Consider the following 113782-nt stretch of genomic DNA (forward strand, 5'->3'; position numbering starts at 1 on the left):
CAACGGAGCCGGTGCAGGAAATGCCTGTAAGATGAAGTCGCGCGCCGGTGTAGCGAACGAGCTCGATGTCGCGGGCAACCATCAGCTCCTCGGCAAGCGCGGGACGGCCGGGCAGGCCAAGCTGTGTGGAAACAATACCCTCGTGCATGAGCCCGCCGGGGTTGAACGACCGGTCGTCGGGCAGCTGCACAACAGGCGCATCGATGGCGAGCACATATTGGAGCGCCTTGAGCAGGATCCCGCCCGATTGAACCGGGTTCAATCCATCAGTAAAGGCTTTCGCGCCGGAGGCATACATGTCGTACAGTTCCGCGAGTTCCCTGCCTTCGGTATTGCGTGTCAGCGCACCCATCGGATGCAGGCGAACGGGAAGCTGCCTGCTTTTTTGGGTGATGTATTCCACCGACGCTTTGTTATGCACGCAGGGCGATGTGTTGGGCAGCAGCAGCACGTCGGTGTAGCCACCGGCGGCAGCCGCGGCAACGCCGCTCTCGAGCGTCTCGCGCTGCTCCTGGCCGGGGTCGCAGAACTGCGCAAACAGGTCGACAAAACCGGGTGCGATACAAAGTCCGGGAATGTCGATGACCTGCGTATGGGGCTGGGCGTCAGCAGCACCGATGCGGATGCGGCCGCCATCGATGGCGATATCGCTGCGTTGTGCGTGAAGGGGTGAAGCAGGGTCGACAACGGTCACCTGCCGGAGAAGGATTTCCATGACGCGGCTAAGATAGGAAAGGCCGTAGGGCTTTGTGCCAGTAGTTTTGCAGCAGCCGGCTTCAGGGTCCGTGGTCAGCGCGCGCAGGGCACCGGAAAATGAAAATATTTTATGGAATAGTGCCTTGAATTCCTTTATTTTGCTGCTCCGAAACCGGTTCCTGCAACACATGCGTTGCCAGCAGGGCCGGGGTGAGTTTCGCTTCCGCGAAGTTCATCGATCGGGATGTAGCGCAGCCCGGTAGCGCGCTTCGTTCGGGACGAAGAGGCCGCTGGTTCGAATCCAGTCATCCCGACACTGCCCGCCAAGCTCCTGGAGCGATGGCGGGCTTTTTTTATGCCTTCCTCCCTGACATTACTCTTGCAAGAGCATGGCAAAAGAAAACCGGCAGGGCACTAAACGAAACCGGGCAATAAGCACCGGGCAGAAACGTCCTCCAGCGAACAAAGATTTCTGTAGATGCTGCGCTCCATCAATGAATCCGCTGGGTAATTTGCCTCATGATGCAGAAGCATTCTACCATGGCCATTACCGGCTTGCTGGTTTGCCTGGCCGCGCGAGGCCAGGATAGCACAAGTGTTTCGTACAGTGGGTATGCCGAAGTATACTACGTTCTCGACTTTGCCCGTCCTCCGGCGCACACGCGGCCGCTTTTCGTGTACAGTCATAATCGAACGGGGGAGGCCAATCTGAACCTTGGGTTTGTAAAAGCTGCCTATGCCTCGACCAGGGTTAGGGGCAACCTGGCGTTGATGGCAGGCACCTACAGCAACGCGAACCTGGCAAATGAGCCGGGGGTACTGCGCACCGTGCTGGAAGGGAACGTTGGCGCAAGGGTCAGCAAGCAGCACCAGGTCTGGGTCGATGCGGGGATCATGCCGTCGCACATCGGGTTCGAGAGCGCGGTGGGGAAGGACAACTGGACACTCACGCGAAGTGTTGCGGCGGACAACTCCCCGTACTTCGAAGCGGGTGTGCGGGTATCGTACAGCAGCAAGAATCAACAATGGTTTGCGGCGGTTTTTTTGTTGAATGGCTGGCAACGGATTCAACGGCTAAGTGGGAGCCACACGCCTTCGTTCGGCACCCAAGTGACCTTTAAACCAACGGCTACGGTTACCTTGAACTCCAGCACATTTATCGGAAGTGATCAGCCCGACAGCCTGCGGAGGATGCGCTATTTTCATAACCTGTATGGAATTATCCAACTGAGTAAGCTTTTCGGAATTACGATGGGCCTCGACGCAGGCCTGGAGCAGGCTCGGAAAGGCAGCAGATCGTTTAACGTCTGGTATGCGCCTGTTGTCATTGTACGGACGCGCATCGCCCAACAAAAGACCATTTCCGTACGCGCTGAATACTATAGTGATCCGGCTGGCGTGATCGTTAGTAGCAGCGGTCTGCCTTTCCGCGTGTGGGGCTTGTCTTCCAACCTGGACTGGGACATAGCTCCGAACCTGCTTTGGCGGGTAGAAGCAAAATGGTTGCGCGGGCAGACAGCCGTTTTTCAGCGGCATGACGGGGCATACGATCGAGCCAACTGGACGGCCGCGACCGCTTTCTGCTTTTCGTTCTAACAGATCAAGTCCAGCTTCCCATCACGCACAATACTTAGTTGCATGCAACATGCGCTACCGGGCATAAAAAAAGCCCTGAATTTCTTCAGAGCTTTCTTTCGTTCGTCGGGTGGACTGGATTGACTTCGTCGAACTTCGTTTCGAACCAGCGACCCTCCCGCATGAAGGCGGGATGCGCACCGGCATAAAAAAAAGCCCTGAATTTCTTCAGAGCTTTCTTTCGTTCGTCGGGTGGACTGGATTGACTTCGTCGAACTTCGTTTCGAACCAGCGATCCTCCCGCCCGAAGGCGGGATGCGCTACCGGGCATAAAAAAAGCCCTGAATTTCTTCAGAGCTTTCTTTCGTTCGTCGGGTGGACTGGATTGACTTCGTCGAACTTCGTTTCGAACCAGCGACCCTCCCGCCCGAAGGCGGGATGCGCTACCGGGCATAAAAAAAGCCCTGAATTTCTTCAGAGCTTTCTTTCGTTCGTCGGGTGGACTGGATTCGAACCAGCGACCCCTTGCACCCCATGCAAGTGCGCTACCGGGCTGCGCCACCACCCGAACCGGGTTTCATCAAAACGCCTTGCGTTGTTTCAATGACGGGGTGCAAATTTAGGGATTTTCGGTAATAAAAGTTTCCGGCGAAAGATTTTCTTTGCAGCGATATGACCAACGAACGCCGAAGCAAGATCGAAGCCGTGCTGGCCAGGCGCCAGGGCAACATCACCGTGGTACTCGAGAACGTGTTCGACCCGCACAACATTTCCGCCGTGATGCGTAGCTGCGATGCCGTAGGCGTGCAGGAGATCTACGTGCTCAACACGAAGATCCCGCGGCACAAGAAGTGGGGCGACCGCAGCTCCAGCAGCGCCAACAAATGGCTCACGGTGCACCAGTTTACCGATGCCGCCGCCTGCTTCGCGGAGCTTCGGAGCAAGTACACCCGCATTTTAACAACGCACCTCAGTACCGATGCCGTAAGTTTATACGAGACGGACCTCACTGTGCCAACGGCCCTCGTATTCGGTAACGAGCATGCGGGCGTAAGCGACGAGTTCCGTACTATGGCCGACGGTAACTTTATCATCCCGCAGGTGGGCATGATCCAGTCGCTGAACATCAGCGTTGCCTGCGCGGTAACGCTTTACGAGGCGTACCGTCAGAAAAGCCTTGCCGGGCATTACTCCGGATCGGGCCTGCGCACGGAGCTCCAGGCCTCACTTGCACAACAATGGGGATTATATGAAGACAATACGGATTAACCTGCTGATCGTTCTGCTGTTCGCCCTTACCGCGGGAGCGGCTGCCCAGGCGTCTATACCAAGGTGGAAGATCGCCGACCTTGAACGGTATATGGACACGACAACCGCGCCCACCGTGATCAATTTCTGGGCAACATTCTGCAAGCCCTGTGTTGCGGAAATACCCTATTTCCAGGAGCTGGCGGCGAAATACCCGTCAAACGGCGTGCGCCTGTTGCTGGTGAGCCTCGACCTGCCGGAGGACTACAAAAAGATCGGCGCATTCGCGCAAAAGCGCAAGATCACGGGGCCCATCGTATTCCTCGACGAAAGCAATGCCGATGTATTCTGCCCGAAGGTGGACCAGGGCTGGTCGGGCGCCATTCCGGGCACGCTGTTCCTGAACAAGCGCCTGGGCTACCGGCACTTTGTTGACGAGTCGCTTTCGCGCGCGCAGCTGGAAGCCGGCATACGGAAGATGATCGATTCTGATCAATAAAAAAGTCCCGCCGTTGTGCGGGACTTTTCCTGCATCCATCTCGAGTTAAAGCCGCTTGATGCTGCAGCCTACCGAGCGGGTGGTCTTGACGGTGACTTCCTTTCCAGTCACAAGTTCATCGATGGCGGCCTGGAGGTGCTTGCGGCTTACAGCTTCCGGGTTCCCGGGATTATCGTCGATAGCGCCATGGTACACGAGCTTGCTGTCTTTATCGAAGAGAAAGCATTCGGGCGTGCGGGTAGCGCCGAACGCATCGGCCAGCTCGGAGTTTTTATCCAGCACATAACTCCACTTGTAGCCCTGCTCTTTTGCATACGCTTTCATCGCGTCGAACGAATCGTCGCTGCTGCGCTGCGCTTCGTTGGAGTTGATGAGCACGACACCCAGCTTACGTGCCTGGGCATAGGTGCCGATGTCGCGCGTGCGTAGCTGGTTCTTCACTACAAAGGGGCAGGTATTGCAGCTGAACATCACAAGAAGTCCGTTCGCCCCGCGTGCCTCCTGGAGCGTCAGCATTTTGCCACTGATATCCGGAAGCTTCACATCAGCCTTGGGCAGGGGCGAGCCGATGGGTAATTCGCTGGGGCTGCGGAACGCGCACAGGGCTGCAAAGGCCAGCAGGAACAGCATAACAGGAATCTTTTTCATGTACCGGGGGTTTAACTGCTTCTAATTTCGGTAACCTGCCGTTGCCACAGGTCCCGCTCATGGAATAAAATTCAGGAAAGGAGGTCCTCGTGCGGCGCATTCTGCGACAGCTCATCCTGCTCGCGCTCGCGTTTCAGGTTGACAAGTGTGACGTTGAGCTCGAAACCGATCAGCAACACCAGTGCATTGACGAAGATGAGCGACATCAGGATGAACACTGCGCTGATGGATCCGTACAGCTTGTTGTAATTGGAAAAGTTGTTGGCCCAGAAAGTAACGAGCGTGGTGGCCAGTACCATCAGCGACGTGGCGAAAATCGAACCGGGTGTTACGAAGGGCCATTTTTTCGTCACCGCGGGGCCGTGCCGGTAAATGAACGACACCGACCAGAAGGCGAGGACGATGATCACGATCCATCGGGTGTTGGCGATGATGCCGCGCACATGGATGTTGCGGATGCCGACCCACTTGAGCACCGCTCCCTGCGCCACGAGCAGCACGATGCAGGTGAAGATAGTAAAGAAGAAGATCATCGTGAGGCGCAGGGCCGTCTTGCGTTTCTGGAGCCCGGTCGGCTTGCGGAAGCCCTCGTAATTCTTATCAAAGGACCGCAGGATTCCCATCATGGCGTTGCTCGAAAAGAACATCGCCATCAAGAGGCCAAAGGAAAGCAGCCCGTTGCGCGGCCGCTGCAGGAAGTCACGGAGAAAGCCGATGATGACCGAGTTATTCCGCTCGCCCGGAACGATGTCGCGGATAATGCCGAACAGCTCGCGGGTAAACTGCCTCGAGATCGGCAGCAGCGGTACGAGCGTGAACAGGAAAAGCACCGTCGGCGGGATGGCCATGAATACGTTGAAGGAGATGGCCGCGGCACGCTCGGGAAGGCTGGTGCGCTTTAGTTGCCGGAAAAAGGCGCGGGAGATATCAAACAGCGTGAAGTCGCGGATACCCGGCACATAAGCATGCTTGCTGCCCTCGATCACCGAGCGGAGCGGGCGCGTCATCTGGCTGCGGATATGAGTTTTTTCGCGCATCAGGGGCGGGTTCCGTTTTTGGCTGCCTCACGGCGGTTCAGCTCCGCCTGGTAAGCATGGGCTTTTTGCAGGTGCTCCTCGTAGGAAGCACTGAAGACGTGCGTCATGCTGAAGTCGGGGTTGGCCACAAAATAGAGGTAATCGGTCTTGGGCGAATCCAGCACGGCATCGATCGTCTTCCGGCCCGGTGTGCAGATCGGGCCGGGAGGCAGGCCGCGGTTGCGGTACGTGTTATAAGGCGATTCCACGCGTGTGTACTTCTCGTAGATCCTTGTGAGGGAAAAGTCGTTGAGGGCAAACTTGACCGTCGGATCGGCCTGCAGCGGCATTCCCCTGGCGAGCCGGTTGAGGTATACGCTCGTGATATTTCCCTTTTCGGATTGCTCGTTGGTCTCTTCCTCAACAATGGAGGCGAGAATATAGGCTTCTTCCGGCGAGAGGCCATGGGCCTTGGCTTTCGCGATGCGCTCCTTTGTCCAGTAGCCCGCCGACACATCGGCAAATTTGCGGAGTATCTCGCGGGGGCCGTTGGTCCAATAGTACGTGTACGTATCGGGGAGGATGAGTGTGAGGGCGCGCTCGGGCTCCGTTTTGAAGGCCCGGAGCGAATCGGGGTTGTCGAGGAAGCGCATCATCGTTGCCGAGTCCATCTCGAACTTGGCGCCGCACATTTTCGCGAGGTCAGCACGGGTGCGGAGCTTGTTGATGGTGAGCTTAACCGGTGTCTGCGCGCCGTTGCGGAGGGTCCGGATCATCCGGTAAACGCTTGTACCGGCCGGGAACTCGTACTTGCCGGGGCGCACATGCTCCCAATAGCCGAGGCGGGAGGCGATCCAGTCGAAGAGCCGCGGGCTGCTGACGATGTCATTCTTGTCCAGCGAATCGAGCACCGCGCTGCGGGTGGCCGCACGCGTGGAAATGTACAGTGTCGCGCGCCTGGTACCGAAGCCCGTACCGGAGCCAAACAGGAGCCAGGCAGCCACAAGGGCGCCCAGGAACAATATACCGAATACAACGAGAAAGATCCGTCTCATACCTGGGTAAAGTAAATGAAAAAACCCTGCCGCTGTGGCAGGGCTTGTCCTAAGATTATGTTAGTGCCTGTCTGCCTTACTTCACAGGGGCAGGAGCGGGGGTGGTCGTGTTGGCGGGACGCGAATTCACGGGGCCGTTGCCGATGGGGTCGAGGCGGCTGTCCGACTGGCGGCCGTTGATAAAGAAGGTGGAGGTGAGGCACAGTACAGCGATCAGCGCGGCGAACACCCAGGTACCTTTTTCGAGCACGTCGGTCGTTTGCTTGACACCCATGAACTGGTTGCTGAGGCCGCCGACATTACCGGCGAGGCCCCCGCCTTTGGGGTTTTGTACCAGGACGAAGAAGCCGAGGATCACACTGGCCAGGATAATCAGTATCAGAAACAAGGTGGTCATAAAGCGTTGTTAAGCGTTGAGGCTGTTTATTTTGTCGGCAAAATAAGCACTTTTTGCGGGATGGAGCAAACTTAATTTGCGGTAGATCTCGGCCGCTTTCCGCTTGTTTCCCTGTTTCAGCCACACTTCCGCCATCGATTCGGTAACGATCTCGGCTTCTTTTACCGAGTGGTCGGCCAGGTTCTCCACACCGGCCTCGGTACGGGAATCGAGTGGGGCGCTCGTCTCGGGCGTAATGCGTTTCATCGTCTTCAGCCAGTCGGTGAAGCTTTTGAGCTGCTTGCCGAACTTATCCTTGCCGGCTTCTTCCAGCGACAATTTGATCCCCTGGGAGGCAAAGTAGTCCACCGCGTGGTAGGGTTCGAAGCTCAGACCGCCCTCGGGAGGCGCGTTGAGGTCGATGGCGGCGAGGGAGGGAACGGGACGCTCTGCTGCATCCCCGCTTTCAGGAACCCGGGGCTCTTCAGACGCCGGCAATTCGTCGAGCACATCCACCTCGTGCTCCTCGATCGAGGTCGGCTCTTCCGGCACTTCGGCCGGCCTGCTGTCCGGTACCTCAGCGACTACGTCGTCGGCAAGATCGGGGCGGTTCAGGAAAAACTCGAAGGAAACGGGGTCGTGGAAATAGAGCTGCGCTTTCTGGTATTCCTTGCAGTATTCCTCGGTTGCGGGATCGAACTTCCGGAGCAGGAGAAAATGCGCCGGCGCGAAGTAGGGGTATTGCGCCGTCAGTTGCTGCAACTCTTCGGCGCTGCAATCAGCAAAAGACTTCTGGAAAAGCGATTCGGAAAGGCGGTTCATCGGCGCTGCCATGCCGCCAAATTACCACAACTTACCAATTGGAGAACAGGCGGTTGAAAATATCGTCCGACAGGCCGCTGAGCATCTGGTCGAGCAATTGCGCCTCGGCCTGCTGCAGCGAAAGGTTGGCCGAGAAATCGAAACTGCGCGAGATCGTTTGCTCCTGCGGCACCGAGTTGGGGTTGCGGTTGTTGGTAAGGCTCATTCGTACCGTAACGGTGAGGCGGTTCAGCGTGCTCGTGCTGTTGTTGCCGACGCCCGACGTACTCACCGAATAGTCGGTGACCGTGGCATTGACGTCGTAGTCCGCGCGGTCGTCGTTGGTGAGGTTAAGGCGCGTCTGGTTCAGCACCTTCCGCCGCAGGCGCTCCGTCAGGTTCGGGGCCAGCTGCGGGTTGATGTAGGGCGCCGCGTTCTCGATCTTCTGCACCCGGATTGTCTTGATGGTATCGGGTATCGACACGTCGCGGAAGCTGTACACGCCGCAGCCACTGTTGGCGGTTCCGAAGAATGCCAGCACGGCGACGAGGAGGAGCGGGAGCGATAGTTTCTTGAGAAGGTGCATGGCTGTAAAAATAAACTAATCTGCTAGTCTGCTGATGGGCAAGTCTGCTAATGAACTGCTAAGGTGCTTAAGGAGGCCTTAGCGGGCTTCAGTATCCGCCCGCCAGGGATTGCTTCGCTTCGCTCGCAATGACGTTTTAAAGACAGGACGTTTCCTAATAAGTGGCCTCTGTGCCCACCCGGAAGGGATTGCTTCGCTTCGCTCGCAATGACAGTTGGAGGCGACCGATTGCTTCGCTGCGCTCGCAATGACGTTCCAGGAAGGAGAAAGACGTTTCAGAACGGACAATAAACATTTCAAGGGCGATCATTAGCAGACTAGCAGACTGCCCCATTAGCAGATTAACTTATTCGTCGATATTATACTCCTTCAGCTTCCGGTACAGCGTCCGCTCGCTGATGCCCAGGTCGGAGGCGGCGTCCTTGCGCTTGTTCTTGTGCTTTTTGAGTGCTTTGATAATGAGCTCCTTTTCCTTGTCCATGATGTTGAGGCTTTCCTCTACTTCCTCATGCTGGTGAATGTCGTCATGAAGGATCACGGGTTGTACCGGGATGCCCCCGGTATGCGGAACGAGCACGGGTTGCAGCGGACCGTCTTCGCGGTGCAGCGAGGCACCCCCATGCGTCGATTGCATTTCCTGGAGCTCGCGGAACAGACCGGGATGCTGCGAAGCCGCGCCGGGGTTCTGGATGATCTCGGCCATCAGCTTCTTCAGCTCCGTCACATCGCGCTTCATGTCGAAAAACAGCTTGTAGAGAATCTCGCGCTCGTTGCTGAACTCACCGCCGCCGCCCGTCTGCGTGGCCAATACAGGCAGCCTGTTCATATTCGCCTCGGGGAGAAAGCGCTCGAGCTCCTTGGCTGTCACCTGCTTGTCGGAGGCCAGTACGGAGATCTGCTCGGCGATGTTTTTCAGCTCGCGCACGTTGCCCGGCCAGGTGTATTGCATGATGCGATGGCGCGCGCCCTCGTCGAGCTGCACGGGCGTCGTCTTGTAGCGCTCGGCAAAGTCGACCACGAACTTGCGGAACAGCAGCGGGATATCTTCCTTGCGGTCGCGGAGGGCCGGCACGCGGATGGGCACCGTGTTGAGGCGGTAGTAAAGGTCTTCGCGAAATTTCCCGGCCTGCACCTGTTGCAGCAGGTCGCGGTTGGTGGCGGCGATGACGCGCACATCGGTCTTCACCACCTTCGAGGAGCCGACGCGGATGAACTCACCGGTTTCAAGCACCCGCAGCAGGCGGGCCTGCGTGCCAAGCGGCATTTCGCCGATCTCGTCGAGGAAGATCGTGCCGCCGTTGACGGTTTCGAAGTATCCCTTCCGGCCGTCGACGGCGCCCGTGAAGGAGCCCTTTTCGTGGCCGAACAATTCGGAGTCGATGGTACCCTCGGGGATGGCGCCGCAGTTGACCGCGATAAAGGGGTTGTGCTTGCGCGCCGAGAGCGAGTGAATGATATGCGAGAAGGCTTCCTTGCCCACGCCGCTTTCGCCGTTGATCAGTACCGTGAGGTCGGTATTGGATACCTGCACGGCTACCTGCAGGGCGTAGTTGAGGGCGGGGGAGTTGCCGATAATGCCAAAGCGGTTCTTGATCGATTGAGGGTCCATGCGTCGTATTTATACAATAGCTCCTAAAAGGGTGGCTTGCGTGCATTCGCGCACGGCCACGTTTACATAATCTCCGGGCTTCAGGTCTTGTCCGTTCTTGGGGAAAACGATCACTTTATTCTGCGAGCTGCGTCCCATCCAGTCGAGCTCCGAGCGCTTCGAGGTGGCCTCGATCAGAACCTGGAAGGTCTTGCCGAGGTCGCGCTGGTTGCTTTCGAGCGAGAGGCGGTTCTGCATTGCAACGATCTCGGCGAGGCGGCGCTTCTTGACGTCCTCCGGGATATCGTCCTGGTAGCGGCGCTGGGCCAGCGTGCCGGGGCGCTCGCTGTAAAAGAACATATAGCTCATTTCGTAGCGTGCGTATTCCATCATCCGCAGCGTATCCTGGTGGTCTTCCTCGGTCTCCGTGCAGAAGCCGGCGATGACGTCGGAGGACAGCGCGCAGTCGGGCATGATCTCCTTGATACGGGCCACCTTCGCGGCGTACCACTCGCGGGTATAGGTTCTGTTCATCAGCTGCAGCACGCGCGTGGAGCCGCTTTGCAGGGGGAGGTGGATGTATTTGCAGATGTTGTCGTAGCGCGCCATCGTGTGCAGCACTTCGTCGGTGATGTCTTTGGGATGCGAGGTCGAGAAGCGCACGCGCAGGTCGGGGGAGATGCGCGCCACTTCTTCGAGCAGCATCGCGAAGGTCACGGGCGTGCCGCCTTCGGGGGTGAAGTAGTACGAGTCCACGTTCTGGCCGAGCAGCGTCACCTCGCGGTAGCCGCCCTCGAAGAGGCTGCGGCATTCGGCGAGGATGGAGGCGTTGTCGCGGCTCCGCTCTCGGCCCCGGGTAAAGGGCACCACGCAGAAGGAGCACATATTGTTGCAGCCGCGCATGATCGACACGAAGGCGGTGATGCCGTTCGAGTTGAGGCGCACCGGCGAAATATCGGCGTAGGTTTCCTCGCGGCTCAGGAGCACGTTGACGCCTTTCTGGCCCCCGTCGGCCTCGGTAATAAGCTGCGGCAGCGTTCGGTAAGCGTCGGGGCCCACCACCAGGTCGACGAGCTTTTCCTCTTCGATGAATTTGCTTTTGAGGCGTTCGGCCATACAGCCCAGCACGCCCACGAGTACGGACGGACGCTGTTTTTTCAGCTTGCGAAACTCCGTGAGGCGTTTGCGCACCGTTTGCTCAGCCTTTTCGCGGATGGAGCAGGTATTGAGGAGGATCAGGTCGGCCTCCTCGAAATTGCGGGTGGCGTCGAAGCCTTCTTCGGCCAGGATTGAGGCAACGATCTCGGAGTCGCTGAAGTTCATCTGGCAGCCATAGCTTTCGATATAAAAATGGCGCTTTGCGCCCACAGCTTCCAGCACCGAGGCGGCATCCAGCTCTCCGGTCGGGATGACAACGCTGCCCTCAAAGGAAAACGCCTCGCCCTGGCGGCGCTCGTCGATCACTTTTTCAGTCAATTCCAGCATAACGAAAAAATAGGGGGCAAAGATAGCAAATGCCTGTTAGAAAAGTGACAAAGTGGCAGGAGCGGTCCGGCAAATAGCATGTAGTTAACCGGGTTCTACTCGAAGCCTGTGCTAGCTGATGGGAGAAGATCGTCCGCGGACGGCGCGGAACGCAATCCCCGCAGGAATTATGCTGCGCGGGCGGCGCGGAACGGAATCCCTGCTGGGATTTGACTGCGCGGACGGCGCCGACGAAAAACCCTAGAGGAATTTGGATGCGCGGACGGCGCGCGCGAAAAACCCTGCCGGCAAGGGTACGGCCGGGAAGGGGCGACAAACTCATTACTGATTACTCATTACTCATTACTCATTGACCCTGCAGCTGAAACCGCCCGGCCAGCCAGGAGTCCTTCACGGGAATGATCCAGCTGGATTCCAGCTCCGCTTTCGTAGCGACCGTATTGTTGAAATAGAGGGTGTTGGGGCCGATGAGCCCCGCGGTGAGCGCGGGCTGCAGCTGCGCCATCGGGATCGTCTCGATCTTGTCCTTGACGATAAAGGCGAGGTGGGTGCGGTTGAAGAAATCGACCTTGTACTGCTGCCCGACCTCCTGCACGAAGCGCACGGAGGCGTCGGTGCTGCAACCCGACACGCCCGCGGCCCGCTCGTCGGCCATCAGCACGAGAAATTGCCCGAAAAACAGGTTGGCGTAGGCCGTCACCTTGGCGCCATGCGAGCGCCAGTCGGCGCAAAAGGCTTCGAGCTTCGGCTCGAGCTCGAGCGCCTCACCCAAAAAGAGCCGGCGGTTGCTTTGGTAGATCCACACGCGGCTGTCGGGAGCAAAGTTTTCGGGGAGGTGCTGTTGGAAGTCGAGATTCATGCCGCAAAGTTAGTGCGGAGAAGTCTGCAAGTGGGAAGTGGGAAGTGGAAAGCCCCAACATTAACGTCATTGCGACCTCGCCGGATGTCCAATTAGTACCGTCATTGCGAACACGCCGGAGGCGGGGAAGCAATCCCTTGCTCTATGTCTCCGAGGCAATCCCAACGGTTGAAAAAAGCAGATTTTCCCGGTGAAAACAACAAGGTCCATCCGGCAGGCTTCCAAACCTTTGTCCGATGATCAAAGGCGGTTTTGTGTATATCCTGGCCTCGCGAAGCAGGAAAGCGCTCTACGTAGGGGTAACATCCAACCTTGGTGCCCGGCTTTCCGAGCATCGTACCTGCAAAGATCCCAAATCTTTTACAGCTCGTTACGGTACAACCCGGCTCGTGTACTACCGCGTTTTCCCACGCATTGAAGAAGCCATCGTCGAAGAAAAGCGGCTGAAGGGCGGCAGCCGGGCTAAAAAGGTGAGTTTGGTCGAAATGATGAATCCGGAATGGAAGGATTTGTCGGAACGCTGGCGATAGGGTGCTCACGGCTTCTGTGCCAGCCTGCAAGGGATTGCTTCGCTGCGCTCGCAATGACGGACGAAAGTCACTAAGCCATGCTACGCGCCACGAGCTCCGCCACATCCAGCACCTGTACGCTCTCTTCCTTCTCGGCATTCTTCACGCCGTCGGTCAGCATGGTGTTGCAGAAGGGGCAGGCAGCGGCGACAATATTCGCGCCGGTGTCGATGGCTTCGGCCGAGCGCTCGAGGTTGATACGGGTGTCGCCCTTTTCTTCTTCCTTGAACATCTGGGCGCCGCCGGCACCGCAGCAAAGGCCGTTCTTGCGGCAACGCTTCATCTCCACGAGCTCGGCGTCGAGCGCTTCAAGCACTTGGCGCGGCGCTTCGTAGATATCATTGCCGCGACCGAGGTAACAGGAATCGTGGTAAGTGATCTTGCGACCCTTGAACGATTCGCCTTCCTTCATGCGGATCTTGCCCTGCTGGATCAGCTCGTTGAGGTAGGTAGTATGATGCACCACTTCGTAGCTGCCGCCGAGCACAGGATATTCGTTCTTGAAAATATTGAAGCAGTGGGGGCAGGTGGTCACGATCTTCCTGATCGCGTAGTTGTTCAGCGTCTGGATGTTCTGGTAGGCCATCATCTGGAACAGGAACTCGTTGCCCGCGCGGCGCGCCGGGTCGCCGGTGCACAGCTCCTCGGGGCCGAGGATGGCGAAGGAAACGCCCACCTTATGAAGGATCGTGGCAAAGGCTTTCGTGATCTTCTGGGCCCGCGCGTCGAAAGATCCGGCGCAACCCACCCAGAACAAAACCTCGGGGCTCTCGCCCGCCGCCGCCAATTCAGCCATAGTCCGTACCTGCATAAAAATCGATTGATCTCGGATCGCAGATCTCGGATCTGGAGCGAGGATAATGAAACGTTTGCCGTCAAAAATAAAAGAAAGGGCCTTACCAATAAACTAATTAACCGGCAGGCGATTAAACGGTTCACGAAACTTACTTTTGCAGGCCGCAGCATGAGCAATTTTTTCAACCGCATCCGAAACTGGGAGCAGTGGCCGTTCTGGCTCCGCTACCTCAACATCACGCCGATGTGGATGCTCTATGGACTGCGGGCGCGTTCGCCCTGGTTCTTTACGCCCTCCAATCCCACGCTCACGTTTGGCGGCTTCGAGGGTGAGAGCAAGCGGGAGATGTACGAGCAGCTTCCCCCCGGCAGCTTTCCCGATACGATCTATATCACGCCGGGCATTCCGTTCGCGCAGGTGCGCGAACAGGTGGAGCAAAGCCCCATCCGCCTGCCGTTTATCGTAAAGCCCGACGTGGGTATGGCCGGGATCCTGTTCCGCAAGATCTTTTCGTTCGAGGAGCTCGAAGCCTACCATGCGAAGATGCCCGTCGATTACCTCGTGCAGGCGCTGATCCCGTATCCCGTGGAGTTCAGCATCTTTTACTACCGCTACCCGGGGCAGGAGCAGGGCGTCATTACCGGCTTTTTGCAGAAGGAGCCGATGAGCGTTACCGGCGACGGCAGCTCCACGCTGCTCCAACTGATCGAGCAGCATCCCAATGCGCGCTTCCGCGTGGAGGAGATGCGGCAGAAGCACGATGTGACGCGTGTGCTCCCGGCAGGCGAGAAGTTCTTTCTCACCTACGCCGCCAATCTCAATCGCGGCGGGGTTTTCTATAACCTGCACCGCGAGATCGACCCGACGCTCGTGCGGCTGATGGATGGCATCAACCTGTACTCGAAAGAATTTTATTACGGGCGCTACGACCTCAAGGCGGCTTCGCTCGAAGACCTCCGCGCCGGAAAGAATTTCCTCCTCCTCGAATACAACGGAAGCGGCGCCGAACCCAACCACGTTTACCAGCAAAACATGACGCTCCGCGCGGCGCACCGCGAAATCCTCCGGCACTGGAAAGTGCTCTACGAGATCTCGATGATCAACCGCCGCAACGGCATTCCCGTATGGCCGCTGCGCAAGGGCTGGCGCTTTCTGCAGGGCTCCAAGGCACATTTCAAATTGCTGAAGCAGTTGGACGAACAGATCTAACCCTTATTTTCGGCCCCTAAGATTGCCGATGCCCAAGCTCCTCCGCATATTCATGACCGGGATGTTCATTTCCTTCCTGGGATCGCTGCCCCTCGGCACGCTCAACGTGGCGGCCATGCAGCTCACGATCTACAAGGGTATCGCGGCGGGCCTGTGGTTCTCGTCGGGCTCGCTTACTATTGAGGCGATCTATGTGCGCCTGTCGCTCGTAGCGATGGACTGGGTACGGAAGCAGAAGCGCCTGTTCCAGATCCTGGAGTATGTAACGCTGGCCATCATCGTGCTGCTGGCGATCTCGAGCTTCTGGGCCGCTGCGCACACGAGCGCCACCAAAGTACCGGTGGAGCCTTTTTACCTACGCAGCGCGCTGCACCCATACCTGCTCGGGCTTACGATGAGCGCCGTCAACCCCGTGCAGATCCCGTTCTGGTTTGGCTGGAGCACCGTGCTGTACACCAAGAAGATCCTCCTGCCGCAAAACAATCATTACAACACCTACATCGGTGGCATCGCGCTCGGAACGCTGTTCGGCAACTTCGTATTCGTCTTCGGCGGACATGCCATCGCCTCCTCCATCAGCGGGCACCAGAATATCCTCAACTGGGTCATCGGCGGCATCTTCACCCTCACGGCGCTGATACAGGTGTATAAGATGCTGCGCAACCGCGGCGCCGTGCACCGCCTTGAGCACCCCGAGGAGCATACGGAGCCCTTCGAGGAGAACATCGACGAGATTCAGAATTCCTAACAACAACGTATATGATCAATCAGTCTTTACTGCCCGAACTGCAGCACGAAATCGCCAGCACCCGGAAGATGCTGGAGCGCGTACCCTTCGACAAATGGGATTGGAAGCCGCACGAAAAATCCTTTCCCCTCGGTCGTCTTACCGACCACGTGGCCGAGCTGGTGAACTGGATCCCGTTCACCCTGAATACATCGGAGCTCGATTTTGCCAAGAGTCCCTACCAGTCGCCCAAGTCGGAAAGCAGCGAGCAGTTGCTGGCCAACTTCGACCGCGACGCCAAGGCCTGCATCGCTGCTGTGGAAGCCGCCAGCGACGCGCAATTCATGGAAAACTGGACGATGCGCAACGGCGACCAGGTATTCTTCACCATGCCCAAGGTTGCCGTCGTACGCACCTGGGCCATCAACCACCTCATTCACCACCGCGCGCAGCTCTCGGTGTACCTGCGCCTGCTTGATGTGCCCGTGCCGGGCATGTATGGCCCCACGGCAGACGAGATGGAGATGGCGTGAATCGTCAATCGTGAATCGTCAATCGTGAATGCTGACGCCTGATATCAAGAAGAACGGATGCCGATGGCATCCGTTCTTCATTTGTACGAATTGGCAACCTCGAAATATCTGCCAACTGTGTACGAATTCACGATTGACGATTCACGATTCACGAGTCCTGCTGCGCATTCAGCTCCAGCGCCCAGTTGGCCCGGTCATCGGGGCTGAACTTCCAGGGCGCGAAATTATTTTCAACGTTGCTGTACATGGCATTCCATTCGCCCGGCTGGTTGGATTCCTCGAGGGCGAGGTAGCGCTTCAGCTGGTTGATGATGTGGAGCGGGTCGATAAGCACGGGGCATACCTGGACGCAGGCCTGGCAGGACGTGCAGGCCCAGAGCTCCTCGGTTGTGATGTAGTCGTGGAGCAGGCTCCGGCCATCGTCGGTGAACGTGCCGTCGCTCTCGCTTTTGGCGCCGATCTCTTCCATCCGGTCGCGGGTGTCCATCATGATCTTCCGCGGCGAAAGCAGCTTGCCGGTCTGGTTGGCGGGGCAGGCCTGCGTGCAGCGACCGCACTCGGTACAGGTATAGGCATCAAGCAGATTCTTCCAGCTCAGGTCGGGCACGTCTTTCGCGCCAAAGCGCTTGTGGCCTTCCTCCGCGGCGGGTGCGGAAGCAGCGGCGCCGGGGTCCATGGCATAGAGCACCTCGCGCTGGATCTCGGGCATGTTGGTCATCTGGCCCTGCGGCTTGAGACGCGCGAAATAGGTATTCGGGAAAGCCAGGATAATGTGCAGGTGCTTCGAGTAGGGGAGGTAGTTGAGAAACACGAAAATGCCGGCAATGTGCAGCCACCAGGCGCCGCGCTCGAGGCCGAGCAGCGCAGGGGTGCTGAAGCTGCTGAACAGGGGCGTGATGTAGCCGGAGATCCAGAAATTCGTCGGCACCTGCGCGTAGTGGCCATAGCCGCGCAGCTGCAGCGCCTTGTCGGCCGCGTTCATCGTCAGGAACAGCGTCATCAGCACGATCTCGAAGCAGAGAATGTAGTTGGCATCGCTGCGTGGCCAGCCGTTCAGCTCCTTCATGTTGAGACGCTTCACGCGAACGATGTTGCGGCGGAGCAGGAACACAACGCAGGCCGCCAGCACAGAGAAAGCGAGTATCTCGAAGAAGTTGATCACGAAGCTGTAGGCGGCACCGAGCCCCGGCGAAAAAAGACGGTGGGTGCCGAGCACGCCATCGAGCACGATCTCGAGGATCTCGACGTTGATGATCACGAAGCCGACGTACACCAGCAGGTGGAGAAACGCCACCATGGGCTTGTCGAACATCCGCTTCTGGCCGAATGCCAGCAGGAGCATGTTGCGCCAGCGGGCGCCGGGATTGTCTTTCAGGTCTTCCTCGCGACCGAGGTTGATGTTCCGGCGGATCGTCTTTACCTTGCCGGCAAAGATCCAAACCGCAGCCACGACCAGGAGCACGAACAGGAGTTGCTGTACCAGTTGCATGATGGTTCTTTTTACATAATTTAACCGCGGTAAAAGTAACAGATGCCTGCCGATATTGCTGCAAAGAATTCGATCCTCAGCGCCGATGCCGCGCAACGCCGCATCCGCCGCATGGCCTATGAAGTTGCCGAGCAAAACGTGGACGCCGGAACGATCGTGCTGCTCGGGATCGAAGGCAATGGCAGCATCGTGGCCGCACAGCTGCAACTCGAGCTTGCCGCGATCGTTTCCACGACGATCGATCGGGCGGTCATCCTGGTCGATAAAAAATCCCCGGTCAATGCGCGCCTCGACCGCGAGCTGGCGCTGGATGGCAAGGTGGTGCTGCTGGTAGACGATGTGTCGAACACCGGCCGGACACTGCTCTACGCCCTGAAGCCGCTGCTGCTCGCGCAGCCCCAGAAGATTCAGAGCCTCGTGCTGGTGGAGCGCGCGCACAAGCTATTTGCCGTGCAGCCCGATTTTGTCGGGCTATCCGTCTCCACGACACTGCAGGATCATATCAGCGTGGAGACCGACGGGAATGTGGTGACGGGTGCTTATTTACATTAACCCGGAATGGCCGCAAGCGGCCTTTATTCGCAAGGGCAGGACGGCGCGACGACGCGACGCGTCATTGCGGGCCCTTCCGCTGCCAGGGATAAACTCCGCGAAGCAAAAACGTGAATTACGCGGGGTGTTCGAACGTCAAAGGACTTCCTGGTAACGCTGCTTTCAAGTGGGAAATGCTTTAAGGTCAACGAGGGTCCTTCGCTCCGCTCGCAAGGACAGCAGCCACTTCCTAGAAATACAGCCAGTGCCCCTTCAGCGATCCGTTGGAAAACTCCAGCGTTGGCGCCGGGAATTTGAGGATGTTGATCGAGTAGAAAACGCTGCGCAGCAGCTTGCTTTTGGTGCGGATCTGCGTGAGATCGATATCGGGAGCCAGGTACCACTGGCGGTACCGCCTGATGTCGCGGCGGTCGAAGGTCACCGCGCCGCTCTTGTCGATTGCCGTATTGTCGAAGCCGCCGTACATGCCATCGGCACCATAGCCTACCGACAGCCGGAGCCATTTGGGAAGCTTCAGGGAAGCAGGAAGGGGGAAAGAAAGCCAGTAGGCCTGCGCATTATAGTCTTTAAGCAGCTTGTTAGGAATCGTGCTGCCAAACAGCGATCGCGCACGGTCGCGCAAATCGGTAGGGTATTGGTAAATATGCGATGAGAATTTGAGGCGGACGCGCTGCTCCTTCCATGCAAGCTGCTGCCCGGCAAAGAGCGCCGCCCCGAACACATCGGCGCCGGCATCACCCCAGCTCCAGCCCCATTCGGAAGAGCGTCCGTCGAGGTACTCGATCCCCAGCATAAAGGCAAGGCCGGATCCGGAGGCAAGCATCGTCGCCTTGCTGTTGCTGTAGCCCGACCAGCGCCAGAGCCCATAGCCGATATGGCTCATCGAATATACCGCCCAGGCATGGCCGCTTTTATCCATCTGCTCCCATTCGCCGATATCGTTGAAGCTGTGAAAGGGGCTCCGCGGGTAATCGTTGTACCAGGCCTGGCTGAGGCCGGCAAGCATCCCGCCGTAGATTCCGACCGCCATCCCGTCGACCACCCATTTGCGGCCCGGGTAAGCTGCGGTTGCCGGCCGGTTGTTGCTGACAAAAGCCGCGGAGAGCTTGCTGTGCAGCGAGGTGTCGCTTAGTTGATCGGCACCCGTTGCGGCCGCAAACCCGGTCGGATCCTGTGCCTGCAAGGCCAGCGCCGAAGCGCAGAATAGCAAAGTCAATAACTTCTTCACGCGTCAAATGTACAGACACCTGTAAATTCGCAACAGCCGGTACCTTTACCGGCTCTTTATTTACCGGATAAACGAAAACTAACGGAATATGGATGCAGCTATTGCACAGAAAGTACAATCCTGGCTCGACGGCGCCTTCGACGAAGAAACCAAGTCATCGATCCGCGAGCTCCAGGCGAACCACCCCGACGAGCTCGCCGACGCCTTTTACCGCAACCTCGAATTCGGCACCGGCGGCCTCCGCGGCATCATGGGCACCGGCACCAACCGGATGAACAAATACACCGTCGGTATGGCCACACAAGGTTATGCCAACTACCTCAGGAAAAGCTTTCCCAACGAGGAGGTCCGCGTTGCGATTGCCCACGACTCGCGCAACAACAGCCGCTTTTTTGCCGAAACGGTAGCCAATGTTTTTGGCGCCAACGGCATCAAGGTCTTCCTGTTTGAAGACATGCGCCCGACGCCGGAGCTTTCCTTCGCCATCCGTCACCTGGGCTGCAAGGGCGGCGTGGTGTGCACCGCGTCGCATAATCCGAAAGAATACAACGGCTACAAGGCCTACTGGGTCGATGGTGGCCAGCTGGTGCCCCCGCACGACAAGAACGTGATCGCCGAAGTGGATGCCATCGCATCGGTGGCCGATGTAAAATGGACCGGCGGCGAAAGCAATATCAGCAGCATCGGCAAGGAAGTGGACGAGGCCTATCGCAAGATGGTCAAAAGCCTCAGCGTGTACCCCGAGGCCATCGCCGCGCAGCACGACCTCAAGATCGTGTATACGCCCATCCATGGTACGGGTATCAAGATGGTGCCACAGGTGCTGGCCGATTTTGGCTTCACGAATGTGACCATCGTGGAAGAGCAGGCAGTGCCCAATGGCAATTTCCCGACCGTCGTTTACCCCAACCCCGAAGAAGCCGAAGCCATGAGCATGGGCCTCAAAAAGGCAAAAGAGATCGATGCCGACATCCTGTGCGGCACCGACCCCGATGCCGACCGTGTGGGTATCGGCGTGAAGGACCACAAGGGCGAGTGGGTACTGCTCAACGGCAACCAGACCGCCGTACTTGCCTTCAACTACATGATGGAAAGCCGCCGTGAGAAAGGCATAGCGGGCCCCAACGACATGGTGGTAAAAACCATCGTGACCACCAACATGATCGATGCGATCGCCGGCAACATGCAGGTGCATTGCTACAACGTGCTCACCGGCTTCAAGTGGATCGCCGAGCTGATCCGCAGCAAGGAAGGGAAGGAGCAATATATCATCGGCGGCGAGGAAAGCTACGGCCTCATGATCGGCGACCAGATCCGCGACAAGGACGCCGTCAGCGCCGTGGCGCTGCTCTGCGAGATGGCCGCATATGAAAAGAACAAGGGCCGCTCACTGTTCCAGAAGCTGATCGACCTGTACGTGCAATACGGATGCTACCGCGAGCACCTCGTGTCGATCACCCGAAAGGGCATGAACGGCCAGCAGGAGATCGCTGACATGATGGAGCGCTTCCGCAGCAACCCGCCGCAAACGCTCGGCGGCGTGAAGGTCGCGCAGCTCGCCGACTACCAGAAGCAGGTCACTACCGACCTCGCCTCGGGCAGCACAACAGCCATCACGCTTCCCAAATCGAACGTGCTGCAATTCGTGCTCGAAGACGGCAGCAAGATCTCGGCGCGCCCCTCGGGTACGGAGCCGAAGATCAAGTTTTACTTCAGCGTGAAAGCGCCGCTGCCTTCTGCGGAGCGGTTCGACGAGGTGTATGCTTCGCTGGAGCCGAAGGTCGATGCGATCGTGAAAGACCTGGGTGTCTGATCAGCCCAATCCCCATAGAAAAAGCCGGGCCCCTGCAGGGAGCCCGGCTTTTTTCTGCTGCTTGTATCCGTTGCGGCATCAGAGTGTAAGTGTATAGCTGACGTGAAAGGTGCGGTAACCATTCATGTGCCATTGCGGCATCCGGCGGATAGCGCTCATAAGGCGCTGTGCCGCTGTAGCATCGGTGATCTCAGATGTTTTTATGTTCCGGGGCAAACCCTTTTCGTCGAGGTCGAAATCCACCCTGACGCTAATGTAGTACTGCTCGTTGTTTCGCTGTACTTCCCGCAGGATAAAGTCATGAAACGCTTGTTCCCCACCGGGAAACTCAGGCCGCCCCGATGGCGGACCGCTGGCTGCCGCCGCGTTGACGTGTACCTCGCCTTTATTGATCCCGGGCCTGCTGTCCTTCACCACCTTGCCCTGCGCATCGCGGATATACTCGTACAGGAGTGTCCCCTGCGCATCGAAACCGCGCATGGTGACAGCTTTTCCGTCGGTTTTCGATTCGAAGGTCAGAACGCCCGCCTGGGTATATGTCTTTTCCACCTTTCGGCCTGTGCTGTCTGTGTACGTCGTAAAACGGACGGGTCCATCATCATAATAAAGAAACGTAAACGCTTCTTTGGGTTGCCCTTCCTCGAAGCGGGTGGAATCGATTAGCTGTCCTTCCGTATTCCAGGTGCGCCAATAGCCGGTTTCTAAACCATTGTGGTAATAGCCTTGCAGCCGGCGTGCGCCATTGGAAAAATAATACGTGCAGGGACCGACCGGTTTCGTCAAACTGCTATCGAAGTAACCATACAAAAGCTTCGCTCCCGATGCCGCTTCGACCAGTACGATTTCCCAGGTTTCACCCTGGCGGCGTGCCAGGCCCGAGATCGGAGCAAGGGTATCATTTACCGGTTGCATGTGCTCGTTGAAATAGAACGTTTTTATTTCCTGGCCTTCCGCGCAGTTTGCGCCCAGTACCAGCATTATCAAAAGCAGTTGGCGGATCATGGCGGCAAAACTATATAAAAAATTATTTTAATAAGAAAAGTGCTCTTACGGGAGCACTTTTCTTTTGAGGAGGGACTTAGTTCTGTTCACCTTTTCCAGGTATTTTAAAGTTACGGCGGAAAACCAAAAAATCCAACTTACGCGGTACGGCGCGGGCGGAAGACGGGCCAGACGCGGGGCACCTGCGCCCGGTACCGCTCGTAGTCGGCGCCGAACTCGCGAACGAGCTTCGCTTCCTCGTAGCGGATGGCAAGCAGCGTATACCCGTGGATCACCGCGCTCATTACCAGCATCGAGGCATAGGGAAAGAGTCCGAACAGGCCCCAGACAAACAGGAAGGTTCCGAGGTAAAGCGGGTGCCGCACGTAGCGGTGCACGCCGTCGATCCGCAGCTCGTTGGGCACCTCGCGCTGTTCGAAAAGGCTTCGGATCCCGCTCAGGCTCAGGAAGTATTTCCGGATGCACAGCGCCATCAGCACGGCACCCGTCGCGGCCAGCAACGCAGCCGGAATCCGCCAGGCCGGGCCCAGGAGGAGCGGGGAGGAAAGGCGAAGCTGGTACCACAGTATCGCGCCCATGCTCACAAACGCAAAGAGCACGTAGACGCTTCGGTAATAGGGTTGAAGCCCGGGCCATCGCGCAAAGAGCGCGCGCTTCAGGCGGCCGCTTGCGAGGGCACTGTGGAAAACACCGAAGGCGATCCACAGAAGAGCCAGCAGGATATGGTTTTGCAGCATTGTCAGAAAATATTGTTGAGCTCGGCGGGGGCGGCCTCCACCTGTGCTGCTATCTTTGTGCCATGAGGAAGTTTGAGGATACGTACCGCCACATGGGGCTGCGTAAAAAGCTGGTGGAACTGCTCCGAAGCAAGGGAATCCAGAGCGAAGCGGTACTGGAAGCCATCAACAAGATCCCGCGCCACTACTTCCTCGATTCGGCCTTCGACGAGGTGGCTTATGAAGACCGCGCCTTTCCCATCACCGCCGGGCAAACGATTTCCCAACCCTACACCGTAGCGTATCAAACGCAACTGCTCGACGTAAAGCCGTTCATGCGGGTGCTCGAGATCGGTACCGGGAGCGCGTACCAGGCCTCCGTGCTCGCCGAGCTCGGCGCGCAGGTATTTACCATTGAGCGGCAAAAGGCACTCTTCGACAGCAACAAGCAATTTGCCTGGCTCCGCAAGTATCCCAACATCAAGTTTTTTTACGGCGACGGCTTTGAAGGCCTGCCCACCTACGGGCCCTTCGACCGCGTGCTCATCACCGCAGCCGCGCCCTTCATACCGCCAAAGCTTGTGGAGCAGATGAAGCCGGGTGGCATCATGGTGGTGCCCACCGACGAAGGCGATGCACAGGTAATGATGCGCATCACGAAGCAGGCCGATGGCAGCGTCTGCGAAGAGCGCTTCGACCGGTTCAGCTTCGTGCCCATGCTGGAAGGGAAAAATGACAAAAACTAGGTAGTTGCCCGTTTTTATGAAGTATTATTTTTGCAGCGGTCTTTGCTGAGACCCTTTCACGCGCCCCTTTGCGGCTGCTCCCCGGGCGCGCCCTTTATTCATTTCCTAAAGAAGACAAGATGAAAACAGTCTACTTTACGGACCGCAGCGTCGTGGAGCAGAACGCGCTGCAGTCCCTGGCCGCTTTCGAAGCGGAAACGCACATCGAAAAGATCGCGGTATTCCCCGATATCCATTATTGCTCCGAGCGCTCCATCCCGGTGGGCGTTGCCTTTCAGACCCGCGCCGTATTCTACCCGTTGGTAACCGGCAAGGACAGCGGCTGTGGCGTCGCTTTTGGCCGCGTGCCGAAGAAAGACCTTCGCAGGCCGTTCGACAAGACCCGCCACTATGCGGCCTTCGAGCGCGCGGTACACGCCATGACGGACGAAGGTCTAGGCGGCGGCAATCATTTCCTGTCACTCGAGGAGTCGGACACGCACCTGTATGTGATCGTACACACGGGTAGCCGCAACCTGGGCATCCACCTGTACCAGGAAAGCTATGCGTTGCTGCAACGCTACAACCCGGGCCGGCAGTGGCTCCCGATCGAACGGGCAACCGAATCCTACCGGGCGCAATACGAGCGCGTGCTGCTGTATGCCGCCGCGCGCCGCCGGCAGTTTGTGGAGCGAAGCATGGCCTTTCTCGACCGCAACGGTTACCTGGCCGGCGGCGGCTTCGGCTTTGCCGACAGTGATCATAACCTGCTGGAGTTTACGGACGATGGAGTCATTCACCGCAAGGGCAGCACGCGCCTGCCGGCGACAGGTCCGGTGGTCATTCCGCTCTCCATGAGCCGCGGCTCGCTGATCGTGGAGGCCCGCCGCCGGGATCCTTCCCTTGCCGACGCACTCTACAGCAGCGCACACGGCGCGGGCCGCCAGCATAGCCGCACCGACACCCTGAAGCACTGGCATTCGCTGAAAAAAGCGGAGAAGGATGCGTACCGGTCGCGATTCCCGGAGCTGCTCAACCGCCAGGGGGACTTCGACAGCAGCATCCTGCAGGAATTCGACTTTGCGTACAAGAATTCGGAGTCGTTGCTGGCGAAGCAGCCGCACCTCCAACTGCTCGATAAAACGAGGCCCATTGCAACGGTAAAGTTCACCGGCGTCTAAACGAAATCCCCGCTGCAAGCGGGGATTTTCGATACGGCCGTTACCGGGCGGCATACCGGAAACCGTAAGCGGCAAACTCTGCTTATCTTGTCGGCGAACTCACCGTGTATGCGTATTGTTCCTTTCCTGATTTCAACCGTTGTTACCGGCGCGCTCGTATTCGGGCTCCAGCACAAGTGGGGCGGCACGCCGGCCATCGGGCCGTTTATGAGTCCGCAGCAAGGCTTCTGGCAGAACGCCGAGCCCGCCGACCAGGACTTCAACGCCAACCTGCGCCTGCCCGGGCTGAAGGGCAAAACCACCGTTTTTATCGACGAGCGACTCGTGCCGCACGTCTTCGCCGAGCAGGAGGAAGACGCCTACTACGTGCAGGGCTACCTCCATGCGAAATTCCGCCTCTGGCAGATGGAGCTGCAAACACGCGCCGCCGCCGGGCGCCTCGCCGAAGTGCTGGGCAACAAGCCCGAGCTGGTGAAGCATGACCGCAGCCAGCGCCGCCTCGGTATGGTTTCGGGTGCGGAAAAAACGCTGCAGGCGATGGAAGCCGACCCCGAAGGCAAAAAATATTTCGATGCCTATACCGCCGGTGTCAACGCATGGATCGACAACCTCACGGAGAGCCAGCTGCCGGTAGAATACAAGCTGCTCGGGCAACGGCCGGAGCACTGGAGCAACCTCAAAACGGCGCTCTTTACAAAGGCGATGGCCAAAGACCTCGCCGGCTTCGAGCGTGACCTTGAATTCAGCAATGAGCGCAGCACGTTCGACCTGGCGCAGATGAAGCTGCTTTACGGCGACCTGTCCGATTCATCAATGCCGATCGTACCGAGAGGCACCGCGTTTGCAGCACCGGGTATCGTTCCGGTGAAGCCGGCAAGCGCCGACTCGGCATACTTCGGCAACGACAGCAGCCTTCATGTGACACCGGTTGGCAAGCCGCAACGCGAGAACGGTTCCAACAACTGGGCACTGTCCGGAGATAAGACCGCGAGCGGCGCGCCGATCCTCTGCAACGATCCGCACCTCAACCTGACCCTTCCCTCGATCTGGTTTGAGATGCAGCTGCACACACCCACGATGAATGTTTACGGCTGCACCTTCCCGGGAGCGCCGAGCGTTATCATGGGCTTCAACGACAGCATTGCCTTCGGAACCACCAACGCCATGCGCGACGTGCGCGACTACTACCGGATCCGGTTCAAAGACCGCTCGAAAAAAGAATACTGGTACAACGGGCAGTGGACGCCCACGGAGCTGCGTATCGAAAACATCAACATTGCCGGTGCGCCGACACTGCAGGATACCGTTGCCTACACCGCCTTTGGTCCCGTGATGTACGACGCCTCGTTTACGAGCGAGCTGTCGGGGCAGGACGCCCTTGCCTGCCGCTGGACGGCGCAGGAAGGCTCCAATGAAGGCGCGATGTTTTTCCTCCTCGACCGGGCAAAGAATTACGACGACTACCGGCGCTCCATCAGCCTGCTGAAAACGCCCGGGCAAAACGTGATCTTCGCCTCCAAGCGCGGCGACATTGCCATCTGGCAGCAGGGCAAGTTCCCGGCACGCTGGGAAGGGCAGGGGCTGACCATCATGCCGGGCGAGGATGATTCGTATGCCTGGCAGGGCTTCATCCCCGAATCGGAAAACCCGCACGTGCACCAGGACAGCGGCTTTGTGCAAAGCGCCAACCAGCGGCCTGTTGACGGAAGCTACCCGTATTTCATCCCGGGCAATTACATTACCCCGCGCGGCGTGACGATCTTCCATACCCTGCAGCAAACGCAGGGAGCAACGCCCCGGAAAATGATGGCGCTGCAGCAAAGCACCTTCAACAGTCTCGCCGAAGATGCGCTGCCCTTCCTGCTGCGGCAACTCGATCGCAACAGTCTTGCGGAGCCCGAACAGAAATACTACGACGAGCTCGCGGCCTGGGATTACAACGAGCACGCCGATTCACGCGCCGCCACGATCTACAATACTTTCCTGGATAGCCTCAACTCCGTGCTGATCGGTGACGAGCTCGCGCGGGTCACGGGTCCCACGGTCTGGCCCGACGATCAAACCGTGGTGGAAGCATTGCTCCGCGATTCGGCTGCGTTCTTCGTCGACGATGTTCGGAGCCCCGAACGGGAGACGCTTCCCGTGGAAGTGCTCGCAGCATTCAAAAACGCATCCGCTGCGCTCCAGGCCGAAGAAGCAGGCACTGGCCTTGTTTGGTGGAAGCACAAGAAGGCCGCTATCCGTCACCTGCTGCGCGATGCGCTCTCGCCCTTCTGGCACAAGGAGCTGATGGTGGGCGGCAGCGCCGCTACGCCGAATGCCATCACGCAGTACCACGGCCCGAGCTGGCGGCAGGTGATCCAGCTGTCGGCAACCACGGAAGCCTATGGCATCTATCCCGGCGGACAAAGCGGCAACCCGGGCAGCCGCTTCTACGACAACTTCACCGACGACTGGGCCCGCGGCAACTACTATACGCTCTGGATGATGTCGGCCAGCGAAGCCGGCGACCGGCGCGTTAAATGGACAATGACCTTCAACCCCTCATAAACTGCTTATGCGCCTCCTGGTTTCGATCCTGCTGATCGCTCTTTTTTCGTTCATCGCCGGCCGCTACCTGCCCTGGTATACGATCGCGCTGGTGGCCTTTGCCGTCGGCGCGCTGCTGCAGCAGCCGCTGCTGCGAAGCTTCGTTTCCGGTTTTTTAGGAATTTTTTTGCTATGGTTCATCCTCGCCCTGTGGCTGGATACCCGGAATGAACATTTACTTTCGCAACGTATCGCGGAGCTGTTCCACCTGGGCCAATCATCCTTCCTGCTCGTACTCGTCACGGCATTGCTGGGCGGGATCGTCGGCGGGTTTGCGGCATTAAGTGGCGCATCGCTCCGGGCAACCCGGTAACCAAAACCGGCATTCAACTGTAAACCTGTTTATGCAGAAACTTCTTTCCCTGGCGCTCGTCCTGCTGGCGAGTATTTCGCTGTGCGCGCAAACCATTAGCGGCAAGGTCACCGATCAGCAGGGACAACTCCTGCCATTTTCTTCGATACAGGTCAAGGGCAGCCCGATCGGGGCTACCGCCAACGCACAGGGTGTTTTCCAGCTGCGGCTGGCGCCCGGGTCGTACACGATCGTTTGCCAGCACGTGGGCTACCAGCAACAGGAAAAGACCATTACACTCGGCAGCGACAACCTGGACCTGCATTTTCAGCTCTCGCTGCAGCAGCTCACCCTTTCCGAAGTGATCGTGAAGAAAGGGGAGGACGCCGCTTACGACATCATCCGGCAGGCGATCCGGAAACGGCCGGTATACCGCGACGAGCTGAAAAGCTTTACCGCCGAAGTGTACACAAAGGGGCAGTTCCGCCTGCGCGACTTCCCCAAAAAATTCATGGGTCAGAAGGTCGACTTCGAAGACGGCGACAGCAGCAAGCGCAAAATGCTTTACCTGTCGGAGACCATCGCCCGGTACTCCGTCAACGGGCCGAAGCAGGCCAAGGTGGATGTGCTCGCCACCAAGGTCAGCGGCCAGTCGGATGGCTTCGGTCTGAGCGCGCCGAAGATGTTCTCCCTTTATGAAAACCTGCTCCAGGTAGGACCCGGACTGTCGCCGCGCGGGCTTATCTCGCCCATTTCCGACAACGCCCTGCACTACTACAAGTATAAATACGAGGGCTCCTTTATGGAGAACGGCCTTCTCGTCAACCACATCCTCGTCATCCCGCGGCGCAAGTACGAGCCGCTGTTCCAGGGATACATCAATATCGTGGAAGACCAGTGGCGGATTCATTCTGTGGAGCTCGTTGCCGTGAAAGAGTACGGCCTGCAAACCTTCGACACGCTTCGCCTGCAGCAACTCTATGTGCCCTCCGGCTCAGGCCCCTGGGTACTCCGCAGCCAGGTGATGTACCCGGCCATCAAGATGTTCGGCTTCGATGGCTTTGGCTCCTTTGCCAACGTTTACTCGGAATACAACCTGAGCCCCAACTTCCCGAAAGGCTACTTCGACAATACCATTCTCCGCTACAAGGATTCGTCGAACCGCAAGACCGAGGATTACTGGGCGCAAACGCGGCCCATTGCGCTGGAGCGCGACGAGGTGGACGACTACCGGAAGAAAGACAGTCTTGAAAAACTGCACAACTCGCCCCGCTACCTCGATTCGCTCGACCGTGTTCGCAACAAGATCTCCGCCCAGGAGCTGCTGCTCACCGGCCAGACCTTCACCCACGAGAAGGCACGCTCGTCGGTCTTTGTATACCCGGCCATCAGCACTTTCAGCTACAACACGGTCGAAGGCTATGTCGTTAATGCACGTGTCACCTATACCAAGCGGCTCGATACGATGTCGGTAAGCCGGCGCTCTTTCAGCGTGACGCCCGAAGTTCGCTACGGCTTCAGCAACAAGCACCTCAACCCGAACCTGACGCTCAACTACCGCTTCGGCGACAAGCGCTTCCGCACGCTCACCGTGGCAGGCGGCTCGGATATTTTCCAGTTCAACAACGAAAACCCGGTGAGCGAGTTCATCAACACGTTCTCATCGCTCTGGGACAATATCAACCGCCTCAAGATCTATGAGGCGCGCTTCGTGCAGCTGTCGCATACACGCGGGATGGAAGACGGCTTTTCCTGGAACCTGTCGGCGCAATACCAGGACCGGATTCCGCTGGAAAACACGGCCAGCTACGTGTTGCGCGACGATAAGGACCGCCAGTTCACCCCCAACTATCCCGAGCCTTTTACCGACAGCAATATTTCGCGGCACCAAGCCTTCATCGTGGGCACAACGCTGCGTTGGCAGCCAGGCACGCGCTACGTCGAGTTCCCGAACCGGCGCTTCTCCGTAGGCTCGCCCTACCCGGTCTTCACGCTGGGGTATACCCAGGCCATCTCGGGCGCGCTCGGTGGCGACGTTGCCTACAGCAAATGGAATTTTGCTGTAGCCCACAATATCAATCTGCGCCTGGGTGGACGGATGTCGTACCGCCTGCAGTTTGGCGGCTTCCTCAACAAAGACTCGCTGCAGTCGCCGGATTACATCCACTTTAAGGGCAACGCAACGAAGCTGAGTGAGTCGTATGCCGGCCGCTTCCAGCTGGTAACGCCGTACTATTTCAGCAACGCCAGCAAGTTTTATACGGCGGTCTTTTTCGAGCACCATTTCAACGGCTTGCTGACCAACAAGATCCCGCTGATCCAGAAGCTGAAGTGGAACCTCGTAACGGGTGCCAATGCGCTCTATTATGCGCCGGGGCGAACCTACATCGAGCCGTTCGTTGGCCTCGAAAACATCCTTCGTGTGTTCCGGTTCGACTTTATCCTCGGCATCGAAGACAACGGTAAGGTGCGTCATGATTTTCGACTCGGATTGTCATCGTCGCTGTTTGGCAACCGCTGATGTTGTAGTTTTGCCCGACAAACCTTGACCTATGTCTTTAAGCCCCGTATCGCTGCAACCGGCAGCGCCAACACCATCCCACGCCAACACGCCCGGAACCTCCTCGCTGCTTGCCGCCGTCCTGCTCAGCGTTTATGCGGCTCAACTGAGCCGCCGCCAGATGCGCAAGATGAAGCGTAAAGCCCTCTGGATGCTTGCGAAAGCCCAGGTGCGTTCCCTTTTCAGCCGCCGCGATTCCGGTATTTCCACCCGCACGCTGCTCTACATCATGCTCGGTATTCTCGTGCTGATCCTGGCCTTCGTAGCACCGGTGCTGGCCATCATCCTGCTGCTTGCCGGTGTGATCTATCTGCTGGTAACCTCGCATTAAGGCTGTCGTAAAGCGGGCCGGAAGCCGTATCTTTGCGGCGCCTCCGCAAAAACGGAGACGAAATTTTGTTCACCCTGAAAGTGTCCTTAAAATTTCTCCTATGGCCCCATTACACAACCGCGTCTCCAACGAGGAGCTGAAGCAACGCATGCTCGCCGAAACGGAGCACCGCAGCACGATTTCTTTTTATTGCTATTTCCCGGTCGAGGAACCGCAGGCCTTCCGCGACGAGCTCTACCTGCGCCTCGAAGCCCTGAAGGTGTTCGGGCGAATCTACGTGGCGGCCGAAGGAATCAATGCCCAGGTGAGTGTTCCCGACAGCAACTTCGATGCCCTCCGCGAATACCTCTATTCGATCGGTCCCCTCGACGGGCTTCGCCTCAACGTGGCCGTCGATGACGACGGCAAATCGTTCTGGGTGCTCCGCATCAAGGTGAAAGACAAGATCGTGGCCGATGGCATCAACGACCCGTCGTTCGACATGAGCCGGCGCGGGCAATACATCAATGCGGAAGGCTTCAACAGCATCATCGACGATCCGAACACCGTGGTGGTCGATATGCGCAACCACTACGAGTTCGAGGTGGGGCATTTCGAAAAAGCCCTGGAAGTGCCGTCGGACACCTTCCGCGACCAGCTCCCCATGGCAGTTGAACTGCTGCAGGGCCAGGAAGACAAGACCATCGTGATGTATTGCACCGGTGGCATCCGCTGCGAGAAGGCGAGCGCCTACATGCTCCACCGCGGATTCCGCAATGTGTATCACCTCGAGGGAGGCATCATTCATTATGCCAACCAGATCCGCGAGAAGGGCCTGCCGAGCAAATTTCACGGCAAGAACTTTGTTTTCGACAACCGTCTCGGAGAGCGGATCACCGATGAAGTGATCGCCCATTGCCACCAGTGCGGTGCGCCGGCCGATACGCATACCAACTGCGTCAACGATACCTGCCACCTGCTGTTCATTCAATGCGAGGCCTGCCGGACGAAGTACGAGAACTGCTGCAGCCCTGCGTGCCAGGAGTTTATCCATTTGCCCGAAGAGCAACAAGCGGTGCTGCGTAAAGGCATCGACAAAGGACACAACGTCTTCAACAAATCGAAGGCGCGGCTTCGTCCCCGGCTCAACGAAAAAGGAAATCAATAGCGCAAAGTCCCGGTCACGGGGCTTTTTAGTTATTTTGCGACCATGCGCCGACTGCTCGCATTGTGTTGTCTCCTCCTGCTGCTGCTCACGATGGGCGGCCGCTCGCTCTTTTTTGAGCTGCGGATGGCGGAGCTGCGCAGCGAAATGCGGCGGGCGCTTGCAAAGGGTGTACGGCCCGAGCGTGTCGAAACGCTGAACGTCGCCGAGACAGGAACCCCGGGCTTTCATTGGCTTGATGAAGGATCCGAATTTGAGTGGCAGGGCCGGCGCTACGATGTGCTGGCGCTGCAGCGGTCAGGACCGCAGATCGTGATCCAGGCGCTGTCCGATCAGCAGGAAACGGCGCTGGTAGCGGCTTTCCGCCACACGGCCAAAAACGACGACGGGCATGTCGCCTCCCTGTTGCTGCTGAAATTAGCCGTTCTCACCTATATCGCACCGGCAGCGTGCCCGGTACCTGGTACCGTTGGCCATCCAGCTTCCTGCCGGCATGAGAAACATCAGGACCTTCACCCGCTTCCCTGGCGCAACACGCTGCTGGAGCCGCCCCTGGGCACAGCGTCCCTGACCTGATTCATTCTCTTTTTTCGACCCAAAAAACGTTCATGAAACAACTGCTTTTTACCGCAGGCCTGATGGCCTGCGCCACCATATCGTTTGCGCAAACGAGGGCGGAAGGCCGCGTTTTCGATAGCAAGAGCGGGCAGCCACTTGCCGGCGCCAATATCATCGTCAACGGAAAGAAGACCGTGACGGATGCCAATGGCCACTTCACCTATGATTGCACGGCGTCCAATACGTTCCGCGTTTCCTTCGTCGGCTACGACAGCCGGCAGGTAACACACACGAACTGCTCCGAGCCGGCAGCCATCGCGCTTACGCCGATCGCCGCCGTGCTTAATGAAGTGGAGATTACCGCTACCTCCGCGCAAAACAGGAATCTGCTCAACCAGCCGTCTTCGATCAGCAAGCTGAATCCGCAGCAGCTGCAGCGCAGCACCGGCCTTTTCCTGGATGATGCGATCAATGCCAACGTGCCGGGGGTTGTGATGCAGCGGCGCGCGGTTTCATCGGGCCAGCAGCTTAATATCCGCGGCTATGGCGGCGGCACGCGGGGCACGGCCGGCGTAAGCAGCAACTTCGATATCCAGGGTGTGAAGGTGTACCTGAATGGCATTCCGCTTACCGATGCGGAAGGCATTACCATCCTCGATGACGTCGATTTCGGATCGATCGGAAATGTAGAGATCGTGAAAGGCCCGGCGGGCTCCCTCTACGGCCTGGCGATCGCCGGCGTGGCCAACCTGCACACGCTTCGTCCCGAAGCCGGCAAGCGCTCGGCAGGGCAGCAGGTGCTCATGGGCAGCAACGGCCTGGAGCGCTACACAACGTCGTTGCAGCTCGGTGCACAGCGCTCGTCGATCCTGCTGAATTACGGGCACCAGGAGTCGAAGGGCTATATGCCGCACAACGCGTCACACAAAGACTTCGTGAATTTTGCCGGCGATTTCTCGGTGAGCGAAAAGCAAAGTCTTTCTGTGTACGCCGGTTTTGCCAACAGCTACGACCAGCGTGCCGGCGAGCTGACCATCGGCCAGTACGACACGCTCAACTGGTCGGGCAACCCGGAATACATCAAGCGCGACGCCCACTCGCATGTTCAGAGCTTCCGTGTTGGTGCGACGCACAGCTACCAGTTTGGCCGCCACCTTTCGAACAGCACAACCCTTTTTGGCAGCGGGGTGCTCAACGACGCGAGCTCGGCCGCCGGCTGGACCGACAAAATTCCCGTTAACTGGGGGCTGCGGTCGGTATTCAATACAAGCTTCGCGATCGGGGCGAACAGTGTGCTCAGCGGCGTTGCCGGCGTAGAGGCGCAGCAACAGCGCTCTTCGTCGATACTTTATAACATGGTCCCCGACAGTAATACTACGGACCCGGCCAACCATTACCGGATCGGGCTCGAGCGCAGCAACCAGATGATGCGCAGCGGCACGGCTTCTGTATTTACGGAATGGACGCTTGCCTTCGCGCGAACCCTGTCGGTGACCGCCGGCCTTAGCTGGAGCGGGATGAAGATCCGCCTCGAAGACCGCTACAACCGGAGCAGTTACCGGGTGCCGGAGGTCTTCACCAGGAACTACGATGACATGTGGTCGCCCCGACTCGCGGTCAACAAAGTATTCTCGAAATCTATATCGGTCTTTGCCTCGCTGAGCCGCGGCTACCGCGCGCCGACGAGCAGCTATTTCTATATCCCCTACGTTGCCGGTGCCCCCGCGACAGGGCGCATCAACGAAGGACTCAAGCCCGAATCGGGAACGCAGCTCGAGGCCGGTACAAAAGGATTTGTTCTTGGCAACCGGGTACAATTCGAAGCGACGTATTTCCACAGCGAGTTCCGCGACAAGATGACCAGCGTAGCCATTCCGCTCGATACCAACCAGGCGACGCGCACCACGCAGTTCAGCTACGTGGTTAACGGGGGCAGCCAGGTGCAGAACGGGGTGGAAGCCGCTCTTCGCTGGTACGCGGTTACCGAGCCGAAAGGCTTCCTGACGCAGGTGGCTCCCTTCGTCAACCTTACCTGGATTGATGCCCATTACCGGAACTTCCGCTACCAGCGGTTCCGTGTCAGCCCCAACCAGGCAAAAGACAGTACGGTCGACTACAGCGGGAAACGCGTCGCGGGCCTTCCGCCACTCGTGTTCAACATCGGCGTCGACATAACGACAAAGCCCGGACTGTACGCGAACGCGTTTTATTCGTACCGTGATGCGGTCTACCTCGGGTCCGACAACGTGGAAACGCAGAAGGCGAAATCCTTCGGCCTGCTCAATGCCAAGATCGGGTTCCGCCATGCCGTCGGGCAGCATTTCGATGTAGATGTTTTCGCGGGAGGAAGCAACCTCACCGGCGCGAAATACTACTATATGGTCTTTGCCAACCAGCTTCCGGATGCCTACCTTCCGGCACCGCTGAACGCACAGTGGTTCGGCAGCGTGGCCGTTCGCTATAACTTTTAATAACGCGGCGCTGGCTTCTCCGGAAGCCACTGCCTTTTTACTATTTATGAAACAAAAAAGATTGCTATGGCTGCTGCTGCCGTTGCTGGCCGCCTGCGGACGATTCGACAGCAAAAACCAGAAAGCGGGCGCCGACCGCATTGTGTGCGTATCGAAGCAGCTTACTGAATTTCTTTTTGCCCTGCAGCAGGGCGACAAGATCGTGGGCGTCGACCTGAGCAGCACCTACCCCGAGGAAGCCAAAAAGAAAACAACCGTAGGGTACCACCGGCACCTGAGCGCCGAAGGGATCGCTTCGCTGGAGCCTACGCTGGTAGTGCACCAGGGCGATATCGCGCCGGCCGAAGTGTCGACGCAGCTGGAGCAGCTGAAGATACCGGTGAAGGTGTACCCGGCCGGCAACAGCATCGACAGCGCAAAGATTGTTCTCTCGCTGCTGGGCAAGGAATTCGGCCAGGAACGTCGGGCGGATAGCCTCAACCGGCAACTGGATGCCGACCTGGCGGAGGCCGCAACGGCAGTGTCGAAGTACCCCCGCAAGCCCCGCGTGCTCGTGATCCACTTCGGCCAGCAGCGCAACCAGTATTTCGTGATCGGTACCCGCGGCGCGGCCAGGACGATGGTCGAGCTGGCAGGAGGGGAGCTGGCGGCGGACACATCGGGCTTTCGCAACCTGAGCCCCGAGATCATCGTCAAGCTGCAGCCCGATGTAGTGCTGGCCACTGACTTTGGCTGGGACCGCGTTGGCAGCGCCGGGAAGTTTCTCGAACTCCCGGGTCTTGCGCTCACGCCCGCCGCACGCAATGGCAAGGTGTTTCGCGTGGAGGAGCACGACCTGCTGTATTTCGGGCCGCGCAGTGGGAAAAACATTTTGAAACTGGCCGAGCTAATTCATCGTTAACGTGTCGCGACTGTCCCGCAGCCCTTACCCGTATATCTACGGAGCGCTCCTCCTGCTCCTGCTCCTGCTGTTTGGCTGGTCGCTGGGCGTGGGTGCCGTTCCGATCCGGTTTGCGGAGATACCGGCCCTGCTGCGGCACCGGTACGACGGAAGCGGCAGCGTGAATGCGCTCCACGAGGCGCTCTTTTTCGAGATCCGCCTGCCGCGCAGCCTGCTGTGCCTCCTCGTGGGCGCCTCGCTATCTGTGTCGGGTGCGCTGATGCAATCGCTCTTTCGAAACCCAATCGTAGAGCCGGGGCTCGTAGGTACATCGGCGGGCTCTGCGCTCGGGGCGGCCCTGCTGATTGTACTGGGGCAGAACGCATTCTTCGCGCAGCTTTCCTTCCTGGGCAGCCTCCTCGCACCAGCCTGCGCTTTTGTCGGCGGCATGATCGCGACGCTGCTGGTTTATTATTTTTCCGCCTCCCTCAACCGCGTGAGCGTGTCGGTAATGATCCTTGCCGGCGTAGCCGTGAATGCGCTGGCCAATGGCGGCACCGGATTCCTTGCCTATATCGCCCGCGATCCGCAGGCGCGGTCCATCACCTTCTGGAGCCTCGGAACGCTCTCGGTCGCCAGCTGGAAGATGGTTTGGATTGTCAGTATTTCTACGGTGACAGGACTATTGCTGGCCCTCCGCCTCGCAAGACCGCTCAATGCCCTTCAGCTGGGCGATGCCGAAGCGCGGTACCTGGGCGTACGGACGGAGCGCCTGAAATTCTCGGTGATGCTCGTAAATGCGTTGCTCGTAGCGGTCGCCACCTCGATGGTCGGGATCATTGCCTTTGTCGGGCTTATCGTGCCGCACGTGCTGCGCCTCCTCCGCAGCTCCGACAACCGCTACCTCATTGCCGGATCAGCACTGCTCGGCGCCTCGGTGCTGCTGGCTACCGACATGCTGTGCCGCGTCCTGATCGCGCCGGCGGAAATGCCGATCGGGATCGTGACTGCTTTTATCGGCGCGCCATTATTTCTGTACCTGCTGGCCCGTGCCAAAGGCGGGCAAAAAGGAGGCTTCTATGCTTGAGGCCGCCCATATCAGCTATCGCGTGGGCAGGAAAACGCTGTTGCAGAAGACAACGCTATCCTTTGCACCGGGAAGCTTCCACGTGATCATGGGTCCGAATGGCGCCGGCAAATCGACGCTGCTGCGCCTCCTGGCCGGCGAGCTGAAACCGTCGTCCGGCGCAGTTACACTTGGAGGAAGAGCGCTCCCTACATTTTCGGCGCTGGAGCTTGCGCGGCGCAGGGCAGTGCTTTCGCAGCACTATGCCCTCCAGTTTCCGATCAGCGCTAAAGACGTGGTGCAGCTCGGGCGCTACCCGCATGCCGGCGCGCTGTCGCGTACCGAAGAAGAGGCGCTGGTTGCCGACTGCCTGCATTCGATGGATATGGAGGGATTCGCGGAGCGCGACTACGGAACGCTCTCGGGCGGTGAAGCGCAAAAAGTGCAGATGGCCCGTGTGCTCGCCCAGCTTGGCGGAACGGGCGCTTCCGGCAAGCTCCTGTTTCTTGATGAACCCGTGTCGCACCTTGATATACGCTACCAGCAGCGGCTGCTGCAAACCGCCAAAGACCTTGCGGAGCAGGGAAACACGGTAGTGGCCGTACTCCACGATCTCAACCTGGCGCTTCGCTACGCCGACAGGCTGCTGTTTTTGAAGGAAGGCGCTCTGTGTGCCGACCTTGCGGACCCTGCGCACCTGACGGCTGCAATAGTGGAATCCGTATTCGACGTTCCTGTGCGCATAGACGTCACCGGGAATGGCAAGCGAATGGTGGTTTTTGAATAGTTGTTGGGACAGCCGGTAAGCTTTCCAGACATCAGCTCATTGGGAACGTCTATTGCCCGGCCGCTGATGCAGGTATCAAGCAGCACGAACCTGAAACAAGGCAACTGGGTGCCGAGTGGTCTACCCTAATGTTTGCGCGACGCGGTTGAACACTTCTTCTTCCGTAAGCGGCTCCGGCAGAAACTTCTGGCCTGTTACCGTCTCATACAGGTCGATGTAGCGCTCGCTGATCTCACGCACCCATTCGTCGGTCATTTCGGGAACCACCTGGCCTTCCTGGCCCATGAATTCGTTTTGAATAAGCCACTCGCGAACGAACTCCTTACTCAATTGCTTCTGGTGCGCGCCCGCAAGCTGCCGCTCCTCGAAGCCTTCGGCGTGGAAGTAGCGCGAAGAGTCGGGCGTATGGATCTCGTCCATCAGCATGATCTCGTCCCCGTAGAGTCCGAATTCGTATTTCGTGTCGGCCAGGATCAATCCCTGCCGGCGGGCGAGTTGATTGCCGCGGGCGAAGAGCGCCAGTGCGTACGACCGGATTTTAGCCCATTGCTCCGGCGTAGCCAGCCCCTGCGCAAGAAGCTCCTTTTCGGAAATATCCTCGTCGTGCCCTTCGCTTGCCTTGGTGGACGGCGTGATGAGCGGTACCGGGAAGAAGTCGTTCTCCCGCAGGCCATCGGGCATCAAGGCGCCGCAAAGGATCCGCACACCGCTATTATAGGTACGCCAGGCATGTCCACAGAGATTGCCACGCACCACCACCTCGATCCGGAACGGCGTACAGCGGTAACCGTAAGACGCATTTGGGGCGGGTGTCGACAGGAGCCAGTTGGGACAGATATCGCGTGTGGCCGACAACATATAGGCGGCGAGCTGGTTGAGCACCTGCCCTTTATACGGAATAGGGCGGGGGAGGATCACGTCGAAAGCCGATATGCGATCCGAGGCCAGCAGCACAAGGCGGTCGTTGCCGATATAATAGACGTCGCGAACCTTGCCGCGGTAGAAGCCGCTTTGCCGGGGAAACGTAAAGGGTGCCATGACCCGAAAATAGCGATGGATCGACAGAAGGCAGCGTTCATCTTTCAACGCACAAACGCACATGGTGGAAATAAAAATTTTAACACTTTGGCTTTACTGTGTATTTTTCCGCCCGAAAACTATGTGCTTCAAAGGGTTCCGTGTGAGCTCCTGCTGCACGGTGCGAAACAACCGATGTTGCTTCCAAAACAAAATCAAATGTTTATGAGACAATGCTTGCGCTTATCGTCCGCCCTTTTGTTGGCGACGCTCTTTTCGCTTTCCGTCATGGCCCAGAATGTAACCCTGACCGGCAAGGTGAAGAACGTCAGCTCCAAGGAAAACGTTCCCGCCGTTTCCGTTACTGTTAAGGGAGGATCCCAGGGCGCCTACACTGATGACAATGGTAACTTCCGGCTTACGGTCAACAAGCTTCCCGTAACGCTCATCGTGAGCTCGGTAGGCTTTGAAAGCCGCGAGATCACCGTAACGAGCGCCTCGCAGGCCATCGACGTCGACCTGACTCCTTCGTCCATCCTCGGACAGGAAGTAGTGGTATCGGCAACGCGTGCGCCCGAGCGTATTCTCGAAACGCCCGTGACGGTTGAGAAAATGAGCAGCCTCACGCTCCGCAACGTACCCGCCCCGAGCTACTACGAGGCGATCAACAACCTGAAAGGCGTGGACATGCACACGGCTTCGCTCACGTTCCGCACGGTAACCACCCGCGGTTTCGTAGCCAGCGGCAACACCCGCTTCAACCAGCTGATCGACGGTATGGACAACCAGGCCCCCGGCCTCAACTTCTCCGTAGGCAACATCATCGGCCCCTCCGACCTCGACATCGACAACATGGAGATGCTCTCCGGCGCTTCGTCGGCTCTCTATGGATCGGGCGGCATGAACGGCACGCTGCTGATCAACACAAAGAACCCCTTCAAGTACCAGGGTCTCAGCTTCCAGATCAAGCAGGGTCTCATGCACCTGCAGGACCGCTACCAGAAGCCTTCTCCTTATTATGATTGGTCAGCCCGCTACGGCAAGGCCTGGAATGAGAAGATCGCCTTCAAGATCTCGGCCCAGTTCATCAAGGCCAACGACTGGCAGGCATACGACTATGACAACGTGCAGCGCACCAGCGTCGTAAGCAAGGTCGTAGGCGGCAACCGCACTACCGATCCGAACTACGATGGCGTAAACGTGTATGGTGACGAGACCTCGGCCAACCTTAGCCTCGTATCGAAGCAGGTGGAAGGCGGTATCCGCGCCGGTATCCTCGGTGCCACCGGTGGTGCCCTCGACCCCGCTACCATCGCGCAGCAATACCTGACGCTCTTCCCGACCCCCAACAACGCCAACCTGACGGCGTTCCTGAGCAACCCGGCAATCCCGGCTGCACTCCGCCCCACGCTGGCCCAGTACATCCCGCTCTACGTGACGAACCGCAACGGTGCCGTCGCCAACCAGAATGTATCGCGCACGGGTTACAACGAAAAAGACCTCGTTGACTATAACACCATCAACTTCAAAGGCACGGCCGGTCTCTTTTACAAGCTGACACCGCGCATCGAAGTTTCGCTCAACAGCTACTGGGGTACCGGTACGACGGTTTACACCGGCGCCGACCGCTACTCGCTGAAAAACCTGCAGATGGCCCAGCACAAGCTGGAGATCCGCCACCCCAACTGGTTTGTACGCGGCTACACCACGCAGGAAAACTCCGGTGATTCCTACAACGCTACCGTACTCGGTCGCATCATGAACGAGCGCTTCAAGGCCAGCGGCGGCGCTTCGGGCTGGTACACGCAGTATGCGGTTGCCTACGCCCTCAGCCGCTTCGGTGGTCTGTCCGACTACCAGGCGCAGCAGCAGGCCCGCAGCGGTGCCGACCAGGGAATGCCGATGCCGGGTACGCCCGCTTTCGAAGCCCTGAAGAACGCTGTTGCCAGCGCTCCGATCGGTAAAGATCCCCAGGTGAACGGCGCCAAGTTCCTCGACCGCTCCGACCTCTGGGCAGGTGAAGGCCAGGTAAACATTTCGAACCTCGCCAACTTCTCCAACACGGTAGACATGATCGCCGGTGTTCAGTACAAGCAATATGTACTGAACTCTCAGGGCACGCTCTTCGCCGATACGGCCGGCACGCTGAAGCCTTCCGAGATCGGTGGCTATGTGCAGCTGCGTAAAGGCCTGTTCAACAACGTGCTCATGCTGACCGCCGCCGGTCGCTACGACAAGCACAGCAACTTCGACGGACGCTTTACGCCCCGCGTAACTGCCGTTGTGAAGCTGTTCAAAGACAACAACCTCCGCCTGTCGTACCAGACGGCTTACCGCTTCCCCACCAACCAGGACCAGTACATCAACCTGAATGTGGGCTCCGGCCTCCTGATCGGTGGTCTTGCTGAATTCCAGTCCTACTACGGTCTCGACAACAGCGCTACACCGGGCTACACCGCCGAGTCGGTTAACGCCGCCCGCGCAACGCTCGATCCCACGAAGCTGTCGGCTTACCAGTACAAGCAAATGAAGCCCGAAAGCGTTACTTCCTACGAAGTAGGCTACAAGGGTGTTGCCGGCAAGCGTTTCTTCTACGATGCCTACGCATACTACAGCCAGTACAAGGACTTCCTGGGCCGCGTAGCTGTCGTGCAGTCGATGACGGGCTCGCCCGCTGGCGCTCTGGACCCCGGCACGTCGCGCAACCTGTCGTATGTACAGAACGCCGACCAGAAAGTGAATGCTTTCGGATGGGGTGTTTCGGCTGAAGTCAACATCGTTCGCTCCACGTATATCTACGGCAACGTATTCTCCGATGAACTCCGCGATGTTCCGGAAGGCTATATCACCTTCTTCAACGCACCGAAGTACCGCACCAACCTGGGCTTCCGCACCGACAACGTATGGCGTGGCATCGGCTTCAACATCGTATGGAAGTGGCAGGACCAGAACTTCTACGAAGGCACCTTCGTAAGCGGTACGCTGCCGGCTTACCACAGCATCGACGCACAGCTGTCGTACCGCCTGCCGAACACCAAGTCGGTGTTCCGTATCGGTGCTACCAACCTGGCCAACCAGTACTACCGCTCCGGCTACGGCAGCCCGTATGTTGGTGGCCTGTACTATGCTTCGTTTGGTTACAACATCTTCTGATCTTAGAAGCTGAATGCATAAAAAAGCCTCCCTTCGGGGAGGCTTTTTTCTTGGCATTAGGTCATGCCCCGGAGAAGGGAAACGATCTCCATTCGCATTATCCGTAGCCCGGATTCAAGGCTTTCATTGAGCCGTTCGGAAAGGAATGGACGAATAGTGAAGAGGGGAGACCAAAACCTTAGTTCGTCAATTGATTGCTTCTAAAACTGTTGGCACTAGTCAGGACAAAGCTGCTACGACCGGAAAGCTGCAACACGCAAAAGGCCCGCTCTTGCAAGCGGGCCTCTGTCAGGGGCAGGAGTAAATCGTTGGATTAACCGAAGAGGCCGCCTTTCTTCAGGCTGCGGGTGCCTTCGGCAATCTTGAAACCATTCTGGTATACTTCGATCTTGTAGTCACCGATCTTGAAGTCGGGGCGACGAAGCGGTACACTTACATTCTTGCGGGTTCCTTGCTCGTAATCGACCGTGGTCTTGAACGAGAAAGGACGGTCGCCATCGTTGCGGGTGGTCAGCGTACCCGAGCCGAGTGCGGGGTCAGTCACAACCTGTCCGTCGGGACCTGTTACGACAACATATACATCGGCAGGACCGGACTTGGCAACGCGGTTTTCGATGTCAAAGGAGATAACGAGCTTGTTGACACGCTTGGCGGTAGTTGTTTCCTTTTCCTTGCCGTTGCGGCGCTCATCGATCGGGTGGATTTGGATGTTCGAAGCCGAGAACGTCGAAGCGACATCTACGGTCTTCGCGAGCTCCTCACGCTCGGCGGTGCTGGTTTGCAGGTTCGTCTGCAGCACGGTGCGCTCTTCGGTCAGCTGCGTGTTGGCGGCGGCCAGTTGCTGGTTCTCACCATTAAGGCGGGCCACTTCAGCTTCGAGGTTGGCGATCTTGCCATTGAGTGTAGAGATAAGGCCTTTTGCATGCGACAGTTCAGCCGCGGTGGCGTTGCGCTTGCGCAGGATGGAGTTGATTTCGTTCTTCAGACGGCCTATCTCGCTGTTGTTTTGCGTAACCTGGCCCTGAAGATTGTTGTTGTTACCCGTTAGCGAGTCGAGACGGGTCAGCGCGTCGTTGTAGAGCAGCTGTACGGAGTCGCGGGCACTCATGGCGTTGGACGCCTGCGTGCTGGTCATCGCGATCTTGTCATCGGATTCGTTCTTCGATTTCAGAAAATAAGCCCAGGTGCCTAATAAACCGGCTGCCAATACGCCAATCACTATATTTTTGACATTGTTATTGGTGCTGCGGACCGGACGGTTTTGCTGCGGTTCATTTGCAGACGGGTAGTTTGTGTTCGCCATCGTAAATCGATTTAGGGTTAAAATTGAGGGTTTCTGGTTAAGAGTGTGTTTCGATTTTCGCACACGTAATACAAAACCATGCCAGTTTAAGGAAGGTTGCATTCCGATATGTGAAATATGAAGGTAGACAAGATCATCTCCGACATCAAAAAAGGACAGACAAAGCCCGTGTATTGGCTGGAGGGCGAGGAAGAATATTTCATCGACCAGGTGATGAATTATGCAGAGCACCACATCCTCTCCGAAAGCGAGGCCGGCTTTAACAAAACTGTTTTCTACGGCCGCGACACCGATTGGGCTACCGTGGTCAACGCCTGCCGCCGCTACCCGATGTTTGCGGAGCGCCAGGTCGTGCTGTTGAAGGAAGCCCAGGCCATGCGCGACATTGAAAAGCTCGAGGGCTATATCGACAAGCCGCTGCCGTCGACGCTGCTCTTCGTTGCCTATAAAGGAAAGAAGGTGGACGGGCGGACGAAGCTGGCCAAGCTCCTGAAGGAGAAGAGCGTGCTCGTCAGCACCAAGAAGCTGTACGACAACGAGCTTCCTGCCTGGACGGAGGAACTCGTGCGCGAGAAAGGGTTTACCATCACGCCCAAAGCGCTGCACCTGCTCATCGATCATATCGGCAACGACCTGAGCCGCATCAGCAACGAAATTGACAAGATGACGCTCAACCTTGCCGGACGCAAGAGCATCAACGAAGACGACATTGAACAGTTTGTCGGCATCAGCAAGGAATACAACGTATTCGAGCTGCAGGACGCACTCGCGCGCCGCGACTATTACAAGGCAATGCGGATCGCTACTTATTTCGAGCAGAACCCGAAGGCCGCGCCCTTACCCTACGTGTTGCCGCTGCTGTATGGCTTTTTTGGTAAGCTGCAGGTCGTACACAGCGCACCGCCAGGGCAGGAGAAAGCCCTGGCCGCCAGTATCGGCATCACCGAATGGAAGCTGAAGGAATTCACGCAGGCCGCCCGCCAGTACAACCCGCAGGCGATCGAAAAGAATATTCTCCTGCTGAACCAATACAACCTCAAAAGCATCGGCGTCGACAATGCCGGTGCCGACGACGGGCAACTCCTGAAAGAGCTGATCGTGAAGATGATGGTTGATGCCTGAGCAACGGCGTAGTAAGATGGAGGTACTAATTACTTGCGCAGCCGATCCAATGAATCGAGCTTATCCTGCTGCAGTTGTGTCTTGAGCTCTTCAAGCGACGGATACTTCTCCTGCGCGCGCAGGTATGCCCAGACCTCGACGCGGAGCGTGTCGCCGTAGATCTCTTCGCCAAAATCAAACAGGTTGATCTCGATGCGCTCGATCACATCGTTGAGCGTCGGACGCTTCCCGATACTCAGCATGCCTCCGAGCACGCGGTCACCGAGCTGCGCCGTCGCTGCGTAAACGCCTTCGCCCAGACGGATCTTGTCCGGGTCGGAATAGGAGAGGTTTGCCGTGGGATAGCCGATGGTCCGGCCAAGCTTGTCGCCGTGGATGACCACACCCTCGAAGGAAAAGCGGTAACCGAGCAGCGATTGGGCCGCCGATACATCGCTTTGCTTCAGCGCCTGCCGGATTTTCGTTGATGAGATCCCGATCGAATGAAGCAGTTGCTGCGGTATCTCGATGAGTTCATAGCCATAGTGCGGCTGCACCGTTTCCAGCAGCTCGTAGCCGCCGCTGCGGCCCTTGCCGAAGCGGTGGTCGTAGCCGATGATGAGCGTATGCGGGTGAAATCGTCCCACCAAAAAATCGCGCACATAAGCTTCCGCATCCTGCGCCGCGAATTCAGCCGTGAAGGGCACCACCACCAGGTGATCCACGCCGTGTTGCTCCAAGAGGGCTGCTTTTTCCGAAAGCGTCGTCAGCAGCTCCAGCGAGCCCTCGGGCTGCACGATCTTGCGGGGATGCGGGTGAAAGGTGATGACGACCGTTTCGCCACCGGTGCGGGCGGCCTGTTGCCGCAGGGCCCGGAGAATCTCCTGGTGCCCGAGGTGCACGCCGTCGAAGGTGCCGATGGTCACCACGGCGTTCCGGAAGGGAGGCAATTGCTCCAGATCAAAATGCACCTGCATGGGCGCGAAGTTAAGTTGCCCCATTTAACCAGCGAGCCAATTAATAGCCTTTCCACGCGTTACCTTTGGGGCATGTCGCTTTATTCGCAACGCGGAGTTTCCGCGCAGAAGGAAGACGTTCACGCCGCTACGCAGAATCTGTCGAAAGGGCTTTACCCGCGCGCCTTTTGCAAGATCGATCCCGACCTGCTCGGTGGTGATGCCGACTGGGTGAACGTCATGCACGCCGACGGTGCCGGCACCAAGAGCATCCTGGCCTACCTCTATTGGAAAGAGACCGGTGACCTCTCGGTATGGAAAGGCATTGCGCAGGACGCTGTGGTTATGAACCTCGACGACCTGATCTGCACCGGCATCTACGACCGGATGCTGTTTTCCTCTTCGATCGACCGCAATAAGAACCGCATCCCGGCCGAGGTGCTTACGGCGCTCATCGAGGGCACGCAGGAGTTTCTCGACAACATGGCCGGCCTTGGTGTACAGATTGCCTTCATGGGCGGCGAAACCGCCGACGTCGGCGACGTTGTGCGCACGGTAGCGGTGAACGGCACAATGGCCGCCCGCTGGCGCCGCAAGGCACTCATCACCAACGAGGCCATTGCGCCTGGCCAGGTGATCGTGGGCCTTGCCAGCCATGGCCAGGCCACCTACGAAAATGCCTACAACAGCGGTATCGGCTCAAACGGCCTGACGAGCGCCCGCCACGATGTGCTGCACAAGCATTATAAAACATTCCCCGAAACCTTCGACGAGCTTGTAGCGGAAGACGTGGTCTACATCGGGCCGCACCGCCTCACCGATTCGATCGACGCGGCCGGTGCGCTGCGCACGGTGGGCAGCCTGCTGCTCTCGCCGACGCGCACCTTTGCGCCGCTGGTACGGACGTTGCTCGAGGAGCACTTCGGCGATATTTACGGCCTCATTCACTGCAGCGGCGGCGGGCATACCAAGTGCCTGAAATACCTTCCCGAACACCTGCGCGTGGTGAAGGACGGTCTCGAAGCGCCGCCGGAGATCTTCCGGCTCATCCAGTCGTCGAGTGGCGCCGACGACCGCGAGATGTACCAGGTATTCAATATGGGCACGCGGTTGGAGGTGTATACCAACGAGCGTACCGCCGTTGCACTCATCGCCATTGCCCGGCACTACGGCATCGAGGCCGTTGTCATCGGGCGCACCGAAGAATCTGTTAAAAAAGAAGTGCTGTTGAAGGTCAATGGCGCTGAAATTCGTTATTAACTATCTTTCCAAAAATCAGCTATGGCCGAATCGATCATCGAGCTCCGCGACGTCAACATCTACCAGGGCGACAGCCAGGTGCTCCGCAACGTGAACCTCACTGTCAACAAGGGTGAATTCGTATACCTCGTGGGTAAAACGGGTACCGGTAAATCGAGCCTGCTGAAGACGCTCTACGGCGAGCTGCCGCTTCGTGAAGGACAGGGCACCATCAACGGCTACGACCTGCGGACGCTCGACTGGCGCAAGGTTCCCTTCCTCCGCCGCAGCCTCGGCGTTGTGTTCCAGGACTTCCAGCTGCTCACCGATCGAAACGTAAACGAGAACCTGAAGTTTGTACTGAAGGCCACCGGCTGGAAAGACGAAAAGCTGATGGATGAAAAGATCGCCGACGTGCTCGATAAAGTGGGCCTTAAATCGAAAGGCTTTAAGATGCCCTTTGAGATGTCGGGCGGCGAGCAACAGCGCGTCGACATCGCGCGCGCCCTGCTCAATTCACCGAAGCTGATACTTGCCGACGAGCCCACGGGTAACCTCGACCCCGAAACGTCGGATGAGATCATGCAGCTGCTCTTCCACATCTCCCGCGACTATGGTACGGCGATCGTGATGGCGACGCACGACTACATCGTGATCAACAAATTCCCGGCGCGGATGCTGCGTACCGAGCACGGCGGTGTCATCGACAACGCCTCTATAGCCATGCATTAAGCTTTTGCGCGTTTCGGCCGTTCGAGTATACCTCGGCCACGATCTGCCGGCGCTCCCGTATTTCTTCGGTAAACGCCGTGCCCCACAACCGCGCTACGGCCGCCCTGAATTCTTCGGGCGTTTCCGCCAGCTCCACGGCGCCCGAAAAGGCCGTGCCGGCGATTCCTGCCGCATTCGACAGGCAATGCCTTCCACTGAACAGCGCATGAAGCATCTTCAGCTTCAGCCCGGTTGTGTTGAACGAGGGGAGGACGTTCACCTGCGCTTCGCGAAGCAATTCTTCCATTTCATCGGCGCCCGGGTTGCTGTACAGGCGGATGTGCGGCTTTCCGGACGCACCATGGAACAATGACTTCGGGATGTTCTTGCCGGCGATCACAAACGGGATGGAGCTGTCGGTGAAAACGTGCTCCAGCAGCCACTCCGCGGCCTCGCGGTTTTCCGACACTTCCATATTACCCTGGTACAGGCAGAACGACCCGCGGCCGGTAGCACCCTCAAGGCGCTGCCAGGGCGTGAACGAAGGGATGAACGAAAGCTGGCGGAATCCATAGCGCTCGGCCAGTTGCGCGATGTCTGTATGCGATACGCAGGCCATCGGAAGTTCTTTCGGAAGCGAGTCCTGGAACGCGTCGAGCAGGCGGCTTTCGAGCCGGTAGTACGCACGGCGAAACAGGTTCCGCTCATTGTCAGCCAGGCCTGCATAATAGGCCGCCTCGTCGTTGTGCATCCGGAGCAGGAACTTCCGCTTCCCGTAGAAATGCGGTAGCAGGCCTGCGCAATGAACCCCTTCCAGCAGTATCGGCGCATCGTCCTTCTTAAGCCGCTTCAGCAATTCGGGACTATTGCGTGAGCCCGTGATATACGGCTGCTTTTCCCAGATCGAAGCTAGGAAGCTTTTGCGCGGGTATTTGTGGATCTCGGAGCAAAATGCTTCCATCCCGGTGCTGCCTCGGCCCTCCTTGTAATCAAAGTAGTGCAGCACAATCGAGCGCCCCGTTTCGGCGAGCGCCTTTGCTTTGTAATACATGTCGATGGCCCCGCCATAATCGGGGGGAGCCGGTGCGTCGAGGCAAACGATATGGAGCTTGTCAGCCACGGGCAAAGGCTTTACGGTAAATGTCAAGCAGGCGCGGTGCTTCAGCGTCCCAGTGCCACTGCGCTCGGGCCCGGTTCGCATTGGCGCGCAGGCGCTCGTAGCAGGGACGATCGGAGAGAAGCCTGTGGACGCCTTCGCTAACGCCTTCAACCGACAGCTCGGGCAGCAACAGGGCTACTTCGAATTGCTCGTTAAGACGCCGGTATTCAGGATAGTCATTGGTAAGCTGTGGGATACCGGCCTGCACATAATCAAAAAACTTGTTGGGGAGGCAGTAGTACTGGTTAAGCCCTTCGGCCTCGGTAAAGTTGATGCCGAACAGGGCCCCGGCGGTTATCGCGGGAAGCTGCTCCGGCGGAAGCATTCCGCGTAATTCGATCTTTGCGGCTACTCCATGCTGTTGGATAAGATCCTTCAGTTGCTCCATGAAGTTGCCATCGCCGCAAACAACCAGCGGCACATCAATGTTCTTCCAGGCCGGTACGATCACTTCAAAACCCCGCGCTTCATTGACGGCACCCTGGTAAAGAATGTATGGCCCGCTGCCCGCAGCGCCCGCAGTAGTTTCCTGCAAGACCGGCATATTGCGGACGACAGAGAAGCGTCGCCCGTAGCGCTCTTCGAAAATGCGCGCAAGGCCTTCACCCACTGTGTAGCCTGCGTCCATCGCCATCACCGCGTAGCGCTCGATCCGCAGCCAGGCTTTGTGAACCGGCGGCCGGCTGCGCACCTCTTTCATTTCGGTAAACAATTCATGGGCATCATAAAAACGTAATGCGCCTTTGATACGGCCGGCCGTAAAGCAGGCGAGGGCTGTGTCGATATCGATCGCGCAGACGCCGTCGAATCGTCGGAACAAGAGGAAGAGAAAAAGGCGAACGTTGTATTCGGCATAAAACAGCGGCCCCTTGTTACTGAGGCAGCGAAGCCGCTTTTGCGTGTATGGCTCTTTTCGCAACGGGCGCGAGTGTGAAAGCTTCCGGCCTACCAGGGTAACATCATAGTTGTTTTCCGCCAGGGTCCGGCAGATACGCTGCATTCGCTGGTCATAGCTGAGGTCATTGGTAACGGCCAGGATCAATCGCTTCATGCGCTGTCGCCTTGGAGTCGGGTATAGATGCGATCGATGAACTCAACTACCCGCAGGGCGCGGAAGGCATCAAACCTGCCGTCGCTTCCCCCGTCCAGTACAGCCGGCAATCGGTCGGCCACGCAGGCTGACTGGCCGGGATCCGTCATATCAATCCCCGTTGCTTCTACCGTATTGATCCGGAGCTTGTCCTGGTCAAACGCACCGCCTATCGTAAGCGTGCCGTTGGCGCCTTCGAGCAGCACCGAAAAACCGGGAGCCTGGGCCTCGGGGGCCGGGGCCACCGTCCAGTCAAAATAGGCAGTACCGCCGCCGTCCAATGTAAATTCCGCATGCCCGCTTTGCTCCAGCGAATCGTCGCCGCGTCCGCGCTCCAGGTGACCACGAACGGAGTCGATGGGGCCCAGCACGGTGGTCAGGGCTTCGGCAAGCGGGTAGAAAATGCCGTAAAGATGTCCGCCGTCGGGAAAGCGGCTTCCTCCGGGATCCTCCGTAGTACGTGCCCAGACATGAACACGGCGCAGGGCGCCCAGCTCTTTCGCCGCCTGTCTCCAAAAGCGGCTGCAATGGTTGATCACGTGCAGCTTCCGGCCGGTGTACTTCGCCGTTTCGAGGATCTGCCAGGCCGCCGACGAGGTGATGCAAAGCGGCGCGTTACAGATCACATCCCTGCCTGCCTGCAATGCTTTGATCGCGTATTCGGCATGCAGCCCCGTCCGGGTGTGCAGCCATACGGCCGGCACATCGGAACTGGCCAGCAAGTCGTCGATGTGCCCGAACGAGAGCGGTGCTTCACCGGCAGTCGCAGCAAGGGCAGCGCTGGTATCGTCGGGCATAGGAAGGTCCTGAACTAGGGCAATTCGGTACATGCGTCAAAAATAGGGGTTCCGCCCATGAAAAAAGCCCTGCCGGCTGGCAGGGCTCTTAAGCTTTATGGAAGGAAGTTACATGCCTACGCCCGTGTCCATACCGGCATCTTCCTGGCGCGTGTTCTTACGCTTGAAAAGCGTTGCGTCCATCTTGCCGAAGCGGTAGCTGAAGTTGAGGCGGAACACCTGCGGATCGCGGCGACGGAGAACATCCTGTACGAAACCGGTCGACTCGGTATGCGCGTCGTACTTGCGGGTGCGGAAGATATCGTTTACGTTGAGCGAGAGCGAAGCCTTGCGGTCTTTGAGGAATTCGTAACGAAGGGCAGCATCAACACCGAAGTTGGGACGGATATAGCCCTGTGCAGCGGAACCGCTACCGCCACCCATCATGCCACCGCCACCACCGAAGCCGCCACGGCCTCCGCCGCTGTTGGAGCCGCCGGGTGCCGAAATGATCTTCGAGGTGTAATCACCCGAAAGCTGGAGGCTGAAGTTCTTCGGGAGCTTGAACTGGTTGTTGATCTTGGCGAAGTAGCTCACGAACGGATCAGGCGTTACCTGGCCCGGCACCTCGATCTTCGACGTGAACAGGTTGAGGTTGGAGGTCAGGTCCCACCAGGCAGCCACCTTGTTGCGCGATACGAGCTCGAGGCCCGACACCCAGCTGCGGCTGGCGTTGATGAACGTGTTGATGTACACGTCGCGCTTCAGGAAAGTATCGTTCTCCAGTTGCTGGTAGCGCGTGATGAGGTCGTTGGTGTTTTTGAAATAAAGCGACGCAATGAAGTTATCGCGGTTCTTGAAGGTATGCGAGAAGGCGAGTTCCAGCGAGTTGGTGAACTCGGGCACAAGACCCGGGTTGCCGCGGCTGATGTTGAGCGAGTCGGAATAATCGGTGTAGGGGAAGAGCTGGAAGAAGTTGGGACGGTTGATCCGGCGGCTGTAATTAAGCTGCAGGTCGCTGAAGTCCGTCAGCTTCTGGCTCAGGAAGACACTTGGAAACAGGCTTACCGGGAACTCGGTACGGAACGATTGCTTGCGGTTGAGCACGCCTTCGTTCGTGGAGCTCTCGGCGCGCAGACCAAGCTGGTAGCCGAAGGTTTTCATCTTGCCCGAGTACGTGCCATAGGCGGCGTAGATGCGCTCCTGGTTGGTGTAATAGGTGCCGGTGGTCTTGCCGCCAAGTGTGTACGCGATATCGCTGACAATATCACGCACCTGCACGCGGGCGCCGCCTTCGATCTTCGACTTTTCCGTGATCGGGTTGGCATAGTCGGTCTGGAATACAACCGTCTGGTTGGTACCGGCTATGTTCTGCAGTTGTGTATAGCTTCCGAGGTTCGCGTTATCGGGCGCGATCCGCAGGTTCTGCGAAGTGATCACGCTCTCGTTCTCGTTATGGCCTTTGTTATAGTTCACATCGGCAGTCCATTCGTGACCGGCCTTGGGGAAGTTATGCTTGAAGCTGAGCTGGGCGCCCATGTTGCGGAAGCGGTTCGTTCCTTCGGTAATGCGGGGCGTCGACAGCACCGTGTCGGGCTGGCCATTCTTGCGCAGGGTTGTGCGGATGCTGGTCTCTGTTTCCGGATCCATACCGCCGCGCGCCATGCTCACGCTGGCCGAGATCGTGTTGCGGTTGTTGAGGAAGTAGTCGAGACCGGCGCGGCCAAATCCGAAAGCGCCGCGCATCGTGCTGCTGTCAAGCTGGCTGAGGATCGATTGCGAAGCCGGACCGGTGGTTACGCGGTCGGTCTGACCCGACGAGATCGATTTGCGCTGGTTGTAGTTGGCGCTGGCAAACACGTTCACCTTGTTCTGGCGCACGTTGATATCGGCACCAAGACCTACGCGGGCGCGGGAGTCGACGCTGGCGCGGATGTTACCGGCGTAGCCGACACGCTTGTTCTTTTTCAGTACGATGTTGAGAATACCCGCGGTACCGCCGGAGGCATCGAACTTGGCGGAGGGGTTGGTGATGATCTCGATGCTTTCGATGGCATCGGCCGGGATCTGCTCCAGGGTGAGGTTGGTGGGACGCCCGTCGACAAAGATCTGCGGGGCGTTGTTGCGGAGCGTAACGTTGCCATCCACGTCAACGGCCACGGAAGGCACGTTGCGCATCACGTCTACCGCGGTGCCGCCGGCGCTCGTGATGTTGCGGTCGACATTGAACACCTTGCGGTCGATGCCCAGGGTGAGCTGCGGGCGCTGCGCAGTAACGGTTACGTTTGCAAGCTCCTGCTGGTCAACCTGCAGCTTGATGTTTCCGAGGTCGCGGTCGATCGCGTTGATCAGCGCATTGGGATCGGTGCTGCCCTGCGGGCGCTGGAACTGCACCTTCTGCTCGTATTTCTTATAGCCGATACCGGTGATGCGGAGCGTGTACTGCGCCATCACGGGAACGTTCTCGATGCTGAAGTCGCCGTTGGCCGCGGTGAGCTGTCCGCCAACAACTGCCTCTTTGCGCTGCTTGGTCGCGGAATCCATGCGCATCGTCACAAGCACCACGGATGCGGCTTCGACGCCTTTGTTGGAGCCGTCAACCACGCGGCCGTAAAAGCGGCCGTTGGGCATGCTGCGGCCACCGCCGCCGGCGCCACCGGGGCGCTGCTGGGCGCCGGCCGCCAGGGTAAGAAGAAGAACGGACAGTAGGGTATAGAGTCTCATAATGTGTTATTCGGTAGAATGAAGGCGCAAAAATAGCCGACATGGCCGGGGCTATCCGGATTTGTTAACCATTATTAACGAATGGAAGGGGCGGTGGTTGCAGGGCGTTACGAGCGGTAGGGGGAAAAAGAAACCCCCGCGGGAAGCGGGGGCGGAGGGTGGCTAACCGGGCTCGAACCGGCGACCTTCGGAATCACAATCCGACGCTCTAACCAACTGAGCTATAACCACCGTTTTGCGGAATGCAAAAATAAGGGAATGAAGTGTTTTGCGCAAAATATTTCCCTTCGTCCTCCGCCAAATTTTTTCAGAAGATGCGTCGCGCGGGCTAACGGATTGCATTGTTCGAAGCACTCGTTGCACAAATTTGAAGCGGCCGTTCATCAAAAACGTTTGTTAAGTATAGAGGCCTCACCGGTGCTGCATCTTTTTTGCTTTAAATTTGAGAACTATGCCTCCGGCACTTAAATCACTATTCAGCATGAAAAGATTACCCATTCTGCTAACCTTGTTGGCGGCCGGGATTTTCCTGGCTACCCGCAGCCTCGGAACCGGAACCACCGCACCTCCCTCCAAATACGAACGCATTCTCCAGAGCGTGGGCGAAATGCTCCGCCAGGGCCACTACAGCCCCAAGGAGATCAACGACGATTTTTCCCGCCAGGTCTATGTGAAGTACTTCGAAGCCATGGACCCCGAAAAGAACATTTTCCTCCAAGAAGACCTCAAGACCCTGAGCCGCCACGAGACGCGCATCGACGACGAGATCAAGGGCGCGCCGGTGGAATTCTTCCAGGACGTGAGCGCGCTGTTCAACAAGCGCATGGCCGAAACGCAGAAGCTGTACCAGGAGCTTCTCGCAAAGCCCTTCGACTTTACGGTCGACGAATCGATCGTGGCCGATGCCAAGAAGATCCAGTTCCCGTCGAGCGCAGCCGAGCGCCGCGAAGCCTGGCGCAAAAAGGTGAAGTACATGGTGCTCGACCGCTACGTGGAGCTGCTGGATAACCGCGAGAAGAACAAAGGCACCAAGGATTTCGTAGTGAAGACCGATGCACAGCTCGAGGCCGATGCCCGCGACCGCGTGAAGAAAGTTCTCGACCGCATCTACCAGCGCTATTCGAAGACCTTTGATGACGACAAGCGTTTCGCGCTGTACGTGAATACGATCACCCAGCTCAATGACCCGTATACCGAGTTCTTCCCCCCGGTGGAGAAGCGCTACTTCGACGAGCAGCTGAGCGGTACCTTCTCGGGTATCGGCGCATCGCTCCAGTACGATGAAGGCAATATCAAGATCGCCACCCTGCTTACCGGCTCGCCCGCGTGGAAGTCGAAGCAGATCGAAGTAGGCGATGTGATCCTCAAGGTGGCCCAGGGCAAAGACAGCGTCGGTACCCAGGACATCTCCGGCTTTGAGGTGGAAGACGCGGTGAAGCTGATCCGCGGCAAGAAAGGGACCAGCGTAACCCTGACACTTAAGAAGAAAGACGGCACGGTGAAAAACGTGACCCTCACCCGCGATACCATCCAGCAGGATGAAACCTATGCCCGCAGCGCCGTGGTTGACCAGGGCGGCTCGAAGATCGGGTACATCTACCTCCCGGAATTCTACGCCGACTTCGACGATCCCAATGGCCGCCGCTGTGCTGCCGACGTCGCAGCCGAAGTGACCAAGCTGAAGCAGGCCAAGGTTGACGGCATCGTGATCGACCTCCGCAACAACGGTGGCGGCTCGCTCTACGATGTGGTGCAGATGGCCGGACTCTTTATCGAAGACGGTCCGATCGTGCAGGTGCGCGACCGCCAGGGCAAGCCCATGGTGATGCGCGACAAAGATCAGGGTGTACTTTATGATGGACCGCTCGCTGTTATGGTGAACGAGTTCAGCGCCTCGGCCTCCGAGATCTTCGCTGCCGCCATCCAGGATTACGGCCGCGGGGTGATCATCGGCTCTACGAGCACCTATGGCAAGGGCACCGTGCAGCGCGCCATCGGCCTCGACCCCGAAACAAACTTCATGAGCTCCAACAGCGATCTTGGCTCACTCAAGATCACGCTGCAGAAGTTCTACCGCATCAACGGTGGTGCCACACAGCTGAAGGGCGTTGTGCCCGACGTGATCGTGCCCGACCAGCTCGAGAGCTATAAGTACCGCGAGCGGGATAACGACAACGCACTTCCCTGGGACGAGATCAGCAAAGCCAGCTACAAGCCCTGGAACGGCGGTTACGACCTGCAAACGATCAAGAGCCTCAGCGCCGCGCGCATCAATGGTAACCCGGTGTTTCAGCAGATCAAGCGCAACACCGAGGTGATCGCTGCCCGTAACGACAAGGAGTACTCCCTGCAGATCGATAAGTTCCGCGCCGAGCAGCAGGAGATCCGCGTTCTTGTGAAGCAGACCGACAGCCTGATCAAGGCGAACAAGGAGCTGACCATCAGCTACCTCCCGGAAGACAAGGCCCGCATGGCGGAAGACAAGAACAAGGAAGACCGCTATAACCAGTTCCTCAAAGACCGCAGCCGCGATATTTACCTCGACCAGGCGGTACGCGTCATTGGCGATATCCGCAACCAGCAGTCGCTCGCCCGCGCCAAGCAGCAGGGCAAGCAGCCCGTGAAAACGTTTTAAGTAGAGACCTCACCAAATAAAGAAAAGCCCCGGCAGTTGCCGGGGCTTTTCTTATGCTGGATGCGAATAGTTCAGGCCGTTTGCGTATGGAGATAGCGCTCTTCCAGTACGCCTTTGTGGTGCAGGATATGACCGGCAAGGATGTAGCCGATGCCGAATACATATACCGGCTTCCCGTTCGCTTCGCCGCTGCGGTCTAATTGCTCTTCGGAGAAGGAATGGAACAGCGTGTCGCTCGCGGTCAGTACCGATTCGAGCTCCGCAAGCAGCGATTCCGGGCTGCGGCGGGCTGCCTCCGAATTGTCGGCAAACACATTCTCATCGAACCCGGGCAGCGGCGTGTTGCCGTTGCGGGCAAACGTAAGGGCGCGGTAGGCAAACACCCGCTCCGTGTCGGCGATGTGGAGCACCAGTTCCTTGATGGTCCACTTGCCCGGCGCATAGGCATAATCCCAGCGCTCCGCAGGCAGCGATTGCAGCAAGGGGAGAAGCGCGGTGCGCCGGAAAGCGAGCGCAGCAGCGAGATCGAGGTCGGCTACCTGCGCTACGTAGCGGTGATAATACTCGGGAATACGATCTAACTGTAGTTGGGGCATGGTCTTCGGCTTTTAGGCACTAAAAATAAAAAACCCCGGCGCATGGGCCGGGGTTTTTCTATGGATAACCTCAGAATGTTTTCAGCGGTTCTTTCTTCGTTTTTACCTTGTTGGGCTCCGACTTTGTCTTCGTCTTTTCCTTGTCAGTCTTCACCTTGACCTTATTGGATTCGATCTTCAGCTTCACGCGGCCCGAGCTGACGGCGTCTGCCAGTTTTACGGCCTCGTAGGCATTGATAACGCCACCTGTGTGGCTGAGTGCGCTTAGGGAAACCTTCTCCTCTTCGGAGCCCGGCTTCGGCGTTTTGATGGCCGGCTTTACCACGCTGTTCTCGATCACATACTTGACCTGGGCGGCGCTTAGTTTGGGAAAATATTCCCGTATCAGTGCGGCAACACCGGCCGTTACCGGCGAGGCCATGCTGGTACCCGACAGGTTGCCGTAGGCATTACCACCAGGAAGCGTGGAATAGATATTCTTGCCCGGCGCAAACACGTCGGTGATGCTGGTGCCGTAGTTGGAGAAGTCGGCTGCCAGCCCGCCGTTGGTCGGGTCGCCGGAAGCGTCCACCACGATCCAGTTCTGGGCGCGGCCTTTATCGAGGAACACGGGTGTCGGGAAGTTGCGGGCCGTATCGATATTCTCGTGGCTGTTGCCGGAAGCCTGCACGAGCAGCACGCCCTTGCCCTGCGCGTAGCGCACCGCGTCGTCGATGGCAGCCTTCTGCGGCGATACGGCCTTGCCGAAGCTCATGTTGATGATCTGCGCGCCATTGTCGGCTGCGTAGCGGATGGCCAGCGCGATGTCCTTATCGTGCTCATCGCCATCGGGAACGGCCCGGAGCATCATGATCCGCACGTTGTCGGCAATGCCATCGATGCCCACACCGTTGCCGCGCACCGCGCCGATGATCCCCGAAACGTGGGTACCATGCATCGGCGTACCGGCCATGATATCGTTGTTGCCGTAGTTGCGGTCGTTGATGTCGTCTTCATTATCCTTCGTCACTTCGCCGCGGTAGGCCGGCGGCGGCGACTTGAGCCAGTCGGCCATCCGAAGCTTGCCCTCGATGTATTCGAGCAGCATCTTGTTGGATACATATTCCGTTGTGTCGTTGCCCGCGAAGAACTGGGTAAAGGCTGCTTTCGCTTCGCGGATCATCGGGTTGTCGCTGTGGAGATTGCGGAGGTCGGTGGCCGTGTATTCGGGCCGGCCGATGGCTTTGCGCAGTACGGAGTCGTAGAGCGAAACGATGGGGTAGATGCTGCGGAAACCGGCAACCTCTTCCTTGTCTACTTTTTGCTCAAGGTCATAGCGGGCGCGGGTCCACACCCGGTAGTCGGCAAGGTCGGCACCGCGGAGCTGTGTGCTGTCCGCGTTTTCGAAGCGGGCTTTGTTCTTCCAGTAAAAGCGCACGCCCTCATACGAATCTTCGTTCACGTTGCGCCCGTCTTTGCCACCGAGGAAGTTCCAGCCGTGCACGTCATCGACATAGCCGTTCTTGTCGTCGTCGATGCCGTTGCCCGGAATTTCGCCGGGGTTGGTCCACAGCACGGGGCGGAGGTCTTCGTGCGTGGTGTCGATACCCGAGTCGATCACGGCAACAACGACCGTCTTGCTGCTCCGGCCCTTCAGAAACTGGTAGGCCTTGTCGAGACTGATGCCGTAAAAGCCATCCTGCGCGCGATCTTTCAGGTGCCAGCCGTTGGGAGCCGTTTTCACGGCCGTCTGCGCACCGGCATTCCAGGAAAGCGCCACCGCAAGCAATACCGGCAATATGTACCGGCCATTCGTCCAAAAATTTCTTTTCATTCCAATACGATTGTCGCTAAAATTAGCGACGGGCCAGCTTAGGGATTTGTGAATTGTAGAAACGGCAACCTTTTCGTGCGGGTGGCCGCAACCGGTAATTTTCGCAACGTCATTTTCATCAGGCCTGCAGCCGGAGCCAGTCGCAAGCTCCCCGTTCTTTTGTCGCAGCCAGGGCTGTTGCCTTTCGTGATGGCCAGTTAGCTTTGATCTATTAAAACGATCGTTATGGCAACCAAGATCTTCATCAACCTTCCCGTTCGGGATATCCAGAAGTCGCGAAATTTCTTCGAACAGCTCGGCTTTTCCTTCAACCCGCAATTCAGCAACCACAAGGCCGCAGCGCTCGTGCTGGGGGAGAACATTTTTGCAATGCTCCTGACGCATGAGCGCTTCCAGGACTTTACGCACAAGCCAATCGTGGATGCGACAAAGGCAACCGAGGTGCTCCTTTGCATCGACGCGGAGAGCCGCGAAGCAGTGGATGCGATGGTTCAGAAAGCGGTCAGCGCCGGCGGCAGCATCTACCGCGATGCGGAAGATCATGGCTGGATGTATGGCCACAGCTTCGCGGACCCGGATGGCCACCAATGGGAAATCGCCTACATGAACGAGGCCGCGCTCCAGGAAATGATGCAGGCTTCCGGCGCCACTACCGCCGCCGAAATCCAGAAATAGTATCTTTCGGGCATGGACAGCGGTACCACGCCCCCGAAATGGAAGCAATGGCTCAAGCGCATCGGCTGGGCCGGTTTTCTCTTCTTCCTGGTAAAGGGGCTCGTCTGGCTGGCGATCTTCCTGTTCGCCAAGGAAAAGCTGCTCAGGTAGATGCCGGAATCATTCGCGAAATACGCAATAGCAAAGGGCCGTTTCACAACGGCCCTTTGTCTTATGATGCAGCGAATGATCTTCCCTTACAGGTCAAAGCGAATGCCCTGCGCCAAAGGAAGCTGGTTGCTGTAGTTGATCGTGTTGGTCTGGCGGCGCATGTAGATACGCCAGGCATCCGAGCCGCTCTCGCGACCGCCGCCGGTTTCTTTTTCACCGCCAAAGGCACCACCGATCTCGGCGCCCGAAGTGCCGATGTTGACGTTGGCGATACCGCAATCGGAGCCTGCCGACGAAAGGAACGTCTCCGCCTCGCGGAGGTTCAGTGTCATGATCGAAGAGGAGAGGCCCTGCGGCACGCCATTCTGGATGGCAACGGCCTCGTCGAGCGTGCTGTACTTCATTAAGTACAAGATCGGCGCGAAGGTCTCGTGCTGTACGATCTCGAAGTGCGGCTGCGCTTCGGCCACGGCAGGCTTTACATAGCAGCCGCTCTCGTAGCCCGCGCCTTCGAGCACGCCGCCTTCCACGAGGAAGCGGCCGCCTTCGGCCTTGCACTTTTCAATAGCCGCCAGGTATTGCTCCACGGCGCCTTTGTCAATCAGCGGACCCACGTGGTTGTTCTCGTCGAGCGGGTTGCCGATCCGCAGCTGCTGGTAAGCAGCCACGAGCTTGTCGCGGAACGCATCGTATACCGACTCATGGATGATGAGGCGACGCGTAGTGGTGCAGCGCTGGCCGGCCGTTCCCACGGCGCCGAATACCGAGCCAACAATGGCGATATCGAGGTCAGCATCCTTGGAGATGATGATGGCGTTGTTGCCGCCCAGCTCAAGCAGCGAGCGGCCGAGGCGGGCGCCTACTGCGGCACCGACGGCCTTTCCCATCCGGGTAGATCCGGTGGCCGACACGAGCGGAACGCGCCCATCGGCTGCGAGCTTCTCACCGATATTGGCTTCGCCGATCACAAGACCGCAAACGCCTTCCGGAACGTTGTTCGCCTTGAAAACTTCACTGATGATGTTCTGGCAGGCAATGGCGCACAACGGCGTTTTCTCGGAAGGCTTCCAAACGCAAACGTCGCCGCAAACCCAGGCCAGCATTGTGTTCCAGCTCCACACGGCAACGGGGAAGTTGAAGGCGGAAATAATACCGACGATACCGAGCGGGTGCCATTGCTCGTACATGCGGTGGCCGGGGCGCTCGCTGTGCATCGTGAGGCCGTGCAGCTGCCGCGAGAGGCCAACTGCAAAGTCGCAGATGTCGATCATTTCCTGCACCTCGCCATAGCCTTCCTGCAGGCTCTTGCCCATCTCGTACGAAACGAGCTTGCCCAGCGGCTCCTTGTATTTGCGGAGTGCTTCGCCAACCTGGCGCACAATGTCGCCCCGCTTCGGCGAAGGGTACATACGCCAGGCAACAAAGGCTTCCTGCGCCTTGCGGATCACCTGCTCGTAGGCGGCCTCATCGGCCAGCGTTACCTTGGCGATCTCCTTGCCATCGACGGGTGAAAAAGATGCGATCTCGCGGCCCGTGCCGGCGATCCATTGGGTGCCCGTACTCGCGCCGCTGTTGCTGGCGCCGATACCGAGGGCTGCTAATACGTCCTGCATAACAATCGTTTTTTAGAATTTGAATTGAGCGCCGGCCTGGATCCAGCGGCCGGGCATCTGGGCGCCGAGAAGGTCGCTGTACGTTTTGTCGAGCAGGTTGTCGGCCTGCACAAACACGCCCAGGCGGGCGGGGAGCACAAAGAACTGTGCTTTTCCATTCAGCACAAAATAGTCTTTCGACAGGCTGGCCTTGATGGCAGGCGCTTCCTGCGCGGCCGCCCGCTCTTTGTAAATACCCGTTACAGCAAGTTCAACGCGCCGGCTTGTAAAAGTAACGCTGCCGTTGACGAGGTATTTCGCGAACGAGGTGAGGTAAAAACCGGTAATGCCATTGCTGCTTTTTGCTTCGGCCCAGGTAACCCCGGCCAGCGCCTGCAGCGACTGCCCGTTGCGGAGCGGGCGCAGGTAGTGCAGGTCGAGCTCGGCGCCGTGGATGTTCACGTCGGCAAGATTTTGCGCCAGCGCATAGCTGCCGGTGGGGGACAGGTTGTCGCGGCGCGGCATCTGCGCATAGGGCGTCACTACGTAGTCGATAAGCCCCTTGTGCCGGCGGCTGAAGTATGTACCCGAAACGCGCCAGCCTTTGGCCAGGAAAAGATCGCCACCGGCTTCGAGCGCAAGAGCGCGCTCGGCCGCAAGGTCGGGGTTGCCAATGCGTCCGCTCAGCACCAGTGTTTTGTTGTAGTTGTTGTAGCGCTCGGTGAAGTCGGCGTCGCGGATCGTCTTGCCCGCGCTTGCGCGAAGCTGCCACACGGCGCGGCGCAGCGAAAGAGCCAGCTGCGGCACGAGCTCGAAGCCGCGGCGCTGGTGCCAGTCGAGGCGAAGGGCAGGGGCAATGCTGAAGCCGCCAGCCCCCGTATAGCTCACGGTGCTGTAGCCCGCCACAACATTTTCGTTGTGGTTGCCGCGGTCGTTCGAATGGATCGCGCGGTTGTTGAACTGCAGGCCGTTGGTCCACAGCGTATGCGTGCCGATGCGATGCTCCTGGCGCGCAGCAAGCTGCCATAGCTCACTCTTGTTCTCATTCGCCGTGCCGGCTGGGTTGAAGAGGAAATAGTCCGAGGTATTCTTGTACCCGGCATCGAAAAGAAAACGGTCGCGCCCTTTTGCATATTGGAGCGAGAACTGGTTCCACGAGGTCTTTACCTTCTCGGTCGAAGTATCGCTGGCAAACGTGGTATAGAAGTTCTGCGCGGCGAAGTCGCGTACATCGTACGAGGAGCGCAGGGCGAGGCGCCAGCGGTCGTTGAGGTAATGCGCTACCGAGGCAGAAGCGGTAGTGGCATGAAAGTAACCCTTGATCCCGCGCTGCGGCACGCCATCGGCGTTATTGGTCAGCAGGCCACCAGCGACGGTCGTGCGCCCGTTGCTGTAGTGGCCACCCGCCTGCGCGTTGACGAGGCCGTACTGCCCGGCCGACAGCTGGGCGAGGCCGCCTTTTGTTTTGGTGCCTTTCGCGGCGGCGAAGGATTTCGTGATGATCTGTACAACGCCACCGACGGCTTCGGATCCGTATTGGGCTGCAGCAGCGCCTTTGAGCACTTCGATGCGCTCGATCTCGGCAGGGGCGATGGGGAAGTACGTAGCGAAATGCCCGGAGAACGGGTCGTTGATCCGCAGCCCGTCAACGATCACCAGCACCTGCTGAAAGGTGCCGCCGCGGAGTACGATGTCGCTCTGGGCGCCCATCGGCCCGCGTGCCTGGATCTCGATACCCGGCACGTACCGGAGTAATTCGTCGATACTGTTCACCGGCAGGTTGCGAAACTGCTCGCCCTTCAGCACAAGGATATTGCGGCCGGTGCGCGAAGTGTTGAGGGGATGGAAATTGCTGGTCACCGACACCGGGTCAAGCTCCGGGGCCGCTTGCTGCGCGTTGCCGCTCGCAGCTGCTAACAGGAGCAGCAGCGCCGAGGCGCAGGTAGGAAAATGCTTCATGTTTTGGCTTTTGCGCGGCGAAGATAGAAGACAGTTTGGAGTTTGCCGTTTGGAGTTTGTGATTGCTGGTATCTGCGCAATGGCATAAATCCGGCTGGCACCCGTATGCGTTAGGTAAATCTGACATTTTTGGCAGAAAACCTAAAACTGAAAACCCAAAACCGAAAACCCAAAACCGAAAACTTCCTAGTAAGATTCCGCGTCGGTCGGGAAGCTGCCTCCCTTCACATCGTCGATGTATTGCTTGACGGCGCCCGTCACCTGCTCATGGAGGTTGAGGTATTGGCGAAGAAAGCGGGGGCGGAACTCGGTGTTGATGCCGAGCATGTCGTGCATCACCAGCACCTGCCCGTCGCAATGGGCGCCGGCGCCGATGCCGATCGTTGGTATATGCAGCGAGGCGCTGACCTCTTTGGCCAGGGCCGCGGGGATCTTTTCGAGCACGAGGCCAAAGCAGCCCGCATCCTGGAGCAGGATCGCGTCGCGCTTCAGCTTCGCCGCCTCGGCTTCCTCCTTGGCGCGCACGTTGTACGAGCCGAATTTATAAATCGATTGCGGGGTGAGCCCGAGGTGTGCCATGATCGGAATGCCTGCGGAAATGATGCGCCGCACGGAGTCGATGATCTCTTCGCCGCCCTCCATCTTGATCGCGTGGGCGCCGGTTTCCTTCATCACGCGGATGGCGGAGGCCAGCGCGATGTCGCCGTTGCTCTGGTAGGAGCCGAAGGGCATGTCCACCACGATGAGGCAGCGGCGTGCACCGCGCACCACCGATTGCGCATGGTAGATCATCTGGTCGAGCGTAATGGGCAGCGTTGTTTCATGACCGGCCATAACGTTCGATGCAGAGTCGCCCACCAGCAGCACGTCGATACCGGCGGCGTCGATGAGACGGGCGAAGGAGAAGTCGTATGCGGTCAGCATCGAGATCTTCTGGCCGTTGGCCTTCATCTTTTGCAGGGTGGCGGTGGTGATGCGTTTTACCTCGGCAGCAGCAGACATAGTTGAAATTTGGGGCAAGTTAGGCAAACGCAGGTCAGGAAGAAGTCGGATGTCGGATGTCGGATGTCGGAGCGCTGAGGTCGGAAGTGGGAAGTCGGCAGGTGATAGTACAGGCTCCGGCAGGGACCAGTTCGTTGCGAGGGCTACAGCGAAGCGAGGGTGCGAAGCAATCGGCTCCGGGTAAATCCGTTCGCTGCACCCGCAATGACGGCTCACTACTGACAACCAAAGACCACTTGAGACTTCCGGCTTCGAACTTATGTACTTATTAAACCCAACGTTCCTGCTCGGTCTTCATGATATCGTCGTAGAGCGAATGGATCAGGCCATCCGCAAGACCGATCTTGGGCACGAAGATGTCTTCGGCGTCGGCCCAGCGCATCGCGTTGATGTAAATGAGCAGCGCCGGCACGATCACGTCGGCGCGGTCTTCGCGGAACTTGTACAGCTGCATCCGCTGCCGGATGGAGAGGGCGCTGAACTCCTTGTAGTAGTTGCGCAGCTGGTCGAGCTGCAGCGGCTTTCCTTCCTTGCGCTTCGACAGTGAAAACACCTTGTTGATATTACCGCCCGACCCGATGCAGGTTACATGATGATGCCCCTTGGTGAACTCCTTGATGTAGTTCTTCATCAGCTCCCAGGCGTTCTTGTCCACCTGGTCCTTCAGCAGCCGGATGGTGCCGATATTGAACGATTCCTTGAACTGCAGCTTGCCGTCGCTGAAAAAGGTAAGCTCCGTGGAGCCACCACCGACGTCGATATACAGGTACGACTCCTGGCTGCTCAGGTTTTCGGCCACGTGGTTCTCGTACACGAAGCGCGCTTCCTCGCCGCCGGAAATGACGTCGATGCGGATCCCGGTACGCTCCTCGATGCGCGCCAGCACCTCGGCTGCGTTGGCCGCATCGCGCATTGCCGATGTGGCCGCGGCACGCAGGTGGCTCACCTCGTACACCTCCATCAGGAGCTTGTAGCTCTCGATCGTCTTCAGCATCATGTCGGACCGCTTCTGCGAGATCCGGCCTGTGTCGAACACATCGAAGCCAAGGCGCAGGGGAACGCGCACGAGCGCCATCTTGATGAACTCGGCCTTGCCGTTCGGCCCCTGCACTACGTCATTAATGAGCAAGCGCCCGGCGTTGCTCCCGATATCAATCGCTGCCAGTCTCACGTTGCAATTCCATTTTATTGTGTAAATAATTATAGATCTCCACCTGTGCGCGGATCGGCGGCTGCAGGCCCTGCGGCACATAGGTGTTGCTGAGCGCGTTGTCGAGCAGGCGCGACTTTACATTGTCCTGCAGCTGAATCTTGATGATGTCGAGGAGCTCCTCCTTGAGGCGCTCGTCGAGGATCGGGCAGGTAGCCTCCACGCGGTGATCGAGGTTGCGCGTCATCCAGTCGGCCGAGGAAATAAAGATCTTTTCCTTGCCCCCGTTGTGAAAGATCCACACACGGGCATGCTCCAGGTATTCGTCCACGATGCTGACCGCCGTAACGGGCTTCACGAAGCGCTCGTTTTCGGTGATCATGCAGAAGATGCCGCGGATGATGAGCTTGAGCTCCACACCGGCACGGGCGGCTTCGTTGAGCGCATCGATGAGCACCTCGTCCGACAGCGAGTTCATCTTCGCAATGATGCTTGCCGGCTTGCCCTTCCGGGCATTGCGCACTTCCGCTTCGATCATTTTGAGGATCGCGCGGCGCGTAAACACCGGACTCGGTATGAGCGTGCGGCAGGCCTTCAGAAAATGCGTTCCCGTTTTATAGTGCTCGATGTAGTTGAACAGCCGGTTCACGTCCGACATGATCGCCCGGTTGGAGGTAAGCAGGCAATGGTCGGCATACACCTTTGCCGTGCTTTCGTTGAGGTTGCCCGTGCTTACAAAGCCGTAATGGATCACGCGGTCGTGGAGGCGCTTGCGGATAAGACAGATCTTGGCGTGGATCTTCATGTTGGGTATGCCGATAAGCACACGCACGCCTTCATCCTCGAGGCGCTCTTTCCATTCGAGGTTGGCCTCTTCCTCGAAGCGCGCGCGCAGCTCGAGCATCACCGTTACCTGCTTCCCGTTGCGCACCGCGTTGACCAGCGCGTTAACGATCTTCGAATTCTTGGCCAGCCGGTAGCAGGTGATCTTGATGGCCGTCACATCGGGATCGATCGCCGCCTCGCGGAGCATATCGATCACCGGGTTGAACGAGTGGTAGGGGAAGTGCAGGAGGATGTCCCGCTCGAGCACAACGTCGGTGGTGCGGCCTTCCTCCAGCAGCGGGTGCCCGAACGGCTTGCGCCGCGTGCCTTTGCCGCGGAACACCGCCTGCGGGAATTCCATGAAGTGGCGGAAGTTGTGGATCCGCCCGCCCGGGATCAGGTTGTCGCGCTTGGTAAGATTCATCCGCCGGATCAGGTATTCGAGCAGCCCCGGGTCCATCTCTTTATCATACACGAGGCGCACCGGCTTGCCCTTGCGACGGTTCTTCAAGCCCTTCTCGAGCTTCTGGATCAGGCTGGTGGCGATATCGCTGTCGATGTCGATCTCGGCATCGCGCGTTACCTTGAATACGTTCGATTGGTACTGGTCGAAACCAAAGTAGCTGAAGATCGTGGGCAGGTTGAAGCGGATCACGTCTTCAAGCAGGATGATATGCTTCTCGTCGTCGGGCGACGGCAGGAGGATAAAGCGGTCGTTGAAGCGCGTCGGCACTTCAATAACAGCGTACTTGCGCTTCAGCGCGGTTTCCTTCATGGAAAGCACCACGCCCAGGTAGATCGATTTGTCGCGCAGGTAGGGGAAGTCGGGGATACTTTCGATCATCAGCGGGATGACGTTGGCGCTGACCTCGCTGTCGTAATATTCCTCCACGAAGGTGCGCTGCTCCTCGTTGAGTTCCTTTTCCGTAATGAGGAAGATCTTCTGCGCCCGCAACTCCTGTACGATCACTTCCCAGATCCGGTTGAACTCGGTTTGCTGGTTCAGCACCATCATCTGGATCTCTTCGAGAATGCCTTCGGGGTTTTCCTCGAGGTTCATGCGGGCCTTGTTGCCAAACTGGATCATCCGCTTCAGCGTGGCTACGCGCACGCGGAAAAATTCGTCGAGGTTGTTGGAGAAGATGCCGAGGAAGCGGATGCGCTCGGGCAGCGGCACCGAGGGATCTGCCGCCTCCTGCAGCACCCGGCCGTTAAAGGAAAGCCAGCTGATATCGCGGGGAATGATCTTTCGTCGTAGCGTTGTGCTCATGGTCGTAGGGTTCGCGGCGCTTACTGCCGCAGCTTGTCAATAATTCCGGTCGTAGAAAATCCTTGCCTGATGGGATTGATCACAATCCGCCCGCCGGCAGCCTGCACTTCGGCCGCGCCTGCAATTTCTTCCACTTTGTAATCACCACCTTTTACGAGCACGTCGGGGAGAAAGGAAGCTATGAGCTCGCGCGGGGTATCTTCTTCAAACAACACAACGGCGTCTACCATCAACAACGAAGCCAGAACGGTAGCGCGGCTGTCCTCGTCATTAACGGGACGACTTGCACCTTTCAGGCGCTTCACCGAGGCATCGCTGTTGAGGCCTACGACTAGCATGTCGGCCTCCGCTGCAGCGGCGCACAGTGAGGCGATATGACCGGCATGCAGGATATCGAAGCAGCCGTTGGTAAAGGCGATCGTCTTACCCAGCAGGCGCCACTGCGCCACCCGGCGGCGGAACTCTTCAGGCGCCAGGATTTTGGTCTGGTAGAATAACGGGGCTTTCAAGAATGCGGTTTTTATTGTGATAGGAAAGAAAGGCGAAGCAAAGGATGCCAACGACAAGGGTCACCAGCGTTTGCACGACCCAAAGCAGCCAGCCGAGCGCAACGCCGATGGTATTCTCATTGAGTCCGTACCAGCCCATCAGCTTGCCGATCAGCAGGGGATAGGCGCCGATGCCACCGGGCGTCACCACCATGCCGAGGCTGCCGAGCACAAGGGTCGTCAGCCCGCCGCCGACTCCAAGGTGCGCGGTTTCGCGGAGTGCATAGATCCCGATCGTGGTACCGCCCAGGTACATGGCCCAGATGAGCAGCGTATGCAGGAGGAAGGCGCCTTTCTGGCGAATGAAGCGGATGGAGCTGAGCCCATGCCCGATACCCGAAAACACGTTGCGCACCTTTCCGACAAAGTCGATATGGGCGAAGCGCTTCATCAGGAAAATTACGATGCCTACCAACAGGATCGCGCCCCCGAGAAGCAACGACAGCTTGACCACCGATACGTGGCCGCTTCCATCGTTGACCACCGAAGAGAACTTGCTCACGATGGGATCGGTGATCACATGGCCCTGGAATACAAAGGCCGCGGCGAAGGCGGCCGTCAGGCAGATGACGTCGACAGCCCGTTCCATGACGATGGTGCCGACAAGCTTATCGACACGCATTTTCTCGTACCGCGCCAGCAGCGTGCATTTAACAACTTCGCCAAGTCGTGGTACAGCCGCATTGACGAGGTAGCCGATCATGACAGACGCAAAAACATTGAAGTTGCTGGGTTTGTAGCCGAGTGGCTCCATGAGGATCTTCCAGCGGAGGGCACGGCTGTAGTGCGCCATCACGAGCAACAGGAAGGCCGGCAATATGAGCCAGCGCCGCGCCCGTAGCACGGCTCCCTTGATCGCCTCCCAGTCCGAGGAGCTGATGTCTTTCACCGACAGCCAAACGAAGAAGATCCCGAGCCCCAGGAAGAACAGGTATTGAACGATGGTCAGTACGGGCTTCTTCATACGGCAATATAGTCCCGGCCCGGTGAAGGGCCAAGGAATTAACGTTCACTTACAGCCGGTTACCCTCTTTGGGAAATACGATCGAGGGCTGGAAACGCTTGGCCTGCTCGAAGTCCATCGATGCATACGAGATGATCACCACCACGTCGCCGACCATGCCTTTGCGTGCGGCAGGCCCGTTGAGACAGCAGACACCCGAGCCGCGCTTTCCCTTGATCAGGTAGGTTTCGAGGCGCTCGCCGTTGTTGACGTTGACCACCTGCACCTGCTCGTTTTCGATGAGGTTGGCCGCATCCATCAGGTCCTGGTCGAGCGTCAGGCTGCCAACGTAGTTGAGGTTCGCCTCGGTGATCACCGCCCTATGCACTTTCGATTTCAGAATGGTAATTGTCATGACGCCGCAAAGTTAGTGTCGGGACTGCGGAATCACAACCGGCCGGAGCCCTTGTCGGGAAAAACCGGCACCTAACAGCCATCAACTGATGTCCCGAAATGCATTGCTTTGCCGGTTCCCGAATGCCGGCTTATTCAGTCAATAACAATATTGTCGATGAGACGCACATCGCCGAGATGCGCGGCAGCTAATACTACAGCTGGCTTTTGCGTGCCTTCGAGCGGCAGGAGGGTGGCCGGCTCACAGATGGCGACATAGTCGACACGGAAGCCCTGTTCCGCAAGTGCTTTTGTCGCCTCGGCTTCGAGCGCGCGGTTGCCGGCAGATCCAAAGGCGCGGCGGATCCCATCGAGCGCGCGGTAGATGGCCGTCGCCTGCCCGCGCTGTTGCGCATCGAGGCGAAGGTTGCGGCTGCTCATCGCGAGGCCGTCGCTTTCGCGCAGCGTGGGAGCAATAACCAGCTCGATGTCCTTGTCTTTGCCGCTGATCTCGAGCAGGCGGCGGAGCACCATGCATTGCTGGAAATCCTTTTGGCCGAGGTAGAGCCGGTCGGGCTGAACCACATCGAGGAGGCGCTCCACCACTTCGCAAACGCCCTGGAAATGCCCGGGCCGGAAGGCGCCTTCAAGCACCTGCTCCACCGGCCCGAGGTCGTAGTGCTTCTTGATATGACCGGGCGGATACACCTCGCTCACCGACGGCAGGAACAGCACGTCGCAATCCGCACCGAGCAGCTGCTCGATGTCGTGTTCTATGCTGCTGGGATAGTTATCAAAGTCGTCGGGGTTGTTGAACTGCGTGGGGTTGACGAAGATGCTGCACACCGTGACCTGGTTGTGCTGGCGGGCAGCGCGGAGCAGCGACAGGTGTCCGTCGTGGAGGGCGCCCATCGTGGGAACAAAGCCGGAAGACAGCCCATCGGCGCGGGCTGCGGCAAGCCAGGCGCGCAGATCCTGGGCAGTTTTGAAAATCGTCATGTGTGCGGTTCGTATTCATTATCCGGACCGCATTGGCAAGAAATAGTTACCTTTGCACACCTTTTGAAGGCAAAACCCGGGTTTACAATGTCAGCAAAGAAAAGAATTTTATTTATTGCCAACGAGATGTCACCCTACCTGGAGCTGACGGAATTCTCAGAGATCGTGAACCGCCTGGCCATCAAGGCTAACGACAACAACTTCGAAGTGCGCTGTATTATGCCCCGCTTCGGAACGATCAACGAGCGCCGCCACCGTCTCCATGAAGTGGTACGTCTCTCCGGTATCAACGTATCGGTCGACAACGAAGACTTCCCGCTGCAGATCAAGGTAGCCTCGCTGCCCAACGCCCGCCTGCAGGTTTATTTCCTCGACAACGAAGACCTCTTCAAGCGAAAGTTCGTCTTCACCGACGAGAACGAGAAGTGGTTCGACGACAACGACCTGCGTACCGTATTCTTTTGCAAGGGAGCCCTCGAAACCGTCAAGAAATTCGGCTGGCCGCCGGACATCATCCACTGCAGTGGCTGGATGACCTCGCTTATTCCCGCATACCTTAAAACGGTATATAAGAAAGAACCCGTGTTCGCCCACAGCAAGGTGGTATACACCATCGGCCAGAACACCTTCGAGGAGAAGCTTGGCGAAGACTTTATCAACAAAGCGCTGATCCACTCGACGCTTAAGGAAAAGGACCTCGAGGCCTTCAAGGAAGGCAACAACAGCGCGCTTTTCCGCGGCGGCGCCACCTATGCCGATGCCATCACCTTCGGCTCCGACGACGTCGACCCGGCGCTCGTGGAAGCCTTCTCTAAAGTGCGCGGCAAGAAGACGTTACCCTATAATGCAGAGTCTGATTTAACAGACTATTTACAGTTGTATGTCGATCTTGCGGGGAAGTAGGTGTCTCCCTCTTTTAAACCGATAACTCTTTCGTGTGAAGAAACTTAGCTGGCTGCTGCTCCCTGCAGTCTTGTTCCTGACGTTTAGCCTTGGAATACAGTCCTGCCGCAAGATCAACGAAGCTACCGAGCTCGGTGGCGGCCTTGTTCCGGCGGTCGACAACATCAATACTTTCGAAACATTTCTCGATGTCCTGACCGACAATGGCCGCTGGAACGGCAATACGACCACGTCGCCTGCCGACCTGGTTGCCATCGGCGCCATCACGAACGACCCGGAGTTCGGCAACAGCAAGGCTGATGCTTACTTCAACTTCGGGCCGGCATTTTACGGCGTTGGAACCTATCCTTATTACAACCGCGACTCCGTTACTGTTGACTCCGTTGTGCTCCAGTTAGGCTACGTGACCAGCTACGGCGACAGCATGGCGCCGCTCTCGGTACAGGTGCGCGAATTAAGCTTCCCCTCGAACTTCAAGGACAGCTCTGTATATACCACACAGGAAGCGCCCTTTGCGGTCGAGCCTACGGTACTAGGTACCCAGAGCTTCAGCATCCGCAACCTCGACGACTCGCTAACGCTGATCCGCAAGCGCGATACGACGAAAGTCGCCAACGTGCTGCGTGTCCGCCTGAACAACCTGTTTGGTGACAACCTCGTATTCGATTCGCTTGCACACCACGACTACAAATCCTTTTACGCGCTTCATCCCGGTCTTGCTGTATTAGCCGATGCGGGCACCGGTAATGGTCTTGCGTACTTCAACCTCGTGGACACGAGCAAGACACGCCTGACCGTGTACTTCCGCGTGAAGCGCGCAGGCACGATCGATACGACCTCGTATAACTACTACCACGGGATCATCGGTGGCGGCTACCAGTCGACCTACACCGCCGATACGTCGACCTTCAAGGGCCGCGGCGCTACCGCGAACCTGATCCAACGCACACCCGGTGGCAACTGGCTCACGTACCTGAATAACCTCGGTACGAGTGAAGACAAGGCTTATCTGCAAAGCGAGCCCGGCAGCGCAATCTTTCTCCGCATTCCGGGGCTCGATACGATGACCAACAAGGTCGTACACCGCGCCGAGCTGATCGCAACGGTGCTGCCTTCCGTAAACGACAACATCTTCGCCGCGCCTCCGTCGCTGTTCCTCGGACGCCGCTCCGGCGACTCGGTGCTCCAGATCCGCGACGACTCCCTGTCGGCATCCCTGAGCAACTTCGGAGCCGTCAACAGCTCGGTCTTCGGTGGCGATCTCAAGGCTGATAAGAAGTACCGGTTTAATGTCACCCTGCATGTGCAGCAGATCCTTGCACACGGAGCCGCGAACGACGAGCTCAAGCTCTTCGCGCCCTTCAAGCTGCGTGTTGCCGATGCGCGCTTCGGCAAGGCAGGCCGTACCTTCTTCCGGCTGCCGCGTGTCGCCTACGGGCGGGCGGTACTGGGCGGCGGCACCTATGCCGACCCCAATGCCCGGATGCGTCTCCGCATCGTGTACTCGAAGCTGCCGGGATAACGAATTCAATTGAATACGACAGGGTGCTATATTTGCACCCTGTTTTATTTTCCAACCCATCAATTACAGTCACCAATGCCTTATCTCTTTACTTCTGAAAGCGTTTCGGAGGGCCACCCGGATAAAGTTGCCGACCAGATTTCCGACGCGCTCATCGACCATTTCCTTGCACTTGACCCGCAGTCGAAAGTGGCCTGCGAAACACTGGTGACGACCGGCCAGGTTGTACTTGCCGGCGAGGTCAAATCGAAAGCCTACCTCGATGTGCAGGAGATCGCCCGCGGCGTTATCCGCAAGATCGGCTACACGAAGAGCGAGTATATGTTCGAAGCAAATTCCTGTGGCATCCTTTCGGCCATCCACGAGCAATCCTCCGATATCAACCAGGGTGTTGACCGCCAGAAGAAAGAAGAGCAGGGCGCCGGCGACCAGGGAATGATGTTCGGCTACGCCAGCAACGAGACGGAAGACTATATGCCGCTCGCCCTCGACCTGGCCCACAAGCTGCTCATCGAGCTGGCTGCGCTGCGCCGCGAGAACAAGCAGATCAAGTACCTGCGCCCCGACGCCAAAAGCCAGGTTACCCTCGAATACGACGATAACAACCGTCCCGTGCGCATCGACGCCATCGTGGTGTCCACGCAGCACGACGATTTCGATACCGACAGGAAGATGGCTGACCAGATCCGCAAGGACATCATCAACATCCTCATCCCACGCGTCAAGGCCAAATACAAGAAGTACGCGAAGCTGTTCAACAACGACATCAAGTACCACATCAACCCCACGGGCAAATTCGTGATCGGCGGGCCGCACGGCGACACGGGTCTTACCGGCCGCAAGATCATCGTAGATACCTACGGCGGCAAGGGTGCCCACGGCGGTGGCGCTTTCTCGGGCAAAGATCCCTCGAAGGTCGACCGGTCGGCCGCTTACGCAACACGCCACATCGCCAAGAACCTGGTGGCTGCTGGCGTGTGCGACGAAGTGCTGGTGCAGGTTTCGTATGCCATCGGTGTAGCAGAACCGACGAGCGTGAACGTGAACACGTACGGCACCGCGAAGGTCGACATGACGGATGGCGAGATCGGCGAGATCGTTCGCGGCATTTTCGACATGCGTCCGTACTTCATCGAGCAGCGCCTGAAGCTCCGCAACCCGATCTACAGCGAAACCGCCGCCTATGGCCACATGGGCCGCAAGCCCGAGCTGGTGACCAAAACCTTCCAGATGCCCGGCGGCAAAGCCGTGACGAAGAAGGTGGAGCTCTTTACCTGGGAAAAACTGGACTACGTTCCGAAAGTGAAGAAAGCTTTCGGTATCTGATAAGAACACATCAACGCAAAACCTCCGCTCCCGCGGAGGTTTTTTCTTTTCTGGGTTAAGAGCGTAGAGCATTTCCTGGTGCATCGACCGATCGGCAACAGGCCAGGGATTGCTGGTTTGAAGGCTGCGACAAACCGCGCTTCTGCAAATTCCTCCTCATGCGCTTACCTTTGGCGGGTGAAAAATTTCCGCTCTCCGCAGCGCCCGAAAAAGAATATGTTGCTCGCTGGCCGCAATGCCATTCTCGAGGCACTCTCCGAAGGTCGCGCCATCGACCGCATCTACCTGCAAAAGACAGCTCCCACCGCGTTGCAGGGCGAGATACGAAAGGCCGCCGAGCGGTCGGGCGTTCCCATCAACTACGTACCGGCGGAAAAGCTCAATGGCTTTAACATCGGCGAGCATGGCGGCTGCGTGGCGCTCCTGTCGCGCGTGCAGTACCACGACCTGCAGGAAGTCATTTCCTGGGTGGTCGATAAAGGAGAGGTTCCGCTGTTCCTGATCCTCGACGGTGTAACCGATATCCGCAATATCGGCGGCATTGCGCGTACGGCCTGGAGCATGGGCGTGCAGGCGCTGATCATCCCCGATAAAGGCGTTGGCGCGCTCAACGAAGACGCCATGCTGACCTCGGCCGGCGCCCTTGAGCACATACCCGTGTGCCGCGTCAACAGCCTTATGAAAGCCGTCGACGAGCTGCGCCTCAATGGTATCCGCGTGCTCGCCTCCGAGATGACCGCCTCCGCAAAACTTTTCGACCTCGACTTCCGCGAGCCTGTCGCGGTCGTGATGGGCGGGGAGGAGCGGGGCATCCACCCGGCGCTGATGAAGATCTGCGATGAGCGCTTTACGATCCCCATGCCCACCGGCTTCGAATCGCTCAACGTATCGGTGGCCACAGGCATGATCCTCTATGAAGCCATGAAACAACGAATGATGCTATGAGTACGACCCGCACAGTGAAGCTCGTGGAATGCCCGCGCGATGCGATGCAGGGCTGGAAGACGTTCATCCCCACCGCTCAGAAAATCCGCTACCATAATGCGCTCCTGCGGGTTGGCTTCGACACGCTCGACTTCGGCTCCTTTGTTTCGGCGAAGGCCATTCCCCAACTGGCCGATACAACCGAGGTGCTTGCCGGCCTTGACTGGCAACGGAGCCGGAGCAAGCTACTGGCTATTGTGGCGAATGTGCGCGGCGCCGAGGAAGCCGTACAGCACGAAGCGATCCGGTTCCTGGGCTTTCCGTTTTCGGTCTCCGAAACATTCCAGCAGCGCAACACGAATGCCTCCATCGCAGAAGGCCTCGAGCGCGTTCGCGCGATCCAGCAATTATGTGTGCAGCACGGGAAGGAACTGGTGGTTTATATTTCGATGGGATTCGGCAACCCCTATGGTGATCCCTGGAGCGCCGGCGTGGTTCTCGAATGGACCAATAAGATCGCGGAGCTCGGCGTGCCGGTGGTATCGCTCGCCGATACCGTCGGTGTAGCGAAGCCGGAGCAGATCAGCAGTATCACCGGGCAGCTTGTAGCGGCACTTCCCGGAACCGAGATCGGCGTTCACCTGCACGCCACGGCCGCCGGCTGGCACGAAAAGGTCGATGCGGCCTACGAAGCGGGCTGCCGGCGCTTCGACGGCGCGCTTCTTGGCATTGGTGGCTGCCCCATGGCCGACGACGAGCTCGTGGGCAACATGAACAGCGACTGGCTGATCGATTACATGGCCGAAAAAGGGGAGGAGCTGTCGCTCGACCGCGCAGCCCTTTCGAAAGCAAGGGAGCTGGCGCAACAAATCTTCGTGTAGATGGACCTGATGCTACCTGTGCATATCCCAGACCCCGGCGTGCGGATGATGCCCGGCGAGCGGATCCTTTCAATTGGCTCCTGCTTTACCGAGCATATCGGCACCGCGCTCGGCGAACTCAAGTTCCGGGTGCTGCAAAATCCCAACGGCATTCTCTTCGACCCGGCCTCAGTATGCCGGAGCCTCCAGTCCTATATCGACCCTGTGCCTTATACGGAGGCCGACCTGTTTGAGCGAGACGGGATCTGGCATAGCTGGAACCACCACAGCCGCTTTTCGGGCACTGATGCCGCAACCGTTCTGGAAGGACTCAACAGCGCGCAGGCAGCCGCACAGCAGTTTTTGAAAGAAGCAGACTGGCTGATCATCACGCTGGGCTCTTCGTTCAGTTACCGGTTGCTCGACCAGGATACAAAGCCGGTCCAGCCGCTGGCCGCCGGCGCCGGCGTTGCCAACTGCCACCGGGCACCCGCGGGCTGGTTTCGCAAGCACATGCTCGGGATCGACGAAACCGTCGAACTACTGGACAACACGCTGCACCGCCTGTTTCGCTTCAACCCGAAGCTTAAGTTTCTCTTTACGGTTTCGCCCGTACGCCACATCCGCGACGGCGTGGTGGAAAACAACCGCAGCAAGGCGCGCCTGCTGGAGTCCGTTCATCACCTCGTGGGTAAGTTCGATCGCCTCTATTATTTCCCGTCGTATGAACTCGTCATCGACATCCTGCGCGACTATCGCTTTTACGCAGAAGACCTCGTACATCCCAACTACCTGGCCACCGGCTTCGTGCTGGAGCAGTTCCTGAAAACCTATACGAGCGAGGACACGCGGCACTTGCTGGAGGAGATCCGCAAGCTCAATGGCGCCCGGAAGCACCGGCCATCGTTTCCCGAAACCGAGGCGCACCGGAAGTTTTTACACACGCAGCTGGCAAAGGCCCGGGAGCTCCAGGCGCGGTACCCGGAACTGGACTTTTCCGGGGAGATCAGCTATTTCGGGGCACAAGGGTAGATTCCCTCTTAGAAATCGTGCATACCTCTCGGATGCCTGTGCAAGCGTTGCCCGGGATGCCGTTCCCAATCATTAATGCATCCGGTCGCCGCGCAGCGGCAGGTTTTGCAGCACCCCGGATTCGAAAGCCAGCCATTCGGCCCAGCGTTGCCGCACCAGGTCCTTCGGAAGGTAGGTTTCGGCTAAGTTGATAAATAGGGCATAATGGCCCGCCTCGCTTTCCATGAACCGGCGGTAGAACTGGCGGAGATACGGGTCCTGCAGTCCTTCGCTGAGGCGTTTGAAGCGCTCGCAGGAGCGGGCTTCGATGAGGGCCATCATGAGGAGGTGGTCGAGAAAACGTCCTTCATGCGATCCGCCGGCCTGGGCATGCCCCAGCAAGGCATTCACATAAAGGTCTTTCCGCTGCCGGCCAAGCCTGAGGCCGCGCTTGTGCAGCTCGGCCAGCACCAGGCGGAAATGGCCCCATTCTTCCGTAACCACCGGGGCCAGCGCTGCGACGAGCTCCTGCCGGTCGCTGTGCCGCTGGATGATGGTGATGCAGGTAACGGCCGCCTTTTGCTCGCACCAGGCATGGTCGGTGAGCACGTCCTCCAGGGAGAGGGCCGCCAGGTCGACCCAGCGCGGGTCGGTGGGTAGCTGGAGGCCCAGGATCGTGCGGGTGTCTTCGGAATAGAGTTCCATGCGGCGAAGGTAAGTTTGGGGTTTGGGATTTCAGGTTGGGGTTGGCGACACGCGATTACCGGTCGATTTCCGTTGAAATTCAAGAGTTTGGATGCCGAATACGAGAAAACCTCAAACTACAAACCGCAAACTTCAAACTGTTTTCCCTAACTTTGCACCTCAAATAAGTAAACTGAAATGGGGGTCCAATGGGGACACCCGAAAAAATCGAAACAATGCCTTTATCGAAAGAAAAGAAAGCCGGCATTTTCACGCAGTACGCCGGTAGCGAAAAAAACACAGGATCCATCGAAGGCCAGATCGCCCTCATCACCGAGCGCATGGCCCAGATTTCTGCGCACCTGCAGCAGAACAAAAAAGATTTCTCCACGCACCGTGGCCTGATGCAACTGGTGGGTAAGCGCCGTCGCCTGCTCAACTACCTGCAAAAGCACAACCTCGAAGGTTACCGCAGCCTGATCGAAAAATTAGGCATCCGCAAATAAGTAAAAGCCCTTCCTGACCCTCCCGCGTCCGGGAGGGCTTTTTTGCTTTAAGGCGTCCTGCCTTCGCCTACGTGCGCCTGCACGTTTCACTAACCCCGCCCGGAGCCCGCCCATGGCCTTCAAACCCACTCCGGGCCTAAATTTCAACAAGATGTTGACCCAGAAATTCTCAAAAACATTCGATATCGGCGGTGGCCGTGAAGTCACCATCGAGTCGGGCCGCCTCGCCCGCCAGGCCGACGGTTCTGTTACCGTTCGCCAGGGCAATTGCGTCCTGCTGGCTACCGTCGTGGCCACCGAGGAACCCAAACCCGGCCAATCGTTCTTCCCCCTCTCCGTAGACTATATGGAGAAGTTCGCCTCCGCCGGCCGCATCCCCGGCTCTTTCTTCAAGCGCGAAGGCCGCCTCAACGACTACGAGGTACTGACCTCCCGCCTTGTTGACCGCGCCCTGCGTCCGCTGTTCCCCGAAGACTATTTCTGCGAGGTGCAGGTGATCATCACCCTCATCTCCTCCGATCCCGAGATCATGCCCGACGCCATGGCCTGCCTGGCCGCATCGGCTGCCCTCGCCGTATCGACCGTTCCCATCCAGGAGGTCATCTCCGAGGTGCGCGTCAGCCGCATCAACGGTGAATACGTCATCAACCCCACGCGCTCGCAAATGCAGCAGAGCGATATGGACTTTATCATCGCCGCCACCGAGAAGAACATCATGATGGTGGAAGGCGAATCGAAGGAGTGCAGCGAGGAAGACCTCATCAAGGTCATCGAGATCGCCCACGAAGCCATCCGCGTACAGATCAAGGCCCAGGAAGAACTCCGTGCCCTGGTTGGCGTTGGCCCCAAGCGCGATTACCCCAAGCCCCAGCATGACGAAGAGCTGCGTGCCCGCGTCAATGCCCTCGGCGAGAAGCGCATGGCGGAGATCGCCCGCGCCAACGAGCCCAAGGCCCAGCGTAAGGAATTGTACAAGAAAGTAAAGGAAGAAGTCGTAGCCGCTATCAAAGCCGAAACGGCCCTGCCCGAAGGCGGTGAGCTTCCGGATGTTACCAAGAAACTCATTGGCGACTACCTGAACGACCTCCAATACCACACCGTGCGCGACATGATCCTCAACGACCGTGTTCGCCTCGACGGCCGCGGCCTCGACCAGGTTCGCCCGCTCGATATGGAAGTGGACGTTCTCCCTGGCCCGCACGGCTCGGCGCTGTTTACCCGTGGTGAAACCCAGTCGCTGACCACCGTAACCCTCGGCACCCCGCTCGACGAGCTCCTCGTGGAAAGCGCTGCCAAGTCGGACTATACCAAGTTCCTCCTGCACTATAACTTCCCGCCCTTCTCGACAGGTGAGGTGAAGTTCCTGCGCGCTCCCGGCCGCCGCGAGGTGGGCCACGGTAACCTGGCGCTCCGCTCGCTGAAGCAAATGATGCCCGGCGACGAGTACTCCTACACCGTGCGCGTGGTAAGCGATATTCTCGAGTCGAACGGTTCCTCGTCGATGGCTACGGTTTGCGCCGGCTGCCTCGCCCTGATGGACGCCGGTGTGCCCTTCAAGAAGCACGTTTCGGGTGTGGCCATGGGTCTCATCACGAAAGGCGACAAGTTTGCCGTACTCACCGACATCCTCGGCGACGAAGACCACCTCGGTGATATGGACTTCAAAGTGACCGGTACCCGCGATGGTATCTGCGGTGTGCAGATGGACATCAAGGTAGACGGCCTCAGCATGGACGTCATGCGCCAGGCACTCGAGCAGGCCCGCCGCGGACGCATGCACATCCTCGACGCGATGGAGAAATGCATCCCGGCCGCACGCCCCGACGTGAAGCCGCATGCACCGCGCACCGTGAAGATCTACATCGACCGCGAGTTCATCGGCGCTGTGATCGGGCCCGGAGGCAAGATCATCCAGCAGATCCAGCGTGAAACCGGTACGACCATCAATATCGAAGAGATCAACGACCAGGGTGAAGTAGCCATCTTCGGCGCCGTGAAAGAAGGCGTGGACAAGGCACTCGCCTGGGTGAAAGGCATCGTGGAAGTACCCGAAGAGGGTGGCGAATACGAAGGCAAGGTGATCTCGATCATGCCTTACGGCGCCTTCGTTGAATTCATGCCCGGCAAGCAGGGCCTGATGCACATCTCCGAAGTAAGCTACAAGCGTCTCGAGACCCTCGACGGTGTGCTGAGCGAAGGCGAGATGATCAAGGTGAAGCTGATAGGCGTGGACCAGAAGACGGGTAAATTCAAGCTGAGCCGCAAGGCCCTGCTGCCGAAGCCGGAAGGTTTCGTAGAGCAGGAGCGCCGTCCCGATCGTGGCGACCGCCGCGATGACCGCGGGGGAGACCGTCGCGACCGCCGCGACGACCGTGGGGGAGACCGCCGGGATCGTGGTGACCGCCGCGACGACCGTGGTGGCGACCGCCGCATGGAGCGCAACGACCGCCGCGAAGAGCGCCGTGAGGCCCGCAGCAGCGACCCGCGTCCGCAGGCAGAAGGTGGCAGCAACTTCTCGCAGGAGTCGCAGCAGCAGCAACCTTCGGCCGAAGGCCAGCAGCCCGGCAACCACTCCGAGCTCGGCCCCGACGATCTCCTCTGATTTGTAACAAAACCATTTCAAAAGGCTGTCTTCGGGCAGCCTTTTCTTCTTTTCTCATGAACCATATTCTCCTTACCATTCCGGCCGGTACCGAACAGCAGGAGTTGCTGATCGGCCTTCTGTCCGACATCGCCACCGGCTTTGAGCAGCAGGACGACCGCCTGCTCGCCTATGTAGAAGAAGGCTACGACCCCGAAGAATTGGCCAATCTCCTCCAGGGTTATTCGTACAGCACCGAAACGATCGGCGAGCGCAACTGGAACGCCGAGTGGGAGAAGAATTTCCCGCCGGTGATCGTCAACGACTTCGTAGCGGTGCGGGCGCACTTTCACGACCCGATACCGGGCGTACGGCATGAGCTCCTGATCACTCCCAAGATGAGCTTCGGCACAGGGCATCACGCCACCACCTGGCAGATGATGCAGGCGATGGAAGGGCTCGACTTCGCGGGCAAACGGGTGTTTGATTTTGGCACCGGCACAGGCGTACTGGCCATCCTTGCCGAGAAGCTCGGGGCAACCGAGGTGCTCGCCATCGACAATGATCCGTGGAGCCTGGAAAACGCGCAGGAGAACTGCAGCCGCAACGGGTGCCGGCACGTGAAAGTGGCGCTCAGCGCGGATTTGCCCGAAGGGCTCGTTTTCGATATCGTGCTCGCCAACATCAACCGCAACGTGCTGCTCGACTACGTCGATTACCTGAAAAAAGCGGTTGTGCCCGGGGGCTACCTGCTGCTCAGCGGGCTGCTTGTCGAAGACCGCCCGATCATTGAAGAGGTATATGGAGCGGCCGGGTTTACGCATGAGCATTACAGTGAAAAAAATAATTGGATCTACTTAGGGTTTGTTAACAAATTCTAAAGGCCCGGTTCGATTTAACAGCCGCCTCTCCGCCGATTGTCCTAATTTTGGCTTCTCTTCAACCGCCTTGCACATGAATGAATTGATGCTGATCCTGGTTGCCTACCTGGTCGGAAGTATTCCTACCGCGGTTTGGACCAGCAGGTACTTTTTTGATATCGATATCCGCGATTACGGCAGCGGTAACTCTGGCGCTACCAACACTTACCGCGTTCTTGGCTCCCGCTGGGGCACCTTTGTGATGATCGTCGATATGCTGAAGGCGATCGTTGCCGTCAAGCTCGTTTTTTTCCTCCCGTACGCTTTCCACGACGACCTCTACCTCGTCAATATGCAGCTCGGCCTTGGCCTTGCCGCTGTGCTTGGTCATATTTTCCCCATTTGGGCTAATTTCCGTGGTGGAAAGGGCGTTGCCTCTCTTTTCGGGATGGTACTCGGTATACAGCCCAACGTGGCGCTCTGCTGTGTGGGTATCTTTATCCTGGTATTATTCCTCACCCGCTGGGTGTCGCTCAGCTCTATTCTCGCAAGCGTTGCCTTCCCGATCTTTATCCTCTTCATTTTTAACGAGCCGGAGCACCTCTATCGCATTTTTGCCGTAACGGTGGGTATGCTCGTGCTGCTGACGCACCAGAAGAACATCGGGCGCATCCTGAAAGGGAGCGAAAGCAAGGTGCCGATCCTGAAGCACCGCGACCGCCGGCGACAGCGCGTCCGTAAATAAAATGTTATTCCATGGCCCGGGCTTCAACCCCGGGCTTTTCTTTGGGTCTTTGTGGTATCATTCTTGACCGCGCAAACCATAAAAGAGACGAATATGAAGATCCTTAAGACCGTTACGGCCTTTCTCATCAGCACGGCTGTACTTATGGGCTGCTCGCGCAACCCGATCACGGGCCGCAATCAGCTCAGCCTCCTCCCCGAATCCGAATTACAATCGATGGGTACCCAGCAGTACCGGCAATTTCTCAGCTCCGCGCATGTGGTCAGTCCTTCGGCCGACCGCGACGCCGAGATGGTTCGCCGCGTTGGCCAGCGTCTCGTGAACGCAGTAGTTGCCTACCACCGGCAGAATAACATCAGCGACCGTCTCCAGGGCTACCAGTGGGAATACAATCTCGTCGACGACAAGCAGGTCAACGCCTGGTGTATGCCCGGCGGTAAGATCGTGGTCTATACCGGCCTGCTGCCTGTAACGCAGAACGAAGCGGCACTTGCGGCCGTACTCGGCCACGAGATCTGCCACGCGCTCTTCCAGCACGGCAACGAGCGGATGAGCCAGGGTATGCTGCAGCAGGGGCTTGGCTCCGCTCTTTCGGTTGCCGTAAGCAACCGCCCTGCCGCCACGCAGAACCTGTTCCTGCAGGCCTTTGGTATTGGTTCGACCGTACTGGGTACGCTGCCCTTCTCGCGCAAGCAGGAGTCGGAGGCCGACCGCTACGGTCTTATCTGGATGGCGATGGCCGGCTACAATCCGAACGAGGCCCTTGCGCTCTGGCAGCGTATGGCCGCACAGGGCGGCTCCAAGCAACCCGAGATCCTGAGCGATCACCCTTCCGATGCCACGCGTATCAAGCAGATCAAGGAATGGCTGCCGGAAGCAATGAAGTACTACAAGCCCGCAGGCCGATAAGCTTTAACTGTGCAGAACCGGAAAAACAAGGTTCTGCCGGGCAAAACCCCGCCTTGGGCGGGGTTTTTCTTTACTTCAACCTTGTACATATGGCAATTTTATCGTACTTTTGCATTCTGTTTGTGTGAAAAACCCCGCCAAAACCCTCCACTGCTTGTTCATAAAACCCGGAAACATCTATGTCACAAACAATTGTAGAGAAGTTACAGCTTAAGAATGAGAAGACGATATTGATCCAGGGCCTACCTTCCTCTATCGAAAAGCAGTTCGCCAAATTGTCTTTCGCAAAAAATCTGACTCCGCTCCTCCGTACCCGCAAGCTCGATTTCGCACTGGTGTTTGCTGTGAACGAAACACAACTCAACAACATCCTTCACGACATCATGCCCGCGCTCAAGGAAGAGACGCGCCTTTGGGTAGCCCACCCGAAATCGACTTCGAAAATTTCAACGGATCTGAACCGCGAAAGCAGCTGGAACAAGCTGGTGGCCGCGGGTTATGAAAGCTCCGAGCAGGTTACCCTCGACCACGTTTGGAATGCCGTCAACTTCCGCAAGGCAGAAGTAACGGTACTTCTCGAAGAAGTTCAGGAAGTGATCGCCGACGTTAAGCCGACGCGAAAGCGGAAAGCAGTCACAGCGTAATAATACAGCCCCTCGGAAGAGGGGTTTTTTATTTAACTTATTTGATTTCTGATCGTTAGCTGTTCCGCGGAGAGGAAATAATTCTACACGGATACGCTCATCGGGTGCGGAGCCTCAGCGCTGCCTGTTTGCCAGTCGTTGGCATGTAAATAGTATCTATTGGGGCATGACGAATACTCCAACTGCCACTTGGCCCCATATCAGTACGATCGATCTTCTTTGCTTTTCGCACCTGCGTTGGAACTTCGTGTATCAGCGACCGCAGCACCTGCTAAGCCGCTTTGCGAAGCATACACGTGTATTCTTTATCGAAGAACCTATTTTTCATGATGGCGCAAACCGCCTGCAGATAAATGAGCCCGCGAAGAATGTGTATGTCGTGGTGCCGCACCTGCAACACGGAATGGAGGAAGAAGCCGTGCTGCAATGCCAGCGCGAGCTTGTCAATGACCTCATCTCGGTGATGGAAATCAATAAGTATTTCTGCTGGTACTATACACCTATGGCGCTTCCCTTCAGCGATCACCTCGAGCCTGCGGCAACTGTCTATGATTGCATGGATGAATTGTCGGCCTTCAAGTTTGCGCCCGTTGCCCTGAAAGAAAATGAGCAGCGCCTCCTGAAGAAAGCTGATGTCGTCTTCACCGGCGGCTACAGCATCTACGAGGCGAAGCAACATACACATCCCAACATCTACCCGTTCCCGAGCAGCATCGATCGCGAGCACTTCGCATCGGCGCGGAGCATTGTTGCCGATCCCGCCGACCAGGCTTCTGTGCCGCATCCGCGCTTCGGCTTCTACGGTGTTATCGACGAACGCTTTGATATCGACCTGATCGGCGCTGCAGCAACAGCGCGCCCCGACTGGCATTTTGTGCTGATCGGGCCCGTGGTCAAGATCGATCCGGCCACACTGCCGCGCAACCCCAATATCCATTACCTCGGTGGTAAGGATTACAAGGAGCTGCCGCACTACCTGGCAGGATGGGACGTCGCCATCATCCCCTTTGCACAAAATGAATCCACCCGCTTTATCAGCCCGACGAAGACGCCCGAATATCTTGCGGCCGGTAAGCCCGTGATCTCTTCACCGATCCGCGACGTGGTGTCGCCCTATGGCGACAATGCGCTGGTGCACATCGCGTCGGATGCCGACGAGTTCGTGCAGGCAGGTGACGCGCTTCTCGCCGTGCAGGATCATTCGTCCTGGCTGGCGCGGGTCGATGCGTTTCTTGCCGGCAACTCCTGGGACCGTACCTGGAGCCAGATGGCGCAGCACATCGAAGCGCACATGAAGGCGCAGCACAGCAAGACACGCGAGGCGGGAACGTCTTTCGTTTCCACCCAGTCGCTGTAAGCAGCGATACTATTGTTGGACGAAACGTAACCGGATGGAACAATCTCCCGTAGCCGGCAGACCCGAGCTCTGGGGCGGTATCGAATGCACGATCAATCGTGTGGGCGACCGTTACCTGGACCAGTTTGCCCTGGCGAACCTTTATGAACAACCGAATGCCGGGCACGTTGCTTCCCTCGGATTGCGCAAGCTGCGTTTCCCCGTGTTGTGGGAGAAGCATGAGCCCGTGCAGGGTGCGCCGATCGACTGGTCGTACGCGGCATCGCAGCTCGACTTCTACCGCGCACAAGGCATCGATATCATTGCGACCCTCGTGCACCATGGCAGCGGGCCGAAATTTACCCATCTCGACGACGAGCGCTTCCCGGAGTTGCTGGCAGCTTACGCGCAGCAGGTGGCTGAGCGCTTTCCCTGGCTGGAATATTATACGCCGGTCAATGAGCCGCTGACCACAGCGCGCTTCAGCGGCCTTTATGGGCTCTGGTACCCGCATGGACGCAGCGACCGGGTTTTCCTGCGTTGCCTCCTCAACGAGCTCAAGGGAACGGTACTCGCGATGCAGGCGATCCGCCGCATCAATCCGGATGCGAAACTGCTGCAGACGGAGGACCTCGCCAAGATCTACAGCACGCCGCGGCTTGCTTACCAGGCGCGCTTCGAAAACCGGCGCCGCTGGCTCACATTTGATATTCTTTGCGGTATGCTCGACGAACAGCACCCGCTCTGGAATTACTTTATCCGGAATGGAATCAGCGAAACGGAGCTGCGTTTTTTCCAGGAGCATCCATGCCGGCCGGACATTTTCGGATTCAATTATTACGTAACCTCCGAGCGCTTTCTCGACGAGCGCGTCGATCGCTACCCGCACCTTCAGCCTGGCGGCAACAAACGCCATCGCTACGTGGATGTTGAGGCGGTTCGGGTACCGGTTGACGAGCCCAGCGGCCTTACCGTATTACTACGGGAAGCCTGGGAACGGTTCCGGGCGCCGATGGCGATCACCGAAGTACACCTGCACTGCCACCGCGAAGAGCAGTTGCGCTGGTTCCGCCACGTATGGAAGGAATGCAGCACGGTGCGCCGCGAGGGCATCGACCTGCGTGCGGTTACGGCCTGGGCCCTCATGGGCTCCTTTGGCTGGAATAAGCTGCTTACATCAACCGAGTGCGACTACGAGACCGGCGCTTTCGACCTGCGTGGCGGCACCGCGCGGCCGACGGCACTGGCGCGCTACCTGCAGACGGCCGGTACCCCGTCGGCCGACGATCACCTGGCCGATGACCGCGGCTGGTGGCAACGTGAAAGCCGGTTCCTGCACCAAAGCATTGTACCCGCTTCGCAGCTGGCGCGCCTGCGGCAGGAGCGGAGACCTATCCTGATCATCGGGAAGCGCGGCACGCTGGGCCAGGCCTTTGCGCGTGTTTGCCGGGACCGCTCGCTGGAATACTGCCTCGCAGGACGCGAAGACTGCGATATCGCCTCGCCCGCTTCCATTGCCTGCGCGCTCGAAGAAACGAGGCCCTGGGCGGTGATCAACGCAGCGGGTTATGTCCGGGTCGATGATGCCGAGGAGGATGCGGCCGCCTGTCACCGGGAGAACGCCGAAGGTCCGCTGCACCTGGCCCTGGCCTGCCGCGAGCGGGGGATTCCCCTTGTCAGCTTTTCCTCCGACCTCGTATTCGATGGAAAGAAACAGGATCCGTACCTCGAAAGCGATCCCGTAAACCCGCTCAACGTATACGGCAGCAGCAAGGCACGCGCCGAGTCGACCGTGCTGAGTGCCTACCCGGAAGCCCTAATGGTCAGGACAAGCGCTTTCTTCGGCCCATGGGACCGCTACAACTTCTTTCAGTGGGTGGAAGAACGCCTGCGCAATGGGCAGGAGGCCCGCGTGGCCAACGACCTCTTTGTTTCGCCCACCTACGTGCCAGACCTGGTCAACGCAACGCTCGACCTGCTGGTTGACCGCGAAAGCGGGATCTGGCACCTCGCGAATGCGGGTGCGCAAAGCTGGGCCGGATTGGCGGAGCTGGTGGCCCGCGAGCTGCAGCTGGACCGCCACCTGCTGTTGCCCTCATCGGCAGCGGAGATGGGCTATGCGGCGCAGCGCCCGGCCTACAGTGTGCTGGGCTCCGAGCGCGGTTCGCTGATGCCCGACGCTTCGAACGCGTTCCATCGTTATTTTGCAGCGAAGACCCGGCACGTGGAACTGATGGATTAAATCGAACTCAACTCATGCCCCTGACGCATTCGGACCCGCGCGCCGCCCTGGACAGCGCAGCCTTTCGCAGCACTATTTCCGGCAGGCAAACCGACCTGTACTGGCTCAGCAACGGGACCATTTCGGCGGCCGTGACCAATTATGGCGCCAGGCTGGTGGCCCTGTTCGTTCCGGGCCAGGACGACGAGCTACGCGATATCGTGCTTGGCTTCGACAACATCGGGCAATACCTCGAGGATGGAGATTACCACGGTGCCATCGTTGGCCGCTATGCGAACCGCATTGCCCGCGGCCGCTTCTCACTGGATGGTAACGACTACAGCCTCGCCATCAACAACCCGCCCAACCACCTGCACGGTGGGCTCGTTGGGTATAACGCCGTAGTGTGGGACGTACTGTCCGCGACGGAAAGCGAGCTTGTGCTCCGCCACATAAGCCCGGACATGGATGAAGGCTACCCGGGCGCCGTTACGATCACGGTGCGCTACAGCATTGGCGACGACGACGTGCTTTCCGTTCATTTCGAAGCCACGACGAACGCGCCTACCGTGCTGAACGTTTGCAACCATGCCTACTTTAACCTGAACGGGCAGGGGAGTGGAAGCGTTCTCAATCACACGCTGTTTGTAAATGCCGGTCACTATACACCGGTTGACGAGTTCCTGATCCCGACGGGGGATATTGCCTTTGTTACAGGAACGCCTTTCGACTTCAGCAAGCCAAAGCGCATCGGCGACGCTATCGACGACGATGACCCGCAGCTGGTGCACGGAGCGGGCTACGACCACAACTTCGTGCTGATCGATAGTGGAGAGGAGCGAAAGCTCGCAGCTGTTGCCACGGGCGACGTCAGCGGTATCCGGATGGCGATCACGACGACCGAGCCCGGTATCCAGCTTTACACAGGCAATTACCTCAAAGCTTCAAAGCGATTGAAATACGGGCTCAGCGACGAGCGCCGCTCGGCATTTTGCCTCGAAACACAGCACTTCCCCGACTCACCCAACCAGCCTGCTTTCCCGTCGGTGGAATTGCGACCGGGCCAAACCTTCCGCAGCCGCACCGACTTCGCTTTTTACCGGTAAGATCAGTCGAGACGAACGAGCGACGAGCCCTCACCGATATCAACCGTGATCGGAGTGAGGTCGAGGCCTGTTGCAGCATGGTAGGCAGGAGCAAGCTCCGCCACCAGTGCATCGATCGCATCTTCACGTACGATATTGAGCGTGCATCCACCGAAGCCGCCACCCATCATCCGGGCGCCGAGCACCGCGTCGTTTTCGCGCACCGCAGTCACCAGGAAGTCGAGCTCCTGGCAGCTTACCTCGTATTCCTCGCTGAGCCCGCGGTGAGTTCGGTACAGCTTCATGCCAAGCTCCACGAGGTCACCACGCTCAAGGTCGACGCAGGCTTCGATCAGGCGCTCATTTTCCTCCACCACGTATTTGCAGCGGCGGTAGATCAGCTCGTCGCGTCCCTGCACACATTCCTGCAACTGCGGCACTGTGGCATCACGGAGACTCTTCACGTGGGGGTAGCGCTCCTGGAGCATCGAAACACCAGCCTCGCATTGCTGCCTGCGCACGTTATACTCGGAAGAAGACAGTGAGTGCTTCACATTCGTATTGAGCAAGAGCAGTGAGTAACCATCGAGGCGGAAGGGAACATATTGATAATCCATCGAGCGGCAATCGAGCCGCATCACATGGTCGGTTTTACCAAACATCGAAGCAAATTGGTCCATGATGCCGCACATGACTCCTGCATATTCATGCTCGGCTTTCTGTGCAAGGTAGATGAGCTCATCGCGCTTGAGCCCGAGGCTGAACAGCTCGTTGAGCCCAAAGGCTGTCGCACACTCCACTGCAGCGGAAGAGGAAAGACCGGCACCAAAAGGAACCTCACCATCAATAACCAGGTTGAAGCCGCCAACCGTCAGTCCGCGCTTTTGAAACTGCGCGACGACACCCAGGATATAATTGGTCCATTGCCCCGGGCGGGGAGCAATGTCGGGCACACGGGTGCTGTAGCGATCATTGAACTCGATCGCCTGCAGCTCAATGCGGTCGTCGTCGCGGCGGCCAAGGGCCACGTACACAGCCTTGTCGATGGCGGCCGGGAGCACAAAGCCCTCGTTGTAGTCGGTATGCTCGCCAATGATGTTGATGCGTCCCGGCGACCGGGAAACGAGGGTGGGAGCGCCCCACTGTTCGCTGAAAACCTGCGCTACTTTCCGGGCTGTGACGGGTACATTCATCGGTTGTTTCTTTTTGAAAATGCGTTCGTTAAGGGAGGTGGAGCGGCCTGCACTTGAACTGTAAAAATCGGGCCTGCACGCCCAACGCGCAAATTCCTTTTTTCACCGATAGTTGTGGCCTTTTAAGCCTATTTAAACAGTGGTGCCGCAACCGGAATCAGTTATTTTGCTTCTATAACCTGGTAAATAAAACTGACCCTTTTACAGCCATGCAACCCTTTGTATTGAACGCTCCCCAACACCAGGAGCACGACCCCGAAATGAGCTATCGCTGGTCTGCCGAGAAAGCCGCCGAATGGCAGCAAAAAAACGGCTGGCTCGTAGGCTGCAACTTTGTTCCCCACAACGCCATCAACCAGCTCGAGATGTGGCAGGCCGAGACCTTCGATCCCTTCCTGATCGATAAGGAGCTTGGATGGGCTGCCTCACTTGGCTTCAACACGATCCGCGTATTCCTCCACCACCTCCTGTGGGAGCAGGACAGCAAGGGATTTCTCGAGCGTATCGAGCTCTTCCTTGACATCGCCCACAAGCACGGCATCCGTACGATGTTCGTACTCTTCGACGCTGTTTGGGATCCGAACCCGAAGCTCGGCAAGCAACGCGCCCCGAAGCACAATGTGCACAACTCCGGCTGGGTGCAGTGCCCCGGCTACGATGTGCTCAACAACCCCGACCGCTACGACGATCTTTACGATTATGTGCATGGGATTGTGAACCACTTCAAGCACGACGAGCGCGTTATTGTCTGGGACCTCTACAATGAGCCGGACAACATGAACCTCGCTTCGTATAAGGACGATAATTACTCGAAGCACAAAGCCGAGCTTTCGCTCGAGCTGCTGAGAAAGACCATCCGCTGGGTACGTGGCATCGGTCCCGACCAGCCCATTACGATGGCGCCCTGGCAGGAAGGCGAGAACTGGAGCTCCGACGAAACAGTGTCTGTTCTCGACAACTATATGTTCACGCATTCGGATGTGATCTCGTTCCACTGCTACGCCAACCGCGAAGGCATGCAGCGCCGCATCGAGCAGCTGAGCCGCTTCGGCCGCCCGCTCTATTGCACCGAATACATGGCGCGTCCCTTTGGCAATACCTTCCAGGAAATCCTGCCGCTCTTCCACGAATACGGCGTGAATGCCTACAACTGGGGCTTCGTGGCCGGAAAGTCGCAGACGCACTGTCCCTGGGACAGCTGGCAGATCACCTACGACAATGAGCCCGAGCTGTGGTTCCACGACATCTTCCGCTCCAATGGCGAAGCTTATCGCCAGGAAGAGGTGAATTTCCTGCGGAGCTTCATCGCGGGAGCGAAAAGCGCCCGGAAATCCGGCAAGACCGCCGAAACGGAAACAGTAAACGCGTAACGTGTTTTGATGAAATAAGAAACGTCCAGCTTTCGCTGGACGTTTTCCTTTTTATTGCTTCTGCGCTTTCCGCGCCTTCTGCGTTCGTTAATTACGGAGGTTGTACTTATAGAAGCCTTCGCGGTGCAGTACAGACTGACCGGGGATCGCCGTCAGCAGGGAATCCTTGACGAGCTTCTCCACGAGGCGGATCTGCTCGAAGTCTTCACCGGCCTGCGAGATGAGCTTCAGGCTTTCGATCTTCATGATCGCCCGCTTGCTGGACTTCTGCGTCTGGCGCTCAAGCCAGGCAGACTTCTCGGCCAGGTACAGCTGGTGGTTACGGAAATAGGCATGCATAGGTGGAAGATTTAGTGAATGATTGGACTTGCTTGTGGTGAACAAGTTAATCCAATAATCCATAAAACCATAGCGCCAATAGCCTCAACCCGGAAAACCGAGGTTGAACCACCAATTTTCGACGACGGGCTGCCTGATCGTCAAGCCACCGCTTCCACTTCCGTTTTGCTGTAGGCGTCCGTTAACTTTTTCTGCAGGTCGAACGACAGCGGCACGTACTCGGCAAAGGTCATGCTGAACTTCGCGCGGCCTTGTGTTATCGAGCGCAGCGCCGACGAAAAGTCGTGAAGCTCGGCCAGCGGTACGCGGGCGCCTATTTTCTGAAAATGGCCTTCCGTCTCCATGCCTTCCACCAACCCACGCCTGCTCTGCAGCTCACCCATGACGGCGCCGGTAAGCTCGTCGGGGCAAAGCACGTCGACGTGGTAGATGGGCTCGAGCACCTGCGGACTGGCCTCGCGGAATGCCTGCCGGAATGCCATCGTGCCGGCGATCTTGAAAGAGATATCATTTGAATCCACCGGGTGCATCTTTCCGTCGAATACGCAGACGCGGACGTCGCGCACGTAAGAGCCGGTGAGCGGGCCTTCCTGCATCTTTTCCATGATTCCCTTCAGGATCGAAGGGAGGAAGCGAGCGTCGATGGCGCCGCCGACGATGCAATTGTAATAGGCGAGCTTGCCGCCCCAGGGAAGGTCGATGAGCTCACGGCCGCGAACGATCAGTCCGGTCGGATCGGGCATGCCCTCGTACCAGGGATCAACGCGGAGCTGTACTTCGGCAAATTGCCCGGCGCCGCCCGATTGCTTTTTGTGGCGGTACGTTGCCTCGGCGCTGCTTCGGATCGTTTCGCGGTAGGGGATGCGCGGCTTGAGGAAACGAACCTCCAGCCGGGAACCGTTTTCAATTTTCCATTTCGCGACCGCGAGGTGCATATCGCCCTGGCTGTGCAGCAAGGTTTGCCGTAACTCCGGCGACACTTCCACGATCAGCGTTCCGTCTTCCTCGCGAAGCTGGTGCAGGGCCTGCGCCAGCTTTTCTTCCTCGCCCTTTTTCACGGCCTCGATGGCCACCGTCATATTGGGCGAGGGGAAGACGATGGGGGCGAGCTCGTAATTCTTGCCCTTGACGTGAAGCGTATTATTGACATGCGTATTCTTCAGTTTCAGCGTGGCGCCAATATCACCGGCAACGAGCTCGTTCACCGGGATGCGCTTGTTGCCCTCCATCAGGAAGAGCTGCGAGATCTTTTCGATCACCCCGTTCGACTCGTTGACCAGTTCCATCCCAGAGCGGATGGTTCCGCTGAATACTTTGAAATAGGAGAGTTCGCCAACGTGCGATTCGGATGCCGTCTTATAAACGAAGATGCAGGCCGGACCATTGGCATCGCATTCGAGCTCCTCACCGCTTTTGGTGGCTTGCGGCGGCAGCTCACAGGCGCTCGGGCACACATTGTCGATAAAGCCCATAATGCGGCCGGAACCCATGTTGCGCTCGGCGCTCAGGCAAAACAGCGGGAAGATCTCGTGCCGGATCATTGCCGTCTTGAAGCCGGCCTTCAGCTCGTCTTCCTCCAGCTCGCCCTTCTCGAAATAGTGCTCCATCAGCGCTTCATCCACGCTGGCCACCGTCTCAACGAGCTCGCGGTGCAGTGCTTCGGCGCGGGCGCGCTCACCCTCGGGGATCGGGAGCTTATCGGGCTTGCCGCCGGTGTCGCGGAATTTATACAGCTTCATCTGCAGCACGTCAACGATCTCGTGAAAGCCCGCGCCTGTCTGGAGCGGGTATTGGATCAGCGTTACGCGCGGACCGAAGTGGTCTTTGGCTTCCTGCACCGTACGGTCGAAGTCGGCCTTGTCGTGATCCAGCTTGTTTACAGCAAAGATCATCGGCGTGCGGAAACGCTCGGTATACTGCCAGATCACATCGGCGCCCACTTCAACGCCATTGACGGCATTGAGGAGCAGCACCCCGGTATCGGCAACGCGGAGGGCCGACAGCACCTCGCCCACGAAGTCGTCGTAGCCCGGCGTGTCGAGGATGTTGATCTTGTAGCCGCGCCAGCGACTGTGCATCAGCTTTGAAAAAATGGAATTGCCACGCTCTTGCTCGAGCTCGTGGTAATCGCCCACCGTGTTTCGCTCGGCAACGGAGCCGCGGCGATTGATCAGTCCGGCTTCGAAGAGCATACATTCGGCGAGCGTGGTCTTCCCGGAGCCCGCATGGCCCAGCAGGGCGATGTTCCTGACGTGGGCGGTATCAAATTCTGCCATGGTGCAAAATTTTAAGGTGATGGTAGCAGGGCATGCATCCCGTCACATCACGGAACGTCTGGGCCCCGAAAAAACGAACGCTACCTTCAGCAGTTGGTAGCGTTAACAAAGTCCCGGAATTCGCCCCGGAGCTGCTGGAGGTTGTTTTCCAGCACCAGGAAGGCGTCGAGCAGGCGCTCATGTTCCGAGTAGGTGTCGTTGGAGAGGTTTTCCTTACCGGAGCGCTCAAAGGCGATCTTGCGCTCGTGCTGTTTGATCTCCTGCTTGAGGTCGTGGATGTTGATCAGCTGGATGTGAAACTGGTTGTCGAAGTGCTCAAGCTCTACCAGTTGATTTTTTGCCGTGTGGCGGGCGGAGTCCTGAAGCATCTTTTTACATTCCTGGAATTCGTCGCGGTAGTTGCGCAGGATCTGCCGCCATTCTGCGGTCTCGGAAGTAAGCTGGGTGAGATCGGTCTGAACCATGGGAAAGAAGTTTTTAAGGGTTAAGAAAACGTTCTTCGTTCCTCACAGGAGCAATCAAGGATGGTACTTTAAATTTAGGATCGGCAGCGCCAAACAAATAAAATTTTGTTTGCCCGGAAAACGGTATATTCTTCATTCCGCCGGGCATTTGCAAGCCCCGCCGTGTGGAACCGAACGGCTATCTTTGCTCCCCCGAATAATCTGCTCCCCCGAATGATCACGCCGCAAACGATACAGGCTATACAGGACCGCGTCGATGTGCTCGATGTCGTTGGCAACTTCGTGCGACTCAAAAGGAGAGGGGCGAACTACCTAGGTCTTTGTCCTTTTCACAACGAGCGCACGCCGTCGTTCACCGTCTCTCCGTCGAAAGGAATCTACAAGTGCTTTGGTTGCGGCAAAAGCGGCAACTCGATCTCCTTTGTGATGGAGCACGAGAAATTCTCGTACGTCGAAGCGCTGCGCTGGCTGGCCGCACGCTATCACATCCAGGTAGAAGAAACGGCAGTATCGGCCGAAGTACGCGAGCAGCAGCAGGTAGCCGAGAGCCTCTACATCATCAACAAGTTTGCGCAGCAGTATTTCGAGCAGCAACTGTTCGACAGCGAGGACGGACGCGCCAACGGACTGAGCTACCTCGAGTCGCGCGGGTTTACGGAGGCGACGCTGCGCAAGTTCGGCATCGGCTACAATCCCGACCGGCGCGACGAGTTCGCAAAAGCCGCCTTCCAGCAGCAATACAACCGCGAGCTGACGCAGAAGGCAGGACTGATCGCATTCCGCAACAACGAGTGGGTCGACAACTACCGCGACCGGATCATCTTCCCCGTGCACAACCCGAGCGGCAAGGTGATCGGATTCGGCGCACGTCTCATTAAGAAGAACGACCGCGCTCCGAAATACATCAACACACCGGAGAACGAGCTCTATGTAAAAAGCAGGATCCTTTATGGACTTTACTTCGCCAGGCAGGCGGTCGACAAGTTCGATGAGTGCCTGCTGGTAGAAGGATATACCGACGTACTCTCCCTGCACCAGGCCGGCGTGGAGAACGTTGTAGCCTCCGGCGGTACTTCACTCACCACCGAGCAGCTCCGTCTTGTCAAGAAATTCACGAAGAACCTCACCATCATCTACGACGGCGACGGCGCCGGTATCAAGGCGGCGCTCCGCGGCCTCGACATGGCGCTGGAAGAAGGTCTCAACGTGAAGCTGGTGCTGATACCCGACGGCGAAGACCCGGATTCGTACGTGCAGAAAGTAGGCGCTATCGAGTTCCGCAACTTCATCGCGCACAACCGCAAGGACGTGATCCTGTTCCAGCTCGAGGTTTCGCTGCGCGATGCCGGTGATGATGCCGCACGCAAGGCCGACGTGGTGAACCGCATGGCGGAAACGATCGCGCGTATCGACAAGGCCGAAGACTTCACCAAGCAACAGGATTATATCCGCCAGTGCGCGCAGCTGCTCCGCATCGACGAAGCAGGCTTTACGAACCTGGTCAACAAGTTCATTCGCGATCGCATCGTGAAGCAGGAGCAGAAGCTTCCCTTCAACGAAGCGCAGGAGCTCGCCGACCAGGCACAGCCCGCCGAGCCGCCGGCGCTCGACGACCATACCTTCCAGTTACTCTTTCGAAACGAGCTGCAGGAGCGGGAGATCGCACGGGTACTACTCGAGCACGGGGTAAAGCACTGGAACGGTCAGATGATCGCCGAGTTCGTGCTCCATGAATTACCCGAGGACGATCTCTTTGAGAACCACAGTGTGCTCAAGGTGATTCACGCCTTCCGCGACCTGCTGGCAAACGGGCAGCTGCCTGACCGGAACGTTTTCATCTATCATCCCGACCCGGAGCTGAGTGCCTTTGCGGTGTCGCTTCTGCAGTTTCCCTACGAGGAAAGCAGGTTCTGGAAATCCGAGGCGGCGCAATCCGCAGGCTACCAGAAGTCGCTTTTCGAGCAAAGCTGGGATGGGTTCAAGGATACCGTTAACCGCGAAAACCAGGATAAGCTCGGATCCTTTTTGCTGACGCAGCGGGATACGACACACCAGGAAGTGGAATCCGCACTCGCCTACCTGAAGCTCCGGCAGGTTCGCCGGCTCCTGCTCCAGAACCAGGCAGACCTCGAAAAAGCAACACCCGAGCAACAAATGACGCTCATCCTCACACACCAGGCCCTGAAGCAGATGGAGCGTGAGCTGATGGAAAAATCCGGGACGGTGATTGTCCGGTAGCCAGCTTCCCGCGACCCTCGCCTCGACTTCTCCCCACTCATTGCGATCAGGGAAAGCCGTTGAAGTCGGCATGATTTTGCGCCTTTTTCCCGCAAACGAATTCCTATGCGTACCAGTGATGTTTTGCTCGGCGGGCTCGCCGGCGCGGGCCTGCTGACGGCCACGCACGAAACCCTCCGCCGCACGGTGCCCAGGGCCCCGCGGATGGACCTCCTTGGCATGCAGGCGCTTCGCAGGCTGATCGCCGGGGCAAAGGGCCGGCAACCAGGTTCGGACCGGCTTTTCCTGTATACCATGGCCGGCGACCTGCTGGCGAATGCACTGTACTATAGCATCGCGGGGATTCATGCCCGGAATGTCGTGCTGCGCAGCACGCTGCTCGGACTTGCCGCCGGAGCGGGCGCCGTGTGGCTCCCGGAGCAGATGGGGCTCAACCCGCGACCGAGCAGCCGGACTGCAGAGACGAGGCTGATGACCGTGGCGCTGTATACGCTCGGCGGACTTGCTGCCGGGCTCGTACTTAAGATCCTGCAGAAGCGCCATGAGCCAAGGCATCCCGGGCAGCAGCTCGTACTCTGATCGGCAGCTTTGGTACCGGGACTGGCACAATAGATGCGGAACAGCAGTTCTAAAACAATCAATTATGTCAGGACGTGGCGACAACAACAAGAACGGAACATCGGGTACCGGTGCTTCCAACCAGAGCGGACAAGGCGTACCCCGTGAGGAAGGCAAAGTGAATCATGGAAAACAGACGGGGGGGCAGCGCTCCGAGCCAATGGGCCGGGAGCGGGAGCAGGACGCCTACCGCAACAGCAGCATCAAGGACAACAAGGGCGAGCGCAGCTGAGCCGTAAAAAAATATTTGGTCCAAGTGAAACAATGCACTAACTTCGATGTTACAACATTGAATTCACACTAAACTCTTTTTTATGGCTATTACCTGGAAACTGGATCCCACCCACAGCGAAGTACTCTTTAAAGTCCGGCACCTGATGATCACGACGGTAACGGGCTACTTCAAGAAGTTTGACCTCGAGGTCGATACGGCCTCCGATGACTTCACGACCGCATCGCGCATCGAGTTTTCGGCAGACATCGACTCGATCGACACGAACAACCTCCAGCGCGATACGCACCTGAAGTCGGCCGACTTTTTCAACGCGGATGAACACGGGCAACTGCTCTTCGTTGGCCGCAAGTACGAAGCCAGCGGCGACGACGCGGTGCTGCACGGCGACCTTACGATCCGCGGCATTACCCGCCCGGTAACCGTGAATGTCGAATTCGGTGGTATTGTCGTAGACCCGTATGGTCAAACGAAGGCAGGCTTTACGGTTTCGGGTAAGATCAGCCGGAAAGAATTCGGCCTCACGTGGAGTGCCGTTACCGAAGCAGGCCAGGTGGTGGTCTCGGACGATATTAAGATCCACGCCGAGATCCAGCTCGTGAAGCAAGGATAATTGAAAGAAAGGAACCGGATACAAAGGCCTCGCACTGCGGGGCCTTTTAGTGTGCCGCTGTCTCGCCATCCGGGGCGGCCAACTTGCTGCAGATATCCGCGATGATCTTTTCCGCATGCTCGCGCGAATTCTCAATGAAGAGGCGGTGCGTGTTCATACCGCCACAGATGACGCCGGCCAGGTAAATGCCCGGACGGTTGGTTTCGTGCGTTTCGTCGTTGATCTGCGGCTGGCAAACGGCGTCGTCGCCCAGGCGGATCCCAATGCGGCGGAGAAAGGGGAGGTTGGGCTGGTACCCGGTAAGCGCCAGCACCCAGTCGTTTTCGAGGATCAGCGGGCCACCGGGCGTCTGTATTTCTACGGTACGCTCCGTGATGGCGGTCACTGTAGCATGAAAATAGGCTTTGATGGAGCCTTCTTCGATGCGGTTGATAATGTCGGGGCGAACCCAATACTTGACGCGCTGCCCGACTTCGGAACCGCGGATCACCAGGGTAACGTCGGCGCCCTTGCGCCAGGTTTCGAGCGCCGCATCGACAGCCGAATTCTGCGCGCCGACCACCACCACTTTCTGGAACGCGTAGAAATGCGGATCATCATAATAATGCTTCACTTTCGGGAGGTTCTCACCCGGCACGCCCAGGAGGTAGGGAATGTCGTAAAAGCCCGTGGCGAGCACCACGAAACGCGCGCCGTAGCTTCCCTTGCTGGTCGCTACGAGGTAGCCCCCGTCCGCGTCGGTCACATCGGTCACTTCCTCGAAAAGACGGATCGGAACGTGGCGATCCTGGGCCACACGCCGGTAGTATTCCAGCGCATCGGCACGCTTTGGTTTGGGCTGGTTGCTGATGAAGGGGATGCCGCCGATCTCCAGCCGCTCCGACGTCGAAAAGAAGGTCATGTTGACCGGGTAATGATAGAGCGAGTTGACGAGGGTTCCTTTTTCGAGCACGAGGCAATCAACGCCCATTCGCCCGGCCTCTAGCGCACAGGCAATGCCGATGGGGCCTCCGCCAACGATGACCAGTGTATAGCGTTCCACCGCGGCAAATTAGGGGTTTGCCAGTTCGATGCGCTCGCCCTTCATCACCTGTATCGGCGAGCCTTCGGCCAGGAAAACGGATTGCGGCTCCGACTGCAGTGCGTCGGCGAAGCCCGCCCCGTAAATACGGGCCACATCGCAGTGAATCGCGTAGTCGTGTACACGGTGCACGCGCCAGGCCGGGTGTGCCACCTGGTAGGTGCCGGTGCAGCGGTCGTTCACCTGCGTATAGCCCCAATAATGCTCGGTGATAAATTCTTCTTCGGAGCCCGCCAGCAGCGGAGCTGGCGCAGCTTCGGCCCGTGCGCGGATAACGTTCCAGTCGCGACCGACCTTCCATTCGTAGGCAACTTCCAGCCGTCCATCTTCTTCCTTCCACTGATGGCGCATCGGGTAGCGCACATAATTTTCGCCGTAGAGCGTGTTGGCCACCCACGCGATGGCGCGGCGCGGAACGATCTCTTTCAGGAATACCACTCCTCGCTTCCACAGGCCCTCTTCTTTGTAGCGAACATAAAAACGCAGGTTCACTTCCTCGAAGGTTCGGTGACCGGGTATGGCAAATCCCATCACTTCCGTGTTCGCGAAAAGGAAGCCCACAAGGCTCGCGTAGTGCACGCCGTTGAAGGTATCGAGCTCGGTGCGGCATGGAAGGAAGGGACGCAGCAACGCGGGGTCAACAGCATAGTTTGCCATCAGGAGATTGCGCCACTCGGCCGATAAAAAAGTGCGGGAAGCCATAGGTGAAACGGGCACAAAGGTAGTGCCGGGACAATGGATCAGCGGATGACGAGAACTGTGCCTTTTCGTGTCTGCACGCCATCGTGACGAACGAGGCGATACTGCGCAAACCATACGTACACCTGGCTCGCAGCGGCGCCACCGGCGGTCCGGCCATTCCAGCTCTGAAGCGGGTTATGCGTTTCAAAAACAAGCTGTCCCCAGCGGCCGAAGATCTGCAGTGTGTATTCGGAGAGCGCTCCGCGGTTGCCGAGCGGACCAAAGGTATCGTTGCGGCCGTTTCCGTCGGGCGTGAATGCATTGGGAAACTGAACGTCGGAACAATCGACGGTCACCTTCACGGAAGCTGCCGCATGGCAGCCGTCGGCGTCGGTTACCTGCACCGAATAGGTATCCGTCTGGTACACGAGGTAGGAGGCATCGATGCGACCATCCTGCCAGCGATAAGCAGCATAGGGTCCCGGGCCGGGCTGAAGCAGAAGTGTTTCACCCGCGCAAAGCACCGTATCGCGCCCCAGCGTAACGAACAAATCACTGTTGTCGCCCACGTGCACCTGCGCGGTATCCGGGCAGCCCAGCGCATCGGCGATCGCGATCGTGTAGTCGCCGGGGCGAAGCACCGCGCTGCTCGACGATGTGCCGCCTGCCGGTGTCCAGGTGAACGAATAGGGGCCGGTGCCGCCAGCGGGCGTGATCTCGGCTTTTCCATTGGGACCGCCGCAGCGGGCGTCGGTTACCGACTCGCTGTGCGACAGGGGCGCCGGGTCGGCAAGGCCTTCCGAAACGCGTGCCGCACACACGTCAGTGCCCCGTACATCTACGGTATAGTTACCCGCCGGCAGACCGGAGATCGTGGCAGTCTGCTGCGTCGGGGTTGTTGACCAGGAGAAGGTATACGCGCCTGCAGGTGACGCCGACGCGCGCAGGCTGCCGTCGCTGCCTCCGTGGCAACTGACCGGGCTGACCACCTGCGTAGTCACATCCACCACGTGCACATTCCTGACGATGACGGAGGAGGCGCCACCCGGAGCCGTTACTGTTAACCGAACCGGGAAATCGCCGGTGTTGCTGAACACATGCGATGGATTCGAAAGGCTGGAGCTGTTGGCGGAGCCCGATGCCGGGTCGCCAAAGTCCCAGGCGTACTGGTTTCCGCAGCCCGGCGTTACGGGTGTGAATTGCGCGGAGCGGCCTGCGGAGCAGGAGAACGTGAAGTCCGCATTGGCCGGCTGCAGCTCACCGATCCAGATATCGTCAACGGCAAAGCCGTCGTAATCGTTGCAGCGGCTGCCAGCCGCAAAGCGGAAGCGGAAGCGCACATTGGTCCGGCCGGCCAGCTGCGGCATTGCGTGACCAGCAGCAACCCAGCCGCCACTCCCCGAACCGGCGCCACCGGGACAGGGCGAGCTGGTCTGCACATTGCCCGACCAGCCATCGCCGGCAACCGTAGTAATACCCGCCGTGTTGAACCAGTTGCTGCTGGGGCAGGCCACGTAATCAGACTGCGAGCCGAGCTGTGTCCAGGTGTTACCGCCGTCGGTTGAGTACTGGATGCTGGCGCCGTCGTATTTCTTTTCGGTTTCCCAGAACACTTTGAAATGCAGGTAGGGGTGCGGCACGGTGCTGAGGTCGAAGCAGGGGCTCAGCAGCCAGGAGTTCTCGTTGTCGTTATAGGCCGTATTCTGAAGGCCGCCCACGATCCAGCATTTCTGGCCGCTGGCGGAGCTGTTGATGACCGGCTTGTGCGGGATTCCCCACACCCAGTCGGAGGCGGTGCCGCCCGACACCCAGCCACCATCGGTGAGCTCGAAGTCTTCGGAATAGGGAAAGGTGCTGACGGTGGAAGTGCACTGCGCGCTGAGCTGTTGTCCTGCCAGCAGGAAAATAAAAAGCCACAAAGAAGCAAGCAGGAAGCGGAAAGTCATGGGATCAGCGCGAATGGCAAAGGTACAGCTATTGGCGCTTATCTTTGCGCCGCAAACAAGCTATATGAATCAAAAGGAAGTTTATATCGTTTCCGCTGTTCGTACGCCCATGGGGTCTTTCGGCGGTTCCCTCAAAGATGTGCCCGCTACGCGTCTCGGCGCCATTGCCATCAAGGCGGCGGTAGAGCGCGCCGGCATCAAGCCCGAAATGATCAATGAAGTGCTGATGGGCTGCGTGATCCAGGCCAACCTCGGCCAGGCGCCCGCCCGGCAGGCCGCCCGCTACGCCGGTCTCCCCGACGGCGTTGTGTGCACCACCGTCAACAAGGTCTGCGCCTCCGGCATGAAGGCCATCGCCCAGGGTGCCCAGAGCATCCTGCTCGGCGATTCGGACATCGTGGTGGCCGGCGGCATGGAAAACATGAGCCAGGTGCCTTTCTACGTGGAGTCGCTCCGCTGGGGCAACAAATATGGGAACACGAGCCTCGTGGACGGCCTCGCCAAGGATGGTCTCACCGATTGCTACAGCGGCACCGCGATGGGCAATGCGGCAGACTTCTGCGCCTCCGAGAATTCGATCTCGCGCGAGGAGCAGGATGCCTTCGCGATCGAGAGCTACCAGCGCAGCCAGAAAGCCTGGGAAGCCGGCAAGTTTTCGAGCGAGGTGGTTCCCGTAGAAATACCGTCGAAGAAGGGTGACCCAATTGTGGTAAGCAAGGACGAGGAACCCTTCAATGTGAAGTTTGACAAGATCGCGGGTCTCAAGCCTGCGTTCAGCAAGGAAGGGACCGTGACGGCTGCCAACGCCAGCACAATGAACGATGGCGCTGCCGCCGTTGTACTCATGAGCCGCGAGAAGGCCGAGGAGCTGGGCATCCAGCCGCTGGCCGTTATCCGTGGCTATGCCGACGCCGAGCAGGAGCCGGTATGGTTCACCACCACGCCGAGCATCGCCGTACCTGTTGCTGTAAAGCGCGCCGGCCTGCAAATGAGTGACATCGATTTCGTGGAGCTCAATGAGGCCTTCAGCGTTGTGGGTATAATCAATACGCGCAAGATGAACCTTGACCCCGCCAAGGTGAACGTGCACGGCGGCGCTGTGTCGCTGGGGCACCCGCTGGGCTGCAGTGGCGCCCGCATCATCGTAACGCTGATCAACGTGCTGCAGCAGAACGGCGGACGCTATGGCGCTGCCGGCATCTGCAACGGCGGTGGTGGTGCATCGGCAATGGTGCTGGAGCGTAAATAAGAAAGCTTCGTAAAGCGAAAGCAGGCTCAGTTTCCTTACAGGAGCGCCTTCGCAAAGAGATACAGGAAATGTCCCGCACAGCGGGACATTTTTTATGCGGTCCCCTCAGCGTAGCGGGTTGCCTTCTTATTCGCTTCGCGGCCCGACTCCTCAGGTTTCTTTCCTTCCTTGTCGCCGTACTTTACCCGCAGCACCATCATGAGGATGTTGACCAGCAGCGAAAAGCAATTGGTGACGATGATCGGAAGATCCTTGCGCAGGAATCCGTACACGATCCACAGCGCGACGCCGCCCATCAGGGTGATCAGCATCCCGAGGGCCACATCCTCCGCCTTTTTTTCCTTGAGGGTCTTGATTACCTGCGGCAGGAGCGAGGTGGCGGTAAGAATTCCGGCAACGATGCCGACGATCTGGGTACTATCCATGGCCCATGTTCTTGCAAAACCAATGCTAATTAGCTTACATTTGCTCCCGTTTAAAAGCAACGAATGAGAACTATTGCCTTACGTGAAGCCATCCGGGAAGCTATGTCAGAGGAAATGCGCCGCGACGAGCGGGTTTTCCTGATGGGAGAGGAAGTGGCAGAATACAATGGTGCCTATAAAGTAAGCCAGGGAATGCTGGCTGAATTCGGCGCCAAGCGCGTAATTGACACCCCGATCGCCGAACTCGGTTTTGCCGCAGTCGGGGTAGGTGCTGCCCAGAACGGGCTGCGCCCGATCGTCGAATTCATGACCTGGAACTTCGCGGTGCTGGCTCTCGACCAGATCCTAAATACGGCTTCGAAGATGCTTGCGATGAGCGGTGGCCAGATCACCTGCCCCATCGTTTTCCGCGGCCCCAACGGCTCCGCCGGCCAGCTCGGTGCCCAGCACTCGACGGCCTTCGAGTCGATGTACGCCAACATTCCCGGTCTCAAGGTGGTCTCTACCGCCAACCCCTACGATGCGAAGGGCCTGCTGAAGCAAGCCATCCGCTACGAGGAAGATCCCGTGATGTTCATGGAAGCCGAGATTGCCTACGGCGACAAAGGCGAGGTTCCTGAAGAAGAATACTACATTCCCCTGGGAAAGGCCGACGTGAAGAAGCAGGGCCGTGACGTTACCATCGTTTCGTTCAACAAGATGATGAAGGTGGCCATGGGTGCCGCCGCCGAGCTCGAGAAGGAAGGGATTTCCGCCGAGGTCATCGACCTGCGCACGATCCGCCCGCTCGACTGGATGACCATCCTCGAAAGCGTCAAAAAAACAAACCGCCTCGTGATCGTGGAAGAGCAGTGGCCCTTCGCCTCCGTTTCGTCCGAGATCACCTACCGCATCCAGAAAGAAGGCTTCGACTACCTCGACGCGCCGATCCGCCGGATCACGGCCGCCGACGCACCGCTGCACTACGCTCCGAACCTCGTTGCCGCAGCGCTTCCCGACGTTCCGCGTACCGTGAAACTGGTGAAGGAAGTCATGTACCTGAAGAAATAATTAGGGCTGAGGACCCACTTCCTCAGAATGGGGCTAAGTGATTGAAAGTTGCGTACTTGTACGCAACTTTTTCATTTTCACCAAGTTGCTGGGCAAAAAAAAGCGGTCAAAAGTTTTGTTTTTCCGTTTTTCTGTGCATCTTTGTCTCGGTTTTTCATAGGATATTGGATTTTACACGAGGCTGGATTTCTATCCGGCCTTTTTTTATGCCCCTCCGGGTATGCTTTTTATACTCATCTGTAGCAATAAGGCGCGCAGCCATTACTTTGCACCTACTTAACCGGACAGAATGAGCAGTTCCATTTTATTGATCGACGACGAGAAAGCCATCCGCAAGACTCTCACCGAAATTCTCAGCTTTGAAGGCTATACCATCGACGAGGCCGGCGATGGCGAGGAAGGCCTGAAGTGTTTCCAGAAAAAGACCTACGACGTCGTGCTTTGCGACATCAAAATGCCCAAGATCGACGGGCTCGAGTTCCTCCAGAAGGCAACCGAGCACAACCCCGACGTGCCGATCATCATGATCTCCGGCCACGGGACGATCGAGACTGCGGTGGAAGCGGTCAAAAAGGGCGCCTACGACTTTATCCAGAAGCCGCCGGACCTGAACCGCCTCCTGGTTACGATCCGTAACGCGAAGGAACGCTACAGCCTTATGGGAGAGAACAAGACCCTTCGGCGCCGCGTGCAGAAAGTGCAGGAAATGGTGGGCGAGTCGGCCGCCATCCGCAAGATCAAGGAAACCATTGAAAAGGTGGCGCCGACCGAAGCCCGGATCCTCATTACCGGGGAGAACGGATCCGGCAAGGAGCTAGTAGCCCGCTGGCTGCACCAGAAGAGTGCCCGCGCCGAAGGACCGCTTGTCGAGGTCAACTGTGCGGCTATCCCTTCGGAGCTCATTGAAAGCGAGTTGTTCGGTCATGAGAAAGGCTCCTTCACCTCGGCCATCAAGCAGCGCATCGGCAAGTTCGAGCAGGCCAATGGCGGCACCCTGTTTCTTGACGAGATCGGCGATATGAGCCTCAGTGCGCAGGCGAAGGTGCTCCGCGCCCTCCAGGAAGGCAAGATCACCCGTGTGGGGGCCGACAAGGATATCCCGGTAGATGTACGGGTAGTGGCGGCAACCAACAAAGACCTGCTTCACGAAGTGGAGGAAAAGCGCTTCCGCCTCGACCTGTACCACCGCCTCGGCGTCATCCTCATTCATGTGCCGGCCCTCAACGAGCGCCGCGAAGACATCCCGCTGCTGGTCAACTATTTCCTGAAAGATATCTGTAGCGATTACGGCATTCCCAAGAAGAGCATTACCGATGAGGCGCTCAAGCTGCTGCAGCAGCACAACTGGACGGGCAACATCAGGGAGCTTCGGAACGTGGTGGAACGCCTGGTGATCTTATCGGGGAAAACCATCCTTCCCGAAGACGTACAGAGCTACGTACTGCCCCACTAAAGGCCATTCCGAACGAAGGAACGGATCGCTTCATCGCTCCGCAGCAGCCGCAGGTTGCGGAAGGAGCGTTGTGCGCCCTGCACGGCGTGGCCCGAAGCAACGATGGTCTTGTCGGGGTAGCGGGTACAAAGTGCTTCGAAATAATCATCGGGCAGCTCACCGGTAAGGTTGGTGATCTGGTGCAGGTAGAAAATGCCCGCGCGGCTGTGTATTTCTTCCGGGAGCCGGAGCGCGTCGATGTTGGCGCCCAGGTAGTATACCTGCCAGCCGTAAAAGCGGAGCAGGTAATTCAGAAAAAGAATGGGCAGCTCGTGGTGCTCGGCTTTCGGGGTGAACAACAGGATCGGCGGGTGCACGGGTACGCGCCGCGGCAGCGCATCGGTTTCCGCGATGATCTTATGCTGGATCATGTACGACGAGAAGTGCTCCTGCGCCGGGATCACGTGGTTGGTGAGCCAGAGATCGCCCACACGCTGGAGGAACGGGAAGAACACCTGGAGCACAGCTTCTTCGAGACCCTTTGCCGACACAATATGGCCAAGGCGCGTACGAAAGGCCGGCTCATCAAACGAAGCCGCAGCGCCGATCAGCGAGAGTACGTCCTGTTCATGCGTGGCGGGCTGCTGCTGGGCAGCGATAACGGTTTCTTCGAGCGCTTCGCGCGAAAGTGCGGCAATCCGCGACACCTTCCAGCCGCCGTGGTAGAGAAAGGCAACCTGCAGGAGTAACCGTAAATCCTCGTTGTCATAGAAACGATGAAGACTGTCCTTCCGCTTGGCGCGGAAGAAGTCATAGCGTTGCTCCCAGATGCGGAGCGTGTGTGCCTTGATGCGGCACAGGTTCTCAATGTCTCGTATGGTGAAGCGTTCCATGTGCTCGGTACCGGCCCCTTTTTAGCAAAACTTTCCGTAATATCGGGCCCGCAACCTATATAAAATAATAATTTTGATCGCTTAAAGATATCCTGATGGCCTTAGACCAGTTCCTGATCGTATTTGGTATTTCACTGCTGATTTTTTTACTTCCTGCCATCGGTTTATACCGCCTGTTCCCGAAAGCCGGCCAGCCGGCCTGGAAGGGCCTCGTTCCGCTGTACAACACCTGGGTGATGCTCGACATCGCCAAGCGTCCGAAGCACTGGTTTTTCTGGCAGTTGATCCCCGTGGTCGGCTGGTTCATCACGCTGGGTATTTATATCGAGTTTGTAAAAGTCTTCGGCAAATGGAGCTTTGCCTCGCATGCACTCACCGCGCTCACGGCCGGTGCTTACATCTCCTACCTGCCTTTCGACGACAGCGCCCGCTACATCGGGCCGGAGCGCGTACGGATGTACAAGAAGCCGGGCTGGCGCGAATGGGTCGATGCCGCCGTCTTTGCGATCGTTGCCGCCACACTCATCCGCATTTTTGTATTCGAGGCCTATACGATCCCTTCGGGCTCGATGGAAAAAACGCTGCTCGTCAACGACTTTCTTTTCGTGAGCAAGTTCAGCTACGGCCCGCGTCTCCCGAATACGCCGCTGGCCATTCCCTTCATGCACAACTACATCCCCGGCACGCGTGCCCGCTCGTATTCGACGGCCATCGAGCTTCCGTATGTACGCTGGTTCGCCTCCCCGGTGAAGCGCAACGACGTGGTGGTGTTCAACTTCCCCGCCGGCGACACCGTGATCAATCACCCCGACTTCCAGTCGCTGCGACCCTATTACGACATCAAGCGGCAGGCCGAGCGTGGCAGCCAGGACGCCCAGTATATTCTTGCGCACCCCGAGGAATTCCCGATCGTGGTGCACCCGATCGATAAGTCGGACAACTACATCAAGCGCTGCGTCGGCGTGAGTGGTGATGTACTCGAGGTACGCGCCGGTCAGGTATTCATCAACGGCACCGCGGCCGAGGCGCCCCCGCGCTCGCAGATCCGCTACCGCGTGGAAACCAACGGCCAGCAGCTCGACGAGGATGTGATGAAGAGCAAGTACAACGTCGACATCAACGATCCCAACCAGGTGGAGCCGAAGGGCCAGAACCAGTTCGACATGATGCTGACGAGCGAAGGACTCCGCAAGATGCAGTCGGACGGGCTGATCAAAAACGTGCGCCCGATCCTCGAGGAGCCGGCCAACGTGCAGCCTGGCTACTGGGGCAACAACCTGTTTCCGTACGACACGCTCCACAAATGGACGGTAGACTATTTCGGCCCGGTATGGATCCCGAAAAAGGGCGCCACGCTGCAGCTGACTCCGCAGAACTACAGCATCTACGAGCGTGCGATCCGCAACTACGAGCACAACGACTTCTACATGCAGAACGGCCGCTTCTTCCTCAACGGGAAGGAAACGACGACCTATACCTTCAAGATGGATTACTACTGGATGATGGGTGACAACCGCCACGAGTCGCAGGACAGCCGCTTCTGGGGCTTCGTCCCCGAAGACCGCGTGGTGGGCAAGGCCTGGATGATCTGGTTCTCCTACGATTCCGGCCCGCGCTGGAACCGCATCTTCCGCATCGTGAAGTAAAGCGCGCATGCACCGAAATGAATTCCTGGAAAAGCCCCGCGATGCGGGGCTTTTTCGCGTCTCCAGGGTTTTCTGTAATATGTCCGTGAAATTGTTTATTTTTAACTGCCCTCCGCGACACGGGGGGCATTTTTGTCTCCATATGTGAACAAGAATGTGTTTCTGAACCCAATGACAAAAAGCATGAAAGAAACCAAATTTGAATTCAACTACAAGGTATACGACAACATCGACGAGCTCGACGAGCAGGAGCAATGGCTTCTCAGCGAAGCCCGCGAAGTGACGGCCAACGCCTATGCGCCTTATTCGCATTTCCAGGTCGGCGCGGTAGCCCGGCTGGCCAATGGCGAGATCATCACCGGCTCCAACCAGGAGAATGCCTCGTTCCCTGTAGGTCTTTGCGCCGAGCGCGTGCTGCTGGCTTCGGCCTCCTCCGTATTTCCCCGGGTACCGGTGGATGTGATCGCAATCTCCTACAAAGGCGAAGGTCACGCTAGCGACCACCCGATCTCGCCCTGCGGCATCTGCCGCCAGTCGCTGCAGGAGTTCGAGTCGCGGCTCGGCCACCCCATTAAGCTGATTCTTGGTGGCATGACGGGCCCGGTATACGTGATCGACAACGCGAAAGCGCTGCTGCCGCTTGCCTTTACGAGCGAAGAGCTCCGGTAAAAGCACCGGATAACGTAGAAAGAAAATGACAAGAGGCTCGCGATGCGAGCCTCTTGTCATTGCGAGCGTAGCGAAGCTCGTTGGCCTTAGTACTAATCGCGAAAAAGCAGACGACCAATGTAATGTTGCGAGTGAGCTACCTTAAACTTCTTTTCGGCGTGTAACCACCCTGCGTAACGCACGGGTTTGCTTCGCTTCGCTCGCAATGACGGAGGGCGTCGCGATGCGACGACCTCCGTAAAATTCTGCGTTATCTGCGTTATCTGCGAGCTAAAAAAGTGTCTGGACCCCGGAAGCCCATTTCGCCTCATGCTCGAGCAGCCACTGCTTGCGGTGCAGGCCGCCGGCATACCCGGTAAGGGAGCGGTCGGAGCCAATGACGCGGTGGCAGGGAACAACGATGGCCAGCGCATTGCGGCCGTTGGCCGTGCCCACGGCGCGGATCGCTTTGAGATCGCCCAGCTGCCGCGAAAGCTCGCTGTAGCTGAGGGTTCTTCCGAAAGGAATCGTGCGCAATTGCTGCCAAACACGCTGCTGGAATTCGGTTCCGGGCTGCTGCATGGGAAAGTCGAAATCGCGGCGGGTGCCGGCAAAATAGGCTTCCAGCTGCGCCACACATTCGGCCAGCTCCGGGGTTTCGTCGTAGGGGCCCTCGAGCGGCTCGTCGCTGAAGTGAATCACCGAAACCTTTCCACCGTCCGAATGGATATGCAGGTAACCGACAGGAGAGGAGATGCATGTTTTCATCACCCGACTTTTTGCCCGTTTGCAATAGTATGACGCGGCTGCAGCAACACCACCTCGCCCGATTCATCGTAGACACCCAGCACAAGGCATTCGCTGAAGAAATTCGCGATCTGCTTCGGCGGGAAGTTGACGACCGCCACGACCTGTGTGCCAATGAGGTTCAGGAGCGTATAGTGCTTCGTGATCTGCGCCGACGAGCGCTTCACACCCAACTCCGGTCCGAAGTCAACCTGGAGCTTGTAAGCCGGCTTGCGCGCGCCTTCAAACACTTCGGCCGCGACGATCGTACCCGTACGGATATCGATCTTTTCGAAGTCTTGCCAGGTAATTGTCGACATAAGGTTTTAAAGATAAAGAAGGATTTTCACCGCGAAGAATGAAGTGAACAAGGGATTCGCGAAGAGCGGCAAAATTGTCCCGCCATCAACCGATACCTGGCTGCAATAATCTTCGCATACCAACTTCCTTACTTATTTTCTTCGCGGTAATAGGTTTTCCCTTCCGCTCGTTAGTCCAGCAGGCCCGACAGCTCGTCGAGCTCGTCTTTCTTGTAGTATTCCTTTTCGTTGTCGAAGCACTTGCCCATTTCCTCGAGCAGCGCCTGGATGACGCGCTTGTTGGAGAAGGGGCGGAAGTAGGAGTGGACCGCGGGCACCTGGATCCGCTTGAAGTATAGCTCGAGGTCCTTATGCGTGAATACCATACCCGACGCGGGGTCGATGAAGAACTCGATCTTGCTGATGGGCTGGTCGAGGTCTTCGGCGCTGTAGCCCGGCTTGAAATAAGCCAGGATAAACTGCCGCGGCACCCCGATGGCGCGTACGGGTATGTCGAGCAGCTCGCAGAGGATCAGGTACAGCAGCCCGTTGCCAACCTGGTTGCCACGGCGGGTTTCGAGGGTCTTATGCAGCAGGAAGTCATTGACGTCCGTATAGGCTGTCTCGGCCCCCTTGAGCCCATAGTACCCATAAAGAATACCGGTAACGATGCGCACCTGCTCGAGCGGCGTGAGGTAGTTATTGAGCTCGAGCCAGATGTTCCGGCGCAGCTTTTCCACTTCCTGCACGATCGAAGCCGTGGTAAGGTCGGGGTATTGAAACTTGGCGGCGAGCAGCGCGCCCACCATCAGGTCGTGATGACCGGCGAGCGACCACTGCCGGAAATCCTCGCGGAGGTCGTTGACATGAAGGCGGTGGATGAGGAGCTCAATGCGTTCCTGCACCCGCTCGCTCACGGTATTCTCCCAGAGGTTCTCGAGGTTGGGCACGATCTGCCGGCCGAACTCCACGATCCGCGTCGACACGGCCCCAAATACTTCTTCGTCCGGATCCTCGATCAGGTGCAACAGGGCATTTATCTCCTTGCTTTGTTCCATAGACACACTATCTCCAATTTGATACCAAGCCGTGCTGGCACACTGCAAGTTTACGCAGCGGACGCTCACTAAAAAACCCAATATTATCCACCATGAAAAAGAGGCCCGGAGGCCTCTGTCTTATTTTTTCTTTGGAGCGGACTTCTTCGGGGAAGCCTTTTTGGCAGCGGCTTTCTTCGCCGGCGCCTTGGAGGCCGCGGCCCGAACCTTCTTGGTGAAGGCGTCCGGCACCTGCTCCTCGATCATCTTTTTCACATTGTCGAGCGGCAGCTGCGCGGCCTGCTCGGGCGTCATCTTTTCGCCCTCCGGTCCGCGTCCGAGCTTCAGCATCTTTTTGCCGAAGCGGATGAACGGGCCCCAGCGGCCATTCTCGATCGTGATCTTTTCTTCGGGCCATTGCTGGATATAGCGGTTCGATTCCTTCTCCAGCTTTTTGCCAACGAGCTCGTTGATATCGTGCTGCGTCAGGTTGTCGAAATCATAGGCCTTCGGCACGTTGATATAGAGATCGCCCCACTTGAGGAAGGGACCAAAGCGGCCCTTGCCTTTTGTAACAGGCTGGTCCTGGTACTGACCGATCGGCGCGTCGGCTTCCTGCTTTTGCGTGATGAGGGCAATGGCGGCGTCGAGGTCCACATCCATCGGGTCGTGGCCTTTCGGAATCGACACGAACTGCTCGCCGAACTTCACGTAAGGACCGAAGCGGCCCGTGTTGACCGATACTTCATGCCCCTGGTACTCGCCGAGGGTTTTCGGCAGCTGGAACAGCTCCATGGCTTCGGCAAGCGATATCGTTTCAATGCTCTGGTTCTGTTTCAGCTTGGCGTAGCGCGGCTTTTCCTCGTCCTCGGTCTTGCCGATCTGCACCATCGGGCCAAAGCGGCCCATACGCGCGATCACGGGCTTGCCGGATACGGGATCGGAGCCAAGATCGCGCTCGCCGGAGATGCGCTCGGCGGTCTCGATCGTCTTGTCCACATCCTGCTTGAAGGGACTGTAGAATGCGCCGATCATCTTGTTCCACTGCAGCTTGCCCTGCGCCACCTCGTCGAATTCCTCTTCGATGCGGGCCGTGAAGCCGTAGTCCATGATGTCGTCGAAATATTGCTTCAGGAAGTCGGTCACCACCATACCGAGGTCGGTGGGGAACAGCTTGCTTTTTTCGGCACCTGTATTTTCACTGTCGGTGCGCTTCGAGATCTCGTCGTTGCGGAGCGTCAGCACGCGGAACTCGCGGCGAACACCGTCCTTGTCGCGCTTCTCCACGTAGCCACGCTTCAGGATCGTGGAGATGGTAGGCGCATAGGTTGAAGGGCGGCCGATACCAAGTTCCTCGAGCTTTTTAACGAGCGAGGCTTCCGTGTAGCGGGGCTGCGGGCGCGTAAAGCGCTCGATGGCGCTCATGGCGCGGAGGGGCAGCTGCTGGCCCGGGCGGAGCGGCGGAAGCATGCCTTCCTTTGTTTCGCTGTCGCCTTCCGCGGCTTCGACTTCCTCGTCGGAGCTTTCGCGGTATACCTTCATGAAGCCCTCAAACTTCAGCACTTCGCCTTCGGCCTGCAGCTCGGCGCCGTTGGTGGAGATTCCGATCTTGGCGATCGTCTTCTCGAGCTCGGCGTCGGCCATCTGCGACGCCATCGTGCGCTTCCAGATCAGCTCATACAGACGGCGGGTATCCGCGTCGTCGATGGTCGTTTGCTGCATATAGGTCGGGCGGATGGCTTCGTGGGCTTCCTGTGCCGACTCGTTCTTGTTTTTGTAGCGGCGGCTCTGGTGGTAGCGCGGACCATACATCGACGTCACAGCGCCCTGGATGTCGCCACGGGCGGTGTCGCTCAGGTTGACGCTGTCGGTACGCATGTAGGTGATGAGACCGCTTTCATAAAGGCGCTGCGCGAGCAGCATCGTGCGGGCCACACCGTAGCCCAGCTTGCGGCTTGCTTCCTGCTGCAGGGTAGAGGTGGTAAAAGGCGCGGCCGGGGAGCGGCGCGTCGGTTTTACCTGGATGTCTTTTACCGTATAGGTAGCGCCTTTGCAGCTTTCGAGAAATGCTTCGGCGTCTTCGGCCTTATTGAATTTGGAGCCTTCCGCCTTGAACGAAACGGGGCGGCCGCCGGCGTCATCGGCCGTGAATTGCGCCTCGAGCTTGAAGGAGCTTTGCACGGCGAAGGCGTTGATCTCGCGCTCGCGCTCCACGATGATGCGCACGGCCACACTCTGCACGCGGCCGGCAGAGAGGTTGTTCTTCATGCTCATCTTGCGCCACAGCACGGGGCTCAGCTCGAAGCCTACAATGCGGTCGAGCACGCGGCGCGCCTGCTGTGCGTTGACAAGGTCCATATTCACCGTGCGGGGATTCTGCACGGCTCCGAGGATCGCCGGCTTGGTGATCTCGTGGAAGACAATACGTTTCGTAGTAAGGGGGTCGAGACCCAGCACTTCACACAGGTGCCAGGAAATTGCCTCTCCTTCGCGGTCCTCATCCGTCGCGAGCCACACCTCTTCGCTCTTACGCGCGAGGGATTTGAGCTCGGAAACGACCTTGATCTTGTCGTCGGATACTTTATAGTGCGGTCGGAATCCGTTCTGCACGTCGATGCCCATATCGCCTTTCTCAAGGTCGCGGATATGGCCATAGCAGCTTTTCACCTCGAAGTCCTTACCCAGGATCTTCTCGATGGTTTTTGCTTTCGCAGGAGACTCCACAATTAAAAGGTTCTTCGCCATACTTCTTCAAGGTCCGTTGTTTTCCGGTCAGGGCAACGGGTGATTTTACGGCAAGATTAGGACATTTTCATTTAGCGGGCCGATCAACGGTCCCGCTTCGCTGCCGGCTCACTTCATCTGGAGGGCCATGCTTTCGGCGAGTCGGATCGCCCAGCGCGTGTATTCCTTGCCCGAGGGATGGAGCGCGTCGACGGCCAGCAGCGACGGGTCCTGCGCGGCCTCGCGGGTGCCGGGCGTGATGTCGATAAAGTGCGCGCCGTGCTGCGCCGCCAGGGCCCGCGCGGCAGCGTTGAACTGGTCGATCTCCTGGGCGATCCGGTCGGCATCGAGCTCCTTCTCCCGCGAGAAGGGCGTAACGCCGTAGTCGGGGATGGACAGTAGAAATACATGGGATGCCCTTCCATGCGCCAGCTGCACGGCGCGGTCGAGGAGGGCGCCGCACTCCGGCGCAAAGTCTTCGACGCTGCGCCCGCGGTATTGGTTGTTGACCCCGATCAACAGGCTCACGAAATCGTACTGGCGCAGGAAGGTATAGCCTTCAAGCGCCGCCTGCAGCTCGTCGGTCGTCCACCCGGTGCGGGCGATGATCTCGGGAGGCGCCATGTGCACCTTGTCGCGCCGCAGGTGCTGCACGACCTGGTAGGGAAAGCTATCCGGGATCGCGACGGACTCGCCGATGGTATAGGAATCGCCGAGGGCGAGGTAGGTGTACAGTTTCTCCATGGGATAAATGTAAGCGGAAAACGGGGTGAGCGCGTGAGCAGGTGAGCGGTGAACAGGTGCGTATGTAACAGGGAGGCGTTGAAATGGATCGGACGCTCACCGATCACCCGCTCACTGTTTACTCAGAAAATCCACCACCAGCTTCACGACCGAAGGGTCGCGGTAGATGCGGCGGTGCCCCAGGCCTTTTGTAATATGGAAGCGCACGTTGGACTGGGTGGCCTTACGGGCGGGGGCGACGTCGGACAGCGG

The 113782-nt window shown here is 58.3% G+C and carries 102 protein-coding genes and 3 tRNA genes (2 of these 105 running past the window's edge); 54 read left to right on the forward strand and 51 right to left on the reverse strand.

Annotated features, from left to right (window positions below; translation table 11 throughout):
- Window positions 1-715, reverse strand: partial view of a dihydroorotase gene (locus ACYU7Z_RS03460; protein WP_460567397.1) — the 5' portion only. It extends 551 nt beyond the left edge of the window; the window shows 715 of its 1266 coding nt (coding positions 1-715); its start codon is at window positions 713-715; its stop codon lies off the left edge, out of view.
- A 221-nt stretch (window positions 716-936) separates the two neighbouring features.
- Here ACYU7Z_RS03460 and ACYU7Z_RS03465 point away from each other — a divergent pair.
- Window positions 937-1010 (forward strand) — tRNA-Pro (locus tag ACYU7Z_RS03465).
- 205 nt (window positions 1011-1215) lie between these two features.
- Entirely contained in the window at window positions 1216-2292 is a 1077-nt protein-coding gene (locus tag ACYU7Z_RS03470; protein ID WP_460567399.1) for a porin, read from the forward strand.
- Window positions 2293-2765: 473 nt separating this feature from the next.
- Here the strand turns inward: ACYU7Z_RS03470 and ACYU7Z_RS03475 are convergent.
- Window positions 2766-2839: transfer RNA gene (locus ACYU7Z_RS03475), tRNA-Pro, on the reverse strand.
- Window positions 2840-2943: 104 nt separating this feature from the next.
- Between ACYU7Z_RS03475 and ACYU7Z_RS03480 the strand changes: the two genes are divergently transcribed.
- Complete coding sequence (locus ACYU7Z_RS03480) at window positions 2944-3540, forward strand: TrmH family RNA methyltransferase (RefSeq protein WP_460567401.1); 597 nt, start codon at window positions 2944-2946, stop codon at window positions 3538-3540.
- Window positions 3521-4018 carry a TlpA disulfide reductase family protein gene (locus ACYU7Z_RS03485; RefSeq protein WP_460567403.1) on the forward strand — a complete coding sequence of 166 codons (498 nt, stop codon included), beginning with the start codon at window positions 3521-3523 and terminating at the stop codon, window positions 4016-4018. Before ACYU7Z_RS03480 ends, ACYU7Z_RS03485 begins: the two co-directional genes overlap by 20 nt.
- A gap of 45 nt (window positions 4019-4063) precedes the next feature.
- On the opposite strand, the gene ACYU7Z_RS03490 is transcribed toward ACYU7Z_RS03485, so the two are convergent.
- The 9 genes from ACYU7Z_RS03490 to ACYU7Z_RS03530 form a co-directional block, all read right to left on the reverse strand.
- Window positions 4064-4666: a thioredoxin family protein gene (locus ACYU7Z_RS03490; RefSeq protein WP_460567405.1), complete on the reverse strand. Its 603-nt coding sequence runs from the start codon at window positions 4664-4666 to the stop codon at window positions 4064-4066.
- Between the two features lie 71 nt (window positions 4667-4737).
- Entirely contained in the window at window positions 4738-5703 is a 966-nt protein-coding gene (locus ACYU7Z_RS03495; RefSeq protein WP_460567407.1) for a YihY/virulence factor BrkB family protein, read from the reverse strand.
- Window positions 5703-6737, reverse strand: a complete 1035-nt coding sequence (gene mltG / locus ACYU7Z_RS03500; RefSeq protein ID WP_460567409.1) for an endolytic transglycosylase MltG — start codon at window positions 6735-6737, stop codon at window positions 5703-5705. The genes ACYU7Z_RS03495 and mltG overlap by 1 nt, the downstream gene beginning before the upstream one ends.
- Before the next feature lie 76 nt (window positions 6738-6813).
- Complete coding sequence (secG, locus tag ACYU7Z_RS03505; RefSeq protein WP_460567411.1) at window positions 6814-7134, reverse strand: preprotein translocase subunit SecG; 321 nt, start codon at window positions 7132-7134, stop codon at window positions 6814-6816.
- 9 nt (window positions 7135-7143) lie between these two features.
- Window positions 7144-7947: a hypothetical protein gene (locus tag ACYU7Z_RS03510; RefSeq protein WP_460567413.1), complete on the reverse strand. Its 804-nt coding sequence runs from the start codon at window positions 7945-7947 to the stop codon at window positions 7144-7146.
- A gap of 19 nt (window positions 7948-7966) precedes the next feature.
- Window positions 7967-8500, reverse strand: a complete 534-nt coding sequence (locus ACYU7Z_RS03515; RefSeq protein WP_460567415.1) for an LptE family protein — start codon at window positions 8498-8500, stop codon at window positions 7967-7969.
- A gap of 346 nt (window positions 8501-8846) precedes the next feature.
- Complete coding sequence (locus ACYU7Z_RS03520) at window positions 8847-10109, reverse strand: sigma-54 interaction domain-containing protein (protein WP_460567417.1); 1263 nt, start codon at window positions 10107-10109, stop codon at window positions 8847-8849.
- A gap of 9 nt (window positions 10110-10118) precedes the next feature.
- Window positions 10119-11573 carry a MiaB/RimO family radical SAM methylthiotransferase gene (gene miaB, locus ACYU7Z_RS03525; RefSeq protein ID WP_460567419.1) on the reverse strand — a complete coding sequence of 485 codons (1455 nt, stop codon included), beginning with the start codon at window positions 11571-11573 and terminating at the stop codon, window positions 10119-10121.
- 346 nt (window positions 11574-11919) lie between these two features.
- Entirely contained in the window at window positions 11920-12432 is a 513-nt protein-coding gene (locus ACYU7Z_RS03530; RefSeq protein ID WP_460567421.1) for a hypothetical protein, read from the reverse strand.
- 236 nt (window positions 12433-12668) lie between these two features.
- Between ACYU7Z_RS03530 and ACYU7Z_RS03535 the strand changes: the two genes are divergently transcribed.
- Window positions 12669-12962 (forward strand): GIY-YIG nuclease family protein, encoded by a 294-nt coding sequence (locus ACYU7Z_RS03535; protein WP_460567423.1) that lies wholly within the window; start codon window positions 12669-12671, stop codon window positions 12960-12962.
- Between the two features lie 70 nt (window positions 12963-13032).
- Here the strand turns inward: ACYU7Z_RS03535 and ACYU7Z_RS03540 are convergent, their stop codons facing one another.
- Complete coding sequence (locus ACYU7Z_RS03540) at window positions 13033-13797, reverse strand: (Fe-S)-binding protein (protein ID WP_460567425.1); 765 nt, start codon at window positions 13795-13797, stop codon at window positions 13033-13035.
- A 168-nt stretch (window positions 13798-13965) separates the two neighbouring features.
- Between ACYU7Z_RS03540 and ACYU7Z_RS03545 the strand changes: the two genes are divergently transcribed.
- From ACYU7Z_RS03545 to ACYU7Z_RS03555, 3 genes are read left to right on the forward strand one after another with little or no spacing between them, the layout of a single operon-like run.
- Window positions 13966-15006, forward strand: coding sequence for an ATP-grasp domain-containing protein (locus tag ACYU7Z_RS03545; RefSeq protein ID WP_460567427.1), 1041 nt, complete (start codon window positions 13966-13968; stop codon window positions 15004-15006).
- A gap of 28 nt (window positions 15007-15034) precedes the next feature.
- The gene (locus ACYU7Z_RS03550; RefSeq protein ID WP_460567429.1) at window positions 15035-15754 is read left to right on the forward strand and encodes a LysE family translocator; all 720 of its coding nucleotides are present in this window, start codon (window positions 15035-15037) and stop codon (window positions 15752-15754) included.
- 11 nt (window positions 15755-15765) lie between these two features.
- Window positions 15766-16266 carry a DinB family protein gene (locus ACYU7Z_RS03555; protein WP_460567431.1) on the forward strand — a complete coding sequence of 167 codons (501 nt, stop codon included), beginning with the start codon at window positions 15766-15768 and terminating at the stop codon, window positions 16264-16266.
- A gap of 148 nt (window positions 16267-16414) precedes the next feature.
- Here ACYU7Z_RS03555 and ACYU7Z_RS03560 read toward each other — a convergent pair whose 3' ends face one another.
- Window positions 16415-17755: a (Fe-S)-binding protein gene (locus tag ACYU7Z_RS03560; RefSeq protein ID WP_460567433.1), complete on the reverse strand. Its 1341-nt coding sequence runs from the start codon at window positions 17753-17755 to the stop codon at window positions 16415-16417.
- A gap of 42 nt (window positions 17756-17797) precedes the next feature.
- On the opposite strand from ACYU7Z_RS03560, the gene ACYU7Z_RS03565 reads away from it, so the two are divergent.
- Entirely contained in the window at window positions 17798-18307 is a 510-nt protein-coding gene (locus ACYU7Z_RS03565) for a phosphoribosyltransferase family protein (protein WP_460567435.1), read from the forward strand.
- A gap of 229 nt (window positions 18308-18536) precedes the next feature.
- Here the strand turns inward: ACYU7Z_RS03565 and ACYU7Z_RS03570 are convergent, their stop codons facing one another.
- Window positions 18537-19535, reverse strand: a complete 999-nt coding sequence (locus tag ACYU7Z_RS03570) for a DUF2279 domain-containing protein (RefSeq protein WP_460567437.1) — start codon at window positions 19533-19535, stop codon at window positions 18537-18539.
- Window positions 19536-19623: 88 nt separating this feature from the next.
- Between ACYU7Z_RS03570 and ACYU7Z_RS03575 the strand changes: the two genes are divergently transcribed.
- The gene (locus tag ACYU7Z_RS03575) at window positions 19624-21348 is read left to right on the forward strand and encodes a phospho-sugar mutase (protein ID WP_460567439.1); all 1725 of its coding nucleotides are present in this window, start codon (window positions 19624-19626) and stop codon (window positions 21346-21348) included.
- Between the two features lie 78 nt (window positions 21349-21426).
- On the opposite strand, the gene ACYU7Z_RS03580 is transcribed toward ACYU7Z_RS03575, so the two are convergent.
- A complete protein-coding gene (locus ACYU7Z_RS03580; protein ID WP_460567441.1) occupies window positions 21427-22350 on the reverse strand; it encodes a toxin-antitoxin system YwqK family antitoxin in 924 nt (307 codons plus the stop codon).
- A 137-nt stretch (window positions 22351-22487) separates the two neighbouring features.
- Window positions 22488-23087 (reverse strand): methyltransferase family protein, encoded by a 600-nt coding sequence (locus tag ACYU7Z_RS03585; protein ID WP_460567443.1) that lies wholly within the window; start codon window positions 23085-23087, stop codon window positions 22488-22490.
- A 62-nt stretch (window positions 23088-23149) separates the two neighbouring features.
- Between ACYU7Z_RS03585 and ACYU7Z_RS03590 the strand changes: the two genes are divergently transcribed.
- From ACYU7Z_RS03590 to ACYU7Z_RS03645, 12 genes are all read left to right on the forward strand, one after another.
- On the forward strand, window positions 23150-23812 hold the full coding sequence (locus ACYU7Z_RS03590) for a protein-L-isoaspartate(D-aspartate) O-methyltransferase (protein WP_460567445.1): 663 nt from the start codon (window positions 23150-23152) through the stop codon (window positions 23810-23812).
- A 119-nt stretch (window positions 23813-23931) separates the two neighbouring features.
- Window positions 23932-24972 carry an RtcB family protein gene (locus ACYU7Z_RS03595; protein WP_460567447.1) on the forward strand — a complete coding sequence of 347 codons (1041 nt, stop codon included), beginning with the start codon at window positions 23932-23934 and terminating at the stop codon, window positions 24970-24972.
- 108 nt (window positions 24973-25080) lie between these two features.
- Complete coding sequence (locus ACYU7Z_RS03600; protein WP_460567449.1) at window positions 25081-27522, forward strand: penicillin acylase family protein; 2442 nt, start codon at window positions 25081-25083, stop codon at window positions 27520-27522.
- Between the two features lie 7 nt (window positions 27523-27529).
- Window positions 27530-27874 (forward strand): hypothetical protein, encoded by a 345-nt coding sequence (locus ACYU7Z_RS03605; protein WP_460567451.1) that lies wholly within the window; start codon window positions 27530-27532, stop codon window positions 27872-27874.
- Window positions 27875-27905: 31 nt separating this feature from the next.
- Window positions 27906-30374, forward strand: coding sequence for a DUF5686 and carboxypeptidase regulatory-like domain-containing protein (locus ACYU7Z_RS03610; protein WP_460567453.1), 2469 nt, complete (start codon window positions 27906-27908; stop codon window positions 30372-30374).
- A gap of 31 nt (window positions 30375-30405) precedes the next feature.
- Window positions 30406-30744 (forward strand): hypothetical protein, encoded by a 339-nt coding sequence (locus ACYU7Z_RS03615; protein WP_460567455.1) that lies wholly within the window; start codon window positions 30406-30408, stop codon window positions 30742-30744.
- 100 nt (window positions 30745-30844) lie between these two features.
- A complete protein-coding gene (gene trhO / locus ACYU7Z_RS03620) occupies window positions 30845-31891 on the forward strand; it encodes a tRNA uridine(34) hydroxylase (RefSeq protein ID WP_460567457.1) in 1047 nt (348 codons plus the stop codon).
- Window positions 31892-31933: 42 nt separating this feature from the next.
- Window positions 31934-32464, forward strand: a complete 531-nt coding sequence (locus tag ACYU7Z_RS03625; protein WP_460567459.1) for a hypothetical protein — start codon at window positions 31934-31936, stop codon at window positions 32462-32464.
- A gap of 32 nt (window positions 32465-32496) precedes the next feature.
- Window positions 32497-34917: a TonB-dependent receptor gene (locus tag ACYU7Z_RS03630; RefSeq protein WP_460567461.1), complete on the forward strand. Its 2421-nt coding sequence runs from the start codon at window positions 32497-32499 to the stop codon at window positions 34915-34917.
- 46 nt (window positions 34918-34963) lie between these two features.
- Complete coding sequence (locus ACYU7Z_RS03635) at window positions 34964-35818, forward strand: heme/hemin ABC transporter substrate-binding protein (RefSeq protein WP_460567463.1); 855 nt, start codon at window positions 34964-34966, stop codon at window positions 35816-35818.
- Window position 35819: 1 nt separating this feature from the next.
- Window positions 35820-36884: a FecCD family ABC transporter permease gene (locus ACYU7Z_RS03640; protein ID WP_460567465.1), complete on the forward strand. Its 1065-nt coding sequence runs from the start codon at window positions 35820-35822 to the stop codon at window positions 36882-36884.
- Window positions 36877-37650, forward strand: coding sequence for a heme ABC transporter ATP-binding protein (locus tag ACYU7Z_RS03645; protein WP_460567467.1), 774 nt, complete (start codon window positions 36877-36879; stop codon window positions 37648-37650). The genes ACYU7Z_RS03640 and ACYU7Z_RS03645 overlap by 8 nt, the downstream gene beginning before the upstream one ends.
- Before the next feature lie 120 nt (window positions 37651-37770).
- Here the strand turns inward: ACYU7Z_RS03645 and ACYU7Z_RS03650 are convergent, their stop codons facing one another.
- Window positions 37771-38688 carry a phosphoribosylaminoimidazolesuccinocarboxamide synthase gene (locus ACYU7Z_RS03650; RefSeq protein ID WP_460567469.1) on the reverse strand — a complete coding sequence of 306 codons (918 nt, stop codon included), beginning with the start codon at window positions 38686-38688 and terminating at the stop codon, window positions 37771-37773.
- 204 nt (window positions 38689-38892) lie between these two features.
- On the opposite strand from ACYU7Z_RS03650, the gene ACYU7Z_RS03655 reads away from it, so the two are divergent.
- Complete coding sequence (locus ACYU7Z_RS03655; protein ID WP_460567471.1) at window positions 38893-41820, forward strand: TonB-dependent receptor domain-containing protein; 2928 nt, start codon at window positions 38893-38895, stop codon at window positions 41818-41820.
- A 313-nt stretch (window positions 41821-42133) separates the two neighbouring features.
- On the opposite strand, the gene ACYU7Z_RS03660 is transcribed toward ACYU7Z_RS03655, so the two are convergent.
- A complete protein-coding gene (locus ACYU7Z_RS03660) occupies window positions 42134-43027 on the reverse strand; it encodes a hypothetical protein (RefSeq protein ID WP_460567473.1) in 894 nt (297 codons plus the stop codon).
- A gap of 213 nt (window positions 43028-43240) precedes the next feature.
- Here ACYU7Z_RS03660 and holA point away from each other — a divergent pair, with 213 nt between their 5' ends.
- Window positions 43241-44245, forward strand: a complete 1005-nt coding sequence (holA, locus tag ACYU7Z_RS03665; RefSeq protein ID WP_460567475.1) for a DNA polymerase III subunit delta — start codon at window positions 43241-43243, stop codon at window positions 44243-44245.
- A 29-nt stretch (window positions 44246-44274) separates the two neighbouring features.
- On the opposite strand, the gene ribF is transcribed toward holA, so the two are convergent.
- Complete coding sequence (gene ribF, locus ACYU7Z_RS03670) at window positions 44275-45201, reverse strand: riboflavin biosynthesis protein RibF (protein WP_460567477.1); 927 nt, start codon at window positions 45199-45201, stop codon at window positions 44275-44277.
- A 72-nt stretch (window positions 45202-45273) separates the two neighbouring features.
- Here ribF and ACYU7Z_RS03675 point away from each other — a divergent pair, with 72 nt between their 5' ends.
- Entirely contained in the window at window positions 45274-46440 is a 1167-nt protein-coding gene (locus tag ACYU7Z_RS03675; RefSeq protein ID WP_460567479.1) for an AIR synthase family protein, read from the forward strand.
- Between the two features lie 21 nt (window positions 46441-46461).
- Window positions 46462-47151, forward strand: a complete 690-nt coding sequence (locus ACYU7Z_RS03680; protein ID WP_460567481.1) for a cell division ATP-binding protein FtsE — start codon at window positions 46462-46464, stop codon at window positions 47149-47151.
- Here the strand turns inward: ACYU7Z_RS03680 and ACYU7Z_RS03685 are convergent.
- From ACYU7Z_RS03685 to ACYU7Z_RS03705, 5 genes are all read right to left on the reverse strand, one after another.
- Window positions 47135-48250: a glycosyltransferase gene (locus tag ACYU7Z_RS03685; RefSeq protein WP_460567483.1), complete on the reverse strand. Its 1116-nt coding sequence runs from the start codon at window positions 48248-48250 to the stop codon at window positions 47135-47137. The genes ACYU7Z_RS03680 and ACYU7Z_RS03685 overlap by 17 nt on opposite strands.
- Entirely contained in the window at window positions 48243-49340 is a 1098-nt protein-coding gene (locus ACYU7Z_RS03690; RefSeq protein ID WP_460567485.1) for a glycosyltransferase family protein, read from the reverse strand. Before ACYU7Z_RS03690 ends, ACYU7Z_RS03685 begins: the two co-directional genes overlap by 8 nt.
- A complete protein-coding gene (locus tag ACYU7Z_RS03695; protein WP_460567487.1) occupies window positions 49337-50209 on the reverse strand; it encodes a Gfo/Idh/MocA family protein in 873 nt (290 codons plus the stop codon). Before ACYU7Z_RS03695 ends, ACYU7Z_RS03690 begins: the two co-directional genes overlap by 4 nt.
- A 75-nt stretch (window positions 50210-50284) precedes the next feature.
- Window positions 50285-52879, reverse strand: coding sequence for an outer membrane beta-barrel protein (locus ACYU7Z_RS03700; RefSeq protein ID WP_460567489.1), 2595 nt, complete (start codon window positions 52877-52879; stop codon window positions 50285-50287).
- A gap of 157 nt (window positions 52880-53036) precedes the next feature.
- A tRNA-His gene (locus ACYU7Z_RS03705) sits at window positions 53037-53110 on the reverse strand.
- A 250-nt stretch (window positions 53111-53360) separates the two neighbouring features.
- Here ACYU7Z_RS03705 and ACYU7Z_RS03710 point away from each other — a divergent pair.
- Window positions 53361-55514, forward strand: coding sequence for a carboxy terminal-processing peptidase (locus ACYU7Z_RS03710; protein WP_460567491.1), 2154 nt, complete (start codon window positions 53361-53363; stop codon window positions 55512-55514).
- Window positions 55515-55585: 71 nt separating this feature from the next.
- Here ACYU7Z_RS03710 and ACYU7Z_RS03715 read toward each other — a convergent pair whose 3' ends face one another.
- Both ACYU7Z_RS03715 and ACYU7Z_RS03720 read right to left on the reverse strand, forming a co-directional pair.
- Entirely contained in the window at window positions 55586-56110 is a 525-nt protein-coding gene (locus ACYU7Z_RS03715) for a DinB family protein (RefSeq protein ID WP_460567493.1), read from the reverse strand.
- A gap of 70 nt (window positions 56111-56180) precedes the next feature.
- Window positions 56181-57923, reverse strand: a complete 1743-nt coding sequence (locus tag ACYU7Z_RS03720; protein WP_460567495.1) for a S8 family serine peptidase — start codon at window positions 57921-57923, stop codon at window positions 56181-56183.
- Window positions 57924-58148: 225 nt separating this feature from the next.
- Between ACYU7Z_RS03720 and ACYU7Z_RS03725 the strand changes: the two genes are divergently transcribed.
- Both ACYU7Z_RS03725 and ACYU7Z_RS03730 read left to right on the forward strand, forming a co-directional pair.
- Complete coding sequence (locus ACYU7Z_RS03725; RefSeq protein ID WP_460567497.1) at window positions 58149-58598, forward strand: VOC family protein; 450 nt, start codon at window positions 58149-58151, stop codon at window positions 58596-58598.
- A 12-nt stretch (window positions 58599-58610) separates the two neighbouring features.
- Entirely contained in the window at window positions 58611-58748 is a 138-nt protein-coding gene (locus ACYU7Z_RS03730) for a hypothetical protein (protein WP_460567499.1), read from the forward strand.
- Between the two features lie 86 nt (window positions 58749-58834).
- On the opposite strand, the gene amaB is transcribed toward ACYU7Z_RS03730, so the two are convergent.
- The 9 genes from amaB to panC all read right to left on the reverse strand — a co-directional run bounded on the left by amaB (window position 58835) and on the right by panC (window position 69429).
- Entirely contained in the window at window positions 58835-60361 is a 1527-nt protein-coding gene (amaB, locus tag ACYU7Z_RS03735; RefSeq protein WP_460567501.1) for an aldehyde dehydrogenase family protein, read from the reverse strand.
- A gap of 12 nt (window positions 60362-60373) precedes the next feature.
- Window positions 60374-62299 (reverse strand): TonB-dependent receptor plug domain-containing protein, encoded by a 1926-nt coding sequence (locus ACYU7Z_RS03740; protein WP_460567503.1) that lies wholly within the window; start codon window positions 62297-62299, stop codon window positions 60374-60376.
- Between the two features lie 186 nt (window positions 62300-62485).
- A complete protein-coding gene (gene panB / locus ACYU7Z_RS03745) occupies window positions 62486-63301 on the reverse strand; it encodes a 3-methyl-2-oxobutanoate hydroxymethyltransferase (protein ID WP_460567505.1) in 816 nt (271 codons plus the stop codon).
- Window positions 63302-63569: 268 nt separating this feature from the next.
- Window positions 63570-64472 carry a Ppx/GppA phosphatase family protein gene (locus ACYU7Z_RS03750; RefSeq protein WP_460567507.1) on the reverse strand — a complete coding sequence of 301 codons (903 nt, stop codon included), beginning with the start codon at window positions 64470-64472 and terminating at the stop codon, window positions 63570-63572.
- On the reverse strand, window positions 64453-66546 hold the full coding sequence (gene ppk1, locus ACYU7Z_RS03755) for a polyphosphate kinase (protein ID WP_460567509.1): 2094 nt from the start codon (window positions 66544-66546) through the stop codon (window positions 64453-64455). The genes ACYU7Z_RS03750 and ppk1 overlap by 20 nt, the downstream gene beginning before the upstream one ends.
- Window positions 66547-66566: 20 nt before the next feature.
- Window positions 66567-67055 carry a nucleotidyl transferase family protein gene (gene rfaE2, locus ACYU7Z_RS03760; RefSeq protein ID WP_460567511.1) on the reverse strand — a complete coding sequence of 163 codons (489 nt, stop codon included), beginning with the start codon at window positions 67053-67055 and terminating at the stop codon, window positions 66567-66569.
- Complete coding sequence (locus tag ACYU7Z_RS03765) at window positions 67012-68058, reverse strand: lysylphosphatidylglycerol synthase transmembrane domain-containing protein (RefSeq protein ID WP_460567513.1); 1047 nt, start codon at window positions 68056-68058, stop codon at window positions 67012-67014. The genes rfaE2 and ACYU7Z_RS03765 overlap by 44 nt, the downstream gene beginning before the upstream one ends.
- Window positions 68059-68107: 49 nt before the next feature.
- Window positions 68108-68452: an aspartate 1-decarboxylase gene (gene panD, locus ACYU7Z_RS03770; RefSeq protein WP_460567515.1), complete on the reverse strand. Its 345-nt coding sequence runs from the start codon at window positions 68450-68452 to the stop codon at window positions 68108-68110.
- 134 nt (window positions 68453-68586) lie between these two features.
- Window positions 68587-69429 carry a 4-phosphopantoate--beta-alanine ligase gene (gene panC, locus ACYU7Z_RS03775; RefSeq protein WP_460567517.1) on the reverse strand — a complete coding sequence of 281 codons (843 nt, stop codon included), beginning with the start codon at window positions 69427-69429 and terminating at the stop codon, window positions 68587-68589.
- 87 nt (window positions 69430-69516) lie between these two features.
- Between panC and ACYU7Z_RS03780 the strand changes: the two genes are divergently transcribed.
- The 6 genes from ACYU7Z_RS03780 (at window position 69517) to ACYU7Z_RS03805 (ending at window position 75996) form a co-directional block, all read left to right on the forward strand.
- Complete coding sequence (locus ACYU7Z_RS03780) at window positions 69517-70332, forward strand: glycogen/starch synthase (protein WP_460567519.1); 816 nt, start codon at window positions 69517-69519, stop codon at window positions 70330-70332.
- A gap of 34 nt (window positions 70333-70366) precedes the next feature.
- Window positions 70367-71854 carry a DUF4270 family protein gene (locus ACYU7Z_RS03785; RefSeq protein WP_460567521.1) on the forward strand — a complete coding sequence of 496 codons (1488 nt, stop codon included), beginning with the start codon at window positions 70367-70369 and terminating at the stop codon, window positions 71852-71854.
- A 75-nt stretch (window positions 71855-71929) separates the two neighbouring features.
- Window positions 71930-73180 (forward strand): methionine adenosyltransferase, encoded by a 1251-nt coding sequence (metK, locus tag ACYU7Z_RS03790; protein WP_460567523.1) that lies wholly within the window; start codon window positions 71930-71932, stop codon window positions 73178-73180.
- Between the two features lie 177 nt (window positions 73181-73357).
- The gene (gene rlmB / locus ACYU7Z_RS03795) at window positions 73358-74125 is read left to right on the forward strand and encodes a 23S rRNA (guanosine(2251)-2'-O)-methyltransferase RlmB (protein WP_460567525.1); all 768 of its coding nucleotides are present in this window, start codon (window positions 73358-73360) and stop codon (window positions 74123-74125) included.
- Entirely contained in the window at window positions 74122-74985 is an 864-nt protein-coding gene (locus tag ACYU7Z_RS03800) for a hydroxymethylglutaryl-CoA lyase (protein ID WP_460567527.1), read from the forward strand. Before rlmB ends, ACYU7Z_RS03800 begins: the two co-directional genes overlap by 4 nt.
- A complete protein-coding gene (locus tag ACYU7Z_RS03805; RefSeq protein WP_460567529.1) occupies window positions 74986-75996 on the forward strand; it encodes a GSCFA domain-containing protein in 1011 nt (336 codons plus the stop codon).
- Window positions 75997-76068: 72 nt separating this feature from the next.
- Here ACYU7Z_RS03805 and ACYU7Z_RS03810 read toward each other — a convergent pair whose 3' ends face one another.
- Window positions 76069-76680 carry a MiaE family protein gene (locus ACYU7Z_RS03810; protein WP_460567531.1) on the reverse strand — a complete coding sequence of 204 codons (612 nt, stop codon included), beginning with the start codon at window positions 76678-76680 and terminating at the stop codon, window positions 76069-76071.
- Window positions 76681-76895: 215 nt separating this feature from the next.
- Between ACYU7Z_RS03810 and rpsO the strand changes: the two genes are divergently transcribed.
- The 9 genes from rpsO to ACYU7Z_RS03855 all read left to right on the forward strand — a co-directional run bounded on the left by rpsO (window position 76896) and on the right by ACYU7Z_RS03855 (window position 87567).
- Entirely contained in the window at window positions 76896-77165 is a 270-nt protein-coding gene (gene rpsO, locus ACYU7Z_RS03815; RefSeq protein ID WP_460567533.1) for a 30S ribosomal protein S15, read from the forward strand.
- Between the two features lie 151 nt (window positions 77166-77316).
- A complete protein-coding gene (gene pnp / locus ACYU7Z_RS03820) occupies window positions 77317-79767 on the forward strand; it encodes a polyribonucleotide nucleotidyltransferase (protein ID WP_460567535.1) in 2451 nt (816 codons plus the stop codon).
- Window positions 79768-79823: 56 nt separating this feature from the next.
- Window positions 79824-80627, forward strand: coding sequence for a 50S ribosomal protein L11 methyltransferase (gene prmA / locus ACYU7Z_RS03825; protein ID WP_460567537.1), 804 nt, complete (start codon window positions 79824-79826; stop codon window positions 80625-80627).
- A gap of 73 nt (window positions 80628-80700) precedes the next feature.
- Window positions 80701-81351, forward strand: coding sequence for a glycerol-3-phosphate 1-O-acyltransferase PlsY (gene plsY, locus ACYU7Z_RS03830; protein WP_460567539.1), 651 nt, complete (start codon window positions 80701-80703; stop codon window positions 81349-81351).
- Window positions 81352-81444: 93 nt separating this feature from the next.
- Window positions 81445-82260: a M48 family metallopeptidase gene (locus tag ACYU7Z_RS03835; protein ID WP_460567541.1), complete on the forward strand. Its 816-nt coding sequence runs from the start codon at window positions 81445-81447 to the stop codon at window positions 82258-82260.
- A 179-nt stretch (window positions 82261-82439) separates the two neighbouring features.
- A complete protein-coding gene (locus ACYU7Z_RS03840) occupies window positions 82440-82904 on the forward strand; it encodes a hypothetical protein (protein ID WP_460567543.1) in 465 nt (154 codons plus the stop codon).
- Window positions 82905-83070: 166 nt separating this feature from the next.
- Window positions 83071-84261, forward strand: coding sequence for a glycosyltransferase family 1 protein (locus ACYU7Z_RS03845; protein WP_460567545.1), 1191 nt, complete (start codon window positions 83071-83073; stop codon window positions 84259-84261).
- A 34-nt stretch (window positions 84262-84295) separates the two neighbouring features.
- The gene (locus ACYU7Z_RS03850) at window positions 84296-86482 is read left to right on the forward strand and encodes a family 1 glycosylhydrolase (protein WP_460567547.1); all 2187 of its coding nucleotides are present in this window, start codon (window positions 84296-84298) and stop codon (window positions 86480-86482) included.
- A gap of 14 nt (window positions 86483-86496) precedes the next feature.
- On the forward strand, window positions 86497-87567 hold the full coding sequence (locus tag ACYU7Z_RS03855) for an aldose epimerase family protein (RefSeq protein WP_460567549.1): 1071 nt from the start codon (window positions 86497-86499) through the stop codon (window positions 87565-87567).
- A gap of 2 nt (window positions 87568-87569) precedes the next feature.
- Here the strand turns inward: ACYU7Z_RS03855 and galK are convergent, their stop codons facing one another.
- Window positions 87570-88739 (reverse strand): galactokinase, encoded by a 1170-nt coding sequence (gene galK / locus ACYU7Z_RS03860; protein ID WP_460567551.1) that lies wholly within the window; start codon window positions 88737-88739, stop codon window positions 87570-87572.
- Window positions 88740-88963: 224 nt separating this feature from the next.
- On the opposite strand from galK, the gene ACYU7Z_RS03865 reads away from it, so the two are divergent.
- Window positions 88964-90109, forward strand: a complete 1146-nt coding sequence (locus ACYU7Z_RS03865) for a cellulase family glycosylhydrolase (RefSeq protein WP_460567553.1) — start codon at window positions 88964-88966, stop codon at window positions 90107-90109.
- A gap of 87 nt (window positions 90110-90196) precedes the next feature.
- On the opposite strand, the gene ACYU7Z_RS03870 is transcribed toward ACYU7Z_RS03865, so the two are convergent.
- The 3 genes from ACYU7Z_RS03870 to ACYU7Z_RS03880 all read right to left on the reverse strand — a co-directional run bounded on the left by ACYU7Z_RS03870 (window position 90197) and on the right by ACYU7Z_RS03880 (window position 93188).
- Window positions 90197-90448, reverse strand: a complete 252-nt coding sequence (locus ACYU7Z_RS03870) for a hypothetical protein (RefSeq protein WP_460567555.1) — start codon at window positions 90446-90448, stop codon at window positions 90197-90199.
- A 140-nt stretch (window positions 90449-90588) separates the two neighbouring features.
- Complete coding sequence (locus ACYU7Z_RS03875) at window positions 90589-92724, reverse strand: elongation factor G (protein WP_460567557.1); 2136 nt, start codon at window positions 92722-92724, stop codon at window positions 90589-90591.
- A gap of 86 nt (window positions 92725-92810) precedes the next feature.
- Window positions 92811-93188 (reverse strand): hypothetical protein, encoded by a 378-nt coding sequence (locus ACYU7Z_RS03880; RefSeq protein WP_460567559.1) that lies wholly within the window; start codon window positions 93186-93188, stop codon window positions 92811-92813.
- 213 nt (window positions 93189-93401) lie between these two features.
- Here ACYU7Z_RS03880 and dnaG point away from each other — a divergent pair, with 213 nt between their 5' ends.
- The 4 genes from dnaG to ACYU7Z_RS03900 all read left to right on the forward strand — a co-directional run bounded on the left by dnaG (window position 93402) and on the right by ACYU7Z_RS03900 (window position 96889).
- Complete coding sequence (dnaG, locus tag ACYU7Z_RS03885) at window positions 93402-95426, forward strand: DNA primase (RefSeq protein ID WP_460567561.1); 2025 nt, start codon at window positions 93402-93404, stop codon at window positions 95424-95426.
- Between the two features lie 105 nt (window positions 95427-95531).
- Window positions 95532-96005 (forward strand): hypothetical protein, encoded by a 474-nt coding sequence (locus tag ACYU7Z_RS03890; protein WP_460567563.1) that lies wholly within the window; start codon window positions 95532-95534, stop codon window positions 96003-96005.
- A gap of 64 nt (window positions 96006-96069) precedes the next feature.
- Window positions 96070-96276 carry a hypothetical protein gene (locus ACYU7Z_RS03895; RefSeq protein ID WP_460567565.1) on the forward strand — a complete coding sequence of 69 codons (207 nt, stop codon included), beginning with the start codon at window positions 96070-96072 and terminating at the stop codon, window positions 96274-96276.
- Window positions 96277-96358: 82 nt separating this feature from the next.
- The gene (locus ACYU7Z_RS03900; protein WP_460567567.1) at window positions 96359-96889 is read left to right on the forward strand and encodes a YceI family protein; all 531 of its coding nucleotides are present in this window, start codon (window positions 96359-96361) and stop codon (window positions 96887-96889) included.
- Between the two features lie 46 nt (window positions 96890-96935).
- Here the strand turns inward: ACYU7Z_RS03900 and ACYU7Z_RS03905 are convergent, their stop codons facing one another.
- From ACYU7Z_RS03905 to ACYU7Z_RS03915, 3 genes are read right to left on the reverse strand one after another with little or no spacing between them, the layout of a single operon-like run.
- Window positions 96936-97931, reverse strand: a complete 996-nt coding sequence (locus tag ACYU7Z_RS03905) for a YpdA family putative bacillithiol disulfide reductase (RefSeq protein ID WP_460567569.1) — start codon at window positions 97929-97931, stop codon at window positions 96936-96938.
- A gap of 9 nt (window positions 97932-97940) precedes the next feature.
- Entirely contained in the window at window positions 97941-98672 is a 732-nt protein-coding gene (locus tag ACYU7Z_RS03910) for a YqjF family protein (RefSeq protein WP_460567571.1), read from the reverse strand.
- 38 nt (window positions 98673-98710) lie between these two features.
- The gene (locus tag ACYU7Z_RS03915; protein WP_460567573.1) at window positions 98711-100597 is read right to left on the reverse strand and encodes a T9SS type B sorting domain-containing protein; all 1887 of its coding nucleotides are present in this window, start codon (window positions 100595-100597) and stop codon (window positions 98711-98713) included.
- A gap of 64 nt (window positions 100598-100661) precedes the next feature.
- Here ACYU7Z_RS03915 and ACYU7Z_RS03920 point away from each other — a divergent pair, with 64 nt between their 5' ends.
- Window positions 100662-101846: an acetyl-CoA C-acyltransferase gene (locus tag ACYU7Z_RS03920; RefSeq protein WP_460567575.1), complete on the forward strand. Its 1185-nt coding sequence runs from the start codon at window positions 100662-100664 to the stop codon at window positions 101844-101846.
- Between the two features lie 92 nt (window positions 101847-101938).
- On the opposite strand, the gene ACYU7Z_RS03925 is transcribed toward ACYU7Z_RS03920, so the two are convergent.
- Window positions 101939-102271, reverse strand: a complete 333-nt coding sequence (locus tag ACYU7Z_RS03925) for a SemiSWEET family sugar transporter (protein ID WP_460567577.1) — start codon at window positions 102269-102271, stop codon at window positions 101939-101941.
- Between the two features lie 63 nt (window positions 102272-102334).
- Between ACYU7Z_RS03925 and ACYU7Z_RS03930 the strand changes: the two genes are divergently transcribed.
- Window positions 102335-103321 (forward strand): pyruvate dehydrogenase complex E1 component subunit beta, encoded by a 987-nt coding sequence (locus ACYU7Z_RS03930; protein ID WP_460567579.1) that lies wholly within the window; start codon window positions 102335-102337, stop codon window positions 103319-103321.
- A gap of 289 nt (window positions 103322-103610) precedes the next feature.
- Window positions 103611-104774, forward strand: a complete 1164-nt coding sequence (locus tag ACYU7Z_RS03935) for a sigma-54-dependent transcriptional regulator (RefSeq protein ID WP_460567581.1) — start codon at window positions 103611-103613, stop codon at window positions 104772-104774.
- Here ACYU7Z_RS03935 and ACYU7Z_RS03940 read toward each other — a convergent pair.
- Window positions 104771-105646, reverse strand: a complete 876-nt coding sequence (locus ACYU7Z_RS03940) for a MerR family transcriptional regulator (RefSeq protein ID WP_460567583.1) — start codon at window positions 105644-105646, stop codon at window positions 104771-104773. The genes ACYU7Z_RS03935 and ACYU7Z_RS03940 overlap by 4 nt on opposite strands.
- A gap of 95 nt (window positions 105647-105741) precedes the next feature.
- On the opposite strand from ACYU7Z_RS03940, the gene lepB reads away from it, so the two are divergent.
- Both lepB and ACYU7Z_RS03950 read left to right on the forward strand, forming a co-directional pair.
- The gene (gene lepB / locus ACYU7Z_RS03945; protein ID WP_460567585.1) at window positions 105742-107292 is read left to right on the forward strand and encodes a signal peptidase I; all 1551 of its coding nucleotides are present in this window, start codon (window positions 105742-105744) and stop codon (window positions 107290-107292) included.
- A 183-nt stretch (window positions 107293-107475) separates the two neighbouring features.
- Window positions 107476-107961 carry a cytidine deaminase family protein gene (locus ACYU7Z_RS03950; RefSeq protein WP_460567587.1) on the forward strand — a complete coding sequence of 162 codons (486 nt, stop codon included), beginning with the start codon at window positions 107476-107478 and terminating at the stop codon, window positions 107959-107961.
- A gap of 270 nt (window positions 107962-108231) precedes the next feature.
- Here ACYU7Z_RS03950 and ACYU7Z_RS03955 read toward each other — a convergent pair whose 3' ends face one another.
- From ACYU7Z_RS03955 to ACYU7Z_RS03980, 6 genes are all read right to left on the reverse strand, one after another.
- A complete protein-coding gene (locus ACYU7Z_RS03955; protein ID WP_460567589.1) occupies window positions 108232-108708 on the reverse strand; it encodes a methylated-DNA--[protein]-cysteine S-methyltransferase in 477 nt (158 codons plus the stop codon).
- Window positions 108708-109046 carry a tRNA-binding protein gene (locus ACYU7Z_RS03960; protein ID WP_460567591.1) on the reverse strand — a complete coding sequence of 113 codons (339 nt, stop codon included), beginning with the start codon at window positions 109044-109046 and terminating at the stop codon, window positions 108708-108710. Before ACYU7Z_RS03960 ends, ACYU7Z_RS03955 begins: the two co-directional genes overlap by 1 nt.
- A 170-nt stretch (window positions 109047-109216) precedes the next feature.
- Window positions 109217-110083 carry a transglutaminase-like domain-containing protein gene (locus ACYU7Z_RS03965; protein ID WP_460567593.1) on the reverse strand — a complete coding sequence of 289 codons (867 nt, stop codon included), beginning with the start codon at window positions 110081-110083 and terminating at the stop codon, window positions 109217-109219.
- Between the two features lie 120 nt (window positions 110084-110203).
- Window positions 110204-112786 (reverse strand): type I DNA topoisomerase, encoded by a 2583-nt coding sequence (gene topA, locus ACYU7Z_RS03970; RefSeq protein WP_460567595.1) that lies wholly within the window; start codon window positions 112784-112786, stop codon window positions 110204-110206.
- Window positions 112787-112915: 129 nt separating this feature from the next.
- Window positions 112916-113530: an SGNH/GDSL hydrolase family protein gene (locus ACYU7Z_RS03975; RefSeq protein ID WP_460567597.1), complete on the reverse strand. Its 615-nt coding sequence runs from the start codon at window positions 113528-113530 to the stop codon at window positions 112916-112918.
- Between the two features lie 111 nt (window positions 113531-113641).
- Window positions 113642-113782, reverse strand: the 3' end of a protein-coding gene (locus ACYU7Z_RS03980) for an alpha/beta hydrolase (protein ID WP_460567599.1). 711 nt of this gene lie beyond the right edge of the window; only the last 141 of its 852 coding nucleotides appear in the window; the start codon falls outside the window, past its right edge — the gene reads right to left on this strand; it ends in the stop codon at window positions 113642-113644.

Source organism: Flaviaestuariibacter terrae (assembly GCF_054777635.1).

Excerpts from the sequence above, each read along its gene's own strand:
- ACYU7Z_RS03575 (WP_460567439.1), top strand. The coding sequence starts at position 19,624 with ATGGATGCAGCTATTGCACAGAAAGTACAATCCTGGCTCGACGGCGCC.
- lepB (WP_460567585.1), top strand. The coding sequence starts at position 105,742 with ATGGCCTTAGACCAGTTCCTGATCGTATTTGGTATTTCACTGCTGATT.
- ACYU7Z_RS03870 (WP_460567555.1), bottom strand. The coding sequence starts at position 90,448 with ATGCATGCCTATTTCCGTAACCACCAGCTGTACCTGGCCGAGAAGTCT.
- ACYU7Z_RS03595 (WP_460567447.1), top strand. The coding sequence starts at position 23,932 with ATGAAAACAGTCTACTTTACGGACCGCAGCGTCGTGGAGCAGAACGCG.
- ACYU7Z_RS03965 (WP_460567593.1), bottom strand. The coding sequence starts at position 110,083 with ATGGAACAAAGCAAGGAGATAAATGCCCTGTTGCACCTGATCGAGGAT.
- holA (WP_460567475.1), top strand. The coding sequence starts at position 43,241 with ATGAAGGTAGACAAGATCATCTCCGACATCAAAAAAGGACAGACAAAG.
- ACYU7Z_RS03515 (WP_460567415.1), bottom strand. The coding sequence starts at position 8,500 with ATGCACCTTCTCAAGAAACTATCGCTCCCGCTCCTCCTCGTCGCCGTG.
- ACYU7Z_RS03940 (WP_460567583.1), bottom strand. The coding sequence starts at position 105,646 with ATGGAACGCTTCACCATACGAGACATTGAGAACCTGTGCCGCATCAAG.
- ACYU7Z_RS03495 (WP_460567407.1), bottom strand. The coding sequence starts at position 5,703 with ATGCGCGAAAAAACTCATATCCGCAGCCAGATGACGCGCCCGCTCCGC.
- ACYU7Z_RS03630 (WP_460567461.1), top strand. The coding sequence starts at position 32,497 with ATGAAACAACTGCTTTTTACCGCAGGCCTGATGGCCTGCGCCACCATA.
- ACYU7Z_RS03935 (WP_460567581.1), top strand. The coding sequence starts at position 103,611 with ATGAGCAGTTCCATTTTATTGATCGACGACGAGAAAGCCATCCGCAAG.
- ACYU7Z_RS03850 (WP_460567547.1), top strand. The coding sequence starts at position 84,296 with ATGGAACAATCTCCCGTAGCCGGCAGACCCGAGCTCTGGGGCGGTATC.
- ACYU7Z_RS03600 (WP_460567449.1), top strand. The coding sequence starts at position 25,081 with ATGCGTATTGTTCCTTTCCTGATTTCAACCGTTGTTACCGGCGCGCTC.
- ACYU7Z_RS03720 (WP_460567495.1), bottom strand. The coding sequence starts at position 57,923 with ATGAAAAGAAATTTTTGGACGAATGGCCGGTACATATTGCCGGTATTG.
- ACYU7Z_RS03875 (WP_460567557.1), bottom strand. The coding sequence starts at position 92,724 with ATGGCAGAATTTGATACCGCCCACGTCAGGAACATCGCCCTGCTGGGC.
- ACYU7Z_RS03950 (WP_460567587.1), top strand. The coding sequence starts at position 107,476 with ATGAAAGAAACCAAATTTGAATTCAACTACAAGGTATACGACAACATC.
- ACYU7Z_RS03580 (WP_460567441.1), bottom strand. The coding sequence starts at position 22,350 with ATGATCCGCCAACTGCTTTTGATAATGCTGGTACTGGGCGCAAACTGC.
- ACYU7Z_RS03800 (WP_460567527.1), top strand. The coding sequence starts at position 74,122 with ATGAGTACGACCCGCACAGTGAAGCTCGTGGAATGCCCGCGCGATGCG.
- ACYU7Z_RS03700 (WP_460567489.1), bottom strand. The coding sequence starts at position 52,879 with ATGAGACTCTATACCCTACTGTCCGTTCTTCTTCTTACCCTGGCGGCC.
- ACYU7Z_RS03530 (WP_460567421.1), bottom strand. The coding sequence starts at position 12,432 with ATGAATCTCGACTTCCAACAGCACCTCCCCGAAAACTTTGCTCCCGAC.
- ACYU7Z_RS03635 (WP_460567463.1), top strand. The coding sequence starts at position 34,964 with ATGAAACAAAAAAGATTGCTATGGCTGCTGCTGCCGTTGCTGGCCGCC.
- ACYU7Z_RS03555 (WP_460567431.1), top strand. The coding sequence starts at position 15,766 with ATGATCAATCAGTCTTTACTGCCCGAACTGCAGCACGAAATCGCCAGC.
- ACYU7Z_RS03780 (WP_460567519.1), top strand. The coding sequence starts at position 69,517 with ATGTCAGCAAAGAAAAGAATTTTATTTATTGCCAACGAGATGTCACCC.
- panB (WP_460567505.1), bottom strand. The coding sequence starts at position 63,301 with ATGTCTGCTGCTGCCGAGGTAAAACGCATCACCACCGCCACCCTGCAA.
- ACYU7Z_RS03590 (WP_460567445.1), top strand. The coding sequence starts at position 23,150 with ATGAGGAAGTTTGAGGATACGTACCGCCACATGGGGCTGCGTAAAAAG.
- ACYU7Z_RS03625 (WP_460567459.1), top strand. The coding sequence starts at position 31,934 with ATGCGCCGACTGCTCGCATTGTGTTGTCTCCTCCTGCTGCTGCTCACG.
- ACYU7Z_RS03560 (WP_460567433.1), bottom strand. The coding sequence starts at position 17,755 with ATGCAACTGGTACAGCAACTCCTGTTCGTGCTCCTGGTCGTGGCTGCG.
- ACYU7Z_RS03470 (WP_460567399.1), top strand. The coding sequence starts at position 1,216 with ATGATGCAGAAGCATTCTACCATGGCCATTACCGGCTTGCTGGTTTGC.
- ACYU7Z_RS03540 (WP_460567425.1), bottom strand. The coding sequence starts at position 13,797 with ATGGCTGAATTGGCGGCGGCGGGCGAGAGCCCCGAGGTTTTGTTCTGG.
- ACYU7Z_RS03730 (WP_460567499.1), top strand. The coding sequence starts at position 58,611 with ATGGACAGCGGTACCACGCCCCCGAAATGGAAGCAATGGCTCAAGCGC.
- ACYU7Z_RS03880 (WP_460567559.1), bottom strand. The coding sequence starts at position 93,188 with ATGGTTCAGACCGATCTCACCCAGCTTACTTCCGAGACCGCAGAATGG.
- ACYU7Z_RS03710 (WP_460567491.1), top strand. The coding sequence starts at position 53,361 with ATGAAAAGATTACCCATTCTGCTAACCTTGTTGGCGGCCGGGATTTTC.
- metK (WP_460567523.1), top strand. The coding sequence starts at position 71,930 with ATGCCTTATCTCTTTACTTCTGAAAGCGTTTCGGAGGGCCACCCGGAT.
- ACYU7Z_RS03855 (WP_460567549.1), top strand. The coding sequence starts at position 86,497 with ATGCCCCTGACGCATTCGGACCCGCGCGCCGCCCTGGACAGCGCAGCC.
- ACYU7Z_RS03845 (WP_460567545.1), top strand. The coding sequence starts at position 83,071 with ATGACGAATACTCCAACTGCCACTTGGCCCCATATCAGTACGATCGAT.
- ACYU7Z_RS03925 (WP_460567577.1), bottom strand. The coding sequence starts at position 102,271 with ATGGATAGTACCCAGATCGTCGGCATCGTTGCCGGAATTCTTACCGCC.
- ACYU7Z_RS03520 (WP_460567417.1), bottom strand. The coding sequence starts at position 10,109 with ATGGACCCTCAATCGATCAAGAACCGCTTTGGCATTATCGGCAACTCC.
- ACYU7Z_RS03900 (WP_460567567.1), top strand. The coding sequence starts at position 96,359 with ATGGCTATTACCTGGAAACTGGATCCCACCCACAGCGAAGTACTCTTT.
- pnp (WP_460567535.1), top strand. The coding sequence starts at position 77,317 with ATGTTGACCCAGAAATTCTCAAAAACATTCGATATCGGCGGTGGCCGT.
- ACYU7Z_RS03510 (WP_460567413.1), bottom strand. The coding sequence starts at position 7,947 with ATGGCAGCGCCGATGAACCGCCTTTCCGAATCGCTTTTCCAGAAGTCT.
- dnaG (WP_460567561.1), top strand. The coding sequence starts at position 93,402 with ATGATCACGCCGCAAACGATACAGGCTATACAGGACCGCGTCGATGTG.
- prmA (WP_460567537.1), top strand. The coding sequence starts at position 79,824 with ATGAACCATATTCTCCTTACCATTCCGGCCGGTACCGAACAGCAGGAG.
- amaB (WP_460567501.1), bottom strand. The coding sequence starts at position 60,361 with ATGCAGGACGTATTAGCAGCCCTCGGTATCGGCGCCAGCAACAGCGGC.
- ACYU7Z_RS03765 (WP_460567513.1), bottom strand. The coding sequence starts at position 68,058 with ATGAAGAAGCCCGTACTGACCATCGTTCAATACCTGTTCTTCCTGGGG.
- ACYU7Z_RS03975 (WP_460567597.1), bottom strand. The coding sequence starts at position 113,530 with ATGGAGAAACTGTACACCTACCTCGCCCTCGGCGATTCCTATACCATC.
- trhO (WP_460567457.1), top strand. The coding sequence starts at position 30,845 with ATGGCCCCATTACACAACCGCGTCTCCAACGAGGAGCTGAAGCAACGC.
- ACYU7Z_RS03810 (WP_460567531.1), bottom strand. The coding sequence starts at position 76,680 with ATGGAACTCTATTCCGAAGACACCCGCACGATCCTGGGCCTCCAGCTA.
- rpsO (WP_460567533.1), top strand. The coding sequence starts at position 76,896 with ATGCCTTTATCGAAAGAAAAGAAAGCCGGCATTTTCACGCAGTACGCC.
- ACYU7Z_RS03725 (WP_460567497.1), top strand. The coding sequence starts at position 58,149 with ATGGCAACCAAGATCTTCATCAACCTTCCCGTTCGGGATATCCAGAAG.
- ACYU7Z_RS03890 (WP_460567563.1), top strand. The coding sequence starts at position 95,532 with ATGCGTACCAGTGATGTTTTGCTCGGCGGGCTCGCCGGCGCGGGCCTG.
- panC (WP_460567517.1), bottom strand. The coding sequence starts at position 69,429 with ATGACGATTTTCAAAACTGCCCAGGATCTGCGCGCCTGGCTTGCCGCA.
- ACYU7Z_RS03490 (WP_460567405.1), bottom strand. The coding sequence starts at position 4,666 with ATGAAAAAGATTCCTGTTATGCTGTTCCTGCTGGCCTTTGCAGCCCTG.
- ACYU7Z_RS03680 (WP_460567481.1), top strand. The coding sequence starts at position 46,462 with ATGGCCGAATCGATCATCGAGCTCCGCGACGTCAACATCTACCAGGGC.
- ACYU7Z_RS03535 (WP_460567423.1), top strand. The coding sequence starts at position 12,669 with ATGATCAAAGGCGGTTTTGTGTATATCCTGGCCTCGCGAAGCAGGAAA.
- ACYU7Z_RS03545 (WP_460567427.1), top strand. The coding sequence starts at position 13,966 with ATGAGCAATTTTTTCAACCGCATCCGAAACTGGGAGCAGTGGCCGTTC.
- ACYU7Z_RS03675 (WP_460567479.1), top strand. The coding sequence starts at position 45,274 with ATGTCGCTTTATTCGCAACGCGGAGTTTCCGCGCAGAAGGAAGACGTT.
- ACYU7Z_RS03915 (WP_460567573.1), bottom strand. The coding sequence starts at position 100,597 with ATGACTTTCCGCTTCCTGCTTGCTTCTTTGTGGCTTTTTATTTTCCTG.
- ACYU7Z_RS03840 (WP_460567543.1), top strand. The coding sequence starts at position 82,440 with ATGTCACAAACAATTGTAGAGAAGTTACAGCTTAAGAATGAGAAGACG.
- ACYU7Z_RS03955 (WP_460567589.1), bottom strand. The coding sequence starts at position 108,708 with ATGAAAACATGCATCTCCTCTCCTGTCGGTTACCTGCATATCCATTCG.
- ACYU7Z_RS03715 (WP_460567493.1), bottom strand. The coding sequence starts at position 56,110 with ATGCCCCAACTACAGTTAGATCGTATTCCCGAGTATTATCACCGCTAC.
- ACYU7Z_RS03565 (WP_460567435.1), top strand. The coding sequence starts at position 17,798 with ATGCCTGCCGATATTGCTGCAAAGAATTCGATCCTCAGCGCCGATGCC.
- ACYU7Z_RS03835 (WP_460567541.1), top strand. The coding sequence starts at position 81,445 with ATGAAGATCCTTAAGACCGTTACGGCCTTTCTCATCAGCACGGCTGTA.
- ACYU7Z_RS03610 (WP_460567453.1), top strand. The coding sequence starts at position 27,906 with ATGCAGAAACTTCTTTCCCTGGCGCTCGTCCTGCTGGCGAGTATTTCG.
- ACYU7Z_RS03960 (WP_460567591.1), bottom strand. The coding sequence starts at position 109,046 with ATGTCGACAATTACCTGGCAAGACTTCGAAAAGATCGATATCCGTACG.
- panD (WP_460567515.1), bottom strand. The coding sequence starts at position 68,452 with ATGACAATTACCATTCTGAAATCGAAAGTGCATAGGGCGGTGATCACC.
- ppk1 (WP_460567509.1), bottom strand. The coding sequence starts at position 66,546 with ATGAGCACAACGCTACGACGAAAGATCATTCCCCGCGATATCAGCTGG.
- ribF (WP_460567477.1), bottom strand. The coding sequence starts at position 45,201 with ATGCAGGTGCATTTTGATCTGGAGCAATTGCCTCCCTTCCGGAACGCC.
- ACYU7Z_RS03930 (WP_460567579.1), top strand. The coding sequence starts at position 102,335 with ATGAGAACTATTGCCTTACGTGAAGCCATCCGGGAAGCTATGTCAGAG.
- ACYU7Z_RS03895 (WP_460567565.1), top strand. The coding sequence starts at position 96,070 with ATGTCAGGACGTGGCGACAACAACAAGAACGGAACATCGGGTACCGGT.
- ACYU7Z_RS03485 (WP_460567403.1), top strand. The coding sequence starts at position 3,521 with ATGAAGACAATACGGATTAACCTGCTGATCGTTCTGCTGTTCGCCCTT.
- ACYU7Z_RS03655 (WP_460567471.1), top strand. The coding sequence starts at position 38,893 with ATGAGACAATGCTTGCGCTTATCGTCCGCCCTTTTGTTGGCGACGCTC.
- galK (WP_460567551.1), bottom strand. The coding sequence starts at position 88,739 with ATGAATGTACCCGTCACAGCCCGGAAAGTAGCGCAGGTTTTCAGCGAA.
- ACYU7Z_RS03740 (WP_460567503.1), bottom strand. The coding sequence starts at position 62,299 with ATGAAGCATTTTCCTACCTGCGCCTCGGCGCTGCTGCTCCTGTTAGCA.
- ACYU7Z_RS03645 (WP_460567467.1), top strand. The coding sequence starts at position 36,877 with ATGCTTGAGGCCGCCCATATCAGCTATCGCGTGGGCAGGAAAACGCTG.
- ACYU7Z_RS03615 (WP_460567455.1), top strand. The coding sequence starts at position 30,406 with ATGTCTTTAAGCCCCGTATCGCTGCAACCGGCAGCGCCAACACCATCC.
- ACYU7Z_RS03650 (WP_460567469.1), bottom strand. The coding sequence starts at position 38,688 with ATGGCACCCTTTACGTTTCCCCGGCAAAGCGGCTTCTACCGCGGCAAG.
- ACYU7Z_RS03910 (WP_460567571.1), bottom strand. The coding sequence starts at position 98,672 with ATGGCTTCCCGCACTTTTTTATCGGCCGAGTGGCGCAATCTCCTGATG.
- miaB (WP_460567419.1), bottom strand. The coding sequence starts at position 11,573 with ATGCTGGAATTGACTGAAAAAGTGATCGACGAGCGCCGCCAGGGCGAG.
- ACYU7Z_RS03550 (WP_460567429.1), top strand. The coding sequence starts at position 15,035 with ATGCCCAAGCTCCTCCGCATATTCATGACCGGGATGTTCATTTCCTTC.
- ACYU7Z_RS03695 (WP_460567487.1), bottom strand. The coding sequence starts at position 50,209 with ATGTACCGAATTGCCCTAGTTCAGGACCTTCCTATGCCCGACGATACC.
- ACYU7Z_RS03690 (WP_460567485.1), bottom strand. The coding sequence starts at position 49,340 with ATGAAGCGATTGATCCTGGCCGTTACCAATGACCTCAGCTATGACCAG.
- ACYU7Z_RS03480 (WP_460567401.1), top strand. The coding sequence starts at position 2,944 with ATGACCAACGAACGCCGAAGCAAGATCGAAGCCGTGCTGGCCAGGCGC.
- ACYU7Z_RS03805 (WP_460567529.1), top strand. The coding sequence starts at position 74,986 with ATGGACCTGATGCTACCTGTGCATATCCCAGACCCCGGCGTGCGGATG.
- ACYU7Z_RS03605 (WP_460567451.1), top strand. The coding sequence starts at position 27,530 with ATGCGCCTCCTGGTTTCGATCCTGCTGATCGCTCTTTTTTCGTTCATC.
- secG (WP_460567411.1), bottom strand. The coding sequence starts at position 7,134 with ATGACCACCTTGTTTCTGATACTGATTATCCTGGCCAGTGTGATCCTC.
- mltG (WP_460567409.1), bottom strand. The coding sequence starts at position 6,737 with ATGAGACGGATCTTTCTCGTTGTATTCGGTATATTGTTCCTGGGCGCC.
- ACYU7Z_RS03920 (WP_460567575.1), top strand. The coding sequence starts at position 100,662 with ATGAATCAAAAGGAAGTTTATATCGTTTCCGCTGTTCGTACGCCCATG.
- plsY (WP_460567539.1), top strand. The coding sequence starts at position 80,701 with ATGAATGAATTGATGCTGATCCTGGTTGCCTACCTGGTCGGAAGTATT.
- ACYU7Z_RS03585 (WP_460567443.1), bottom strand. The coding sequence starts at position 23,087 with ATGCTGCAAAACCATATCCTGCTGGCTCTTCTGTGGATCGCCTTCGGT.